Raw genomic sequence first — 115,343 nt, forward strand, 5'->3', positions numbered from 1 at the left:
CCGTTCTCGGAATCGGTGCGGATGCCTTGATTCCATGCGGAAACGAGCTTCTGAACCCGTGGTCGTCTGTTCCCGCAACGCTCCATTGCGTCCACAGAGAGAAGCCCCCGGCAGCGCCGGGGGCTTCAGCTGTTTCTAGGGTGGTCGCTACGCAGCCGGGCGGGGAGCGAGCGCCCGCAACGCGAGGACCTGACTCGCCGCAAAGATGGCGATGTCCACGGCGATCGCGAGCACAGCGATCGCGGCGAGGAACGTCCCGGCCGCCGTAGCGCTCACGGCAACGAGTGCGGTCGCGAGGATGTTGACCCCGAGCACGGTGAGCAAGGCGGCCCGGATCCGGAGCTTCATGAGCATCCAGAGAACCAGACCGGACCAGATCACCACGACGATTCCCGCACTCGTGATAACAGCGTGTGGGAGCGCGATCACGGTCGAGAGCGGAGCCGCGCCGACCGCGACCGCTGCGCCGAGGAGGGCGCAATAGATTGCGTCGAGCCGGAGGCTCCAGCGGCCGAGCGTGCGTCCATCGATTCGCTTCATGCTTCCGTATTCTTGCAGGAGCGCTCCGCACGCGCACCCGAATTCGCGCAGGAGATTCGAACTCAGGCGGACGAATGTGACGAAAGGATCCTGCGCGAGTTCGGATCTCCTGCGCGAGTTCGACGCCAACTGTGCGGCTACCTGCCCGCCAAGACCCGCGCCAGCCGCCGCACGCCCTCGGTGATCTGCGCCTCCGACGCCGCGCCGAAGGAGAACCGCAGGTGCGGGGCCGGCGGTTCGTCCACGTAGAAGTGGCGGCCATCGCCCACCAGCACCCCCGCCTCGTGCGCGGCGCGGGCGATCGCCCGCGTATCGGCGCCCTGGGGCAGTCGGGCCCAGAGGTGGATCCCGCCGCTTGGCACGTTGGCGACGTGCACGTCGGGGAGGGTGGTCCGGATCGCGGCGGTGAGCACGTCGCGCCGGGCGGCGAGCTCGTGCCGCAGGCGTTTCAGGTGTCGCGGCCACGCGCTTGAGGTGAGTAGATCGAGGGCGATCTCCTGCGTGAGCGGGGCGACCCCGAGGTCGTCGGCCGCGCGGGCGGCTCGGAGCCGTTCGCCGGCGGGCCCGCGGGCCACCACCGCGCCGATGCGCAGCCCTGGCGACGCGGGCTTTGAGAGCGTAAGCACGGACACCACGTGCCCATCCGCGGCGGTGGCGAAGAGTGGTGCTGGGCTCGCGCCGTCGATGTTGAGGTGCCTCGCCCAGTCGTCTTCGATGATGAAGGCGCCGTGCGCGACGGCGAGCTCGATCACCCGCTGGCGCCGCTCGGCGCTCAACACCACACCGGTCGGATTCGCGTAGCTCGGCTGGAGGTAGATGACGCGTGCGCGCGTGCGCGCGAGCTCCTCGGCGAGGCGATCCACGAGAATGCCGTCCCGGTCGGCCGGCACCGCCGCAAGCTTCAGTCCCGCACTCTGCGCGGCGAGGATCGCTCCGGGGTAGCTGGGGCTCTCCATGATGAGCGTGTCTCCGGGATCGGCGAGCGTGCGCATGGCGTAGACCAGGCCCGCCTGCCCGCCCGGAACCACGAGCACCTCCGTCGGGTCGACCCGGTAGTCCGCCGCCAGGACGCGGCGCAGCTCCGGGGAGCCGCCGGGCGACGGCACGGCCCACGAGCGCGGATGCTTGGCCGCGCGCGCGCCGATGCGGGCGAGCTCGGCGGTGGGGCTCAGCTCGGGCGCGAGGTAGCCCCACGAGAGCGGGAGCTGATCCGGGGCACCGTGCCCGCCCAGTCGTGAGGCGCGATCCGCGTCGACGCGCGCGCCGCTCAGGGCCTGGCTCTGCCACGCGAAGTCCGGGTCCGAGTCTGCCGCGGCACCGAGCACGAACGTGCCCCGCCCCGGTTCGGCGCGCACGCGGCCGAGCGCGGTCAGCTCGGCGAGGGCCGCGGAGACCGTCGCGGGACTCGCCTGAAACTCAAGCGCGAGTTCGCGCACGCCCGGAAGTCGCGAGCCGGGCCGCATGGCGTCGAGCCGAACCGCCAGCACCGCGGCGATCTCGGTCGATCTGTTATTCTGAATCATGTACGCATTCAATAACGTTATCCACGTTTCTCGCAAGTTGTTTTCGCACGGGCGAGGGCCGCCGGCAGCGCCGCCCGCGGCACGCCCGTGCCGCGGCACCCCGGCGCCGCACCACAGACCCACACAACTTCACCCGAACGAGGAACCACGTATGACACTCATCACCCCACTGATCCGCCCGCTCGCACCCGCCGACGAGGGGCGCTGGCGCCAGCTGTTTCGCGACTATCGCGCGTTCTACCTGCTCCCCGAGTCCGAGGAGATCGTCTCGCGGGCGTGGGGCTGGTTCATGGACCCCTCCCACAGCTCCAACGCGCTCGTCGCCGAGCTCGACGGCGAAATTCTTGGCTTCGCGCACCACCGACCCGTCGTAGCCCCGTCACTCGGGGCCACCGCCAGGTTCCTCGACGACCTGTTCACCGATCCCGCCGCCCGCGGCCGGGGGATCGGCCGCGCGCTCATCACGCGGCTGCGGGAGATCGCCGCGGCCGAGGGCGGAACATTTGTGCAGTGGGTGACCGCTGAGGATAACCACCAGGCGCAGGCGCTCTATAACTCGCTGGCGACACGCACCACGTGGGTGACCTACGAGGCCGAGTCCGCGGCGAATTCGGCCGCCTAGGCTCGCGAGATTGCGGCACCACGCGAGCGCCCGGCCACGCGCTGGGCGCTCGCGCATTTTCTGAACCGCCCGCAAACGATAGAATTGTGCGGTCCGTACTTTCGTTCCGAAGGAGTGTGCCCACGTGGCCGATGGCTTCGCCCTGTTTACTGATCGCTCAATCGTCGCGATGCGCCTGAATGGCGAGCTTCGCGACCTGGCGACGGAAGTTACTGACACGGACACCGTGGAGCCCGTTTCCGTTGAGTCGGAGGACGGGCTGAACATTCTCCGCCACTCGGCGGCACACGTGCTCGCGCAGGCCGTGCAGCGCATCAACCCCGAGACCACGCTCGGGATCGGGCCCCCCATCACGGACGGGTTCTACTACGATTTCGATCCCGCCGAGCCGTTCACGCCCGAGGACCTCAAGGCGATCTCGTCCGAGATGCAGAAGATCGTGAAGCAGGGGCAGCGCTTCGTGCGCCGCGTCGTGACCGAGGACGAGGCGCGCGCCGAACTCGCGAACGAGCCCTACAAGCTTGAGCTGATCGGCCTCAAGGGGGGCGCAGCAGAGGGCGGCGACAACGAGAACGTTGAGGTCGGCGGCGCCGAGCTCACCATCTACGACAACGTCGATCCGAAGACCGGTGAGGTCTGCTGGAAGGATCTGTGCCGCGGGCCGCACGTCCCGAGCACCCGCGTGATCGGCAACGGCTGGGCCCTGATGCGCAGCGCCGGCGCGTACTGGCGCGGCAGCGAGGCGAACCCGATGCTGCAGCGCATCTACGGCACCGCCTGGCCCACGAAGGACGAGCTGCGCGCCTACCAGACCCGCCTCGAGGAGGCCGCGAAGCGCGACCACCGCAAGCTCGGTGTTGAGCTCGACCTGTTCAGCTTCCCCGACGAAATCGGCTCGGGCCTCGCGGTGTTCCATCCGAAGGGCGGAATCATCCGCCACGAGATCGAGAACTTCATGCGCACGGAGCTGCTGAAGAACGGCTACGAGGTCGTCAACAGCCCGCACATCACGAAGGGCTCGCTCTTCGAGACCAGCCAGCACCTCAACTGGTACAAGGACGGGATGTTCCCGGCCATGCACCTCGACGAGGTGACCGACGCCGACGGCAACGTGACGAAGCAGGGCCAGGACTACTACCTGAAGCCGATGAACTGCCCGTTCCACAACCTCATCTTCCGGGCGCGCGCGCGCAGCTACCGCGAGCTGCCGCTGCGCCTGGCCGAGTTCGGCACGGTGTACCGCTACGAGAAGTCGGGCACGCTGTCCGGCCTCACGCGCGTGCGCGGTCTCACCCAGGACGACGCCCACATCTACGTGACGGACGAGCAGGTCAAGGGCGAGATCAAGACCCAGCTTGAATTCGTCTTCGAGACGCTGCGCGCGTACGGCCTCAACGACTTCTACCTTGAGCTGTCGACGCGGGATCCCGAGAAGTCGGTCGGCACGGAAGAGCAGTGGGCCGACGCGGAGCAGACGCTGCGCGAGGTCGGCGAGGAGTCCGGCCTTGAGCTCGTGGCGGATCCGGGCGGTGCCGCGTTCTACGGTCCCAAGATCTCGGTGCAGGCGCGCGACGCGATCGGCCGCACCTGGCAGCTCTCGACGGTGCAGCTCGATTTCAACCAGCCCGCGCTGTTCGAACTCGAGTACGCGGCCGCCGACGGCACGCGCAAGCAGCCGGTCATGATCCACCGCGCACTGCTCGGCTCGGTTGAGCGGTTCTTCGCGATCCTGCTCGAGCACTACGCGGGGGCGTTCCCCGTGTGGCTCTCGCCGACCCAGGTGGTGGGCATTCCCGTGGCGGAGCAGTACGGCGAGTACCTCGACGGTGTGATCGCTCAGCTGCGGGCCCGCGGCGTGCGCGCAGAGGTCGATCACAGCGACGACCGCATGCCCAAGAAGATTCGCACCCACACGAAGTCGAAGATCCCGTTCCAGCTCATTGCGGGCGAAGACGATCGCGAGGCCGGCGCGGTCTCGTTCCGATTCCGCGACGGCACGCAGCTCAACGGCGTCCCGGTCGCCGAGGCGATCGAGCGGATCGTGGGCTCGATCGAGTCGCATGAACAGGTATCGACGGCGTGGACCGCGTAGAAGACCTCGGTTCCACCGCGGCGGTGGGCACCCCGGACGAGATCGCTCGGCTGTGGGTGCCCCACCGCATGGTGTACGTGAAGGATCACCACCAGCCGGATCACCGGGACTGCCCGTTCTGCGAGGCGCCCTCGAAGACCGATGAGGACGCGCTGATCGTTGCTCGCGGTGAGTCGGCGTACGTGATCCTCAATCTGTTCCCGTACAACACCGGGCACATGCTCGTGTGCCCGTACCGGCACATCGGCGGCTACGACGAGGCCACACCCGCGGAGGTGGCCGAGATCGGCGCACTCACGCAGCGCGCAATGCGCGTTGCCCGCGAGGTGATGGGCTGCGACGGCTTCAACCTCGGCATGAACCAGGGCGAGATCGCCGGGGCCGGGATCGCCGCGCACCTCCACCAGCACATCGTGCCGCGGTGGGCGTCCGACGCGAACTTCTTCCCGATCATCGCGAAGACAAAGGCGCTGCCGCAGCTCCTCGGAGAGGTCAGGGAAAAGCTGGCGACGGCGTGGGCGGATCCTCCCGACCCGGCCGCCGCGCCGGATCAGCCCTAGCGCAGACGCGCGCTGACCCGGTCGCATCGCGGCGCACGCCGCGAGTACCCTGAATCATAGACTTCCCCCGAGAGTGAGGATTCCGAAGTGTCCGGACATTCCAAGTGGGCAACCACGAAGCACAAGAAGGCCATCATCGATTCGCGTCGCGCGAAGGCCTTCGCGAAGTACATCAAGAACATTGAGGTGGCCGCCCGCATCGGTGGCGCCGATATGTCGGGAAACCCGACGCTCGTCGACGCCGTTCAGAAGGCGAAGAAGAACTCGGTTCCCGGCGACAACATCGATCGCGCGATCAAGCGCGGAGCCGGCCTCGACGGCGAGGCGGTCGAGTACACGACCATCATGTACGAGGGCTACGGCCCCAACGGCGTCGCCCTCATGATCGAGTGCCTCACCGACAACAAGAACCGCGCCGCGGCTGAGGTGCGCACCGCGCTGAACCGCAACGGCGGCACGCTCGCCGACCCGGGCAGCGTCGCGTACAACTTCGCCCGCAAGGGCGTCATCACCGTTCCGGCGGCCGGGACCACCGAGGACGACGTGCTCGTCGCGGTGCTTGAGGCCGGAGCGGAGGAGGTCAATCCGACCCCCAACGGCGAGGCGTTCGAGGTTCTCACCGATCCGTCCGACCTGGTTGCCGCGCGCACCGCCCTCGTCGACGCGGGGATCGACTACGACTCCGCCGACGCCGAGTTTGTCCCGAACCTCAAGGTTGAAATCGACGCTGACACGGCACGCACCGTGTTCCGCCTGATCGACGCGCTCGAGGACAGCGACGACGTGCAGAACGTGTTCTCGAACTTCGACCTCACCCCAGAGGTGCAGGCCGAGCTCGCGGACGACGAGTAGCCGCTCCGCACTCGCGGCGCACGGCCGACGCATGCGCATTATCGGCATCGACCCGGGGCTCACCCGCTGTGGCATTGGGATTGTCACGGCGGGTGCCGGGCGCCGGGTCGACTTCCAACACGTCGAGGTCCTCACGAGTCCGGCCACGGCGCCGCTGCCCGCGCGCCTGCACCAGCTGGGATCGAGCATTCAGCGCCTCCTCGACGGCGAGCGCCCCGATGGCATCGCGCTTGAGCGCGTGTTCGCGCAGGACAACCTTGCGAGCGTGATGGGCGTGGCCCAGATCAGCGGCGTGGTGATGTACCTCGCCGAGGAGCGGGGAATCCCGGTGGCGCTGTACACGCCGAACGAGGTGAAGTCGCAGGTCACCGGCTACGGCTCTGCCGACAAGGCGCAGGTCACCACCATGGTGACCCGCCTCCTCAAGCTCGCGGCGCCGCCGAAGCCCGCAGACGCCGCCGATGCGCTCGCGCTCGCGATCACGCACGCCTGGCACCTGGGGCGGGGCGGGGCGCTCGACCGGCAGCGTGCCGGGGCCGCGCCGGGGGCGGGGGAGACGCCCGCGCAGCGGGCCTGGCGCGAGGCCGAGGCAAAGGTGGGCCGGAGACGCAGCGGGCCGCGCGGCTAGTGCTCCGGGGAGTCTCCCGTGCGATCCCGCAGCGGGCGCGGATCCTCGTTCGGTCCTGGCCGCATGTCCCACAGCGGATCGGGGCGCACGTCCGGGGTGGCGCCGGGCGTTGAGCGCGGCGCTGCCCCTGTACTGTTCGTACTGCCTGCACCGCCCGCGCTGCTTGCGCCACCCGCGCTGCCGGGCTCGGGGTCCGGGTCCTCGTCCTCGCCGAGGTCCGCGAGCGTCGACAGGTCGATCGGCAGCGTAATCGCGCCGGTGTGCAGGGCTTCTTCGATGACCTGCTCCACCTGCCGCTGCCGCCGCAGCCTGATCCGGCTGAGCGCGCGCTGCTCGGGCAGACTCCAGCCGAAGCGCACCGCGAGCAAGCGCAGCACGGCGGTGACCACCACGCACACCACGCTCGCGACGACCACCGGCACGCCGAGGGCGAGCAGTGCGACGAGCGCGGAGACCCCCACGAGGCTCGCGACGGCGTAGAGGGAGCCGACGTGCATGAGCGCGATCGGAATGTTGAGCATCACGTCGCGGAGCACGCCGCCGCCGACCGCGGAGACGGTGCCGATGAACAGCGCGGGGACCACGGGCATCCCCATCGAGAGGGCCTTCGTGGTGCCGATCGCGCCGAACATGCCGATGCTCAGCGCGTCGAGCACCGTAATCACCGGATCGACTTTCTGGAGCAGTCGCGACAGCAGCATCCCGATAAAGGCCGCGCCCGTCGCCACGACGAGGTAGAGGTTCTCCGAGAACGCCGCCGGCGTCACCCCGAGCAGGATGTCCCGGAGGAAGCCACCGCCGATGCCCGACGCGATCCCGATGATCGCGACGCCCAGGAGGTCGATGCGTTTGAAGCCGGCCGCGAACATGGCGCCCTGCAGGCTGCCGACGCCGACCGCAATGAGGTCGATGGGCAGTGGAGTCTGAAATGTTCCGGCGAGCACCTCTCCATTCTTCCCCATCAGGGTGGGAGATAATGGGGGAGTGCCCCTTTATCGCGAACAAGGCGTGGTGCTCCGCACGCACAAGCTCGGCGAGGCTGACCGCATCGTGACGTTTCTGACGCGCGGACGCGGGCTGCTGCGCGCGGTCGCGAAGGGTGTACGCCGCACATCCTCGAAGTTTGGCGCCCGGCTCGAACCGTTCATGGTCGCGGACCTGCAGTGCTTCGAGGGGCGCACCCTTGACACCGTCACCCAGGCCGAGACCCTCGGCGCGTACGGCCCCGCGATCAGCGCCGACTACGAGCGGTATCGCGCGGGCAGCGCGATGGTGGAGACCGCGGAGCGCCTCGCCGAGGGCGATCCGACACCGGCGCTCTACACGCTGCTCGTGGGGGCGCTGCGCACCCTCGCCGCGGCGAAGATCCCCGCCGAGCTCGTGCGTGACGGTTACCTGCTGCGCGCGATGTCGCACGCCGGGTGGACGCCGGGCTTCGGCGACTGTGTGCGCTGCGGCGCGGCCGGCCCGCACACGGCAGTGGCGGTGCAGCTCGGTGGCGTGGTCTGCGCAGACTGTCGCCCGCCCGGCTCACCCCGCCTCGACGCCGGCGCGATCACCCTGTTGCAAGCGCTGCTCGCCGGCGATTGGGATACCGCGCTCGCGGCCTCCGAGCGCGAGCGCGGCCAGGCCGCCGGGATCACCGCCGCCTACACCCAGTGGCACCTCGAGCGTGGCCTGCGCTCGTTCAGCACGCCGCGGCTCTAGAATCGATCCATGCGTTCTGCCCCAGAAGCCCTCGTACCGATTGACTGGACCGGCGAGCAGCCGCCGCGCTTCCGGGGCCCGGCTCCGAAGCACGTGGCGATCGTGATGGACGGCAATGGGCGCTGGGCAAACCACCGCGGGCTCCCGCGTGTGGAGGGCCACCGGATGGGGGAGCAGGTGCTCCTCGATGTGGTCGCCGGCGCCATCCAGGCCGGGGTCACCCACCTCAGCGTGTACGCGTTCTCCACCGAGAACTGGCGGCGTTCACCCGACGAGGTGCGGTTCCTCATGGGGTTTAACCGCGACGTGCTGCGCCGGCGGCGCGCGCAGTTGCACTCCTGGAACGTGCGGATGCGCTGGGCGGGGCGCAAACCGCGGCTGTGGGGCTCCGTGATCAACGAGCTGCGCGCCTCCGAGCGCGTCACCGCGAACAACACCGGGCTCACCCTCACGATGTGCGTCAACTACGGTGGCCGCAACGAGCTCGTCGACGCGGTGCGCGCCATCGCCGCCGACGTCGAGTCCGGGCGCCTCACACCCGGCGGGATCACCGAGCGGACGCTCGAGCGGCACCTCTACGTGCCGGAGCTGCCAGACGTCGACCTCTTTCTGCGCAGCTCAGGCGAACAGCGCACCAGCAACTTCATGCTGTGGCAGTCGGCCTACGCCGAGATGGTGTTCCTCGACACCCTCTGGCCCGACTTCAGCCGCCGCGAGCTGTGGCGCGCGATCATTATCTATCACGATCGGGATCGACGCTTCGGCGGCGCGACCGATACTCCGGACGCGCCGACCGGCGGTGCCGCAGAGTAGTCACCGGGCCGTGAGAGAATGGCTGGGATATGACTACCCAGACTCTCCGCGATCCTCGGCTCAAGATCGGGCCGCTCGAGCTCGACGTGCCGGTCGTGCTCGCGCCCATGGCGGGCATCACCAACACCGCGTTCCGGCGGTTGTGCCGCGAGTACGGCGCCGGCCTCTACGTGAGCGAAATGATCACCAGCCGCGCGCTCGTGGAGCGCACGCCCGCCTCGCTGCGCCTCATTAAGCACCACGAGAGCGAGACGCCGCGGTCAATCCAGCTCTACGGCGTCGATCCGAAGACGGTGGCCGAGGCCGTGCGCTTCCTGGTCGACCAGGATCTCGCCGACCACATCGACCTCAACTTCGGCTGCCCGGTGCCCAAGGTCACCCGCAAGGGCGGCGGCTCGGCGCTGCCGTGGAAGAGCGACCTGTTCAACGCGATCGTCACCGGCGCGGTTCGCGCGGCGGGGGATATCCCGCTCACGATCAAGATGCGCAAGGGCATCGATCAGGATCACCTCACCTACCTCGACGCCGCGCGCGCCGCCGAGGACGCGGGGGTCGCCGCGATCGCGCTCCACGGCCGCACCGCAAACGAGTTCTACTCGGGCGAGGCTGACTGGTCGGCGATCGCGACACTCAAGGAAACCATCACGAGCGTGCCGATTCTCGGCAACGGCGACATCTGGTCCGCGGACGACGCGATTCGCATGGTGCGTGAGACGGGCTGCGACGGTGTCGTGGTGGGCCGCGGCTGCCTCGGCCGGCCCTGGCTGTTCGGCGACCTCGCTGCGGCGTTCCGCGCCGAGGCGGGGGAGCTGTCGCGCGATGAGGCGGAGGCCGCTATCGCGCGCCCGCCGCTCGGCTTCGTCATGGCCGCAATGCGGCGCCACACCGAACTGCTCGTCGAGTTCTTCGACGGCGAGGAGGATCGCGCCTGCCGCGATATTCGCAAGCACGTCGCCTGGTACTTCAAGGGCTACGGCGTGGGCGGCGACACCCGGCGCGCCCTCGCCGCGGTCGAGAGCATCGAGCAGATGGACGAGATCTTCGCCACGATGGACGGCAGCATGCCGTACCCGGGCGAGGGCGCCGAGGGCCAGCGCGGTCGCGCCGGCTCACCGAAGCGCGTGCACCTGCCCGACGGCTGGCTCACCAGCCGCACGAGCGACAGCATCAACTACGCGGATCTTGCCGAGGCCGAGCGGGATGACTCGGGTGGCTGACCCGGGGCTGCCCCCCGGGTACGGCCCCGCCGATGCGGAGCGTTTCGTTCCCGAAACGCACGGCGGCGCGCGCAGCGACTTCGCCCGCGACCGGGCCCGCGTGCTGCACTCAAGCGGCTGGCGCCGGCTCGCGGCGAAGACGCAAGTGCTCAGCCCCACCGCGGGCATCGACTTCGCGCGCAACCGCCTCACGCACTCGCTTGAGGTCGCGCAGATCGGGCGCGAGCTCGCGGTGTCGCTGGGCCTCGCCCAGGACGTGGTCGACACCGCATGCCTGGCGCACGACCTGGGGCACCCGCCCTTCGGACACAACGGCGAGAAGGCGCTCAACACGTGGGCGAAGGACGCCGGCGGCTTTGAGGGCAACGCGCAGACGCTCCGCGTACTCACGCGGCTCGAACCCAAGCGCTTCGGCCCGGACGGCGAGAGCATCGGCCTCAACCTCACGCGCGCCACACTTGACGCGAGCTGCAAGTACCCCTGGAGCCTCCCGGAGGCGGCGCCCGGCAGCATGAAGTTCGGGTATTTCGCCGACGATGAGCCGGTGTTCGCGTGGTTGCGCGCCGGCGCGGCCGAGCGCGTGAAGTGCGCCGAAGCGCAAGCGATGGATCTGTCCGACGACATCGCCTACTCGGTGCACGATTTCGAGGACGCAGTGGTGAGCGAGTACATCGACCCCGAGATCCTCACGGCGCGCTCCGGCCACGACTCATTGATCCGCGCCGTCTCCGAGTGGGCCGGCGGCTCGTTCACCAGCGATCAGCTCGGCGCTGCGTACGACCGGATCTCCGAGACGGAGACCTGGCTCACCAGGTGGGACGGCTCGCGCGCGCACCAGGCGCAGCTCAAGAACTTTACGAGCGACATGATCGGTCGGTTCGCACGCTCCTCCGTGGCGGCCACGCTCGAGGCGGCCGACGGGGCCCCGCTCGCCCGCTACGGCTCCGGCATCGTGGTGCCCGACGACATCCACGCCGAGATTGCAGTGCTCAAGGGCATCGTTGCCGCTTTCGTGATGGCCAGCGGGCGGCGCCAGCCAACCTACCGGCGGCAGCGGGAGCTGCTGACCGAGCTGCTCGACGCGCTCTGGGCCGCGGGGGAGTCCGGGCTTGAACCGGCCTTCGCCGCCGACTTCCGCGCAGCATCCGACGATGCCGGGGCGCGCCGCGCGGTGGTTGACCAGGTCGCCTCGCTCACGGACCAGTCTGCGATCGCCTGGCACAAGCAGTTCTGTGAGGTTCCGCTCGTCTAAGCTCGGCTCGCTCGGCCGCCGCACTCGGCGGGGGCCGAGCGAGCGGCGCTAAGCTGGCAGCTATGGCAGGCCGGATCCGCGCGAGCGACGTTGAGGAAGTGAAGCGACGCACGAACCTCGGTGATCTCGTCGGCGACTACGTCACCCTGAAGAACGCGGGGATCGACTCGATGAAGGGCCTGTGCCCCTTCCACGACGAACGCAGCCCCAGCTTCCACGTGCGCCCCGCGCTCGGCTACTACCACTGCTTCGGCTGCGGCGAGTCGGGCGACGCGTTCACGTTCCTGCAGCGCATGGACCACCTCACGTTCGCCGAGTCGGTCGAGCGCCTCGCCGCCCGCATTCACTACACCCTCACGTACGAGGAGGGCGGCTACGCCCGCGAGGAAGGCCCCAATCGCGCGCGACTGCTCGCCGCGAACCAGGCGGCCGCCGCGTTCTACGTCGCACAGCTCGCAAGCGAGGAGGGCGCGGCGGGCCGCGCGTTCCTCGAACAGCGCGGCTTCGACCCCGCCGCGGCCGAGCTGTTTGGGGTGGGCTACGCCCCGCGCGGCTGGAACAGCCTCACCGACCACCTCAAGGCGCAGGGATACACCCCCGCAGAGCTCGCGCAGGCTGGGCTCGTCTCCGAGGGGCAGCGCGGCGTCTACGACCGGTTCCGCGGCCGCGTAGTCTGGCCCATCCGGGACACGAGCGGGCAGACGCTCGGATTTGGCGCGCGCAAGCTCTACGACGACGACAACGGCCCGAAGTACCTCAACACTCCCGAGTCGCCCGTTTACCACAAGTCGCAGGTGCTGTACGGGCTCGACCAGGCGAAGCGCGCGATCTCGCGCGGCAAACGCGCGGTGATCGTGGAGGGCTACACCGATGTGATGGCCTGCCACCTGGCCGGGATCGACACCGCCGTGGCCACCTGTGGCACTGCGTTCGGCAAGGACCACATCTCGATCCTGCGCCGGATCATGGGCGACGACTCGGCCGCCGAGGTGATCTTCACCTTCGACCCCGACGAGGCCGGCCAGAAGGCGGCCCTGCGCGCGTTCAGCGAGGAGAAGCGCTTCACCGCGCAGACCTACGTGGCCGTCGCGCCCGAGGGATTCGACCCCTGCGACCTGCGACTGCACCGGGGCGACGAGGCGGTCCGAGAGCTCTTCACCCGCAAACAGCCGCTGTTCGAGTTCGCGCTGCGCCAGGCCGTCTCGCGCTTCGACCTCAACTCGGTCGAGGGCCGCGTGAACGCGCTGCGCGCTGCCGCCCCGATCGTCGCCGAGATCAAGGACCCGTCGCTGCGCCCCGGGTACGCCCGGGAGCTCGCGCGCATGCTCGGCGTCGAGCTTGGCGAGGTGCAGCACGCGGTGCGCACCGCCGAGCGCACGCCGCAGGCCGCGCGCCCCGAGCCGCCCGAGCCGCAGCGTCAGGGTGGTCACGCCCCCGCGCCCGCGCAGCCCACCGTGCGGTTGTCGATGCTGCGCAATACCCCCACCACCCGCCTCGAGCGCGACGCCCTCATGGCGATGCTGCAGCTTGGCGACTCGGTGGGGATCGACCTCATGCAGCAGGCGGTGACCGCGCAGGTGAACGAGCCAAATCTGCGCGCCGTGCGCGACGCCATCGCGGCGGCGCTCCCGGCGATCGGCACGCCCGCCTGGCTCGACCAGGTGGTGGCAGCCACCCCTGAGTCGCACCGCGGGCTCGTCCGCGAGCTCGCCGTGGTCCCCATGCCCGAGCGGCGCGCGGAGCACCTTGGCGCCTACGCCAAGGACGTGATCGTGTCGCTTCTCGACCGCGACCTCGTTGGACTCAAGCAGGAGCTTCTGGCGCGCATGCAGCGAATCGGCGATTCCTCAGACGCGAGCTCACGTCGCCTGCAGGAGCAACTGGTCGCGCTCGAAGCAGCCCGTCGTGGGCTCCGCGAAGAATGACCCGCGAAGATTCGGTCGCGCGGCGGGCCACCGGGAATCGGCGCGCCCGAATGCCCTAGGCTGACCCACACACCGCAGAATCCCCACACTTGCACCCCAAGGAGCACGTCGTATGGCCCACCCCGACCTGGCCGCGGAACCCACCATCCGCGTCTCCGACCTCTCACTGTCGTACCCGGCGCACGCCGGCGGGAGAGAGTTCGCTGCCGTCGAGGGGGTCAGCTTTGATGTGCCGCGGGGGGACGTCGTGGCGCTGCTGGGCGAGAGCGGCTCCGGTAAGTCAACGCTCGCGCGCTTCCTCGCGGGACGGGCCGCCGACGCGGGGGAGAAGGCCGCGCGGATCAAGCTCACCGGCGGGGCGGCAAGCGTGTTCGACGTGCCCATGCGCAGGCTCAGCGGCCGAACCCGCACCCGGCTCACCGCGTACGTGGGGCACCTCGCGCAGGACGCCGGCGCCACCCTCACCCCCGAACTCAACGTGGGCGACATCCTCTTCGAGCCGATCGCGGAGCGGAGCAAGAACTTTGACCGCGAGGAGCTCGGGGAGCGCATCGCCGAGATGATGGACATCGTCGCGCTCCCGCTCGCAAAGCTGCAGGAGTACCCCTACGAGCTCTCGAAGGGGCAGCGGCAGCGCGTCGCCGTGATGCGTTCCCTCATGCTCGACCCAGCCCTCCTCATCGCGGACGAGCCGACCCTCGGGGTCGACGCGAACAACCGGCCCCGGATCGTCGAGCTGCTGCGCTGGTACCGCGCCCGCACCAACGCGACCATGCTGCTCATCAGCCACGACATCGGCATGCTTGAGGCGCTCGTGCGCGACGTCCTCGTCATGCAGGAGGGGCGACTCGTGGGCCACGGTGAGATCAACGAGATCTTCCGGCACGCGGATCACGGCTACGTGCAGCGACTCGCGCAGGCGCTCCGGGCCACCGCCTACGACGAGATCGCCGAGGAGTAACCGGGCGGCGCGCCCGGACTACCCAGACCGATTTGCAACCGCTTCTCTCGGCTTGGTACGATATTCAGGTTGCAACGCAATGATCCCCTGTAGCTCAGCTGGCAGAGCGCTTGACTGTTAATCAGGATGTCGCTGGTTCGAACCCAGCCGGGGGAGCGATCACAGCCCTTACCATTAGGTAGGGGCTGTTCGCATTTCACGAGGGAGTTGCTCATGTCTCACGGAACCGTCATCGCACTTGACCCGGAGCACACCCCGCAGATCGCCTCGTCCGCGTGGCTCGCGCCCGGATCAGTGGTGGTCGGCGCCGTCACCATCGCCGCCGACGTGAGCGTCTGGTACAACGCCGTCGTGCGCGGCGATTCAGACATCGTGGCGATCGGGCCGCGCAGCAACCTCCAGGACGGGGTCGTGGTGCACACCCAGCGCGGTGACGCCGCGATCATCGGGGCCGACGTGTCCGTCGGCCACAACGCCGTGGTGCACGGCGCCACCATCGAAGACGGCTGCCTGATTGGCATGGGCGCCACGGTGCTCAGCGGCGCGATCGTCGGCACCGGCACGCTCGTCGCGGCCGGGGCGCTCGTGCCGCAGGGCGTCACGATCCCGCCCCACTCGCTCGTCGCGGGAGTGCCGGGGCGCGTCATTCGTGAGCTGCGCCCCGAGGAGCGCGTGTCGGTGCGCGAGAACGCCGAGAACTACCTCGGCTACACGGCGGATCATCGCGCCGCGACACGCGGCGCAGAAGCCCAGATCGCTGCCGCCGATCCAGATGCACTATGATCGGGGAGGCGCTTTCAAGCGCTGCGGGGATGTAGCTCAATGGTAGAGCCTCAGTCTTCCAAACTGATTACGCGGGTTCGATTCCCGTCATCCCCTCCACTGCAGATCCCTCGGCCTCGGCCGGGGGATCTGTTGCGTGTGGGGCACGCGGCCCCGCGCGCCCCACCCCGCACCGAGCGCCTCGCCGAGTGTCGCCAAACACCCCCTTCGCGAGCGAGCACGGGGAGGTGTGGCGACACTCGGCGCGGGGCGCGCACTGTCCGCGGCGCGACGAGCGTGCGCCGCAGCGCGGCGGGCTGTGCGGCGCGCGGCGGGCCAGGTGCGACTCCGGGTGTGCCTCCGCGCGCAACGCCGAGCGCAACGCCGGAGGCGCGGCTGTGCACTGATCCGGACTGTTTCAGCTAGACTTGCTCAGGTTGCGCGCGTGACCGCGTGTTTCGTCTGTAAAACCTCTGGGTTTTCGGGGCGTAGCTCAGCTTGGCTAGAGCGCCCGCTTTGGGAGCGGGAGGTCGCAGGTTCGAATCCTGTCGCCCCGACGAGGATCACCAGATCCGTACAGGCTGATATGCAGCAAGATTTCCGATCATTGAGAGGCCAAATTGCCGAAGACGACAGCTGAGAAGCTCACTCCGACCCGCGTCAAGCTGAGCGTGGACGTCACGCTCGACGAGCTGGAGCCGTACCTGAAGCAGGCGTACAAGACGATTGCCGAGCAGGTTTCGATCCCCGGGTTCCGCAAGGGCAAGGTTCCCGCGCCGATCATCGACCAGCGCGTCGGTCGCGAAGCCGTCATCCAGGAGGCCGTGAACGCCTCGCTCGACGACTTCTACCAGGCCGCACTCGCCGAGTCGAACGAGCGCCCGATGGGTCGCCCCACGGCCGACGTGGCCACCTGGCCCGACGCGAAGGACGAGAAGAGCACCCTCGGCCTGGTCTTCGAGGTCGAGGTTCGCCCCGAGTTCAAGCTGCCCAAGTACGACGGCATCAAGCTGACCGTCGACAACGCCAAGGTTGACGCCGACGCGGTTGAGGCAGAGCTGACCAAGCTCCGCGAGCGCTTCGGCACCCTCGTCACGGTGGATCGCCCCGCGAAGACCGGCGACTTCGTCGAGCTTGATCTCGTCGCAAAGGTCGATGGCGAAGAGGTCGACCAGGCCTCGGGCGTCTCCTACGAGGTCGGCGCGGGCAACCTGCTCGAGGGCACCGACGAGGCAGTTGAGACGCTCACCGCTGGCGAGTCGACCACCTTCTCCTCGCAGCTGCTGGGCGGCGAGCACGAGGGCCGCGAGGCCGAGGTGTCGCTGACGCTCACCGCGGTCAAGGAGCGCGAGCTTCCCGAGGCCGACGACGAGTTCGCGCAGCTCGCGAGCGAGTTCGACACGATCGCCGAGCTCCGCGCGAGCCTCGAGGAGCAGGTTGGCCGCGCCAGCGTCTTCGCGCAGGGCCAGCAGGCTCGCGATCTCTTCACCGAGACGCTCATCGAGAAGGCCGGCATCCCGGTCTCCGAGGAGCTCGTCGAGGAGGAGGTGCACCGTCACCTTGAGGGCGAGGGGCGCCTCGAGGACGACGAGCACCGCGCAGAGGTTCGCGTCTCCTCGGAGAAGCAGATCCAGCTGCAGCTGCTGCTCGACGCAATCGTTGAGGCCGAGGAAGTCACCCCGACCCAGAACGAGCTGTCGCAGTACATCTTCCAGTCCGCGCAGCAGTACGGCATGGAGCCCACCGAGTTCCTCCAGGCGATCAGCCAGGGCAACCAGATGGGCGTCATCCTGGGCGAGGTCACCCGCAACAAGGCGCTCGCACTGGCGCTCGCCAAGGCGACCGTCGTCGATCAGGACGGCAACACCGTCGACCTGAGCGAGTTCACCGCGGTCGACGTCGAGGACGAGGCTGACGCCGCGGACGAGGCGCCCGCCGAGGAGAAGCCCGCGAAGAAGGCTCCCGCCAAGAAGACCGCGGCGAAGAAGGCTGAGAAGCCCGCCGCCGAGGAGTCGGCCGCCGAGGACGACGAGGCAGCAAAGAAGGCGGCTCGTTCCGCCGCTGCCAAGAAGGCCGCAGCAACCCGCGCCGCGAAGAAGGCCGCAGCCGAGGCTGCAGAGTAGCCTTCACGCCGCATTGCGTCGGAGCCCCTCACCCGAACGGGTGGGGGGCTCCTTCCGTTTCCCCCGCTCGGCACATGCGCCGACGGCGAACAACGGCGCGAGACGCGCGTCAAGTCGATACTCTCGAATCAAGAAACAACGATTGGAGCCCCGAATGGCAGAACAGACGCCACCGAACAGTGTGTTCGAACGCCTGCTGAAGGACCGCATCATCTGGCTCGGATCCGAAGTGCGCGACGACAACGCAAACGAGATCTGCGCAAAGATCCTGCTGCTCGCGGCCGAGGACCCCGAGGCCGACATCTACCTGTACATCAACTCGCCCGGCGGGTCGATCACCGCGGGTATGGCGATCTACGACACGATGTCCTTCGTTCCGAACGACATCGTCACCGTGGGCATCGGTATGGCCGCGTCAATGGGCCAGTTCCTGCTCACCGCGGGCACCAAGGGTAAGCGCTACATCACGCCGAACGCTCGCGTGCTGCTGCACCAGCCCCACGGCGGCTTCGGCGGCACGGCAAGTGACATCCAGACGCAGGCGCAGCTCATCACCTCGATGAAGAACCGTCTCGCCGAGATCACCGCCGCACAGACCGGCAAGACGGTCGAGCAGATCAACGAGGACGGGGACCGCGACCGCTGGTTCTCTGCTCAGGAAGCGCTCGAGTACGGCTTCGTCGATTTCATCCGGGACTCCGCAGCCGACGTTATCGGCGGCGGCGGGACCAAGCGGTAACTCATGGGACAGGAAGCAACCAACTCGATGATGACCTCACACATGCCTCAGGCCGGCGGCTCGAACCTGCAGCTGCCCGGATCGCGATACGTGCTCCCCTCGTTCGAGGAGCGCACCGCCTACGGCTACAAGCGCCAGGACCCCTACGCCAAGCTCTTCGAGGATCGCATCATCTTCCTCGGCGTGCAGGTTGACGACGCGTCGGCCGACGACGTGATGGCGCAGCTGCTCGTCCTGGAGAGCCAGGATCCCGAGCGCGACATCACCATGTACATCAACTCGCCCGGCGGTTCGTTCACGGCCATGACGGCGATCTACGACACGATGCAGTACATCCGCCCGCACGTGCAGACGGTGTGCCTCGGCCAGGCGGCATCCGCCGCGGCCGTGTTGCTCGCAGGTGGCTCGCCCGGGAAGCGGCTCGCGCTCCCCAACGCTCGCGTGCTGATCCACCAGCCCTCCACCGGGCAGGCCGGCCACGGCCAGGCGTCGGACATCGAGATCCAGGCGGCCGAGATCATGCGCATGCGTGAGTGGCTCGAGGAGACGCTCTCGAAGCACTCGAACCGCTCCGTTGAGCAGGTCCACAAGGACATCGATCGCGACAAGATCCTGAGCGCCCAGGAGGCGTTCGAGTACGGCCTCGTCGATCAGGTGCTCACCAGCCGCAAGAACCCGCAGCCGGTTCTTCCGTAGCTGACACGCAGGCCCCGGGTTCCCACCCGGGGCCTGCGGCGTGCCGCAGCCGATTGTCGGGGGTGGCCGCTAGTCTCTAAAGAGTTCCCCCGACCGAGTGTGAAGGAGCCTCAGCATGGCGAAGATCGGCGAAAGCAGCGAGCTGCTCAAGTGCTCCTTCTGCGGAAAATCGCAGAAGCAGGTACAGCAGCTTATTGCCGGACCGCAGATCTACATCTGCGATGAGTGCGTTGCACTGTGCAACGAGATCATCGAGGAGCGTCTCGCTGAGACACAGACGAGCGAGGCATCCGATTTCACGCTGCACAAGCCGCGCGAGATCTCAGACTTCCTTGACGAGTACGTGATCGGTCAAGATCGCGCGAAGCAGTCGCTTGCGGTCGCCGTGTACAACCACTACAAGCGGGTGCGCGCCGCCGCAACGCTCACGAGCGCCGAGCTCGCCTCCGAGCAGGTCGAGATCGAGAAGTCGAACATCCTGCTGATCGGGCCAACGGGGTGCGGCAAGACCTACCTCGCGCAGTCGCTTGCGCGCCAGCTGGGCGTGCCGTTCGCCGTGGCCGACGCCACCGCGCTCACCGAGGCCGGCTACGTGGGCGAGGACGTCGAGAACATCCTGCTCAAGCTACTCCAGGCTGCCGACTTCGACGTGCAGCGCGCCGAGACCGGCATCATCTACATCGACGAGATCGACAAGATCTCGCGCAAAGCCGAGAACCCGTCGATTACCCGCGACGTCTCGGGCGAGGGCGTGCAGCAGGCGCTCCTCAAGATCCTTGAGGGCACCGTCGCCTCGATCCCGCCGCAGGGCGGCCGCAAGCACCCGAACCAGGAGTTCCTGCAGCTCGACACCACCAACGTGCTCTTCATTGTGGCCGGCGCGTTCGCCGGACTTGAAGAGATCGTCGGTTCGCGCCTCGGCAAGGGCGGCATCGGTTTTGGCGCTCCGGTGTCGAGCAAGCGCAACGATGAGAATCTGTTTGCCAAGGTGGAGCCCGAAGACCTCCACAAGTTCGGGCTGATCCCCGAGTTCATTGGCCGGCTTCCCGTCGTCGCCACCGTCGACCCGCTCGACGTGTCAGCGCTCACCCGCATCCTCACCGAGCCGCGCAACGCGCTCGTGAAGCAGTACCAGCGCATGTTCGAACTCGACGGCGTGGGCCTGGAGTTTGAGGACGCCGCACTCGAAGCGATCGCCGAGCAAGCGGTCGAGCGCAAGACCGGTGCGCGCGGGCTGCGCTCTATTCTCGAGCGCGTGCTCGGATCGGTCATGTTCGAGGTGCCGTCCAGCGACGAGGTCACCAAGGTGATCGTCACCCGCGAGTCCGTGCTGGGGGAGACGGGCCCGCGCGTGCTGCAGGCCCGGGGCGGCCGCGAAAGCGCGTAGCGGTGCAGCGCGTGCCAGCGCGAGCGGGGATTCTTTCTGCTCGCACGCGCGGACGAGGGCCCATCGAGCGCGGTGCTTGCTGCGCTCCGATCACGGATCACCTCCGCTCAGGGACCGACCGGTGACTCACAGGCGTGTGCTCGCCAGAATCGGCGCCGGTCTCGCTGGCGGCGCGCTCGGGGGAGCGGCGTTGGTCGGCTGTGCCCCGCAGCCCGCGCCGACCGCGGACCCAGCTCTCGCGTTTGCCAGCACCAGCGCCACAGTGCTTGTCAGCCCCGACGAGTCGTTCACCATGAACCTCGTGCTGGTCGCCGATTCTGAGAGCACGCTGTTCGATCGCTTCGTCGATGCATCCATCCCCGGGATCCCCGAGGCGGCGATCGGCACCGTCACACTCGTACGCGGGGACACGCGGGGACGGCACGCGATTGCGAATCTCCAGGTCGAGGTCACGCCGGGCAGCACGCCGCTCGTTGCAGACACGGTCACGCTAACCCTTGTCGATGGAGCGGAGTTTGACTACCCAATCGGGGAGTGGCGCATGAGCGAGGCAACGGGAACCGGGATCGAGCCGAGCAGCGACTGGCCCGCTCTCATGACTGAGTGCTCCAGCATCGTTGGCGACATCGAGAATACGAGCGCGGCGCCGCTCTCGGATGTCACGCTTCGAACCGACGCCGGAGTCTCGGCTGTAACGCCGGTCGGGTTTATCCTCGACGTCGGAGCGGTGCGAGAAGTCGAGCTCAAGCTCGACTGCGCACCCGATTTCGACATGTACGTCCGCACCATCGCGTTTGACTACGCGCAGCAGGACGGCTCCACTGCAACCTCACCGGTGCAGACCGTGCAGGTGGGGTACGCGGATATCAGTGACGAGGACGTGGCCCGGATCGCAGAACGCGCTCCGCAGCGTTCTATGCAGCGGTGACGTCGTAGCTCAGCAGAATCGTGCCGTCCGGCTGCGGAATCGTGAGGGCCGACACCGCAAGCGTCTGGCTCCTGAGTTCGGCTGAGCGGCCGCCGCCGTCCGGTTCCGTGACCTCATCGCTGCGTGCAAAGCCGCTCGCAGAGACGATGCTCTCCCAGAGCACGTCGGCGGAGGCCTGGTCAGCGGCGCGGAACACGATGAACCACTCGGTATCAGACCGCGCACCGGTGTCGTCGATCACTGCGCTCTCGGGGAACACAAACTGATCCTTCGGGAAGGACGCGGGGAGCTCGGATTCCTTGGCGAAATCGTCGGGGGAGTCCTGCTCGGTCCAGCTCTCGCCGGAACCGCCCTCCGGCTTCTCCTCGGGCCCATGGCCAGACGCGGTGGGTGCCTCGGTGCCGACACTCGCGCCGGGTTCGGGGGCGCACGCAGTGAGCGTGCCCACCAGGGTCGCTCCGATGAGGATCGACCCGGCGGTGAGCGCGAGCCTGCGCAGTCCCGTGATGTTCGCCATACCCGTCTCCCTCAGCTCAGCCAGTCGTCATCGTCATCGTCATCGTCATCGTCGGCGAGTCCGACGCGATCGGTCCCGGACGCGTCGGGAGCGGCTGCCGAGGCGCTCCCGGCGCGCCGCACGGTGACGCCGCCGGCGGCATCGAGCCCCACGATCAGCACGTCGTCGAGCGCGCACCGCGGCCGCCCCTCAAGCCAGGTCAGCGTCCAGGACGCCGCCCCGGGGTGTGCGGCCTCCGCCTCGGCGATCGCCGCGTGCAGCTCCGGGGGCACGCCGCGGTGCGGCGTCTCGCCGACGCGCCAGCGTGCCCCCAGCTGCATGCTTAGGCCTCCGCCTGCTCGAGCTGGATCTCTGCGACGGTCACCGCGTCAACCTCCGCTGCCTCGACGCGCAGCTCGGAGATGCGCCCCACCGCGGCGAGGTCTCCCGCCGCGAGCTGGAGGCGGTCTCGGTCCGCGGCAGGTGCGTGCACGACGGCCAGTGTGACAGGCGTCTTCTGCGATGCCTTCGCGTCGGTCTTCGCCCCGCGGATCCCCACCAGAGCGCTGCCAACGAGCCCGAGCAGCTCAGCGTCGGCGTCGGCGCCCGCGAGTTCGCGAGTCTCGGCCGCAACCGGCCACGCGGCCTGGTGCACCGAGCCCTCGCCAAACCACGACCACACTTCCTCGGTCGCGTACGGCAGGAAGGGTGCGAGCAGGCGCACGAACACCGACAGCGCTGCGCGCAGGGCCGTCACGGCGGAGGCGCGCGGCTGCCCGGTGCCGTCGTCGCCCGCGGCGCCGTGCGCGCGCTCCTTGACCAGCTCAAGGTAGTCGTCGCAGAACGTCCAGAAGTACGACTCGGTCACCTCAAGGGCTCGCGCGTGATCGTACGCCTCAAACGCCTTGGTCGCATCGTCCACCACGCGCGCCAGTCCGGCGAGCATGCCCCGATCGAGCGCCTCGGTCACGGTACCCACCCCGCTCGCATCGAAGCCGAGCGTGAACTTGGCCGCGTTGAGGAGCTTGATCGCCAGGCGGCGCCCGATCTTGATCTGGGTCGGGTTCTGCGGGTCGAACGACGCATCGGTGCCGAGCTTCGCCGAAGCGGCCCAGTAGCGGACCGCGTCCGAGCCGTGCTGCTCCAGCATTCCCGCCGGCGTCACCACGTTGCCCTTCGACTTCGACATCTTCTTGCGGTCCGGATCCAGAATCCAGCCCGAGATCCCCGCGTTCTTCCAGGGCAGCTGGCCACACTCGAGCTCGGAGCGCAGCACCGTGGAGAACAGCCAGGTACGGATGATGTCCTGCCCCTGCGGGCGCAGGCTGAACGGGTAGACCAGGTCGAACAGCTCGGGATCGCGCTCCCAGCCGCCGGCGAGCTGCGGGGTGAGTGACGAGGTAGCCCAGGTGTCCATCACGTCGACCTCGCCCTGGAAGCCGCCAGCGACGCCGCGCTGCTCGGCGGTGTAGCCGGCGGGCACGTCGCTCGACGGGTCAACCGGGAGCTGATCCGCCGCGGGCAGGATCGGCGCGTCGAAGACCGGGTTGCCCTCGGAGTCGAGCGGGTACCAGACGGGAAGCGGCACGCCGAAGAAACGCTGCCGCGAGATGAGCCAGTCGCCCGTGAGGCCCTCGACCCAGTTCTCGTAGCGCACGCGCATGAAGTCGGGGTGCCACCCGAGCTCGCGACCGTGGGCGAGCAGGCGCTCGCGAAGCGCCTCGTCCCGAGCCCCGTTGACGATGTACCACTGGCGCGTCGAGACGATCTCGAGGGGCTTATCGCCCTTCTCGAAGAACTTGACCGGGTGAGTGATCTTGCGGATCTCGCCCGTCAGCTCGCCCGAGGCCTGCAGCAGCTCGACCATGGTCTGCTTGGCGCTGAACACGGTCTTGCCGGCGATCTGCGCGTACGCCTCCTTGCCCGCCTCCGAGGTGATGGCCTCGGGGGCCTCGCGCAACACGCGGCCGTCGAAGCCGAGGATCGCGCGGTTCGGGAGATCGAGCTCGCGCCACCACACCACGTCGGTGACGTCACCGAACGTACAGATCATCGCGATGCCGGTGCCCTTGTCCTGCTTCGCGAGGTGGTGGGCCACGATCGGCACCTCGACGTCGAAGATCGGGGTGCGCACGGTGGAGCCGAAGAGGGGCTGGTACCGCTCGTCGTCCGGGTGCGCGACGAGGGCCACGCAGGCGGCGAGCAGCTCGGGTCGCGTCGTGTCGATGAGGATGTCGCCGCCGCCGTCGGCGCGGTGGAACGAGAGCGTGTGGTACGCGCTCGGCTGATCCCGATCCTCGAGCTCGGCCTGCGCCACCGCCGTGCGGAACGTCACGTCCCAGAGCGTTGGAGCCTGCGCCTGGTACGCCTCGCCGCGCTCAACGTTGCGGATGAACGCGAGCTGCGATGCGCGCAGCGACTCGGCACCGATGGTGCGGTAGCTCTGGTTCCAGTCGACCGAGAGGCCGAGGGTGCGCCACAGATCCTCAAACTGCTTCTCGTCCTCCACGGTGAGGCGCTCGCACAGTTCGATGAAGTTGCGGCGGGAGATCGGCTGCTGGTCCGCGGCCTTGATGCTCTTGCCGTCGCCGCCCTCGTGCGGCGGCACGAAGCCCTCGACGTAGGGGAGCGACGGATCGCAGCGCACTCCGTAGTAGTTCTGCACGCGGCGCTCGGTGGGCAGACCGTTGTCGTCCCAGCCCATCGGGTAGAACACCCGCTTGCCCTGCATGCGCTGGTAGCGCGCGACGGTGTCAGTGTGCGTGTACGAGAACACGTGCCCCACGTGCAGCGAGCCCGATGCGGTCGGCGGCGGGGTATCGATGCTGTAGACCTCGGCCGCCGTCGCACCCTCGCGCGGGAACGCGTAGGTGCCGTTCTGCTCCCAGACCGCTCCCCACTTCGCTTCGAGGCCTTCGAGAGCCGGCTTGTCGGGGATCGCGGTCATGAGTGCTACTCCGTGTCTCGACGCGAGGTCGTGTTCGATGTGGGCGGCACCGCGTGAGCGGGCGTGCGCGTGTCACCGCGCCCACCCTGGTGCCTGATAGTCAACGTGCCCAGTCTACCCGTGCTGGCGCGAGGCGCGGGCCGGTGCCCGGCGCGCGTGTCCCCGGCGCCCTCGACACCGCTCGACGCCGGGCGTACGCTGAATGGGTGGGGGCGGACCAAATCCGAACGGAACAGGGATGCACACTTCAGCTGCCGGATCAGACCCGAGCTCTGGCGCCGTAGCCCGGCGGCGCATCGCCGTGCTTGGCCCACGCGGGCAGATCGGACGTGTTGTGGTGCGTGAGCTCCTCGCGCAGGGCGCCGAGGTGGTTACTGTCTCTCGGAGCGCGACGCCGCCCGCCGGTGTCTTCGCGCACCGCGCGGTGGGCGCGGATGCGCCCGAGGCGCTCGGCCGCGCGCTCCGCGACTGCAGCAGCGTGATTGTGGCAGTCGGGCTGCCCTACCGGGCCGCGGTGTGGGAGCGTGAGTGGGTCCCGCTCATGCAGACGATCGTGGCGGCGGCCAGCGACCATGACATTCCGCTCACCGTCCTCGACAACCTCTACGCCTACGGTCGCGCCTCGGGACCGATCTCGGAAGCACAGCCGCTGGCGCCGTGCAGTCGGAAGGGCGACGCGCGACGGGCGGGGGCGGCCGTCCTGGAACACGCACGTGCCTGGGGAGCGGATATCGTGCTGTGTCGGGCCGCGGACTTTCTGGGTCCTGGGGCCGAGACCACGGTGCTCCCGTGGAGCACGATCACCCGGATCCTCGCCCGGCGCGGCGGCCGCTTCAACTGGTTTGGGCCACCGGAGTACCGGCACTCGTTCGCCCTCCCCGGCGACGTGGCCCGGGGGCTCATCACTGTCTGCAGCCACCCGAGGCTCCGGGCTGCGCCGGCCGTGCACCTCCCGGCGATCGCGCCGTTCTCCGGCGATGAGCTCGCGGCCCAGCTCGCGCGTGCCGCGGGCGGTCCGGTGTCTGCCCGGGTGCTCAGCCGCGGGCTCCTCGCGGTCGCCGGGCTGTTCAGTTCGGCGGCGCGCGAGCAGCTTGAGATGCGCTACCAGTTTGCGAGCAACTATGTGATCGACGACTCGGTATTTCGAGGCCTGGTCCCGGGGGAGCCGCGGCGAGAGCTCTCGGACATCATTGCACTCGCGCGTCCGGGGCGATGAAGCTGAGCGCGGGCACCGGCGGGTGACCGCCCCGGGAAACGAGCAACGCGGCGGCACACCCGAGGTGTGCCGCCGCGTTGTGCCCTGCGTGAAACTAGTTCGAGAGCTGCGTGGAGAACGCGTCCGGGTTCTCCTTGAGCCAGGCCTCAACGGCCTCGGCCTCGTTGCCCTCGCCGTACTCGTTCACGACGAGATCCTCGAGCGAGCCGTACTGGGCGTCGTCGAGCTGGATGCCCGCGATCAGCTCGGCCGCGTCCGGGTACGTGTCAGAGAACCCGTTGGTGCCCAGGAAGTGCAGCGCCTCGGGCTCGCCCATCGCCTGCTTGGGATCCTTCAGATCCTTCACCGGGAACGCGTCGTTTGCCCAGAACGGGCGCCACAGCGTGACGACCACGTCTTCCTTCTTCTCGATCTTGTCCTTGAGCGTCGCGAGCATGGTCGCGGTCGAGGAGGTGACGAGCTCGTAGCTGTCTTCGAGGCCGTACTCGGGCATCATGACGGTCTCGGTCTGCTCGGTAAGGCCCGCGCTCGGCTCGATGCCGATGATCTTGCCGTCGAAGCGGTCTGCGTTGGCGGCGAGCTCGTCCATCGAGTCGATGTCCGTGTACTCGGGCACCGCGATGGTGAGCACGGCGTTGTCGTAGTACGCGCCGAGGTCCTCGATGTCTGCGCCGTACTTCTCCATGTACGAGGCGTGCGTCTTCTCAGACCACGCGGAAGGGTAGATGTCGATGTCGCCGGAAGCGAGGCCCGTGTACAGCACTGCTGCCTCGGTGAGCTCCTCCATCTCCACGTTGTAGCCGAGCTGCTCAAGCTGGTTTTCGAGCAGGTATGCGGTGCTCAGGCCGTCGGTCCACGAGGGGAGGAAGCCGAGCGTGATCGTCTTGTCCGCGTCGCCGGAGCCCTCCGAGCCGCCATCGCTGCTCGAGCTGCACCCGGTGAGGGCGAGCGCTGCCGCGGCTCCGAGTGCGATGACTCCGGTCAGGTGTCGCTTGTTCATCATGCGTCTTCCTTTCTGCTCGCGCCGCTGGCGCGAGTCGTCTGGAGTGTGGGGGCGTACGCCCCGGGTATCGTGCGGGTCTGAACTGGCGCGAGCCGGGCTCACACAGCGACGGGTGTCGCGGCCGCGGGCCGGCTGGCGGGAGCGCTGCGCTTTCGCGAGAACTGTGCGCGCAGCGAGTGCTTGAAGTCGCCCGGGGCACCGAGCGCGGCGGTCACGCGATCGAGGAACACGGCGAGGAGCACCACGCCGAGGCCGGCCTCAACGCCCTTGCTCACGTTGAGCGTGGAGATCGAGGCGATGACTTCCTTACCCAGGCCGTTCGCGCCGGCCATACCGGCGACAACCGCCATCGACAGGGCGAGCATGATGACCTGGTTGATCCCGGCCATGATGGTCGGCATGGCGAGCGGCAGCTGGATCCCGCGCAGGATCGCGCCCGGCTTCGCGCCAAAGGCGTAGCCCGCTTCCACGGTCTCACTGTCGACCCCGCGGATGCCGAGCTCCGTGAATCGCACGCCCGGGGGCAGCGAGAAGATGATCGTGGCGAACACGCCGGGGGCAAATCCGATCGTGAAGAAGATGACCGCGGGGATCAGGTAGACGAAGGCGGGCATGGTCTGCATGAAGTCGAGGATCGGCTTCAACACCGCGCTCACACGATCGTTGCGCGCGGCCCAGATGCCGAGCGGCACGGCGATCGCCACGGCGATGATCGTCGCGATCAGCACGAGCGCGAGCGTGTACATGGCGTTCTCCCACTGGCCCATCGCGACAATCGCGGTGAGAGTGATAACCGTGCCGGCGGCGAACTGCCAGGAGCGCACCAGCCAGCCGATGAGCGCGAGCACGATGATGAGCAGGAAGAACGGCGTTGAAATGAGCACGTCACTCAACTCCGCGACCAGCCAGTTCATCACGAAGCCGACCACGTCGAGGAATGAGTCGAACGCGACCTTAAACCAGTCGAGTCCCGCCTCGACCCAGTCGCCGACGGGGATACGCAGCCAGTCCATGGCGCTGTTGTCGGTTTTCACAGGGTCTCCTCCGTGGGCACGAGCGGCGCGTTGCCGCTCGCTGCGGTCTGCGTGGTTGCCAGTGTCTCGGTGATCATCGCCGAGGTCACGGTGGGCAGGGGTTCGATCACCGGGATCTCGGTGGTGACCGGGGGGAGGTCGGTCAACGCGGCGAGGAGCGTCACGCGCGGCACGACGCCGATGAGGCGATCCTGCTCGTCGATCACTGCGACGGGCAGCGGACTCTCAACCGCGAGCTCGAACAGCTCCGAGATCACCTGGTCGGCACGCACGACCGACGGGGTGGGGCGGAGCACGTCGGTGAGATCAGTGCCGCCCTCACGCACCTGGCGGAGCACGTCCTTGTCGCGGACCACCCCCAGGAGCGTGCGTGCGCCCGTGGTCACGAAGCACGCGGAGGTCTGCAGGTCGCGCATGGTGCGGAGCGCGGTGCGCGGCCCGGCTGAGCCGGGGACCACAGCGCGCGGCGGTTCCATGACGTCGCCGGCGGTGAGCACGCGAGCGCGGTCGACGTCCTGCACGAACTGCGCGACGTAGTCGTTGGCGGGGTCAGTGAGAATGTCGTTGGGGGTGCCCACCTGCACGATCCGGCCGTCGCGCATGACCGCGATCCGGTCGCCCAGGAACATTGCCTCGTTGAGGTCGTGTGTAATGAAGACGATGGTCTTCTGCAGCTCCTGCTGCAGCTCCACGAGCTGTTCCTGCATCTCACGGCGGATCAGGGGGTCGAGCGCGGAGAACGCCTCGTCCATGAGCAGGATGTCGGTCTCCGCCGCGAACGCGCGTGCGATGCCGACGCGCTGCTGCATGCCGCCGGAGAGCTGGCCGGGGAGACGATCCTCCCAGCCGGCGAGGCCGACGCGCTCAAGCCAGTGCTGCGCCTTCTTGCGGCGCTCTTCAAGGCCGACGCCCTGCAGCTCAAGGCCATACGCAACGTTGTCGAGGACGTTGCGGTGGGGGAGCAGCGCGAAGTGCTGAAACACCATCGACATGCGATCGCGGCGCAGGTCACGCAGCTCGGAGGTGGCGAGGCCAACGACCTCGGTGCCGAAGACAGTGATTGAACCGTCGGTCGTGTCGTTGAGCCCGTTCAGCATGCGGATCAGCGTGGACTTGCCGGATCCGGACAGGCCCATGACGACGAAGATTTCGCCGGGCTGCACGTCGAAGCTTGCGTCGATGACCGCCGCGGTGCCTTGGCTCCGCAGCTGCTCGCGGCTGATGCCGTTGCGAAGCCGCTTGACGACCTCTTTCGGTCGGCGGCCGAAAACCTTGTAGGCGCCCGAGACCGAGATGGCGGGCGCAGTCTGCGGGGTGCCAGCCGTGGCCGCACCTCGCGCGTCCGGTTGCCCGGACTGTTCAGTTGTATGGGTCACTCAGATACTCCTCATGTGGTGCGCGAAGATCCGCGGGTCACCAAAGAAAACCGCTCGCGGGGCGCACTCGGGGCGCACACCGCCAGGCAGCCAGTCGAATGGCTAGATCTCGTATTGCGGAGCGGGACGCAGCACGCACCGTGTCCCTCGTTCACGCCGTCGGATCTCGACGGTGTACCTCACTGGCAGGGCGGCGCGCATCGGGCCGAATCGCACTCAACGCTGACTTGACGCTAACAACCTTTCATCGCAAACTGCAAGGTTGCCCCGTCACTGATCGGGGTCCAGGATTGCGCAAATATCGTTTTGATCTGGGATTTTCGCTCCATCACTTCGTTACTCGTTCGTTACCTAAATGGCCGAAAGTGCGCTCGACAGCGCAATCGCGGCACCCAGACTGCTCCGGGCACGCCTGCGCTACACTTGACGTATCGACCGCGATCCGGCCATCACCGGGGAGTCTTCGGAGGAACCGCTCGACCCGCACGGGGCGAGCGCAGTAGAACCGAACGGGCACGGCCCGTCACAGCCAAATGAAGGGGCCGCAGCCCGAGCAGCATCTGGGAAGCGGCAAGTTGGGTGGTACCGCGGGCCGCGAGGCTCGTCCCGGCAGTGAATACACGTAGCCACGCCGGATCGAAGGACCCTCATGCCGTACCCTCAGCAGCCCACCGGAGCCCCTGCGCCGCAGCACGACGGCGCCGCGTTTGGCGTCGCACCGTCCCCGAGCTTCCCCAAGGTCGAGGAGCGCGTCCTCGCGTTCTGGAGCGACGACGACACCTTTGCCGAGTCGATCCGACAGCGCGCCGACGCCCCCGAGTGGGTGTTCAATGACGGCCCGCCGTTCGCAAACGGCCTGCCCCACTACGGGCACCTCCTCACCGGGTACGCAAAAGACGTGTTCCCTCGCTTCCAGACCATGCGGGGCAAGAAGGTGGAGCGCCGGTTCGGCTGGGACACGCACGGCCTCCCGGCCGAGCTCGAGGCGATGAAGCAGCTCGGGATCACCGAGAAGAGCGAGATCGAGGCGATGGGCGTCACCGCGTTCAACGAGCAGGCGCGCGAGTCGGTGCTGCGCTACGTCGACGAGTGGGAAGACTACGTCACCCGCCAGGCGCGCTGGGTCGACTTTGAGCACGGGTACAAGACCCTCAACCTCGGGTACATGGAGAGTGTGATCTGGGCGTTCAAGCGGCTCTACGACACGGGACTCGCCTACGAGGGCTCGCGCATCCTGCCGTACTGCTGGCGCGACGAGACGCCGCTCTCCAACCACGAGCTGCGCATGGACGACGACGTCTACCAGATGCGGCAGGACCCATCGGTCACGGTCACGTTCCCGCTGGTGGGGGAGCGCGCAGCCGCGCTCGACCTCCTCGGGGCACGCGCCCTCGCGTGGACCACCACCCCGTGGACGCTGCCCACGAACTTCGCGCTCGCGGTCGGCCCCGCCATCGACTACGCGCTCGTACCCGCCGGCCCGGCCGGTGCCGCCGATGGCGGCGCGGCCGATGCCGCGCAGTACCTGCTGGCGATCGACCTGGTCGGCGCGCACGCGAAGGAGCTGGGCTACGCGTCGGCCGACGAGGCGCGCGCGGCCGTCGCCCGCACCGTGCCCGGCGCGGAGCTCGCTGGCGTGCGCTACGAGCGGCTCTTCGACTACTACTCCGATGCCGCTGAGTGGGGCACCGAGCACGCCTGGCAGATCCTGGTCGACGACTACGTCTCGACCAGTGACGGAACCGGCATCGTGCACCAGGCCCCCGCATACGGCGAGGACGATCAGCGCATCGGCACGGCAGCAGGGATCCCCACCATCGTGAGCGTCGACGAGGGTGGCCGGTTCCTGAACTCGGTTCCCGACGTCGCCGGTGAACTCTGGATGGACGCGAACCGGCCGCTGATCCGGCTCATCAAGGAGCGCGGCCGTCTGCTGCGCGAGGCGAGTTACGAGCACTCGTACCCGCACTGCTGGCGGTGCCGCAACCCGCTGATCTACAAGGCGGTGTCCAGCTGGTTCGTGCGCGTCACCGACATCAAGGAGCGCATGCTCCAGGTCAACGAGGACATCACCTGGGTCCCCGAGAACGTGAAGCACGGGCAGTTCGGCAAGTGGCTTGAGGGGGCCCGTGACTGGTCGATCAGCCGCAACCGCTATTGGGGCAGCCCGATCCCGGTCTGGAAGAGCGACAACCCCGATTTCCCGCGCGTTGACGTGTACGGCTCCGTCGCGGAGCTCGAGGCCGACTTCGGCGAACTGCCGCGCAACGCGGCCGGGGAGATCGACCTCCACCGCCCGTACATCGACGATCTCACGCGCCCAAATCCGAATGACCCGAGCGGCCAGTCCACAATGCGCCGGATCGAGGATGTCCTCGACGTCTGGTTCGACTCCGCGTCGATGCCGTTCGCGCAGGCGCACTACCCCTTTGAGAATCAAGAGTGGTTCGACACGCACCAGCCGGCTGACTTTATCGTCGAGTACATCGGCCAGACCCGCGGCTGGTTCTACGTGCAGCACGTGCTCGCCACGGCGCTCTTTGATCGGCCAGCGTTCAAGAACGTGATCAGCCACGGCATCGTGCTCGGCTCCGACGGCAACAAGATGTCGAAGTCACTGCAGAACTACCCCGACGTCAACGAGGTGTTCAACCGCGACGGTTCAGACGCGATGCGCTGGTTCCTGATGGCCTCGCCCGTGGTGCGCGGCGGCAACCTCGTCGTCACTGAAGAGGGCATCCGCGAGGGCGTGCGGCAGTTCATCCTGCCGCTCTGGAACAGCTGGTACTTCTTCAGCCTGTACGCGAACGCCGACGGCTTCACCGCCGAGCGCCGCACCGACTCGGGCGATCCGCTCGATCGCTACATCCTCGCGAAGACGGGCGATCTCGTGCGCGACGTCGAGCGCCACCTCGACGGGCTCGACACCACCTCCGCGGCCGAGGCGCTGCGCGCCTACGCCGAGGTCCTCACCAACTGGTACGTGCGCCGCTCGCGCGACCGGTTCTGGGAGGGCACGGCCGGCGCGAACGGCAAGCCCGAGAACGCCCAGGCGTTCAACACCCTCTTCACCGTGCTCGAGACCGTAGCGCGCGTGGCGGCGCCACTCGCGCCGCTCGTCACCGAGGAGCTGTGGCGTGGCCTGACCGGCGGCCGCTCGGTGCACCTCACCGACTGGCCTGACGCGAGCGAATTCCCGAGCGATCCCGAGCTGGTCGCAGCGATGGACGAGGTGCGCCAGATCACCTCGCAGGCGCTCGCGCTGCGCAAGGCGCGCCGGCTCCGCGTGCGCCTCCCGCTCGCAGAGCTCACCGTGGTCACCGCGCGACCCGAGGCCGTTGAGCCCTTCGCCGACATTCTCCGTGAGGAGCTCAACGTGAAGGCGGTCACGCTGGTCGCCCAGACCGAGACGAGCGCCGCCGACCACGGTGTGGTGCAGACGCTCGCGGTCAACGCGCGCGCCGCCGGCCCGCGGCTCGGCAAGCAGGTGCAGGCCGCGATCAAGGCTGCGAAGGCCGGCGACTGGTCGGAGACCGACGGCGTGGTCACCGCGGGTGACATCGCGCTCGAACCGCACGAGTACGAGCTGACGCTGAGCGTCGGCGAGGGCAGCGACGGCGGGCCCGCCCTGAGCCTCATCCCCGGCGGGGGCTTTGTGCTCCTGGAGACCGAGACCACGCCGGAGCTCGAGGCCGAGGGCGTGGCCCGCGACGCGATCCGTGCGGTGCAGGAGGCGCGCAAGCAGGCCGGCCTCGATGTTACTGATCGGATCGTGCTCGCGCTCAACGTCGACCCGATCCTGGTCGACGCGCTGCGCGGTCACTCCGCACTGATCGCCGGTGAGACACTCGCCGCCGGCATTGCTGTGGAGGGCACACCGGGCATCGAACTGATCGTGGACGACATCACCTCGCCAGGCAACGGGGTCTTCATCACCGGCGCGAAGGCGCTCGGGGTTGAAAAGTCGCCCATGGTGATCACCATTGACACGACGGGGCTCGACGCCCCGGAAGACTGGACCCCGGGAGAAGACGCACGATGAGCGCGACCACAGCCGAACAGGTCTATGCCGAACTGCTCGAACGGGTGGGCGAGGCGAACCCGCGCCCCCGCATCGAGCCGGTGCGGCGCCTCGCGGAGCTCGCGGGTTCCCCGCAGCTCTCGTTCCCAGTGATCCAGGTGGCCGGCACCAACGGGAAGACCTCCACGAGCCGCGCGATTGAGTCGCTGCTGCGCGCGCACGGCCTCCGCACGGGGCTGTTCACGAGCCCGCACCTCGTCGACTTCACCGAGCGGTTCCAGCTCGACGGGTCCCCGATCTCCGGGGAGGCACTCACCGCTGCCTGGCAGGAGCTCAGTGCCCCGCTCGCGATCGTCGACGCGGAACTCGCCGCGGCCGGCCACGGCCCGATCACCTTCTTCGAGGCGCTCGCGGTGCTCGCCTTCAGCGCGTTCGCTGACGCGCCCGTCGAGGTCGCTGTGATCGAGGTTGGCATGGGCGGCGAGTGGGATGCGACGAACATCGCCGACGCCCAGGTCGCCGTCTTCACGCCGATCGACCTCGACCACACCGCGATCCTGGGCGCGGACATCGAGACGATTGCACGCACCAAGGCCGGAATCATCAAGCCGGGCGCCGTGGTGGTTTCCGCCGAACAGGATCCGGCCGCGATCGAGGAGCTTACGGCAGCGGCCGAGCGGCTCGAAACGCCGCTCCTCGTGCAGGGCCGCCACTTCGCGCTCACCGATGATCGGCTCGCCGTTGGCGGCCGCATGATCTCGGTCACCGGTACCACGGGGGCAGAGTACGCGCCCACGTTCGTGCCACTGTTTGGCCATCATCAGGCGCAGAACGCGGCGCTCGCGATCGCGGCGGTCGAGACATTCTTCGGCGGCGACCGCGCCGTGTCTGAAGAGGTGCTTGAGGAGGGCTTCGGCCAGCTCACCTCGCCCGGCCGGCTCCAGCTCATTGGCACCGAACCCGTGGTGTACGTTGACGCCGCGCACAACCCGCACGGCGCTGAGGCGCTCGCCCGGGCGGTGGCCGAGTCGTTCAGTTTCGAGGAGCTTGCGCTCGTCGTCGGCGTGCTGGCAGAAAAGGATGCTGCCGGCGTGCTCGCCGCGCTCGCCCCGATCGCGCACCGCGTGACGCTCACGCCCGTCGACTCGCCGCGCAGCGTCGCTGCCGCAGAGCTCGCGGCGATCGCCGATACTGAGGTGCCCGGCACCCCCGTCGAGATTGCAGAGTCACTGCCGGAGGCGCTCGACGAGGCGCGCGCCTGGGCCGGCCGCGCCAGCGGCCGCGGCGTGCTCGTAGTCGGATCAGTAATTCTCGCGGGTGAGGCAATCGCGTTCGCCCGCGCCGAAGGTTGGGGGAGCGCATGAACCGCCCGCAGGACGGCGCCGACGCGCCCAAGGACGAAGAGCTGCGGCTCTCCCCGTCCGAGACGATGGCACACAACTCGGCGATGCGGATCTCCGGATCGAGCAGTGGCGGACAGTCCACCCAGAAGGCGCTCGGCTCGATCGTGCTCGGCTTCGAACTCATTGTCGTGGTGCTGATCGGGCTCACACTGTTTGGCCTCGGCACACTTGAGCCGCGCGAACTCGGGCTCTACCTGGGTGGTGGCCTCGCGGTCGTGATGATCGTGGGCCTCGCCCTCATGCGACGCGGCAAGGTGGGGATCACGATCGGGTGGATCGCGCACGGCCTCGTGCTCGCGACCGCGATCCTGCTCCCGATGGCGCTCATCGTGGGCATCCTGTTCACGGCGCTGTGGGTGTACTGCATGGTGAAGGGCAGCCAGATGGACCGGGATCGGGCGGCCTGGATCGCCGCTCAGAGCTAGCGCGTCGCGGGCGCACGCGGGAACACCCAGCGCGGTGCTCCCGCGTGCGCCGGCACTACATCCACTTCTTGCGCTTAAAAATCGCGTAGAGGCTGATCGCCAGGCCGCCCATGGCAGCGACGGCGAGCGGGTATCCAAACGCCCAGTGCAACTCGGGCATATCGTCGAAGTTCATCCCGTAGATCGCGCCGATCAGGGTGGGCGCGAACAGGATTGCCGCCCAGCCAGAGATCTTCTTCATGTCCTCGTTCTGGCGCTGCGCCACCAGCGTCGCGTTCACGTTGAGGATCTGCGAGAGCGCCTCGCGCAGCTCCAGGACTCGGGTGCCCACCCTGGTGAGGTGATCAGCCACATCCTGCAGGTACGACTGGAGGGGCTCGGGGATCTCGTGGCGCTCGAAGCCCCGGCGCAGCGCACGCAGCACGTCAGTGAGCGACGATGTGGCGTGCTGCAGGTCGATGACCTCCTGGCTGAGGCGGTAAATGCGCTCGGCGACCGCGGCGTCTCCGCTAAAGACCTGGCGCTCGATCTGCTCCAGGTCGATCCCCAGCCCGCGCAGCACCGGGTAGAACCCGTCGACCACGGCGTCGAGGAAGCGGTAAAGCACCGCCTCGGGGCCCAGCTGGAGCAGCTCAGCGTTGTCGAGCAGCGTCTCCGCGCCGTGCTCGAGCGGGCGGCCCTCGTCCGGGCCGGCCATGCCGTCAGTGCCGTCGATCCACCGACCGTCCTGGCAGAACACGGCGACCGCGTTGCGGTGCACCAAGACGTGGAACTCGGAGAAATCAACGTCCTCGATGTCGTCGAGGTATCGCGCCGCACGCACCACCAAAAACAGCACGTCGCCGTAGCGCTCAAGCTTGGGTCGCTGGCCGGCGTGCCGTAGATCCTCCACGAGCAGCGGGTGCAGCTCCCAGGCCGCGGCCAGCTCGTCAATATCCGCGTTCGTCGGCTGGGCAAACACACACAGCGCCATCGCCCCGGGGGTGCGGTCCGCGAACGCGAGCGCCTCTGCCACACTGACGTCGCGCGGCGTGGGGGCGAGCTTTCCGTCGATCACGTAGCGGGTGCGTCGCGTCTTGGCTGCGACGGTTGGCGGGGACACCGCGCCGCGCTGCCGAAAGCGGCCACCGCGGCGGGACGAGGCGTCTGTACTGCTGCGATCCGGCATCGTGCCCCTGTTCCACCCGTAATTGCTGTGTCCTCAAGCCTAAGCGATCCCCGCGACCGAGCCGCGCCGCACTCCCGCCGCACAGCGCCCGGTGCAGCCCGCACCGCTAGACTCGGATGCTGGGCGCGTTGAGCCCACAGAATCGCCTGACACGAGGAGCGTGTATGTCCACTGAAGAAACTCTCATCCTGGTCAAGCCCGATGGCGTTGCCCGCGGCCTGACGGGAGAGATCCTGCGCCGCATCGAAGCAAAGGGGTACCGGATCGCCGATCTGCGCATGCTCACGGCAAGCCGCGAACTCCTTGCCGAGCACTACGAGGAGCACGAGGGCAAGCCGTTCTTTGAGCCGCTGATCGAGTTCATGTCCTCCGGCCCGGTCGTGGCCGTGCGCGCCGAGGGAAACCGCGTCATCGAGGGGTTCCGCGCGCTTGCCGGGACCACCGACCCGACGGCAGCCGCACCCGGCACCATCCGCGGAGACCTGGGCCGCGACTGGGGCGTTGCAGTGCAGCAGAACCTCGTGCACGGCTCAGACTCGACCCTGTCGGCCGAGCGCGAGCTCGGGCTCTGGTTCGCGTAACTCGATCCTCGTCGCACTCGAGAGCCCGACCCCGCAATGCAGCGCGAGTCACTGAGCGCCGCCGAGGCGCGCCGCGTCGCCCTCGCTGCGCAGGGGTTTTCGAGTGCGCCGCGGCTGCGACAGCGCCGGCCGTTTGATCCGGCGCTGTCGCGGCTGCACGTGTTGCAGATCGACTCGGTCAACGTGTTCGCGCGCAGCCACTACCTGCCGGTATTTTCACGCCACGGCGCGTATTCCGCCCCAGCGCTCGATCGGCACCTGTGGGACGGCGGCGAGTTCACCGAGTACTGGGCGCACGAGGCCGCGTTCATCCCCGTGGCCGACCGCCCGCTCTTTGCCTGGCGCATGAGCGAGTTCAGGGATCGCAACCGCGCGAACGGCCGCGCTGAGCGGCTCGATCGCACGATCTCACGGGTGCGCGACCAGCTCGCCGAACGCGGCCCACTCTTCGTGCGGGAGCTCGAGGAGGGCCCGCGCGAGCAGCGGGGCCCGTGGTGGGACTGGAGCGACACGAAGCACGCGGTTGAGCTGCTCTTCGCTCAGGGCGAGGTCGTCGCTGCCGGCCGCGAGGGGTTCCAGCGCCGCTACGCGCTCGCGGATCGGGCGCTGCCTGCCGCGGCACTCGCGGCACCGGACCGAGCGCCCGCCCAGCGCGCGCTCGTGGCGCAAGCGGCCCGCTCGCTCGGCGTTGCCACGCTCGCCGATCTCGCCGACTATCACCGGCTCAAAACCGCAGACGCGCGGGTCGCCGTGCGCGACCTGGTTGAGTCGGGGGAGCTGCGTCCCGTGCGCGTCGCCGGCTGGACCGGCGCCTCCGGGGCGCCCGCACCCGCCTGGCTGCACCGCGATGCCCGGGTGCCGGCCAGGCTCGCACCAGACGCGCTCCTCACGCCCTTCGACCCGGTCGTCTGGTACCGCCCCCGGGCGGAGCGGATGTTCGATTACCACTACCGGATCGAGATTTACACGCCGAAAGAGAAGCGACAGTTCGGCTACTACTGCCTCCCGCTCATGGTGGACGGCCGGCTCGCGGGCCGCATCGATCTCAAGGCTGATCGCGCCGGCGGGGCACTCCTGGTGCAGGCTGCGTGGCGCGAGGACCGGGCACCGGCGCGCACGGCGGACGCCGCGACAACGCTTCTTGCCAGGGCCGCGGCGTGGCAGGGGCTCCAGGAGGTCCGGGTATCCGGCGTGGGAAACCTTGTGCTTCCGGCGCGGTTCGACGCCGCCGCGTAGCGCGGCTCACGACTACCGCGTAGCGCGGCTCGCGCGCGTGTTGGCTCGCAGCGGGCGCGCGCTGCCGCGTCGCTGCACAGGCGGTGTGTCCCCGATCCCACCCTCCCGATTCGACCCCGGCACGCGGTTGTGCAACGTGCGCGGTTGGCAGTCACGTGTGCGCAGTGCTGGGCTGCACTGTGCGCTGCGTGGGTTGCCCGCCACCCAACATGAGCCAGAATTCACCGTCTGGCGCGGGGTGTGCCCGCTGGTCGAGTCGGTACCGACTCCGCCCGTGTGAAGTTGTTGTGTGCGCTGCCCGCGCCCGGTGCCGCTAGCTCTCGAGCAGGTCGTGCGCCCAGTTCGCCTGCTGGATCCGCGAGTCGAGCTCGCGCAGCTCCTGCGCCAGCGTCGTCGCTCGCGCGTGCAGATCCGCTACCGAGAGGGCGCTGATCTCGCGCAGCTCCGAGCGCATCTGGCGGTACACGCCAGAGTCCTGTGCGGCTCCGGCTGCCTCGACGAGGATCGCGTGGCGCTGCCGCAGGCTGTCACGCCGAGCGAGCGCATCGGTCATGGTGCCCGTGTGCGCAACCGCTGTGCCGGGTTCGCGGCGACGGCCGCCCGTTGCGCGGCTCGGGGCCGGCACGATCTCGAGTTCGATCGCGGAATTGGTCGCGTTGATGCTCCGCACCAGCTGCTCAAGCTCACCCACGGCGAGCTCGGCCTCACTCAAGAGTGCGCCAGCATCCTCGGCGGGCTCGCTGCCCTCCTGATACCTGGCGTTTGCGGCGATTCGCGTACGGAGTTGTGCGATGCGCTTTTGCGTATCGGCTCGGAGCGCAAGCGCTTCTGCCAGTTTCACCCGGTGCCTCATTCTCATGGTCGTGTCGTCGCGAGACGCCAGATTAGCACGGTTCTCGGGGTCCCGGAGAGCGCGGTTCACGGGCCCCGCCAGCGCAGCGTCCGGGGCGCTCACGCCGCTCACTGTCCGCACTGCGCTCACCGACTTTCCCGCTTTTGTCAGTGGTGCCCGGTACTCTCGGAAGCATGGAACCAACCCGTAGCGTCCGCCCGTTCGAGGTGATCAGCGAGTACGAGCCCAGCGGCGACCAGCCGCAGGCGATTGCCGAGCTCGCGAGCCGAATTAACGCTGGTGAAACGGACGTTGTGCTGCTCGGGGCCACGGGCACCGGCAAGTCCGCGACAACCGCCTGGTTGATCGAGGAGGTCCAGCGCCCCACCCTCGTGCTCGCGCACAACAAGACACTCGCCGCGCAGCTGGCGAGCGAGTTCAGGCAGCTCTTCCCCAACAACGCGGTCGAGTACTTCGTGAGCTACTACGACTACTACCAGCCCGAGGCGTACGTCCCGCAGACGGACACTTTTATCGAGAAGGACTCATCGGTCAACGCCGAGGTCGAGCGGCTGCGGCACTCGACCACCAACGCGCTGCTGAGCCGACGCGACACGATCGTGGTCTCCACCGTGTCGTGCATCTACGGCCTCGGGAAGCCCGAGGAGTACTACGAGGCGATGGTGCCTCTCGTGGTCGGCGACGTGCTCAACCGCGATGTGCTGCTGCGGCGGTTCGTCGACATGCAGTACCAGCGCAACGACATCGAGTTCGTGCGCGGCAACTTCCGGGTGCGAGGCGACACCGTCGAGATCATTCCGATGTACGAGGAGCTCGCGATTCGGATCGAGTTCTTCGGCGACGAGATCGAGGCACTCTACTACCTCCACCCGGTGTCGGGTGAGGTGATCAAGCAGGTCGAGACCGTCTCTGTCTTCCCGGGATCGCACTACGTGGCGAGCCGCACGGTGATGAACCGGGCGATGGGCACGATCACCGAGGAGCTCGACGGCCGGCTGGGGGAGCTGAAGCGACAGAACAAGCTCGTCGAGGAGCAGCGGCTGCGCATGCGCACCACGTTCGACCTCGAGATGATGGAGCAGATCGGATTCTGCTCCGGGATCGAGAACTACTCGCGCCACATCGATGGCCGGCAGCCGGGGGAGGCGCCGCACTGCCTCCTCGACTACTTCCCCGACGACTTCCTCGTGGTGATCGACGAGTCGCACGTCACGGTGCCGCAGATCGGCGCGATGTACGAGGGCGACGCCTCGCGCAAGCGCACCCTGGTCGACCACGGCTTCCGGCTCCCGAGCGCCCTCGACAACCGGCCGCTCACGTTCGGCGAGTTCAAGGATCGGGTGGGCCAGGTGGTCTACCTCTCGGCAACGCCCGCGAAGTACGAGCTCGAGCAGGCCGATGGCGTGGTGGAGCAGATCATCCGCCCCACCGGCCTCATCGACCCCGAGATCGTGGTCAAGCCCAGCGAGGGCCAGATCGATGACCTGCTCGAAGAGGTGCGCGTGCGCGCCGAGCGCAACGAGCGCGTGCTCGTCACCACGCTCACAAAGAAGATGGCCGAGCAGCTCACCACGTTTATGGAGGAGGCGGGCGTGCGCGTGCGCTACCTGCACTCCGATGTCGACACGCTGCGCCGCGTTGAGCTACTCACCGAGCTGCGCGCCGGAGTCTACGACGTGCTCATCGGCATCAACCTGCTGCGCGAGGGACTCGACCTCCCCGAGGTCTCGCTCGTCGCGATTCTCGACGCCGACAAGGAGGGCTTCCTGCGCTCCAGCACGTCGCTCATCCAGACCATCGGCCGCGCGGCGCGAAACGTGTCCGGCGAGGTACACATGTACGCCGACCGCGTCACGCGCTCAATGCGCGAGGCGATCGACGAGACGAACCGCCGCCGCGAGATCCAGGTGGCCTACAACACCGAGCACGGAATCGACCCGCAGCCGCTGCGCAAGAAGATCGGCGATATCACCGAGATGCTCGCGCGCGAGGCCGCCGACACCGAGGACGTGCTCTCGCGCAGCGGCGCGCACTCCCAGCGCAAGGGCGGTTCGGCTCAGAAGGCGAAGGGGAAGGCCGCCGCGCGCGTTGGCGCGATCGCCGAGGAGGGCTCGGCGAAGCTCGAGGAGCTGATTGGCGACCTCACCGAGCAGATGCTCGCCGCCGCCGAGGAGCTGAAGTTCGAGCTCGCCGCCCGGCTCCGAGACGAGGTGTCGGAGCTCAAGCGCGAGCTGCGCAGCATGGACGCGGCAGGTCACCTGTAGGCCCGGGCACCGCGTGTACCGCGAACTCAACATCCCCGGGGTCGGCGTCATGTGGCGCTCGACCGGGGGCGCCGTTCCCGCGGTGCTTCCCGCCGACGGTGCCGCCGACCTGATTCTCCGTGACGACGCGCTGCTCGTTGCCGGGCCATCAACCCGTGCGTTCACGGGCCGGGGCAGCGCCGAGGGCGAGACCATCGGACTGCGCTTCGCGCTCGGCGCGGCCGCCGGGTCCCTGCGCACCGAGCCAGCTCAGCTGCGCGACCGGCACGTCGCGGGCGCCGACGCAGTGCCCGGAGCGGTGCACGCGGCGGGGCTCGCGCTCCTGCGCGCCACCAGAGACAGGCCGCGGGCCGACTACGATCCGGTCGCGGCGTCCCAACTCGCGTTCGGGGCGTGCGCGCCGCCGTGGGCGGCCGCGGCCAGGCGGGCCGCCGCGCGCGGTGCGAGCGCCGCAGCCCTCGCGCGCGGCCTCGGCTACTCCGAGCGGCAGCTGCAACGTCACATGCTGCAGCACTTCGGCTACGGCTATGCCGTGCTGCGCCGCGTCGTGCGCGCGCAGCACGGCCAGCACCTCATCAGGTCGGGGGCCACCCTCACCGCAGCCGCGCACGGCGCCGGCTTCAGCGACCAGGCGCACCTCACCCGCGAGTTCAGCGCGCTGGTGGGCACCACGCCGGCTCAGTTCGCGGCGGGTCAGTCGGCACCGTAGCGGGTGCGGGAGGCGTCGCCCCCGCCGCCAGTCGCGGGCGCGAGATGCAATACCCCGGCTGTCGCGGGCGCGGGAGGCGTCACCCCCGCCGCACGTCGCGGGCGCGGGGGCGGGGCGGGGCGACGGCTAGACGCCGCCTAGCTCGCGGTGTCCCCGGTGGGGAGCGCCGCATAGATGTCGACCGTGTTGCCGTCTGGATCGCGCACCGTCGAGTAGCGCTGACCCCAGGGGGCGTCCCACGGCGCCGTGTGGGCGGCGGCGGGGTTCGCCTCGACGACCGCGGCGTACGCGCGGTCAACCCCGGCGGGCGACTCGGCCTCCGTGGCAAAGCCGATCCGCCCCTCCCCGGTGGGGAGCTCGAAACCCGGCATGAACCCCTGCATCGTAGTGACCGGGTCCCACGCGATCGTGATCCCACCCGGGAGCACTACCTCCACGTGGGGCGCGTCGTCCTGCCCCTCGGGGATAGCGAGTCCGAGCTGGCGGTAGAAGCGCAGCGAAGCCGCGAGGTCGCCGGTCACAATTCCAATGAAGTTGAATGAGAGTGTCATGAGCACAGCGTACGGCCGCGGCGGGCCCGAGCGCTTGAACGTTTCGGACACGCTCGCCCCACCGGTGGTCGGGAAGCGCGCCGCGCGCTAGACCTGCCCGACCGCCTCGCGCTTCTCCGCCTGGAACGCGTCCTCGCGTCGCCCGTGAGCCCAGTACGGCGACAGCGACAGCTGCGCGCGCTCGAGTCCGCGCTCATCGGTGAAGTAGGGGCGCAGCGCCTTCATCGCACCCCGCTCGCCGTGCACAAACACCTGCACGCGGCCCGGCAGCCACTCGGCGCCACGCACCGCATTAACGAGCACGTCCGAGGTGCCGGCGGGCGCCTCACCGCGGAACAGCCAGGTCACCGTGATGCCGGGCGGCGCCGTGAGCTCGAGGATGTCGGGCTCACCCGCAACCTCAATGAAGGCGACCCCGCGCGCATCCGCGGGCATCGCCTCGAGCGCGGCCGCGATCGCCGGGATCGCAGATTCGTCACCGGCGAGCAGGTGCCAGGAGGCCGTTGGATCGGGGGAGTAGCCGCCGCCGATGCCGCGCAGCACCACTGGATCCCCGGCGCGGGCGCGGTCTGCCCACGGGCCCGCAACGCCCTCGTCGCCGTGCGTGACGAAGTCGATCCAGAGTTCGCCGCGATCAAGGTCGACGCGTCGAATCGAGTAGGTCCGGGTGACGGGGAGCAGTTCTGGGGCGAGCTCCGCGCGCAGCGCGTCGAGGTCGTACGGCGGCGTGAGCGCCGTGTCCGGGTGCGCGAACAGCATCTTGCTGTACGCGTCGGTGTGCGGGTTCGGCTCCACGGCGGCCATGCCGGGTCCGCCCGCAACGATGCGCACCAGGTGCGGACTCAGCTGGATCCGCTCGCGCACCTCAAGCACGATTTGCGGTCGCGCGGGGCGCTGTGGGCGTGAGGTTTCGGGTGCAGCCATGACCATCCTTATTCATCAGACGAATTGCTCTCCACCCACGATCCCACAGCCGGCACGAACGCGCCAGGCCGCCCTGGGCGAACACGCCGCGACCACTCGCACATATGTTCGAATATTCAGCTCGGGGCGCATAAGATGGGGGAGTGACCTCGAACAGCCCCGCCCCGATCCGCTCATCCGCCGCCCACGCGCACATCAGCGTGCAGGGCGCGCGTGTCCACAATCTGCGCAACGTCGATCTCGCGATCCCACGCGACTCGATGGTCGTCTTCACGGGACTCTCCGGAAGCGGCAAGTCGAGCCTCGCGTTCGACACCATCTTCGCGGAGGGGCAGCGCCGCTACGTAGAGTCGCTCAGCGCCTACGCGCGCCAGTTCCTCGGCCAGGTGGATCGACCCGACGTCGACTTCATCGAGGGGCTCAGCCCGGCGGTGTCGATCGACCAGAAGTCAACGAACCGCAACCCGCGGTCCACGGTGGGTACCATCACCGAGATCTATGACTACATGCGCCTCCTCTGGGCACGCATCGGGGTGCCGCACTGCGCGGTGTGCGGCGAGCGCATCGCCTCGCAGACCGTGCAGCAGATCGCCGACCGCCTGATGGGCCTCGAAGAGCGCACCCGATTCCAGGTGCTCGCTCCCGTGGTGAGCAAGAAGAAGGGCGAGTTCGTCGACCTCTTCCAGGAGCTCGCGGCGGGCGGCTACTCGCGCGCCCACGTGGACGGAGAGCTGATCCAGCTCTCGGATCCGCCAAAGCTCAAGAAGCAGATCAAGCACGATATCTCCGTGGTCGTGGACCGCCTCGTGGCGGGACCGGACGTGCTCGGCCGACTCACCGATTCCCTGGAGACGGCCCTGCGGCTCTCGGGAGGCACCGTCAGCATTGACTTCGTGGACCGCGAAGAGAATGCGAGCGACCGCTCGCAGCTGTTCTCCGAGCACCTCTCGTGCCCCAACCAGCACCCCGTGCAGCTCACCGAGATCGAGCCGCGCACGTTCTCGTTCAATGCGCCGTTTGGCGCGTGCCCCACCTGCTCCGGCCTGGGCACCAGCATGTCGGTCGACGAAGACCTGGTGCTGGGCGATCCCGAGCTGTCGATCTCCGAGGGCGTCATTATCCCCTGGACCAGCCAGGGCAAGAGCCTCTACCAGTACTACGAGAAGCTCCTCGTGGGCCTCTCGAATGATCTCGATTTCTCGCTGAAGACGCCCTGGGGCAAGCTGAGCGACGAGGTCCGCGAGGCGGTGCTGTACGGCAATAACTTCAAGGTCAACGTGCGGTGGAAGAACCGCTTCGGCCGCGAGGTGAAGTACTCCTCAGGCTTCGAGGGCGTGATCCCGTTCATCGAGCGCCAGTACGCCGAGGCCGAGTCAGACACCAAGCGAGACCGGTGGTCGGAGTTCCTGCGCGAGGTGCCCTGCCACGCCTGCCAGGGGCAGCGCCTCAAGCCCGAGGTGCTCGCGGTCACGGTGAACGATGAGTCGATCGCGGCGGTCGGAGAGTTCAGCCTCCAGAACGCAAAGCGGTTCTTCGACGAGGTGCAGCTCACCGAGCGCGAGGCAAAGATCGCGGCGCAGGTGCTGCGCGAGATCCGACTCCGCTTCGACTTCCTCATCGAGGTCGGCCTCGGCTACCTCACGCTCGCCCGCGCCGCCGGCACACTCTCGGGCGGCGAGGCGCAGCGCATCAGACTCGCCACCCAGATCGGCTCGGGCCTCACCGGGGTGCTGTACGTGCTCGACGAGCCCTCGATCGGGCTGCACCAGCGCGACAACCGGCGCCTCATCGAGACGCTCATGAAGCTGCGTGATCTCGGCAACACACTGATCGTGGTCGAGCACGACGAGGAGACCATCGAGGCCGCCGACTGGATCGTCGACATCGGACCGGGCGCGGGCGTCGAGGGCGGCACCGTGGTGCACTCGGGCCTGTACGCCGACCTGATCGCGAACACCGACTCGATCACCGGCGACTACCTGGCTGGACGGCGCAGCATCGACACCCCCAAGAAGCGCCGCAAGCGGGACCGCAAGCGCGAGCTGAAGGTGGTGGGGGCCCGCTCAAACAACCTCCAGAACGTCGACGCGGTCTTCCCGCTCGGCGTCATGACCGCCGTGACCGGCGTCTCCGGATCCGGCAAGTCGACGCTCGTGAACGACATCCTCTACCGCGTCCTCGCGAACCAGCTCAACGGGGCCCGGCTCGTCCCCGGCAAGCACACCCGGGTCACCGGCCTGGAACACCTCGACAAGGTGGTGCACGTGGATCAGGCACCCATCGGCCGCACGCCGCGCTCAAACCCCGCGACCTACACGGGCGTGTTCGACAAGATCCGCAATTTGTTCTCGGAAACGCCGGAGGCAAAGACCCGCGGGTACCTGCCCGGTCGCTTCAGCTTCAACGTCAAGGGCGGCCGCTGCGAGGCGTGCTCCGGCGACGGCACGCTCAAGATTGAGATGAACTTCCTCCCCGACGTGTACGTGGCGTGCGAGGTCTGTGGGGGCTCGCGCTACAACCGCGAGACACTGCAGGTGCAGTACAAGGGGAAGAACATCTCCGAGGTGCTCGACATGCCCATTGCCGAGGCCGAGCGGTTCTTTGAGCCGATCTCGAGCATCCACCGCTACATGAAGACCCTGGTCGACGTGGGTCTCGGGTACGTGCGGCTCGGGCAGAGCGCCACCACGCTCTCGGGCGGCGAGGCGCAGCGCGTCAAGCTCGCGACCGAACTGCAGAAGCGCTCAAACGGGCGCAGCGTGTACGTGCTCGACGAGCCGACCACCGGCCTCCACTTCGAAGACGTGCGCAAGCTGCTGCTCGTGCTCAACGGGCTCGTGGACAAGGGCAACACGGTCATCACGATCGAGCACAACCTCGACGTGATCCGCAGCGCCGACTGGGTCATCGACCTCGGCCCGGAGGGCGGCTCCGGCGGCGGCACGATCCTCGCCGAGGGCACGCCCGAGCAGCTGGCCAAGCACCCGGACAGCTTTACGGGGCAGTTCCTCGCCGAGGTGCTCGACGGGTGGGCGGCCAAGTCTGCCCGCGCCCTGGAGGCGAGCGCGAAGGCGAGCGCTTGATCCAGGAATCGAACGGCACGGGGGAGGCGGCACCGGGGGACTCCGGCGCGACTGCGGTCACGTCGGAGCCCGCGGGCCCCCTCGCCGATTCTCGCGCCGCGTTCAGACCGGCCCAGGGCGAGATCCCCACGGCGCCCGGCGTCTATCGCTTCAGCGACAAATACGGCCGCGTGCTCTACATCGGCAAGGCGAAGAACCTCCGCGCCCGGCTCGCAAACTATTTTCAGCCGCTGCACTCGCTCATGCCCCGCACCAGGCGCATGGTCACGCTCGCGGCGAAGCTCGACTGGACCGTCGTGGCGACCGACACCGAGTCGCTCGTGCTCGAGCACACCTGGATCACGGAGTTCAAACCTCCCTTTAATGTCCAGTTCAAGGACGACAAGACATACCCATATCTTGCGGTGACTCTTCGCGAGGAGGCTCCTCGACTCATCATCACCCGCAACGAGAAGATCCGTGGTGCGCGCTACTTTGGCCCATACCCAAAGGTGTGGGCGCTCAGGGAAACCACAGCGCTACTGCAACAGGCGTTCCCCATTCGCACCTGCAATGACGCAGACTACAAGCGGGCGATGTCGAGCGGGCGGCCGTGCCTCGCCGGTCAGATCGGACGCTGCCACGGGCCGTGCTCGCAGCTGATCAGCGTCGAGGATCACCGCGCCCGCGTGGACGAACTGGTCTCGTTCCTTGCGGGCGGAGACTCGAGCCACTTGCGCACCCTCCAGTGGGCCATGCGCGACGCGGCCGCGGAGCAGCGCTACGAGGACGCGGCGCGACTCCGAGACCAGGTCCAGGCAGTGGAGCACGTGCTTGAAAAGAACGCCGTGGTGCTCGGCCACGACGTCAACCTCGACGTGTTTGGGCTTCGCGCCGACGAGCTCGCGGCGGCCGCGCATCAGTTCATCATTCGCGGCGGCAGAATCCGGGGCGAGCGCAGCTGGATCGTTGACGTGGAGCTCGACGACTCGCCAGGCACACTCCTCGAACAGGTGATCCAGTCCGCGTACGAGGGCGAGCGGGAGCCCCCGCCCGAGATCCTCGTGCCGCTGCTTCCCGAGGGGCACGCCGCGCTCGAAGAGGCGCTCAGCGCTCGCCGGCCGCGCCGTGGCAAGGTCACGCTGCGCGTGCCCGAGCGGGGCGACAAGGTCCAGCTCATGGAGCGCGCCGTGCTCAACGCCGGCGAGCACCTCATCCGGTACAAGATGAAGCGAGCTGCGGACCTCACCGCGCGCACCGACGCGCTCGCCGAGCTGCAGCGCGCCCTCGACATGACCGAGGCGCCCCTGCGGATTGAGTGCATCGACGTGTCGCACCTCCAGGGCACGGGGGTGGTGGCCTCCCTCGTGGTGTTCGAGGACGGGCTGCCGGCGAAGGGTGCCTACCGCAAGTACCGCATCGAAGAGACCACCGACGATACCGACTCGATCTTCCAGGTCGTGTCCCGGCGCGCAGCGCAGCTTAACCTCGCCAAGGAGTCGGGGGAGCAGCCGAGCGGGATCTATCGGGATCGCCCGCAGCTGCTCATCGTCGATGGCGGTGAGCCGCAGGTGAAGGCCGCAGCCCGAGCGCTTGCCGCCGCGGGCATCACCGACATCGCGCTGTGCGGGGTCGCCAAGCGACTCGAGGAGATCTGGCTACCCGGAGACCCGTTCCCCGTGATCCTGCCCCGCACGAGTGAGGCGCTCTTCCTCGTGCAGCGCATCCGCGACGAGGCGCACCGCTTCGCGATCACGTTCCAGCGGCAGCGCCGCAGCACCTCGATCGCGAGCCGACTCTCGGAGATCCCGGGCCTCGGCCCCAAGCGCGTGCAGGGCCTGCTGCGGCACTTTGGTTCGGTCACGCGGCTGCGCGCCGCCTCCCTCGCCGAGCTGTCGGCGGCGCCGGGCCTCGGCCCCAAACTCGCCGAGCAGGTGCGGGCGCACCTCGCCAGCCCCGCTGGGCCGGATCACGATGCAATCGATCCAGGTGATGCACCTGACGCTAAGCTTGTCACAGCGGCCGATCTGGCGCTGGGCGAGGAGGATGTCCAATGAACGAGGTAGTTTCCGCACAGGAGATCCTCATCGTGACCGGAATGTCGGGGGCCGGTCGCAGTACCGTCGCAAACACGCTTGAGGATCTCGGGTGGTACGTGGTCGACAACCTGCCGTTGTCGATGCTGAAGACGCTCGCGGACATGGCAGACCGCTCTGGCGGGGCTCTCCCCAAGATCGCCGCCGTGGTCGACGTTCGCGGCCGTGACCTGTTCGCAGACATTCAGCACACTGTGAATGAGCTGCGCGAAAACGCCACGGTCCGCGTGGTCTTCCTTGACGCGACCGACGAGATTCTCGTGCGCCGGTACGAGTCGGTGCGCCGTCCGCACCCGTTCCAGGCCGAGGCCGGGAGCCTGCTCGAAGGGATCCGACTCGAGCGCGATCGACTCCAGGAGCTCCGCGCGTCGAGCGACGTGGTGGTCGACACTTCGCGCTACAACGTGCACGATCTGTCCACCGCGACGCGCGAGCTATTCTCAGACGACAACACGCCCGGCCTGCAGCTCTCGGTGATGAGCTTCGGCTTCAAGTACGGCGCACCCACCGACGTCGACCTCATGGTCGACATGCGCTTCCTCCCCAACCCGTTCTGGGAGCCGGAACTCCGCGCCCTCACCGGGGTTGACACCGAAGTCAAGGAGTACGTGCTGAGCCGCGAGGGCGCCGCTGAGTTCCTCGATCACTACGTCGCAGCACTGACACCGGTGCTCGCGGGCTTTCAGCGAGAGAACAAACGACACGCCTCGCTCGCGGTAGGATGCACGGGCGGCAAACATCGTTCTGTCGCCACCGCACGCGAGCTCGCTGATCGACTCGCTGGCCTTCCAGGCGTAAGTGTAAGTCTGCGCCACCGCGACCTCGGTCGCGAGTAATCTGCAGCGCTGCGCCGCCGCTTTGTCGTTTTTTATCCTGAAATCTGAGAGGACCCATTCGTGCTGTCGACCCTTGAGGTGAAGAGTGAGCTCGTACGTTTCCCGGTGCAGCGCACCGGAGAGCGTATTGCTGAGGTCGCTACGATCCTCCGCCTGGCCGGCGGGCTGCACACTATTTCCGGGCGCATCGCGCTGGAAGCCGAACTGCACACCCCCCAGATTGTGCAGCGTGTCCGCAAAGATCTCGCCGAACTCTACGGCGTCCGTTCCGAAGCCAAGCAGCTCCCACCATCAAGCACGCGCCCCGGCGCGCCGCAGTTCCTTGTCCGTGTGATCGACGGCGAGACGCTCGCCCGGCAGCTCGGGCTGCTCGATCCGCGCCGCCGCCAGATTCGCGGACTCCCGAATCGCCTGACCACGGGCGCGCAGCCCGAGCTCGCTGCCGTCTGGCGCGGGGCGTTCCTCGCCCGCGGCGGGCTCACTGCCCCCGGGCGCTCGGCGAGCCTCGAGATCGTGTGCCCCAGCAACGAGGTGGCCATGGCGCTCGTGGGCGCCGCAAGCCGCATCGGCATCGACGCGAAGAGTCGCGAGATTCGCGGCCAGAACAAGGTGCTGATCCGCGACGGCGAGGCGATCGGGGAGATGCTCGGCGCGATGGGCGCCGAGCAGGCCCGCGCGAGCTGGGACGAGCTGCGTCGCGCCCGCGAGACCCGCGCCACCGCCAACCGCCTCGTCAACTTTGACGATGCGAACCTGCGCCGCTCCGCGCAGGCGTCGGTCGCCGCCTGCGCTCGCGTTGAGCGCGCGCTTGAGATTCTCGGCGACGACATCCCCGACCACCTGAAGTACGCCGGCAAGCTGCGCCTCGCGCACCGCGAGGCCAGCCTTGACGACCTGGGAGCGCGCGCCGAGCCCGTGCTCACGAAGGACGCGATTGCGGGCCGGATCCGCCGCCTGCTCGCGATGGCAGACAAGGAAGCGTCGACCCGGGGTATCCCCGGTACCGAGGCGAGCCTGCCCGACGAGCTCGACCGAATCTAAGGATTCACCACCGCAACGGCGGGGACGGTGCACAGCACCGCCCCCGCCGTTTCTGCGCCCGGGTTCGCTGGCAGGGGATTCACGCCCACGGCGATGCGCCGCGTCGATAGACTGATTTTGACCACTGATGATCGTAGAGATTGGAGCGCCGCATGGCCGCCTATTCACTTCCTGAACTTCCGTACGATTACGCCGCGCTTGAGCCGCACATCAGCGGCAAGATCATGCAGCTGCACCACGACAAGCACCACCAGGCCTACGTGACCGGCGCGAACGCGGCACTCGATGGCCTCGCCGAGGCACGCGAGAGCGGCAACCTCGCAAACGTGAACAAGCTGGAGAAGGATCTGGCGTTCAACGTGGGCGGCCACGTCAACCACACCATTTTCTGGAACAACCTCTCGCCCGAGGGCGGCGAGCGTCCCGAGGGCGAGCTCGCGGCAGCGATCGACGAGTACTTCGGCGACTTCGAGAAGTTCCAGGCGCACTTCACCGCTACGGCGATGGGCGTGCAGGGTTCGGGGTGGGCAGTACTCGCGTGGGACGCGCTCGGCCAGCGCCCCAACGTCGTGCAGCTCTTCGACCAGCAGGGCAACCTCCCCGCCGGCACCGTCCCGCTGCTCATGCTCGACGTCTGGGAGCACGCGTACTACCTTGACTACCTCAACGTGCGCGCCGACTACGTGAAGGCGTTCTGGAACATCGCCAACTGGCAGGACGTGGCGAAGCGCTTCGAGGCAGCTCGCACGCAGACGCCCGGCCTGATCTAGTCACCTCCCACCACGAACGAGGAGCCCGCCGCACACATGCGCACCATTGAATCCCTGGGGTCGCTCGCCGACCGGACGGTCATCGTCCGGAGCGATCTGAACGTTCCACTCGCCGACGGCGTGATCACCGACGACGGGCGCATCCGCGCCTCACTCACCACCATTCGTGAGCTTCGCGCCGCCGGCGCGAAGGTCGTGGTGATCAGCCACCTCGGACGCCCCAAGGGCGCCCCCGAGGCACGGTACTCACTCAGCCCGGTCGCCGCACGGATGGCCGAGCTGCTTGAGGCCCCCGTGCAGTTCGTCAGCGAGACGGTCGGCGCCGAGGCGAGTGCGGCGGTCGCCGCGCTCGCGCCGGGGGACGTCGTGCTGCTCGAGAACCTCCGCTTCAACGCGGGGGAGACGAGCTCGGACGACGCGGAACGCGGTGCGTTCGCGCAGCAGCTTGCCCAGCTCGGAGACGCGTTCGTCTCCGACGGGTTTGGGGTCGTGCATCGCCGCCAGGCGAGCGTTTACGATCTCGCGCAGCTGCTGCCGAGTGCGGCGGGGCGCCTCGTCGCCGCCGAGCTTGAGGTGCTCCGGCGCCTCACCGACACCCCCGAGCGCCCGTACACGGTGGTGCTCGGCGGGTCGAAGGTCTCCGACAAGCTCGGCGTCATCTCACACCTGCTCGAGCGCGTTGACACGCTGCTCATCGGCGGCGGGATGCTCTTCACGTTCCTCGCGGCGCAGGGCCACCGGGTGGGCGCAAGCCTGCTCGAGGCCGACCAGCTCGACACGGTGCGCGGCTACCTCGCCACCGCCGCGGAGCGCGGCGTGAACATCGTGCTCCCGAGCGACGTGGTCGTGGCCGCCGCGTTCGCGGCCGACGCCGCGCACGAGACGGTGCCGGCCGACGCGATCGAGTCAGCGAGCTTCGGCGCGTCCGGACTCGGCCTCGACATCGGCCCGGATTCGGCGGCCGCGTTTGCCGCCGTCATCGCCGAGTCGCAGACCGTGTTCTGGAACGGCCCCATGGGCGTGTTCGAGATGCCCGCGTTTGCACACGGCACGCGCGCGGTCGCCCAGGCGCTCACCGACACCGCTGGCTTCACCGTGGTGGGCGGCGGCGACTCGGCCGCCGCGGTGCGCGCGCTCGGCTTCGCGGACGCGCAGTTCGGACACATTTCAACGGGCGGCGGTGCGAGCCTCGAATTCCTTGAGGGCAAGGCACTGCCCGGACTGGAGGTTCTCGCATGAGCGACGCACCCGCAACACCCACCACACAGCGCGAGCCGCTCCCGCTCACGGCCCGGACCCCGCTGATCGCGGGCAACTGGAAGATGAATCTCGATCACCTCCAGGCGATCGCGCTCGTCCAGAAGCTCTCCTGGTCACTCAAGGACGCGCGCCACGACTACGGCGACACCGAGGTGGCGGTGTTCCCGCCGTTCACGGATCTGCGCTCGGTGCAGACGCTCCTCACGGCAGACAAGCTCTCACTCGTGCTCGGGGCGCAGGACCTCTCGCCCCACGAGTCCGGCGCATACACGGGGGACATCTCCGGCGCGATGCTCGAGAAGCTCGGGGTCCACTACGCGCTTGTGGGGCACTCCGAGCGCCGCCACGGCCACGGCGAGAGCGACGAGGTCGTCGGAGCGAAGACCCTCGCCGCGCATCGCGCCGGCCTCGTTCCCATGATCTGCGTGGGGGAGACCGCGGCGGACCTTGCCGAGCACGGTGCCGCCGCGGTACCGCTCGCGCAGCTCGCCGCGGCCGTTGCCCAGCTTCCGCGCGACGCGGAGATCGTGGTGGCGTACGAGCCGGTCTGGGCGATCGGCAGCGGCCAGGCGGCGACCCCCGAGCAGGCGGAAGAGGTGGCGCGGGCGATCCGCGAAGCGCTCCGCGACCTTCGGGGCGACGACAGCGCTGCGGCCACCCGAATCCTCTACGGCGGCTCCGTGACCAGCCAGAACATCGCCGCGTTCTTGAAGCAGCCGAACGTCGACGGCGCGCTCGTCGGCGGGGCGAGCCTCAAGGCGGACGAGTTCAGCAGGATCGTGCAGTTCCGCAAGCACGTCACGGCGGGCTAGCACCCGTCGCGGCCGCGAGCCCGGGGACGTAGCGGGCCACACCCGCCGCGTACCCCGGGTCGAATTCTCACTGCCGCAGGCCTGCCGCGACCCCGTTCCTCTCGCGCCCCGCTATACTGGACGCTGGCGCACCACGCCCCCAACCCCCGAAAGGTGATCTGCGTGCTTATTCTCAAGATCGCTCTGATCGTCATTCTCGTGCTCACGAGTCTGCTGCTCACCCTGTTCATCCTGCTGCACAAGGGTCGCGGCGGCGGTCTCTCGGACATGTTCGGCGGCGGCGTCACCTCAAGCCTCGGCTCGTCCGGTGTGGCGGAGCGCAACCTCAACCGCATCACCGTGGTCGTGTCGATCGTGTGGGCTGCGTCGATCGTTGGACTGGGCCTCCTCGCCCGGTTCTCGGTCGTCTAACCGCGCTCCCGCTCACACACCCACTTCAGAAAGGTAGTCCGTGGCAGGCAGCAACGCCATTCGCGGTGCCCGTGTCGGATCCGGCCCCATGGGGGAGAAGGATCACGGCGCTCGCGCAGACCGCACTCAGATCTCGTACTGGGACGCTCTCGGCAACGAAACCGTACGCTACTTCGCGTCCGATGTCGCTGACGACGAGATTCCCGAGCAGATCGACTCACCCACTTCCGGGCTCCCGGCGGGACGCGACAAGGAAAACCCGCCGCAGCTCCCCAAGAACGAGCCCTACAAGACGCACCTCGCGTACGTCAAGGAGCGGCGCACCGAAGAGGAAGCCGTTGAGCTCCTCGACGCCGCGCTGCAGAAGCTACGCAAGCGCCGTGGAACGGCACGCGCCTCCGCGTAGTCTTTCCGAACAGAAACGCCGCGGGCCCCAACGAGTTTTCGTTGGGGCCCGCGGCGTTTCTGCGTCCGGCGGCGCAGCGCCCGCGTCTGCGCGGGTGGGCGAGTTGGCAGCCACCGAGCAGAGTGTATGCCGGCTCGCGTGCGCCGGCTAGCGGGTACGCGCTGCGCTGGTGAGGGCGGCGATGAGCTCGGCGGGGGAGCTGCTGCCGAGCGCGAACACCGGTCGCCCGCGCGAGGTCAGCACCTCGCGGTCGCCGCGCGCCTGCGCAACGATGAGCGTGCCAAACCCGGACTCGGAATCGGGGATCTCGACGTCACCGGCGCCCGAATCGCAGAGCTGGAGGAATGCGCCCAGCGCGGGGCCGCCCTTGTGGAGCTGCCCCACCGAGTGCAGGTACCGGGGCCCCCACCCGAGCGCCACCGGAACGCCGTAGGCGCTCGCGAGAGCGTCGCGCAGCTCGGCGAGCGCGGGCGCATATGGGCCGGAGGGGTCGAGGTAGGCCTGAATCGCGAGGTACCCGTTTGCGGGGATCGCCGCGCCCACCTCGGAGATCAGCGCCGCCGCGGAGTCCGCGGTTGAGTGCGCCGGGGCGGCGAGGACCGCCGCGGCCACGTCCACGAGTGGCAGAACAGCGGGTGCAGGATCGGTGTCGGCGTCGCGGGAGAGCACCGCGCGCGCGGCGATCTTTGCCGACTCGACGTCGGGCTGATCAAACGGATCGATCCCGAGCAGGTGGCCGATCATCGCGGTGGCCGTCTCCCACAGGAGGAACTGGGCGCCCAGCTCACCGTTCACCGCGAGCTCGAACCCGGCGCGGCCCAGTGTGCGCTGCGCGGGCTCGCTCGCGCTCGCGCTCAGCTCCACGCGCATGAGGTTGGCCGGGTGCAGCGTAAACTCGGGCGCGTCGAGCGGGAGCGCAATCGGGAGCACGCCGTGTCCGGCCTTGCCGGTTGACTCGGCAACGAGCTGCTCGATCCACTGCCCCAGGCCCCAGTGAGCGCCGGGCGCCTCGGCGATCCCGAGCACGTACTGCTGCGGCAGCCCGCACGCGATGACCGCCGCAAGCCGAAGCGCGGGGTTGGTGGGGGAGTCGCGGGTGAATTCCTCGCGCACGGCGCAGGCGTCAGCGAGGAGCCCGCGCACGTCGGCACCGGCGAGCGCGGTCGGCACGAGCCCGAAGGCGGTCAGCGCTGAGAACCGGCCGCCGATGTCTGGGTCGGCGAAGCACACCCGCTGCCCGGCGCCGCGCGCGTCAGCCTCGAGCTGCGAGCCCGGGTCGGTGACCACGATGATCCGATCCGCCGGGTTGATCCCTGCCGCCCGAAAGGCCGCGGTGAACGCGGACCGGTGGCTCAGTGTTTCGATCGTGCTGCCCGATTTCGAGCTCACGACGACCGCGGTGCGCGCGAGGTCTGCGCCGAGCGCGCCCGCGATAAAGTCGGGGTGTGTGGAGTCGACCACCGAGAGCTGCACGTCGGACCAGCGGGCGATCACCTCGGGGGCCAGGCTTGATCCGCCCATCCCGCACAGAACGATGCGGTCGACACCGGCCTGGAGCAGCTCCGCGCGAATTGCCTCGGCCCCAGCGATCGCCGTGAGCGCGTTCGCCTCAAAGTCGGTCCAGCCCAGCCGCTCGGAAGCCTCCGCGTCGGTGTCCCACAGTGTGGTGTCCCGAGCGTAGAGTCGGCTCGCCACCCGGTCGGCGACCAGCCGGGCAACGAGTGCCTCGACGCGGTCGTCCTCCGACGCGAGCTCCGGGCCGAAGCTGAGTCCGATCGGCATTACGCGCCCGCCTCCTGCAGTGCCCGCCCCACGGTGTCGCACAGCTCGGTCCAGGACGCATCGAACTTTGCCAGGCCCTCGCGTTCAAGCTGCGCGGTCACCTCCACGTAGTCCACGCCCTGGGCGTCGATCGCGTTGAGCACCTGGTTCGACTCGAGGAACTCGGTCGAGACCGTGTCACCCCGCACCACGCCGTGGTCGGCGAACGCGAGCAGCGTCGCCTCGGGCATGGTGTTCACCACGTCGGCCGCGACGAGCTCCGAGACATAGAGCGTATCGGGGAGCTCGGGGTTCTTCACACCGGTCGAGGCCCACAGCGGGCGCTGCAGGTTCGCGCCGAGCTCGGTCAGGAAGCGAGCGCGTTCGCTCCCGAACGCCTCGGTGTAGGCCTCGTAGGCCAGCCGCGCATTCGCCACGCCGGCCTGGCCGGTGAGCGCCGCGGCCTCCGCGGTGCCCAGGGCGAGGAGGCGGGCGTCGATCTCGGTGTCGACGCGGGAGATGAAGAACGACGCGACCGAGTGGATCCCAGAAATGTCGATCCCGGCGGCGCGCGCCTGCTCCAGACCGGTGAGGTAGGCGTTCATCACCTGGCGATAGCGCTCCAGGCTGAAAATCAGTGTCACGTTGACGCTGATCCCCGCGGCGATCACCGCGGTAATCGCTTCAAGCCCCTCAAGCGTGGCCGGGATCTTGATCATGGCGTTGGGTCGGTCAACACGCTGCCACAGTTCAATCGCCTGGGCGACGGTCCCGGCGGTGTCGCGCGCGAGCCCGGGCTCGACCTCGATCGAGACACGCCCGTCGCGGCCGCCGGTGGCCGCGTACACGTCCGCGAAGATGTCGCACGCATCGGCGACATCGGACGTGGTGAGCTCCACGATGGTCGCAGCGACGTCGAGGCCGCTCGCCGCGCACGCGGCGATCCGGTCACCGTAGCCGACGCCGCCGCCGATTGCGCCGGCGAAGATCGTCGGGTTCGTGGTGACGCCGACCACGGTGTGGCTGGCCTGGAGTGCGCGAAGCTCACCGCTCTCGATACGTTTCCGTGAGAGGTCGTCAAGCCAGATACTCACGCCGGCCGCGCTGAGTGCGGCGGTGGGGGAGGGTGTCATGCGTGGGGCTCCTCGGGGCAGGGAAGTACGGAAGAGGGTGAGCTGTGCTGGGTGCGGTTAGGCGGCGAGCGACTCGCGCGCGGCCGCGACGACGGCCTCGGCCGTGATCCCGAACTCGCGGAACAGCGTCTCGAAGTCGGCAGACGCGCCGAAGTGCTCGATCGAGACCGAGCGGCCGCGGTCGCCCACGAAGCGCTCCCAGCCGAGGCTGAGCCCGGCCTCGACGCTCACGCGCGCGGTCACGGCGGCCGGAATGACGCTCTCGCGGTACTCGGGCGTCTGCTCCGCGAACCACTCGAGGCAGGGGGCCGACACGACGCGCGCGCCGATGCCGTCGGCCGCGAGCTGCTCGCGGGCCTGCACGGCCAGCTGCACCTCGGACCCCGTCGCGATCAGCAGCACGTCAGTGCTGCCCGTGGGGGATTCGGCGAGCACGTACGCGCCGCGGCGCACGCCCTCGGCTGCTTCCGACGCGCTCGCGAACTCGCCGCCGCGCGGCAGCACGGGAACGTTCTGCCGGGTGAGCGCGAGCCCCGCGGGGCCGGCGTGGCGGGTGAGGATCTCGTGCCACGCGATCGACACCTCGTTCGCGTCCGCCGGGCGTACCACGGCGAGGTTGGGGATTGCGCGCAGGGTCGCAAGCTGCTCGATCGGCTGGTGCGTGGGGCCGTCCTCGCCAAGTGCGATCGAATCGTGCGTCCACACGAACACGCTCGGCACGTTCATCAGCGCGGCGAGCCGCACTGCGGGGCGCATGTAGTCGCTGAAGATCAGGAACGTCCCGCCGTAGCTGCGGGTCTTGCCGTGCAGCTGGATCCCGTTGAGGATCGCGCCCATGGCGTGCTCGCGGATGCCGAAGTGCAGCACACGGCCGTAGGGGTCGCCCGACCAGGTGGATGTCGAGTGGCCCGACGGCACGAAGGAGGGCACGCCGGGAATCGTGGTGTTGTTCGAGCCGGCGAGGTCGGCGGATCCGCCCCACAGCTCTGGCATGATCGGGCCGAGCGCCGCGAGCACCTTGCCGCTCGCCGCGCGCGTCGCGACGCTTGCGCCGGGCTCAAAGGTGGGCAGCGCTTCGAGCGCGCCCGCGGGAAGCTCGCGCGACTCAACGCGGTCGAACAGCGCCTTCCGCTCGGGGTTGGCGGCGGCCCAGGCGTCGAAGCCCTGCTGCCACTCGGCGCGGGTCGCGGCGCCGCGGGTCACGGCCTCGCGCGTGTGCGCGATAACCTCGGGGGCCACCACGAAGTGCTCGGCGGGGTCGAAGCCCACGGCTTCCTTGAGCCCGGCGAGTTCCTCAGCTCCGAGCTTCGCGCCGTGGATTCCGCCGGTGTTCTGCTTGCCCGGGGACGGCCAGCCGATGATGGTCTTCAGGATGATGAGGCTCGGCTTGCCCGTCTCTGCCTGGGCCGCGGCGATCGCCGCGTGCAGCTCGGCGACATCCTCCACGTATGCGCCGGTGCGCTTCCAATCGACCTCGAGCACCTGCCAGCCGTAGGACTCGTAGCGCTTCGCCACGTCCTCCGAGAACGAGATGTCGGTGTCGTCCTCGATCGAGATCTGGTTCGAGTCGTAGATCGCGATCAGGTTTCCGAGGTCCTGGTGCCCGGCGAGGGAGGAGGCCTCACTCGTGACGCCCTCCTGCAGATCCCCGTCGCCCGCGACCACGTAGATGAAGTGGTCGAAGGGGCTGGTCCCGGGCGCGGCGTCGGGGTCAAAGAGCCCGCGCTCGTAGCGTGCGGCGTACGCGAACCCCACGGCGGAGGCCAGGCCCTGACCGAGCGGGCCGGTGGTGATCTCCACGCCGTCGGTGTGGCCGTACTCCGGGTGGCCCGGGGTCTTTGAGCCCCAGGTGCGGAGCGCCTGCAGGTCTTCGAGTTCGAGGCCGTAGCCGCCGAGGTAGAGCTGCACGTACTGGGTGAGTGACGAGTGCCCCACGGAGAGGATGAAGCGGTCGCGCCCCACCCATGCCGAGTCAGCCGGATCGTGACGCATCACCTTCTGGTGCAACAGATAGGACACGGGCGCCAGGCTGATCGCCGTACCCGGATGGCCGTTGCCGACCTTCTCAACGGCGTCCGCCGCCAGCACTCGCGCGGTGTGCACCGCGAGATCGTCGAGCTCGTCCCACTGCAGTTCGTTTCCCAAGACTGACCTTTCGAAAGGGAAGTAGATGAGCGTGCCGCCCGGCAGCCCCGCGTCAATCCTAGCCGGAGGAGGTAGCATGACACGGTGATGTCCACGCAGATTCAGGATCAAGAAGCCCGCCACCGGCGTTCAGTCGGTCGCTCGATCAAGAACTACGTCGCGCTGACCAAGCCGCGCGTCATGGAGTTGTTGCTCGTGGTCACGGTGCCCGCGATGATCCTTGCGCAGGGCGGCCTCCCGAATCTGTGGCTCGTGCTCGCCACACTCGTGGGCGGTGCAATGAGCGCGGGGTCGGCCGGCGCGTTCAACTGCTACATCGATCGCGACATGGACCGCAAGATGAAGCGCACGGCGGGCCGGCCGCTCGTCACCGGCGAGATCTCAGACCGCAACGCACTCGTGTTTGCCTGGGTGCTCGGCGTGCTGTCCGTCGCCTGGCTCGCGCTCACCACCAATTTGCTCGCGGCCGCGCTCTCCGCAGCGGCGATCTTCTTCTACGTGGTCATTTACACGCTCGTGCTCAAGCGGCACAGCGAGCAGAACATCATCTGGGGCGGGATCGCCGGGTGTTTCCCGGTGCTGATCGGCTGGGCCGCGGTCACCGGCGGCCTCGACTGGCCCGCCTGGGTGTTCTTCCTCATCATCTTCCTGTGGACGCCGGCTCACTACTGGCCGCTGTCAATGCGCTATCGCGACGACTACGCCGCCGCAGGCGTGCCGATGCTGGGCGTGGTACGCGGGCGCACCACCGTCGGTTTGCAGGTCATTCTGTACGCGTGGGCCACAGTCGTGTCGAGCCTGCTCCTGATCCCCGCCGCCGGCATCGGCTGGGTCTACACGGTGGTCGCGCTCCTCGCCGGCGGCTATTTCCTGGTCCAGGCGCACACCCTCTACGGCAGCGCGATTCGCGGCCACGAGGGCAAGCCGATGCAGGTCTTCCACGGGTCGATCACCTACCTCTCGGTGCTCTCCGTGGCGATCGCTGTGGACCCGCTGCTGCCCTTCTAGGCGGCCGGCGCCCGGCGGCCTGCCCGGGGGCGCGCGGCGGCCTGCCCGGCGGCCTGCCCGGACGCACAGATCCGCCCCGAAAGCCCACATCCGACCCTCGGCTTCAGGGTGGGGTGGTGGTCTTCCGGGGCGGATCTGTTGTTCAGGGTCGGAGCTGTGGCTTGGCGCGGCCGGGAGCCAGGGCGGCCGTGCGGCAGCCCGCCGAGCCGGGGGGGGGGGGGGCAGCGCGGGAGCGGCGGACAGCCGCCCGCCCCGCACCCTACGCGGAGAGCTTCGCGGGCCGCTGCCTGGTCTCGACGAGCGCGAGGAACAGCCCGGCCGCCAGCAGGCTCGCGAGCACCATGTGGATGCCGACGAGGAGCGGGGGCAGCGCCAGGCGCGCCTGCGCGATTCCGACCAGGATCTGGAACAGCATCACCACGATCGACCAGCCGGCCCAGCGCGCCACCCGGTAGGCGCGCTCGCTGCGCGCGAGGAACGCCGCGACCGCGGTGAACAGCAGCGTCGCGTAAGCGGCCACGGCGTGCACGGTCTGGAGCGCCTCTGAGTCGAGGTTGTTGCGCGCGGCCCCGCCATCACCGGCGTGCGGGCCAGATCCGGTGGTGAGGATCCCGAGCACCACCGTGATGAGCCCGAAGATCGCCGCGATCCACACGGTCTGGAGCAGCGGCACCGACACGGCGAGGCGACGCGGGCCGGGGCCGGAGTAGACGCGCAGCACGAGCAGCGCGGCGAGCATGACCAGCGCGGCGCTCGCGAGGTAGTGGATCCCCACGACGTAGGGGTTCAGCCCAGTGAGGACCGTGATGCCGCCGATGATCGCCTGGATGAAGACGCTGAGGGCCGGGATGATCGTGAGCCACAGCAGGTCGCGGCGCTGCTTGCGGAACCGCCACACGGCGATCACCGCGAGGATCGCGACGATCTCGAGGAGGAAGAACAGTGTGCGGTTGCCGAACTCGATGTACGAGTGGATCCCCATCGCCGGGTTGTGCACGAACGATTCACTCGTGCACTTGGGCCAGGTGTCACAGCCGAGCCCGGAGCCCGTGAGGCGGACCGCGCCGCCGGTGCCGATGATGAGCACCTGGGTCGCAAACACCCACCAGGCGAGCGCCCGCACACGGGACGTCACCCGGTCGGGCATCCACGAAGCCCAGCGGCTCACTCGGGGCGATTCTGACGTGGTCGCGCTAGACAACGGGACTCCTCTCGGGTGCTTCCTGAGCGTTCAAGTTGCGCTGCGCGCGCCCCTCCCGTTATTCAACGGGAACCTGTAGAATGGGAAGCTGTGGTTGCGTACGGCGAACCCGGATCTGGTGAGAGCACCGGACCGGTTCCGTCCAAAGCCCAGACTACTGCACCGCTGCAGGGAACCTGATGCGCGCGTTCAGTGTGCCACGGGCCGGACCCTCCGGCATCGTGACGGGTTGCCCGGCGAGACGAAGATTGAGGGAGGGATCATGCCTGAGGTACTGATCGACCGGCCCGAGCTTGAGGGCTTGGGCCAGTATGAATTCGGATGGCACGACAGCGACAAGGCCGGCTCGGAGGCGAAACGCGGCCTGAGCGAGCAGGTCGTGCGCGAGATCTCCGCACTGAAAAACGAGCCCGAATGGATGCTCGAGCGACGCCTCAAGGCGCTGCAGATCTTTGGCCGGAAGCCGATGCCCGGCTGGGGAGCCGACCTGTCGGACATCGATTTCGACAACATCAAGTACTTTGTGCGCTCCACCGAGAAGCAGGCCACCACGTGGGAAGAGCTTCCGGAGGAGATCAAGGAGACCTACGAGCGGCTCGGGATCCCCGAGGCCGAGCGTCAGCGCCTCGTCGCGGGCGTCGCCGCTCAGTACGAGTCGGAGGTCGTCTACCACCAGATCCGCGAGGATCTGGAGGAGCAGGGCGTGCTCTTCCTCGACACCGACACCGCACTGCGCGAGCACCCTGAGATCTTCCAGGAGTACTTCGGCACCGTGATCCCGTCCGGCGACAACAAGTTCGCCGCGCTGAACACGGCGGTGTGGTCGGGCGGTTCGTTCGTCTACGTGCCGAAGGGCGTGCACGTCGAGATCCCGCTCCAGGCCTACTTCCGCATCAACACCGAGAACATGGGCCAGTTCGAGCGCACGCTGATCATCGCCGATGAGGACAGCTACGTCCACTACATTGAGGGCTGCACCGCGCCGATCTACAAGTCCGACTCGCTGCACTCCGCGGTCGTCGAGATCATCGTGAAGAAGAACGCCCGCGTTCGCTACACGACGATCCAGAACTGGTCGAACAACGTCTACAACCTCGTCACGAAGCGCGCGATCGCTGAAGAGGGCGCCACCATGGAGTGGGTCGATGGCAACATCGGCTCGAAGGTCACTATGAAGTACCCGTCGATCTACCTGACGGGCGAGCACGCAAAGGGCGAGACGCTCTCCGTGGCGTTCGCTGGCCCCGGCCAGCACCAGGACACGGGTGCGAAGATGATCCACCTCGCGCCGCACACGAAGTCGTCGATCCTCGCGAAGTCAATCGCCCGCGGCGGCGGCCGCAGCGGCTACCGCGGCGAGGTCCGCGTCGAGGCGAACGCGCACCACGCGGCAAACTCGGTGGTGTGCGACGCGCTGCTCGTCGACACGATCTCGCGCTCGGATACCTACCCGGCGATCGACATCCGCACGGACGATGCGACCCTCGCGCACGAGGCGACCGTAACCCGTGTGAGCGAAGAGCAGCTGTTTTACCTCATGAGCCGCGGCCTGTCGGAGGAGGAGTCGATGGCGATGATCGTTCGCGGCTTCATCGAGCCGATCGCCCGGGAACTCCCCATGGAGTACGCGCTCGAACTGAACAAGCTCATCGAAATGAGCATGGAAGGATCCGTCGGTTAACGATGACAACGCTTCAGACTGAACAGCATGGCGCGAAGGCGCACACCGACGGCGATTGGGCGAACCGGGCACCGGTGCAGACCCGCTCCGACCGGCTGAAGTCCGCCGAGATCGCAGATTTCCCCGCGGTCACCGGCCGCGAGGTGAACTGGAAGTACACCCCGGTCGCGGAGATCGCGTCGCTGATTGACGGCACGCTCGAGGCGGCAACCTCCGCGCTTGAGATCTCGGAGGCCGCTGGCGTCCAGGTCGACTCGGTGCAGATGGATTCCGAGCTCGTGGGCCGCGGCGGCCTGCCCGAGGACCGGGCAGCCGCCAACGCCTGGGGCCAGGTGGGCACCGCGCAGCGGATCACGCTCACGAGCGCCGAGCGCCAGACCGTGATCGTGAAGCGCAGCGCGCTCACCACGAACCCCACGGCGGCGCACACGATCATCGAGGCGGCACCGCAGTCGGACACCGTGGTGATCCTCGAGAACACGGGCACCGCGAACCTCACCGAGACGGTGGAGATCATCGTCGGCGAGGGCGCGAACCTCAAGGTCGTGTCGGTCCAGGAATGGAACGACGACGCGATCCACGTGGCGAGCCACAACGCGGTCGTCGCCCGCGACGGCAACCTGCAGCACATCGTTGTCTCGCTCGGCGGCAAGATCGTGCGCGTCAACCCGTCGATCCACCTCGATGGCCAGGGCGCCAACGGCGAGGCATACGGCGCGTACTTCGCAGACGCCGGCCAGCACCTTGAGCACCAGGTCTACATCGACCACAACGCTCCCAACACTCGCAGCCGCGTCGCCTACAAGGGCGCACTGCAGGGCGAGGGCGCGCACGCGGTGTGGATCGGCGACGTGCTGATCCGCCGCGTCGCCGCCGGCACGGACAGTTACGAGGAGAACCGCAACCTCACGCTCACCGAGGGCACGCGCGCCGACTCGATCCCCAACCTGGAGATCGAGACCGGCGACATCGCCGGCGCAGGGCACGCGTCCACGACCGGTCGCTTCGACGAAGAGCACATCTTCTACCTCCAGAGCCGCGGCATCTCCGAGGACGAGGCCCGCAAGCTGGTGGTGCGCGGCTTCCTGTTCGACGTGATCCAGCGCATTGGCAACGAGCAGATCGAGGAGCGCCTCCAGGCCGCGATTGACGCCGAGCTGCAGCAGAGCGTGCTTGCATAATGTCCCGAATGAAGGCGCTCGATTTGAGCGATCTGGTGCAGGATCAGGCAGTGCGCGTCGTCCTCGACGACGTCCCCATGGCCGTGGTGCTCGACAGCGAGGGCAAGGTCCACGCGATCGGCGACACCTGCACGCACGGTGAAATTAGCCTCTCCGAGGGCTTCGTCGAGGGCGACACGCTCGAGTGCTGGGCCCACGGCTCCGCGTTCTCGCTGTGCACCGGCAAGCCGCTCAACCTCCCGGCCTACGAGCCGGTACCCGTTTACGTCGTCGAAATTGAAGACGGCGTCGTATACATTGACCCCCACGTTACGAAAGAGATTGCCGTATGACTTCTGTGCTTGAAATCAAGGACCTGCACGTCAGCGTTGAGACCGAGCAGGGCCCCAAGCCCATCCTCAAGGGTGTCGACCTGACCATCCGCAAGGGTGAGACGCACGCGATCATGGGCCCCAACGGCTCGGGCAAGTCGACGCTCGCGTACGCGGTCGCCGGCCACCCCCGCTACGAGATCACGAGCGGCCAGATCCTGCTCGACGGCGAGGACATCACCGAGCTCGGCCCGGACGAGCGCGCGCAGGCGGGCATGTTCCTCGCCATGCAGTACCCGGTCGAGATCCCCGGCGTCACGAACGCGAACTTCCTCCGCACCGCCAAGACCGCAATCGACGGCGAGGCGCCCGCAATCCGCACCTGGATGAAGGACGTCAAGGAGGCGATGTCTAACCTCCGCATGGACGAGTCGTTCGCCTCGCGCAACGTCAACGAGGGTTTCTCGGGCGGCGAGAAGAAGCGCAACGAGATCCTGCAGCTCGAGCTGCTCCAGCCTAAGTTCGCCGTACTCGACGAGACGGACTCCGGGCTCGACGTTGACGCGCTGAAGATCGTGTCGGAGGGCGTGAACCGCGCAAAGGAGAACACCGGGCTCGGCGTTCTCCTGATCACGCACTACACGCGCATCCTCCGCTACATCAAGCCCGACTTCGTGCACGTCTTCGTTGACGGCCGCGTGGCCGAAGAGGGCGGCCCGGAGCTCGCGAACCGCCTTGAGGAAGAGGGCTACGACCGTTTCCTCACGACGGCGTAAGGCGTAGGCTGAGCACATGAGCGAGGAAACAGTCACTATTCCGCAGTCGATAGACCCGGAGTTTCGCGAGCAGGCCCTCGACGCACTCAAGAACGTCTCGGATCCTGAGCTGGGCGTCAACATTGTTGACCTCGGCCTGATCTACGATCTTGCGTTCGACGAGGAGCACGACGCGCTCGTGATCAGCATGACGCTCACCAGCGCCGGCTGCCCCCTCACCGACGTCATCGAGAACGACATCGCCGAGGCGCTCGACGGCCTCGTCACGGCCTTCCGCATCAACTGGGTGTGGATGCCGCCGTGGACGCCTGAGCGTATTACCGACGATGGTCGCGATATGATGAGGGCTTTGGGCTTTTCCATCTAGGAATCGCAACAACGGAGTTCGGCCCGGGGCGGGGTTTCCTGTCCCGGGCCGAACCGCGTGCGGGGCACCCGCACCAGCAGACACACAGAAGAAGGACCAATGATTACCGTCGAGGATCTCGCGATCGATGTTGGCGCCCGCCGACTCATGTCTGGGGTCACGTTCCGCGTGAACCCCGGCGACAAGATCGGGCTCGTCGGACGCAACGGCGCGGGAAAGACCACGCTCACGCGCACGCTCTCGGGGGAGCTGCAGCCCGCCGAGGGGAAGATCACGATCTCCGGTGAACTCGGCTTCCTGCCGCAGGACCCGCGCACCGGCGACCCGGAGCAGCTCGCCCGGCACCGCATCCTCGACGCCCGCGGGCTTGGCACGATCACGCTGAACCTCGCAAAGGCGTCCGAGGAGATGGCGTCTGACGATCCGGTCGTCGCCGAGAAAGCAATGAAGCGCTTCGGCAACCTGACGGATCGGTTCCAGGCGCTGGGCGGCTACGCCGCCGAGTCCGAGGCCGCGTCGATTTCAAACAACCTCGGGCTGCCGGATCGGATTCTCGACCAGCCGCTCGGCACGCTCTCGGGCGGCCAGCGACGGCGTATTGAGCTCGCCCGGATCCTGTTCTCCGACGCGGACACCATGATCCTCGACGAGCCCACCAACCACCTCGACGCCGACTCGATCGTCTGGCTGCGTGAGTTCCTGAAGACGTACAAGGGCGGCGTGATCGTGATCAGTCACGACATCGACCTCGTGGGGGAGACCGTCAACCGCGTCTTCTACCTCGACGCGAACCGCCAGGTCATCGACACCTACAACATGGGGTGGAAGCTGTACCTGCGGCAGCGCGCCGCCGACGAGGAGCGCCGCCGCAAGGAACGCGCGAACGTCGAGAAGAAGGCGTCGGCGCTGCAGCTGCAGGCCGCGAAGTTCGGCGCGAAGGCGTCGAAGGCCGCGTCCGCGCACCAGATGGTGGCGCGCGCCGAACGCATGCTCTCCGGCCTGGACGACGTGCGCCAGGTGGAGCGGGTGGCGAAGCTGCGCTTCCCCGATCCTGCACCGTGCGGCAAGACCCCGCTCATGGCGCAGGGGCTCTCGAAGTCGTACGGTTCGCTCGAGATCTTCGCCGGCGTCGATCTCGCGATCGACCGCGGGGCAAAGGTGGTCATCCTCGGCCTCAACGGTGCGGGAAAGACCACGCTGCTGCGGCTGCTCGCGCAGGTGGATGAGCCGGACACCGGCGAGATCGTCGCCGGGCACGGACTCAAGGTGGGCTACTACGCGCAGGAGCACGAGACGCTCGACGTGAAGGCGAGCGTGCTCCAGAACATGGTGTCGGTCTCGCAGCACCTCACGGAGACGGAGGCGCGCCGCGTGCTCGGCTCCTTCCTGTTCACCGGCGACGACGTGCTCAAGCCCGCCGGGGTGCTCTCCGGCGGCGAGAAGACCCGCCTCGCCCTCGCGATGCTCGTCGTGTCGAGCGCCAACGTGCTGCTCCTCGACGAGCCCACGAACAACCTCGACCCCGCGAGCCGCGAAGAGATCCTCGACGCGCTCGCGCACTTCACCGGCGCCGTGGTGCTCGTGTCGCACGATCAGGGCGCCGTCGAGGCGCTCAACCCCGAGCGGGTGCTGATCATGCCCGAGGCCACCGAGGACCACTGGAACAAGGACTACCTGGAGCTCATCGAGCTCGCCTAGCGGCCGCCACGGCCGCCCCGGCCCCGGCCCCGGCCCCGGCCGCCGCGGCCGCCGCGGCCCGCGCGCAGCGCAGATCCGACCCTGAAGCCCGTTTCCGCCCCGTTGCGCGGCGGCGCTTCGGGTCGGATCTGCCGGATCGGGTCGGATCTGTGCGGATACGCGACGCACCCGCGCGCAGCGCTACGCGTCGAGCAGTGCGTCTTCGACGTCGGCGTCCGTGGGGCCGCGCTTCGTGCGACGTTCGGCCGCCCGGCGATCCTGATCCTGCACGATCTGGCTGCCGGCGTTCAGGCTGCGATACTCCCGGCGCGCGGCAATGGCGACGCCGATCGCCGCGATGATGATGAACACGTACCACTGCAGCGCGTACGAGAGGTGCGGCCCCTCGTCCCGCTCGGGCTCGGCCGGCAGCACGCCGTGCTCCGCGCTCGGCGACTCAGAGACGAGCATCCCGTACGCCCCCGTGTAGACCTCGCCGGTGGTTCCAGTGAGCTCCGCGAGCTCGGGGACCTCGATACTCGGGACGGTGATGCCGGAGCTGGTGCGGCCGGCGATCTCGGGTTCGGACGCGCGCAGGCGCGCCTCGACGCGAACGGTGCCCGTGGGCGACTGCGGAAGATCCGCGATCCCCACCTCGCCGCTGTCGGCAGAGCCGCCGTCGACGGGCACCCAGCCGCGGTCGATGAAGAACACGTTGCCGTCCTCGGTGCGCAGCGCCTGGATCAGGTCTGAGCCGACGCCGTCGGGCCCTGGCCGGTTGCGCGCGAGGACCGGATCGCCGATGTACTCGCCGCTCACCCAGACCGTGCGCCACTTCTGGTCGTCCTCGCTGAACGAGTCGAGCGTGGGCAGCTCCTCCGCGAGCGGCGCGGCCTCGGAGCCGTAGTTCGCGTCGAGCCGGTCGATCTCGGCCCGCGCTTCGGCGCGCCGATCGAACTGCCAGTTTCCGAGGAAGACGCAGGCGATCGAAAAAATGAGCAGCATCACGAAGTAGCCGAACCAGCGGCTTGAGCGCAGGAAGCTCCAGCCCGGTTGGGGCACGGGCGCGCTCTGCGGCTCAGATCGCTGCGCCTCGGATCGCTGCGCCTGGGTGGGGTCCTGCGTGTTCTGCATTCGTCTCTCACTCATCGAGGTCGCTGACGGGCCGCACCTCGAGCGGGAAGTCGCGTGCCGCGAGGAACTCGCGGAGCGTCTCGAGGTGGGGCTCGCACGCCAGCCAGGTTTTGCGTCGGTCTGCGGTGTGGATCTTCGGGTTGCGCCAGAGGATCGCCCAGTCGGCTGCGTCACGGCAGCCGGCGCGGGAGCACGAGAATCGGTGCTGGGGTGCCTGCCCGAGGGTGATGCTCGGGATCCCGATCTCGGTCACGCCTCACGCTCCTCTGGTGCGGTGTGGCTCGCGGAGTTGGTCGCGGGGGAGTGCGGCTCGGGGGCACGCGCGGCCTCGGCGCCGGAGTGCGCGTCGTCCGCGCCGCCCGCGCCGCCCGCCGCTGCAGAGGACCCAGTGGCCCCCGCGGAACGGCGTGCCGGCTCAACGTCCACCACGATCAGCTCGGACGCGGGATCTTGCGCCTCGGGGGCCGTCTCCGGCGCCGTGAGCTGCTGCGGCTCGGGCGCGTCAGGCGCCTCGCCCGGGTTGTGGGCCACGGCGTTGCCGACCATGACCGCGAACCAGGGCAGGATCACGGCGCCCGCGGCGACGAGCAGGATCCACCAGCCACGCACCCAGAACAGCGAGACAACGCACAGCACACGCAGGATCATCGCAATGAAATACATGCGCATGCGGTGCGCTCGATCCTCGGCGGGGCTCACCCCCGCCGACGTCACACTGTAGCTCTTGGCCATGCGCTCCTTCTCAGTACGGTGTAAGCCTACTTCGTCTGCCTGGGGCGCGGCTCATTTCGGCCGAGCCGCGAGCCATTCCCGAGGCTGCGGGCCTCTCCCGTAGGGTGGGACGCACTGTCAATTTTGGAAGGACCACCATGAGCACCTCGCGCACCGTACTCGTCACCGGCGGCAACCGCGGCATCGGCTACGCCATCGCCGAGCGGATGATTGCCGACGGCCACCGCGTCGCCGTGACCTCCCGCTCGGGCGAGGGCCCCGCCGGCTCGCTGACCGTGCGCGCCGAGATGACCGACTCCGCGTCGATCGACGCGGCGTTCACCGAGGTGGAAGCACAGCTCGGCCCGGTCGAGGTCGTTGTGGCAAACGCCGGCATCACCAAGGACACGCTGCTGCTGCGGATGACCGAGGAGGAGTTCACGAGCGTCATCGACACGAACCTCACCGGCACCTTCCGTGTGGTGAAGCGCGCGGCGAAGGGGCTCCTCAAGGGGCGCTTCGGTCGCGTGATCCTGATCTCGAGCGTTGTAGGACTGTACGGCTCACCGGGCCAGATCAACTACTCGTCCTCGAAGGCGGCGCTCGTCGGCTTCGCGCGCTCCCTCACACGTGAGCTCGGCTCCCGCGGGATTACCGCGAACGTGATCGCCCCGGGCTTCATCGAGACCGATATGACCGCTGAGCTGCCCGAGGCGCAGCAGCAGCAGTATCTCTCGACGATCCCGGCGTCGCGTTTCGGCCAGGTTGCCGAGATCGCCGGCGCGGCCTCGTTCCTCGCCGGAGACGACGCCGCCTACATCTCGGGCGCGGTCATTCCCGTCGACGGCGGCCTGGGTATGGGCCACTAATTCAGCATTTACCCCTGTGACACCGCCGCGGGCGGGCGTAGCCTGGGCCTATGAGCACTCACGAGCGCCCCAGGACCCCCACCCGCGTCGCCGTTGATGCGCAGGCGCTGGGTGATTTGTACTCAGCGCCTGCAATTCTGCGCGTGGTCAACGTGTGGGACGCCGCGAGCGCCCGCGTCGTGGCCGAGCTGCCGGGCACCACCGCGATCGCAACCGCCGGTCACGGCATTGCGGCGAGCCACGGGTACCCCGACGGCGAGCAGATCCCGCTCGCCCTCATGCTCGACTCAATCGATCGGATTTCGCGCGCGGCGGAGCACCTGCCCATCACCGCCGATCTCGACGGCGGCTACGGCGACGTGGGCGAGACCGTGCGGCGGGCGATCGGCGTGGGCGCGTCCGGCGCCAACATCGAGGATCGCATGCGTCCGTTCGCAGAGTCGGTGACGCTGATGCACCACGCGGTCGCCGCCGGGGCGGATGAGGGCGTCGCGTTCGCGCTCAATGCGCGCACCGACGCCCTCATCGCCGATTCATCGGTGCCCCGCGCCGATGCGCTCTCCGAGGCCGTGCGCCGCGGTCGGGCGTACATCGAGGCGGGCGCGACGTGCGTGTTCGTGCCGGGGGTACTCACCGCCGATGAGACCCGCACGCTCGTCTCCGGAATCGGCGACCGCCTGGTGAGCGTGATCGGCCTGCCGGGAGCGCTGACTGCCGCCGAGTACGAGGCGCTCGGCGTCGCCCGCATCTCGTACGGCCCGATGCCGCAAAACGTTGCTCTCACCGCGCTGAAGCGCCTGGGGGCGTCCCTCTACGGCGACGGCGTGATCCCGGGCGACACCGAGCAGCTCAACAACTTCTAGCTGCGCGCCCCGCACCGTCCGGGAGTGCCGCCCGCCGCGCGCGCGGTTGAAAGCCCCGCCTACGCCGTGAGGCGGTCGAGCAGCGGGATCGCCGCGGCGAGGTCGTCTTCGATGGACACGTCGGCCCGCTCGCGCACCACGGGCTTGCCGTTGAACGAGACGCCGATCGCGGCGACCGCCATCATCTCGAGATCGTTTGCACCGTCACCGATCGCGATCGTGGCGCTGAGGGGGATTCCCTCCTGCGCGGCCCACTCGCGCAGCGCGTCGGCCTTCGCCGCGGCGTCCACCACGGGGCCGATCGTGCGGCCGGTGAGCTCTCCGTCAGCGAGTTCGAGACGGTTTGCGCGCCAGAAGTCGAGGCCGAGGTCGGCCGCGATCGGATCGAGCACCTCGTGGAACCCACCAGAAACAACGCCGACCTTGCCACCGCGCGCGTGCACGGCCGCAATGAGCTCGCGGATACCGGGGGTCAGGCGCACGCGCTCGTACGCGGTCGCGAACGCAGACTCCGGGGTGCCGGCGAGGGTTGCTACGCGCGCCCCCAAACTCTCGGAGAAGTCCAGGTCACCGCGCATCGCGCGCTCGGTCACGGCGGCGACCTCGGCGCGGGTGCCGGCGACATCGGCGAGGAGTTCGATCACCTCGTCCTGAATGGTCGTGGAATCACAATCGAGCACAACGAGGGGCGTGACGGTCATGCGCACCAGTCTAGGCACTCGCTCGACCGCAGTCGCGCGGCCGCGTGGCGCGCCGCGGTCACCCGAGACGCGGGCAGTCGTTAGGCTGGACGCATGGTCAATGTGCTGCGCCTCAACGATGTGTCCTACGTGCGCGACCGCCGTCCGATCCTTGACGGGATCACCTGGTCGGTCGACGACTCCGAACGGTGGGTGATCCTCGGGCCAAACGGCGCTGGCAAGTCGACGCTGCTGAAGCTCGCAACCTCCGCCGACCACCCCACGAGCGGCACCGTCGAGGTGCTGGGGGAGCGGCTCGGCAAGATCGACGTCTTCGAGCTGCGGAACCGGATCGGCTTCGTGTCATCGGCCACCGGTCGCCGCATTCCGCCGACGGAGCCGGTGCGCGACATCGTGCTCACCGCCGCGTACTCGGTTGAGGGCCGCTGGAACGAGGAATACGAGGACATCGATGTGCGCCAGGCCGAGCGCATCCTGGAGGAGTGGGATCTTGGCGGCTACGCCGACCGCACCTTTGGCACGCTCAGCGACGGCGAACGCAAGCGCGCCCTGATCGCCCGCGCGGTGATGACCGACCCCGAAATGCTGTTGCTCGACGAGCCGAGCGCGAGCCTCGACCTGGGTGCCCGCGAGCGGCTGCTCCAGATGCTCTCCGGCTTCGCCGCATCGCCCGCCTCACCGGCGATGGTGATGGTGACCCACCACGTCGAGGAGGTGCCGCCCGGGTTCACGCACGTGCTCATGATCCGCGACGGCGCAATTCAGGCGGCCGGCCCCATCCGCGACACGCTGACCGCCGCAAACCTCGAAGCAACGTTCGGCATGCCGTTCGAGCTGACGGAGACCGGCGGTCGATACGCCGCCGTGGCGCGCCCCTAACGTTCAATCAGCGGATCTCCGCCCTCGTCTGCTAAAGTAGACCCTTGGCGCGGTAGTTCCGCAAGGCTTCGATGCGCTTGACGCATCATCATCACGCGAAAATAAGGACACTCATGAAGACCGACATCCACCCCGAGTACAACGCAATCGTGTTCCGCGACCTGGCGTCGGGGGAGACGTTCCTCACTCGCTCCACGCTGACCAGCGAGAAGACGATCGAGCTTGAGGGCGTCACCTACACCGTTCTCGACGTTGAGATCTCCAGCGCTTCGCACCCGTTCTACACGGGCAAGCAGCGCATCATGGACTCGGCCGGTCGCGTCGAGAAGTTCAACCAGCGCTTCAAGGGCTTCGGCGCCTAAGCACTTCGGTTTCACGAACGGGCGGTGCGGATCTTCGGATCTGCACCGCCCGTTCTGCGTTTCTGGCCCGCGCCGCCGGGCTCCGCGGGCCCGGGCTCCGTTCCGCTGAGGCCCGGACCCGTGGGCGGAGCCGCCGCACCGCGCCCGGGCGGCGTGCCCGGGCACGATACTCGGCTGCTAGCGCAGGGGCCAGCGCCCGTCCGCGATAAACGACGGATCGCGCACCCGGCGCATGTACTCCTGGAAGCTCTCCGCCTGCTGTGCGGCCCAGCCCACCTGCGAGCGATGCAGATCCTCGAGCTCGCCCGGGATCACGTCCGCGTACTTGCGCGCGATCGCCTGGAGCACGCGGCCGGCCGCGATCGCGTCGTCTCCGGCGTCGTGCGCGTTGCCGATCTCGACACCGTGGTGCGCGGACACCGCCTCGAGCGTGCGCTTCCCCTTGCGGTAGCGATCGAACTGCTTGTCGAGGATCAGCGGATCGATGATGGGGGAGAGCTCGGCCGGGAGAGCGACCGTGTGGCGCCGCGCCTCCGCCGCGAGCAGCGACAGGTCGTACGGCGCGTTGTAGGCCACCACCGGGTAGCCGCGCTCGATCATCTCGAGCAGCTGGGTCACGATCTGCTGCACCCCCACTGCGGCATCGATTCCGCTCGCGCGGGCGATCTCGGTCGTGATCCCGTGCACGCGCACCGCGGGTTCGGGGATCTCGACGCCGGGGTCGAGGAGCCAGTCGTAGCGCTCGACGACCTCGCCGGCGGGGCCGAGTAGCGCGATCGTCGCGCTCACGATCCGCGCTTCGGAGGTGTCGATCCCGGTGGTCTCGGTGTCGAACACGGCGAGGTTTGCGGCCCAGAGGGGGAGTTGAGCGGTCACGGCGCTCCTTTCGTTTCCCTCGATGCTACCGATCTTGCGCGGCTCGCGCGGCCTGCGCGGCTCGCGCGGCAAGCGAGTGGCTCCGGCGCTTTGCCAGGCCCCGCCGGTAGAATTGCGTCGTGAATACCGGCACCGCCCCCTCCTCCGTCCCCACGCTCGGCACAGACACCCGCGCGTGGCTGTACGGCGCCCCCGAGGGGCCCACGCTGATCCTGGTGCACGGCTTCCGTGGCGACCACCACGGGCTCGAAGGGATCGCGCAGGCGCTCGTCGCTGCGGCGCCCGAGCTCCGCGTCGTGGTTCCCGATCTGCCGGGCTTTGGTGAGAGCCCCGCGATCCCGGGGCGCACCCATGACATCGCGCTCTACGGGGAGTGGCTGCGCGCGTTCGCCGGCGAGGTAGCTCCCGGCGGGTTCGCGGTGCTGGGCCACTCATTCGGGTCGCTGGTCGTGGCGTCCGCACTGGCCGGGGGGCTCGCGCCCCGGCGCACGGTTCTGATCAACCCGATCTCGGCCCCGGCGCTTGAGGGGCCGCAGGCCGTCATGACGCAACTCGCGATCGCGTACTATCGCGCCGCGGACCTGCTTCCGGAGCGCGCCGCGCGCGGCCTGCTCGGCAACCGGCTCATTGTCAGGGTGATGAGCGAGGTCATGGCAAAGACACGCGACCCGGAGCTGCGCGCGTGGATCCACGGGCAGCACGCCAGCTACTTCAGCACGTTCTCCGACCCGACCACGCTGCTTGAGGCGTTCCGCGCTTCCGTGTCGCACACCGTGACCGAGTATGCCGACGCGTTCACCATGCCGACGCTGCTCATCGCGGGGGACCGGGACGACATCACCCCGCTGGCCAAGCAGCTTGAGCTGCAGCGTCGCATCTCCGGCGCTGAGCTTCGGATTCTGCCGGGCACCGGCCACCTCGTGCACTACGAGGCGGTGGCCGAGGCCGTCGGTGAGATCGCCGGCTTCCTCCGCCGGGAGGTGACCGCATGAGGCTCGTGCACATCGAGGACATCGCGGCACCCGAGCTGTCAGATTTCACGCAGCTCACGGACGTCGCACTGCGCCGCGTCCGCGAGCCCGCCGAGGGGCTCTATCTTGCGGAGTCGCCGAAGGTCATCGAGCGCGCGCTGCGCGCCGGGCATCGGCCGCGGTCGCTGCTCATGGTGGCCGAGTGGCTTCCCCGCATCGAGCCGTTGCTCGCCGAGTACCCCGAGGTGCCCGTGTATATCGGCCTCCCCGAGCAGCTGGAGCAGCTCACGGGGTTCAACATGCACCGCGGCGCCATCGCCTCGATGCACCGGCCAGCGCCGCTCGACCCCGAGGCGCTGCTGCGGCAGTCCCGCCGGGTGGTGGTGCTCGAGGACCTCGCCGATCACACCAACGTGGGCGCGGTGTTCCGCTCGGCCGCCGCGCTCGGCGCCGACGCCGTGCTGCTGACCCCCGGCTGCGCCGACCCGCTGTATCGACGGGCGGTGCGCGTGAGCATGGGCGCGGTGCTCCAGGTACCGTGGGCGCGGCTTCCCGACTGGCGCGAGGCCGGCCCGCTGTTCCGTGACACGGGGTACGAGCTCACCGCGTTCGCGCTGCGCGACGATGCGGAGGACCTCGCCGACTTCGTTGAGGAGCTTCCCGAGCGCCTCGCGCTCATGTTCGGCACGGAGGGTCCGGGGCTCAGCCGCCGCGCGCTCGCCTCGGCCGCCCGCACCGTACTCATCCCGATGGAGCACAGTGTCGATTCCCTGAACGTCGCCACCGCGGCCGCCCTCGCCATGTGGGCGGTGCGCACGAGCGACCGCCGAGTTGACCGCTCCGCGCAGCTTCCCGTCGGGGCCGGGACGGTGGTCGCCGGGTGACCGGGATCGCCACCGGCGGCCGCCGCCGCGCGCTCTGGATCACCGTCTTCTGGCTCGCGATCGGAATCGTCTCGTTCGTGCTCGGCGTGCAGAACGAGATCGGCCAGCGGGCCGAGGACATCGCGCTCAACGCCGCGGAGTTCACCACGAATCCGCCGCCGCCGCTCAACCTCGTGTCGCCGGCGTCGATCGCGGTCGCCCTGCTCGTGCTCGGGATCACTGCGCTCTTCGCGCACGGCGTGCAGCGCGCGATCCTGGTCGTACTGCTCCCGGCCGCCGCGATCGCGACCTCGCAGCTGCTCAAGCTGCACCTCTTGACGCGCCCGGAGCTGTTCGAGCTCGACGCCCCGAACACGTTCCCGAGCGGGCACATGACGGTCTTCACCGCGCTCACCGCCGCGCTGATCTGGGCGGTTCCCGCCGGGATCCGCGCTCTCGTCGCCGTTGCCGGCACCGTCCTGCTCGGGGTGGTGAGCTGGCAGCTCCTCGCGTACGGCTGGCACCGGCCGAGCGATGTCTTCGGTGCGCTCGCGCTCGGTGTGGTGGCGTTCGCACTCGCCGGCCTTGCCCGACCCGCGCGCGTTCGGGGCGCGGTGGTGCTGGGCTCCACGATCTCGATCGGGCTCGCCCTCGTCGGCTGGATCGTAGTGTTCGGCGCACTCATCCTCGCCGGCGTCGCGGCGCTGCGCGGCAACGCCGATCTGATGCTCACCGCGGCCGAGTTCGGGGGAGTGGGCGCGAGCGCCCTGGCGAGCCGCGCGCTGCTTCTGCTGAGCGCCGGGCGCGACTAGGGGTGCAGCTTGGCGCGACTGGGCACGGCTCGGCGCCAGCACCGCGACTGAGCGGATGCGCAAGCCGACAGGTGCCTGAGCCGGCGGATCAGGAAGCCGGAGTGTTCGCGAGCCGAAGTGTTCGCGGTCCGCTCGCCCCTCACCGACAGCCTGCGCCGCAGTGACCGGCCGGGTTAGCTCAGCCCGCCGGTGAGACGCGCGTGCAGCGCGGCGGTCTGCGGGTTCATGCCGAGCAGCTCGACGTGCTTCCCGTGCTGCGCGTACTTCTGCACGATTGCGTCGAGCTCCGCGACGGTCGACGCATCCCAGATGTGCGACTGGCTCAGGTCGAGCACCACGCGTTCCGGATCGGCCGCGAACTCGAAGTTCGCCGCGAGATCGGACACCGAGGCAAAGAACAGCTCGCCCTGCACCGTGTAGCGCGCGTGGGATTCGCCGCCGCGCTCGATGATTCGTCGCTCCACGGATCCGAGCCGAGAGACGCGGCGCACGAACAGCAGCGACGCCGCGCAGACCCCAACAACCACGCCGATCGCGAGGTTGTGCGTCGCCACCACCGCGGCCACGGTGACCACCATCACTGCCGACTCGCTCCAGGGCAGTCGGCGCAGCGTGCTCGGCCGGATCGAGTGCCAGTCGAACGTGCTCACGCAGACCATGATCATGACGGCCACGAGCGCGGCCATCGGGATCACCGAGACGAGATCGCCCAGCGTGAGCACGAGCAGCAGGAGGAAGGCGCCGGCGAGGAAGGTGGAGATGCGGGTGCGCGCGCCCGAGACTTTCACGTTCACCATGGTCTGCCCGATCATGGCGCAGCCGCCCATCCCGCCACAGAGGCCGGACATGATGTTGGCAACGCCCTGGCCCCAGCTCTCGCGCCGCTTGTTTGAGCGCGTGTCGGTGATGTCGTCCACAAGCTTTGCGGTCATCAGGGATTCAAGCAGGCCCACGAGCGCCATCGCGACCGCGTACGGCGCGATGATTGAGAGCGTCTCCCAGGTCAGCGGGACATTTGGCACGAACAGTTCGGGGAGACTCTGGGGGAGTTCGCCCTGGTCACCCACGGTCGGCACGTTGATCGCGAACACCATCACGATCGCGGTCACCACGGCGATCGACACCAGGGGAGCGGGCACCACTCGCGTGATTCGGGGCATGAAGACCAGGATCAGCAGACCGAGCGCCAGGAGCGGGTAGACGAGCCACGGCACGCCGAGCAGGTGCGGGAGCTGTGCCACGAACACCAGGATCGCGAGCGCGTTGACGAAGCCGACCATCACACTGCGCGGAATGTAGCGGGTGAGCTGTGCGACCCCGAGCAGCGCGAACACGATCTGCAGCACCCCGGCGAGGAGCACGGTGGCGACGAAATAGTCCATCCCGTGCTCGCGCGCCACGGGCGCGATCACGAGCGCGACGGCCCCCGTGGCTGCAGAGATCATCGCCGGCCGGCCGCCCACGCAAGCGATCGTGACGGCCATCACGAACGAGGAAAACAGCCCGACCTTTGGGTCAACACCGGCGATGATCGAGAACGAGATCGCCTCGGGGATCAACGCGAGCGCCACGACGAGGCCGGCGAGCACCTCGCGCGTCAGGATCCTGGGCGTCCGCAGCGCGGTGCGCACGCTGTGGTCCGGGGCGCGGTGCGGCGCGGAGACGGGTGCGGGCGGGGCGGCTGCCATGTGTGTCCTCCGGGCTCGGTGAGCGATGCACCACGGATGCCGGGCACGCCGGTCAACACTACCGAACCCGCAGGACCGCGGGCACCGAGCGGGCGGGCGGGCTGCGCGGCCGCAGCTCAGACGTTCTCGCCGCGGCACCCCGAATCAATACCGCGCACGGCCGACTTGCGCAACGTATCGAAGTCCATCAATATAGGGGGATGTCGACACGACCACCAACGCCCACACACCCCGGGCGCCCCGCGCGGCTCTCCACGCTCGACAGGTGGCTGCCGCTGTGGATTGGGCTTGCGATGGGAGTCGGCATCGTGCTCGGCCGGTTCGTGCCGGCGCTCTCCGGGGCGCTGGCTCGCCTGGAGGTGGGCGGCATCTCGGTGCCGATCGGGCTCGGGCTCCTGGTCATGATGTATCCGGTGCTCGCGAAAGTGCGGTACGACAGGATCGCCGCGGTCGCGGGTGACACACGCCTGCTCGTCTCGTCGCTGGCACTGAACTGGATCGCGGGGCCCGCGGTGATGTTTGCGCTTGCCTGGGGCTTTCTGCCCGACCTCCCGGAGTACCGCACCGGATTGATCATCGTGGGGCTCGCGCGGTGCATCGCCATGGTCGTGATTTGGAACGACCTGGCGTGCGGCGACCGTGAGGCGACCGCCGTGCTGGTGACCATCAACTCCGCGTTTCAGCTCGTGGCGTTCTCCCTGCTCGGGTGGTTCTACCTCACGGTCCTGCCCGGCTGGCTGGGCCTCGACTCACAGGGACTTGACGTCTCCGTGTGGGAGATCGCGCTCAACGTCCTCGTGTTCCTCGGGGTTCCACTGCTCGCCGGCTTCGCTTCCCGCTGGGTCGGGGAACGGCGCCGCGGCAGGGACTGGTACGAGGAGCAGTTTCTCCCCGCGATCGGACCGTGGGCGCTGTATGGCCTCCTCTTCACCATTGTGCTGCTCTTCGCGCTGCAGGGTGACGCGATCCTCGCGCACCCCTGGGATGTCGGCCGCATTGCGCTTCCACTGCTCGCGTACTTCGCGATCATGTGGTTCGCCGGAATCGCGCTCGGCAAGACGCTCGGGCTCGGCTACGCGAAGTCCACGTCCCTCGCGTTCACCGCGGCAGGGAACAATTTCGAGCTCGCGATCGCCGTAGCGATCGGCACCTTCGGCGCTACGAGCGGGCAGGCGCTTGCCGGCGTGGTCGGCCCCCTCATTGAGGTGCCCGTGCTCGTCGGCCTCGTGTACGTGTCACTGTGGGCGGCCCGCGCTTGGTTCAACACCGATCCGGTTGCAGTCGACACGAAGTCCCCATAGTCCCGCGGCGCTCGGCGCCCGCACCGGGCGCGCCCGCGCAGCTCTACACGCGCCCGGGGGAGCGGGGACGGCCCGCGTCGCCCGGAGCGTCAAACAGGCCGGATCCACCGCACACACCAGTGTCAGGCAGCACGAGCTCGACGCGCTCAGCGCCCGCCCGGTCTCCGGCGATCTCCGCCACGACGCTCCGAACCTGCTCGAACCCCGTCACCGCCAAGAAGGTGGGGGCTCGACCGTATGACTTGGCGCCCACGACATAGAACCCCGGGTCCGGATGCGCAAGGTCGGCAGCGCCTGTCGCGCGGATCGATCCGCAGGAGTGCGCATTCGGATCCACCTCGCTCGCCACCCGGCTTGGCGCCTGCAACCGCGGATCGAGTCCGAGCCGCACCTCGGACAGGAACCCCAGGTCTGGACGAAATCCGGTCAGCACGAAGACGCGAGAGGCTGGCTCCAGCGCCCGGCCGTCCCCGGCGTGCAACACCACATCCGAACCCTCGGTGGCACACCGCTCGGTGCGGAACCCCGTCACGAGCGACACCCTGCCGTCCGCAACGAGCTGCTTCGCGCGCTGCCCCAACGCCCCACGCTCGGGGAGCTCGTCCCCGCTTCCGCCCCCGAGGGCGTTCCCAACAGTCCCGCGGCGCACCACCCAGGTCACTCGTGTCGCGGGGTCCCGCTGCACGACTCGACCGAGGAGCGTAATGGCCGTAGCGGCGGAGTGCCCGTTTCCGACCACCACAACGTGCTGACCCGCAAGGGCGTTCACTTCGTCACTATCGGGAATCCGGTGCACCACGAGGCCGTGCGCTCGCGCTCGCGCCTCGCCGATCGCGGGGATGCCCTCGGCACCGGCGGGATTCGGTGTGAGCCAGGTGCCTGACGCATCGATCACCGCACGCGCCAGCACGCGATGCTCCTCACTCTGCTCGGTGACGGCGTGCACCACAAACGGCTGCGTTGGCCGCCCCTCGTCAACAGTCAGATCTCGCCCCAGCCGCGCGACCCCGGTGACCCGCGCGCCGTACATAATCCGCTCTCGAAGCAGCGCTGCGAGTGGGGCCAGATACTGCTCAATCCACTGCCGCCCCGTGGGAAAGCCGGTCGCTGGGGGAACCCACCCCGATGCCGAGAGCAACCGGGCCGCCGCTGGATCAACGAGCTCGGACCAGGGGGAGAAGAGGCGAACATGACCCCACTCGGCGACCGAGGACCCCGGCCCGGGTCCCTGCTCACACACCAGCGGCTCCAGGCCACGCTCCAGCAGGTGGGCCGCTGCCGCAAGCCCCTGCGGGCCTGCCCCGATCACAACAACAGTGCGCATCACACACTCCTCAAATCGAAATTTGTCAATATGAAGAGTCTTGCGGCGATATAGACAAATGTCAATATGTGGTGCAGGATGGACCCATGACCACCGCCGAAGCCACACCCGCACCCACCGCCGCGTGCTGCACAGTGGGCCCGGGGGGGGGAGTCGTTGACGACGAGGCCGCGCACCAGCTCGCCAAAGTCTTCAAGGCGCTCGGTGATCCCACGCGAGTCAAGCTCTTGCTCCTGATTGCCGCGAGCGAGTCCGGGGAGATGTGCGCCTGCGACCTAACGGAGCCGGTGGGGCTATCCCAACCCACAGTGTCACACCACATGAAGCAGCTCGTCGAGGCCGGCCTGGTGGCACGCGAGCAACGCGGCAAGTGGGCGTATTACCGCCCCACAACGGCGGCGCTTTCGGCCGCAACTGGATTCCTCACGCAAGACGAACGCCTCAGCGATTCACCTGCGGCCACCGTGAATCCACACAGCATCTGAGCGCCCGCAGCGAATCCGCGCAGCGCCGGAACGCCCGCAGGGCGCTCACTAAGACCCACGCGCCCGTCGGCACTCCAGCGCCCGCTGGCGCGAAACACCCAGCGCGCCGGCGGCTCCGCACGCGCAAACCTTGAGGCGCGCGCCGGGCCCACGGGCACGCGCACCCGCCCGTCACCCCGCGCAGTCCCCATTCGCTGATAATCTATATTATGTCAGTTGAAGTGAATTGAGCCCGCCATCGGTGCGCCCCGATACCGCGCCGGCGGCACGCACCCCACACCCCCGAACCGCGCCCTACACCCGGATCCTGCGCGCGCCGGATCCGCTATCGCCAAGCTCATCGCCCGGGTTGAGCAAGCCGCAGGCTTTCATTGAGAGGCACCCGCAGCCGATGCAGCCGGTCAGTTCGCGCTCAAGCTGCTCGATTCCCTGGCGCCGCTGCTCGAGGGTTTTCTTCCAGCGCCGCGAGGCCCGCTGCCAGTCTTCGTGACTGGGCGTGGTCTCAAGCGGCACGTCCGCGAAGCTCTCTTGCACGTCGGCGAGCGGAATGCCGAGGCGCTTTGCCACAGACACGAGAGCGACTCGGCGCAACATGTACCGCGGATAGCGGCGCTGATTCCCCGCGGTGCGGCGCGAGGCGATGAGCCCGAGCTGCTCGTAGTAGTGCAGCGCCGAGACCGCCACCCCCGTGCGGCGACTCATCTCCCCCACGGTGAGCAACTCCCCCGGATCGTGCTGCGGCTCGTCCCCGAGCTCGGACACCTCGCCTGCCTGCGCCATCACACCCTCCTTCACTTGACCTCAAGCATACTTGAGGTTCTATCGTTGCAACCATGCTTCACACGAAAACCCAGCTCACATGACCTACGTCATTGCACTGCCGTGCGTGGATCTCAAGGATCGAGCCTGCATTGACGAGTGTCCCGTCGACTGCATCTACGAGGGCGAACGATCGCTCTACATCCACCCCGACGAGTGCGTCGACTGCGGCGCCTGCGAGCCGGTCTGCCCCGTCGAGGCGATCTACTACGAGGACGACCTCCCCGCCGAGTGGTCCGACTACTACCGCGCCAACGTCGACTTCTTCGACGAGATCGGCTCCCCCGGCGGGGCCGCGAAGGTGGGGGCTTACAGCTTCGACCACCCCATCATCGCGGCACTCCCGCCGCAGAACACCGACCTCGCCTAGTTCGTCACTCAGGAGCCACGCACATGCACCGCACCACCACGCCCGCCCTCGCGCACACGCAGCCGGCGGAGGACCTCGCCGCGGCGTTCAAGGACGCATTCCGAACGCACCCGGCCGGGATCTCACTCATTACCGCGCACACCCCAGACGGCCCCGTCGGGCTTACCGCATCGAGCGTGGCGTCGGTCGGGCTCGACCCGATCGCGCTCGCATTCTCCGTCACTCGGGCAACTGGGAGCGCCGGCGGCCTCCTCGCCGCCGAGAGCTACGTGGTCCACCTCCTCGATCGCGCGCACCTCGAGCTTGCCCAAGAGTTCGCCGTGAGCGGGGGCGACCGCTTCACCGAGGCGCAGGGCTGGCACACGCTGCCCACGGGCGAGCCGTTCCTGCCGGACGCCAGAGCCGCCCTCCGCGCGCGGACCATCCAGGCCACGCCCGTGGGGGCCTCGACACTCGTGCTCGCCGAAGTGATCGAGGTGCGGCTCGGCCGAGCATCCGAGCCACTCGTCTATCGAGATCGCGCGTTCCACGGCATCGCTCCGCTCGTCGAAGCCGCGGAATACTCCGCGACCCCAGCGCTGCGGGCCGCACCGGCCGCGGGCTGAGCGCGCCACACCGACCATCCACCGAAAGGAACTGAACATGACTGAGTACACCCTCCCGGATCTGCCCTACGACTACTCGGCGCTCGCGCCGCACATCTCAGGCCGAATCATGGAGCTGCACCACTCGAAGCACCACCAGGCGTACGTCACCGGCGCGAATGCCGCCCTCACGCAGCTCGCCGAGGCGCGGGAGTCCGGGGATCTGCGCAACGTGAACAAGCTCGAGAAGGATCTCGCCTTCAACCTGGGCGGGCACATCAACCACAGCGTCTTCTGGGAGAACATGTCCCCCGATGGCGGCGGTGACCCGGAGGGCGAGCTCGCCGAGGCGCTGGGGGCGCACTTAGGATCGCTCGAATCGTTCCGTGCGCACTTCGAGGCCACCGCAATGGGCGTGCAGGGCTCGGGCTGGTCGGTGCTCGCCTGGGACTCGCTCGGAGCCCGCCTCGTCATCTTCCAGCTCTTCGACCAGCAGGGCAACGTCCCGCTCGGCGTCACTCCCCTGCTGCAGCTCGACGTGTGGGAGCACGCGTACTACCTCGACTACCAGAACGTGCGCGCCGACTACGTCAGGGCGTTCTGGAACGTGGTGAACTGGCAGGACGTGGCCCGTCGCCTCGCGACCGCTCAGTCGCAGACGGGCGGACTCATCGCGCCGCGCCGCTAGGTTCGGCAGGCGCACGCGCCGCCACCCCTCGGGCGTCGCACCCACCGTACGGCCCCGGATCGATCCCGTCGATCCGGGGCCGTACGACTACGCTGGGAACGGCACCCGAGGAGTCACCATGTATGTAAAGATCTGCGGCCTGCGCGACGCGGCCATGACCGAGCACGCGATCGCGGCCGGAGCCGACGCGGTCGGCGTGGTGATGAGCCCCGCAAGCCCCCGGCACGCGACCCCCGAGGAGGCCATCGCCGTGGTGGCGGCCGCGCGGGCCGCCGCAGCCTCGGCCGGCCGGCCGGTGGACACCGCACTGGTGGTCAATCGCATGCCCGCCGAGGAGGCCGCGCGTCTCGCCCGGACGCTCGGCTTCGACGTGCTGCAACTCCACGGCAGCTACACGGCCGCGGACTTTGCCGCCGCGCGCGCGCTCATCCCCCGCGTCTGGCGCGCCACGTCGCTCGCGGCGGATCCCGAGCTGCGGGCCGGCGCGCGCGGCGAGGAACGCCTCCTCGTCGATGGCGCCCTCCCCGGATCCGGCGAGACCTGGGACCTCTCGCCGGTGGCCCCCGAGCGCCTGGGCGACGACTGGCTCCTCGCCGGAGGCCTCGACGCAACGACGGTCGGTGCCGCAATCGCCGCGGTCTCCCCCGGCGGCGTTGACGTGTCGAGCGGAGTCGAGTCGGCGCCCGGAGTCAAGGACCCCGAGCGCATCACGGCGTTCATTGCAGCGGCGCGCCGGGCGCACATCACGATCAGGTAACGGGACAAATGGCCGATCAGGGCCGTTTTCTTGAGCTTCCCCTCGGGCGCAAGTGAGCGAACCGCGTGAGCGGTCGGCCCCCTCGTCACTAGCGTAAGACCTGGGAGCCGGTCTTCCCGGTCCCCGTGTGCGTCGAAACGGAGCCCGGATCCTCATGCCGAAGTCGAATCCAAGCGGGAAGCGATCGATCAAGATCACGGTCCCCACCCCACCACCGCTCCCCCACCCCGGCCTCCTCCCGGGTATCGGGGTCGAGCAAACCGGCATGCGCTTCCCCACCAACTGGGTAGTGCTGATCGTCGCGCTCACGCTCACGCTCGGAGTGATCCTCTGGGCCTTCCTCGCGCCCGAAAACCTCGCCGAGGTGGGCGCGGTCTCACTGGCGTGGGTGACCGAGAACTTCAGCTGGCTCTTTGGCGCGCTGGCGATCGCAGTGGCGATCTTCATGCTCGTGGTGGGCTACGGTCGCACGGGCGGAATTCGGCTCGGCGCGGACGACGAAGCGCCCGAGTTCTCCACGCCCTCGTGGATCTCCATGCTGTTCGCGGCGGGGCTCGGCATCGGCCTCCTCTTTTACGGCCCACTCGAGCCGCTCACGTACTTCCTGGACACCCCGCCAGGGGTCACCGAGGCGGCAGGCACCGCCGACGCGGCACTCCCAGCGCTCGCACAGACGATCCTGCACTGGGGTCCAATCGCCTGGGCCTTTTACGCCCTGGTCGGCGGCGCGATCGCCTACAGCGCGTATCGCCGAGGGCGTGCGCCGCTCATCTCCGCACTCTTCGAGCCGGTGTTCCCCGGGAACACGCATCGGGCGCTGGGGCGCACCATCGACATCTTCGCCATCATCGTCACGCTCTTCGGCACGGCAGTCTCGCTCGGGATCGGCGCCCTGCAAATCGAGAGCGGCTTCCGCATGGTCACCGGGATCGGCCCGCTCGGCAACACGTTCCTGGTCGGCGCGATCGCCATCCTGACGGCCCTCTTCATCGCCTCGGCGGTGTCCGGGGTGAAGCGCGGGATCCGCCGGCTCTCAAACCTCAACATGGTGCTCACCGGCAGTCTTGGCCTGTTCGTGTTGATCGCTGGCCCCACAGTCTTCCTCCTCAACTTCGTCCCGTCATCGCTCGTGGAGTTCTTCGAACAGCTCGGGCTCATGCTCGCGCGCAACCCGAACCAGGGCCCCGAGACCGCAACATTCCTCGCGTCCTGGACCACCTACTACTGGGCGTGGTGGGTCTCGTGGACGCCGTTCGTCGGCATGTTTATCGCAAAGATCTCGCGCGGGCGCACACTCCGCGAGTTCGTCACCACCGTCGTGCTCGTTCCCTCCGCGATCGTCATCTCCTGGTTCGTGGTGTACGGCGGCACCGCAATCTACATGACGCTCAACGGCGTCAATCTGCAGAGCGGGGACTCCGGCGAGGAGGTGCTGTTCCAGCTCCTCCAGCGCCTCCCGTTCGGCATGATCACCTCGGTGGTCGCCATGGTGGCGGTGGTCGTGTTCTTCGTAACCGCCGCCGACTCCGCCTCAATCGTCATGGCGTCGATGTCTCAGGCCGGACGGCCCGAGCCATCCCGCTGGGTGACGATCCTCTGGGGCGTGCTCCTGAGCCTGATCGCAATCGCACTGCTCCTGGCGGGGGGACGCAACACGCTGTCCGGCCTCCAGTCGCTCATGGTGGTTTCCGCGCTCCCGTTTGCAATTGTCGTCATCGGAATCATGATCGCGTGGGCGAAGGATCTGCGAACGGATCCATACATCATTCGCCGCAAGTACGCGCAGGCCGCGATTGCGCAGGGCGTACGACGCGGGATCGACGAGTACGGTGACGACTTCGTGTTCGGCACCAGCGAGGTTCCCGCCGATGAGGGGGCTGGTGCGGGATTCGACAGCACCGATCCGGTGCTCACCGAGTGGTACGTGGACGCCACGACGGGGCCGATCGAGCAGGTCACCGCGGAGGACGTGCAGCGCACGCTCGAGCCCGGGCGGATCCAGCCGCGGGGCCCTGAGCGCCCCGACCACACTGCCTCGGGCGATGCGTCCCTCACCGTCGGCGAACGGATCGACGGCGTGGGCGAGGCGGACGAACATATCGAGCACGCCGACCACGCCGGAGGCCCGGACCCGAGCACTGACACTGACACCACGTCGGAGTCGGATCGGAACCCCGACGACCCCACCAGTCTGGGCCGCTGAACAGGCGTTTCAGCTCGGGGTTGGCTTTTCCGCGGCTCCGACTGTAACCTGTTCGTTATCTTTCGTTCGCCCGTCCGGCCGAACGCCGCCTACCGAGAGAACGCATGCCCGACACACCCCCGGATGAACGGACCCCGTTCCCGTCACGCCGGTCGCTGCGCACAGCGACCGGGTCGGTGCCGCACACCTCTCACACCAGCCCCGCCACTGAGCACGCCGCCGCGCCCGCCGAGAGCGACTCGGACGCCACCGCGCTTTCGACTCCCCGTGCACGGGAGGCGTCCGCGACGCCCGCGGAACCGAGCGCCGGGGCCTCCGGCTACGTCCGCGTCCCTGTGCGGGAGCACGTCCCAGCCAGCCCCCTGGGCCCCGAGCCCACCACGGACCGGCCCCGCCGCACCCTCCGGCGGCGTATTGCGACGGTCGCAGCAGCGGCGTGCGTGGGCGCACTCGCCCTCCCGGCCGCAATCCCGTTCATTCAGGAGACCGAGGAGGCGGAGGTCTCGGCGTCCGAGCAGCGCCTGTTCTCCGAGGTTTCGAGCGAAGACCTGCCCGCGTCGCTGAGCGACATCACCGCCGTGGCAGTCGAAGAGGCCACGCCGGGCTCATTCACCTTCCGCGAGGACGCCCTCGTGAACTATCCGTTCACCGCCACCGTGCTTCTCACCGACCCGTTCGGGTATCGCACAGCTCCGGTCGCGCAGTTCCACGACGCGCAGGACTTCGGCGCGGCGGCGGGCACCCCGATCCAGGCGATCGCGGACGGCACCGTGCTCGAGGCAGGCTTCGCGAGCGACGGCTGCGGCTTCGGCTTGAAGCTTGAGCACGATATCGACGACCAGACGGTCACGAGCCGGTACTGCCACATGGAGGACGCCTCCCACAACTACAGCGTGGGCGACACACTGAAGATGGGCGACCCCGTGGGGAAGGTCGGCGCGACGGGTCTCGCGTTTGGCGCGCACCTCCACCTGGCGATGCGACTCGACGACGAACCGATCGATCCGATGCCGTTCCTCGCAAAGTACAGCCGAATCGACCGCGACACCGTCCCGTCCTCGGTTCCCGAGACTCCCGCGGCTCCCACTACCCGAACGCTGCGCTAGCGGCGCCACGCCGCCAAGCGGCCGGCAGCGGGGCCCGGCGACGCCGAGCCCGCGCGCGAACGTGCCCGCACGCGAGCGGTCGGGCTCGGGGCGCGACCGGTCGCGGCTCAGGCCCCCGCCGGCTGCGCGCCGCGCGCCGCGGCCGTGGCGGCGGCCCAGTCCGCAAGTTTCGCGGCCGCGCGCCCGGAGTCGATCGTCTCTTCAGCGAGGCGCAGCTTTTCGTGCAGGCGCTCGAGGAGCGCGCGCTCGACGCTCTCGGGCCGCTGCGCGAGGTCGTACGCGACCATCCCAGCCGCGGCGTTCAGCAGCACGATGTCGCGCACGGGTCCGCGCTCACCGTCAAACACACGCCGCACCACCGCGGCGTTCTCGTCAGGGGTGCCGCCCACGAGGTCACTGATCTCTGCGCGCGGGATTCCGAGGTCGCGGGGATCAATATCGTGCTCGGTCAGACCGCCCCGGCTAACCTCCCAGAGCCGCGAGTGGCCCGTGGTCGTGAGCTCGTCGAGGCCGTCGTCGCCCCGGAAGACGAGCGCGGAGGCACCGCGCAGCCGGAACACGCCCACGAAGATCGGTACGCGGTCGATGTCGGCGACCCCGACCGCCGATGCCTCAGGGCGCACAGGATTGCAGAGCGGGCCGAGAAAGTTAAACACCGTGGGAATGCCCAGCTCGGCGCGCGCTGGCGCCACGTGGCGGAACCCCGGGAGGAACCGGGCGGCGTGAACGAACGCGATCCCCACGTCCTCGAATGCGCGGGCAAGCTCCGCCGCGTCGAGGCCCAGGTCGATCCCCAGAGCACTCAGGACGTCGGACGAGCCCGACTGGCTGCTCGCGGCACGGTTGCCGTGCTTCACCACGGGGACCCCGGCTGCGGCAGCGGTGATCGAGGCCATCGTCGAGACATTCACGGTGCCGAAGCGGTCGCCGCCGGTGCCCACGATATCGAGGGACATCGGCGGGAGCGCGATCGGCAGCGCCTCGGCGAGAATCGCATCGCGGAACCCGATCACCTCTTCGACAGTCACGCCTTTCGAGCGCAGTGCGACGAGAAACGCGCCCACCTGAGCGCCGCTCGCCTCCCCCGTCATAAACCGAGCCATGGCCCACTCAGCCTGAGAAACACTGAGGTCCGCACCCTCGAGCAGCGCGGTGAGAACGGTCGGCCAATTTCGCTCATCGATCATTCAGCAATTCTATCGAGGCACGCCGCCACGCGCGGCGCACGCGCCCCAGATCTGGGGGTTCCCGCACTCAGAGCCCCCGACTCCACCGCATTTCTGGCCCGAAACACACCAACACGAGGCCGAAAGGCGGCGTGCTGTCCGAAATCGCTCCCCCAAAGCGGTAGGCTTGTCAGGAATCTCGCAGAAAGTTCGGCGCGCCGTGAAAGAGTGAAAACGCACACCAAACTTTCAGCCATAATGGAGGGGTGACAACGACCACTATGAATACCAAGTCAGCCGTGCCGTCGGTGAAGCGACCGAATACCGTCGCCGTCGGCACGATCGTGTGGCTCGGCAGCGAGGTCATGTTCTTCGCGGGCCTCTTCGCGATCTACTTCACGCTGCGCGCTATGAATCCTGAGCTCTGGGCCGAGCAGACCGCGAAGCACAACTTCGCATTCGCGTTGATCAACACGCTGATCCTGGTCGCGTCCTCGTTCACCGCACAGGCGGGCGTCTTCGCCGCCGAGCGCGGCCAGCCCCGAGCCACGGGAGCGAGCCCCAGCAAGTGGGGCACGGTCGAGTGGTTCTTCCTCACCTTCTTCATGGGCGCCATCTTCGTGGCGGGCCAGACCTACGAGTACGCGACCTTCGTGTCCGAGGGCATCACCCTCGCATCCGACCCGTACGGCTCCGCGTTCTACATGACCACCGGCTTCCACGGCATTCACGTGTCGCTCGGCCTCGTGGCATTCCTGCTCGTGATCGGCCGCATCTACGCCGTCAAGAACTTCACGCACAAAGAAGAGACCACCGCTGTCGTCGTGTCCTACTACTGGCACTTCGTTGACATCGTGTGGATCATCCTCTTCATCGTTATCTACGTCCTCAAGTAGGGGTCAGGAGTAATCGACATCATGGCTCGCGCCAAGAAGAACGTTCGCAAGACCGGCCGCCGCCACCCGCTTGCCACCGCCGCGCTCGTCGCGGTGGGCCTGCTCGTGACTGGCGCCGCGTACGCGGGCGTCAGCCAGTCCCCCGCTACCGCGGAGATCGATCTCGAGTCCCCCGCTACCATTTCGGCTGGCGAGAAGCTGTTCGGCGCAAACTGCGCCACCTGCCACGGTGCAGCGGCTCAGGGCACTCCCGACGGACCCACGCTCGTTGGCGTCGGTGCTGCATCGGTCAACTTCCAGGTCGGCACCGGCCGCATGCCGCTCGCCTTCAACGGCCCGCAGGGCATGGTGAAGCCTGAGCAGTTCACCGAGGAGCAGACCCTCCAGATGGCCGCCTACGTGGCCTCCCTCGCGCCGGGACCGGGCCTCCCCGAGACCCAGTACCTCCAGGCAGACAGCGACGCCGAGGGTATTGCGAGCGGTGGCGAACTGTTCCGCATCAACTGCGCCATGTGCCACAACGTCTCGGCCGCCGGCGGCGCCCTGACCCAGGGCAAGTTTGCTCCCAAGCTGACGGGTGTGGCACCGACCCACATCTACGAGGCAATGGTCACCGGCCCGCAGAACATGCCCGTCTTCAGCGACGCGAACATCTCGCCGCAGGAGAAGGCAGACATCATCTCGTACCTCAAGTACATCGAGGAGCAGCCCGCAGTTGGCGGCCTGACCCTCGGCTCGATCGGCCCGGTCGCAGAGGGCCTCTTCATTTGGGTAATCGGACTCGGCGCCATCATCGGCCTCACCGTCTGGGTTACCGCGAAGTCGAACTAGTTTCGGTCTCGCAACGAGTTCATGATTCAGGAGTCAAGGAGCAACATGGCAGAGGAAGCGAAGAACAACGGCGATACTGGTGCCGTTGTCGCCGCCCAGAGCCACGGCTCGGTCGAATCCGCCGCGGTGGGAACCGCAGTGATTTCGCCCGACGCTGTGCAGAATCCGGGCCTTCCCCCGCACCGTCAGCGCGTCACGGATCTTGATCCGAAGAAGGCTAAGCGGGCAGAGCGTACCGTCTACACCCTGTTCTACATCTCGATCGCTGGCAGCCTCGGTGCAGTGCTCGCCTACATGTTCTTCCCGATTGAGTCGGGCGAGCTGATGGCGATCCGGATCCACACGATGTTCGTGGGTCTGGGCATGGCGCTCGCGCTGCTCGCCGTGGGTATCGGTGCCGTCCACTGGGGCAAGGCCCTCATGGCGGATCACGAGTCGATCGACGAGCGGCACCCCGTGCCGAGCGACGAGCCGACACGCGAAGCGTCAGCGGAGATCTTCAAGCTTGCAAACGAAGAGTCCGGGTTCTCCCGCCGCTCGCTCGTGCGCAACAGCCTGATCGGTGCGCTCATCGCGTTCCCGCTCCCCGGCATCACCCTCCTGCGCGGGCTTGCTCCGCAGGACCGCGATCCGGTGCAGCTGCTGAAGCACACGATGTGGACCAAGGGCACCCGCCTGGCCCGCGACCCGTCCGGCGTGCCGATCAAGGCTAGTGAGGTGACGATCGGATCCGCATTCCACGTCATCCCCGAGAACCTGAACCACGACGACTTCGCAAAGCTCAGCCTGGACGAGCGCGGCGGCAGCGACACGCTGCTCGACGCGAAGGCAAAGGCGATCGTGCTGCTGATGCGTCTCGATCAGAGCGACCTCCACGAGCTCCCCGAGCGCGAGAGCTGGTCGTACGACGGAATCGTCGCGTACTCGAAGGTCTGCACCCACGTCGGTTGCCCCGTTGCGCTCTACGAGCAGCACACGCACCACCTGCTGTGCCCCTGCCACCAGTCGCAGTTCGACGTCTCCGAGCACGCCAAGGTCGTCTTTGGTCCGGCGAAGCGGCCCCTGCCGCAGCTGCCGATCACGGTCGACGAAGAGGGCTACCTCGTCGCGCAGAGCGACTTCCATGAACCTGTTGGCCCGAGCTACTGGGAGCGTCTCAAGTGAGCAGCACCGTAACCGAAGCCCCCGCACAGAACGGCTCGAGCCGCTTCACCTCAGCGGCGGCGAACTATATCGACGAGCGCACCAAGATCGGTGTCGCGGTCAAGGAGTTCGGACGGAAGGTCTTCCCCGACCACTGGTCCTTCCTCCTCGGCGAGGTCGCTCTCTACAGCTTCATCGTCATCCTGCTCTCGGGCACGTTCCTGACGCTGTTCTTCCAGGCGACCATGATCGAGACCCACTACACGGGTCCGTACCTGCCCATGAAGGGCGTCGAAATGTCCGGGGCTATGGCCTCGACGCTCGACATCTCCTTCTCGGTGCGCGGCGGTCTGCTCATGCGTCACGTGCACCACTGGGCGGCCCTGCTCTTCGTTGCCTCCATCGGCCTGCACATGCTGCGCATCTTCTTCACGGGTGCGTTCCGCAAGCCGCGTGAGCTCAACTGGGTCATCGGCTTCGTGCTCTTCGTGCTGGCAATGGCAGAGGGCTTCACCGGCTACTCGCTCCCCGACGATGTGCTCTCGGGCAACGGCCTCCGCATCATCGACGGCATCATCAAGGCGATCCCCGTGATCGGCACGTACCTCTCGTACTTCTTCTTCGGAGGCGAGTTCCCCGGCACCGACATCGTTGGCCGCCTGTACATGCTGCACATCATGCTGCTTCCCGCCCTCGTCATCCTCTTCGTGGCGCTGCACCTCGCGTTTGTGGTCATCCACAAGCACGCGCAGTACCCCGGCCCGGGCAAGACGCAGCAGAACGTCGTGGGCTACCCGGTCCTCCCCGTGTACGCGGCGAAGGCCGGCGGCTTCTTCTTCATCGTGTTCGGTGTGATCGTACTGATCGCGTCCTTTGTCGGGATCAACCCGATCTGGGCGTACGGGCCGTACGATCCCTCCCCCGTGTCGGCCGGTACCCAGCCCGACTGGTACATCGGCTTCGCCGACGGCATGCTCCGACTGGTGCCGCCGGGGCTCGAGACCGAGTGGTTCGGCTACACCTGGTCCTGGAACATGCTCCTGCCTCTCGGCATTATCGGCATCTTCCTCGTCCTCGTCGCGGCCTACCCCTTCATCGAGGCTTGGGTCACCGGCGACAAGCGCGAGCACCACATCCTGGATCGTCCGCGCAACGCCCCCACCCGCACCGCCATCGGCGCCGCAGGTGTCACGTTCTACGCGGTCATGTGGGCGGGCGCGAGCTCGGACCTCATGGCAACGCACTTCCAGCTCTCAATGGAGGGCGTGATCCACACCCTCCAGGCGCTCCTCTTCCTCGGGCCGATCTTCGCGTACATCATCACGAAGCGCATCTGCCTCGGTCTGCAGAAGAAGGATCGCAGCATCGCGCTGCACGGCTACGAGTCCGGCCGCATCGTGCGTCTGCCGGGTGGCGAGTTCGTCGAGGTCCACAAGCCGCTCGATGAGTTCGAGTCGTGGGAGCTCGTGAGCTACAACGACTACGCGCCGCTGATGCTCCGCCCCAACGACGATGGACGCATTCCGTTCTCCAAGCGCCTCCGTGCTGGCTTCAGCCGCTGGTTCTTCGAGGACCGGATCGTTCCCCCGTCGCAGGGAGAGATCGAGCAGGGTAAGCACGAGGGACACTAGTCCCCCAGCGCTCACAGACGGCCCCACCGGATTGTTTTCCGGTGGGGCCGTTTTGCGTGTGTGCGCCCATTGGACCTTTGCCGCGAAGTGTCCTAGGCTCGGAAGCAGGGATGGAACCACCGTCGAATCGAAAGTTCGAGGAGCGTTTTTCCCGTGAAGACCGAGGGCGATCGCCCAACCGCGCAGGGGCCCAGCCGATTCACCACGGCGGCCGCAGAATACCTCGATGCGCGCACCGGAATCGGTGTCGCAGTCAAGAAGCTCGGGAGGAAAGCCTTCCCAGACCACTGGTCGTTCCTCCTCGGAGAGATCGCGCTGTGGAGCTTCATCGCTATCCTCCTCTCGGGCACGTTCCTGGCGCTCTTCTTCCAGGCGACCATGGTCGAGACGCACTACAACGGCCCATTTGTGCCGATGAAGGGCGTCGAGATGTCTGGCGCACTCGCGTCCACACTCGACATTTCGTTCTCCGTGCGCGGCGGCCTGCTCATGCGCCAGGTGCACCACTGGGGCGCGCTCCTGTTCGTCGCGGCCATTGGCCTGCACATGCTGCGCATCTTCTTCACGGGTGCGTTCCGTAAGCCGCGCGAGCTCAACTGGGTGATCGGCTTTACGCTCTTCATCCTTGCGATCGCCGAGGGGCTCACCGGCTACTCGCTCCCCGACGACGTGCTCTCGGGCAACGGCCTCCGCATCATCGACGGTCTCATCAAGTCGATCCCGGTGGTGGGCACATACCTGTCGCAGTTCCTCTTCGGCGGAGAGTTCCCTGGCACCGACCTGGTGGGGCGGTTCTACATGCTGCACATCATGCTGCTCCCGTCCCTCGTTATCCTCCTCGTCGCACTGCACATCACCTTCGTTGCAATCCACACCCACTCGCACTACCCCGGGCCCGGCCGCGGCCAGACGCGCGTGGTGGGCTACCCGGTGCTCCCGTTCTACGCGGCGAAGGCCGGCGGCTTCTTCTTCATCGTGTTCGGGGTGATCGTACTCATCTCCTCGCTCTTCGGCATCAACGCCGTGTGGGCGTACGGGCCGTACGACCCTTCCCCGGTGTCCGCCGGCACGCAGCCAGACTGGTACGCGGGATTTGCAGACGGCATCCTGCGACTCGTGCCGCCGGGCTGGGAGACCGAGTGGTTCGGCTATACCTGGTCCTGGAACCTCCTCATTCCCATCCTCATCCTGGGGCTCTTCTTCGTGCTGGTAGCGCTCTACCCCTTCATCGAGGCCTGGGTCACCGGCGACAAGCGCGAGCACCACATCCTCGACCGGCCACGCAACGCCCCCACCCGCACCGCGATCGGCGCCGCAGGGGTCACGTTCTACGCGATCATGTGGGCGGCCGCCAGCTCGGATCTCATCGCCACCCACTTCCAGCTGTCGATCGAGGGCGTCATCCATGCTCTCCAGGCCTCGCTCATCCTGGGGCCAATCGTCGCGTACTTTATCGCGAAGCGCATCTGCATCGGCCTGCAGAAGAAGGATCGCATGATCGCCCTCCACGGGGTCGAGTCCGGGCGAATCGTGCGGCTCCCCGACGGCGAATACATCGAGGTGCACACGCCGCTCACCGAGCACGAGCGGTGGAAGATCGTCAGTTACCACGACTACGCCCCGCTCGTACTCCGCCCCAACGACGACGGCCGCATTCCGTTCAGCAAACGCCTGCGTGTGGGCCTCAGCCGGTGGTTCTTTGAGGACCGGATCGTGCCCCCGACCGCATCGGAGCTCGCGGAGCACCAGGGCCCCGAACACAAGGGTACGCAGAGCGCGGATCCGGACAGCGGCGGAGCTCAATAAGCTTCGTTCGCCGGTTTGGCTTGGCGTCGCTAGAAGTTCCTGCGCACGTGCGGTATGATCCCCCTCCCGAGGCGGCCGCACCGCACGTGCGTGGTGGGGGTGTTAGGCCTGCCCGGTGGCGATCAGCCAGATCAGCAAGAGGTTGAGCAACACGATCAGAGTGACCACCACCCAGGCAACAATCCGCAGCGCGCGCCCGTTGCGGAACACGCCCATCAGCTTCGCGTTCTCGGTGAGCCGCGCCAGCGGGATCAGCGCGAACGGGAGGCCCAGCGAGAGCAACACCTGGCTCAGAACGAGTGCCCAGGTGGGGTCGACCCCGACCGCGAGCAGAATCAACGCGGGAACCAGCGTGATCGCGCGGCGCGCGATCATTGGGATTCTGATCTTCAAGAGACCGGACATGATCGTGGCGCCCGCGTAGCATCCCACCGAGGTCGAGGCCAGGCCAGAGGCAAGCAGACCAATCGCGAAGATAACCCCGATGGCGGGCCCCAGCGCATCGGTGATCGCCGCGTGCGCCCCCTCAATCGAATCCGTGCCCTCCACCCCGGGAAGGCTCGCAGCGGCAAGCAGCAGCATGGCGATGTTGACGCCGCCGGCCACGATGAGCGAGAGCGCCACGTCCCAGCGGGTGGCGGTCAGGAGCCGGCGGAGCATCCCGGGCTCGTGGTCCACGCCGTGCCGGTCGCGCGCGAGGGCCGAGTGCAGGTACACGGCGTGGGGCATCACGGTGGCGCCCAGCATGCTGGCCGCGAGGAGCACCGTCTGAGTGCCCTGGAACCTGGGCACCAGGCCCTCGAGCATGCCCTCACCGCTGAGCGGGCTGAACAGTAGGCCCGCAAGGAAACCGATGGTGATGATCCCGAGCAGCCCCATCACCACGAACTCGAAGGTCCGCTGTCCGCGGCGGGACTGCAGGGTGAGCAGCAGCATCGACACCAGGCCCACGATCAGGCCGCCAACGGGCAGCGGCACCCCAAACAGCAGATAGAGCGCAAGGGCCCCGCCAATCACCTCAGCAACGTCGGTTGCCGCCGCCACGAGCTCCGCCTGCACCCAGAACAGACGCCGCGGCCAGGGACGCATCCGGTCCCCCAACAGCTCGGGGAGGCTACGCCCGGTCACCAGGCCCAGCTTCGCAGAGAGGTATTGGACGAGCATCGCCATGAGGTTCGCTGCGACCAGCACCCAGAGCAGAAGGTACCCGTACTCCGCGCCGGCGGTGAGGTTCGCCGCCACATTTCCGGGGTCGACATACGCGATCGCCGCCACGAATGCCGGACCGAGGAGCCCGACCCCGCTCGCGCGACGGGCGGGGCGCGTCGGCTCGTGTGGCCGGAGGGCACCGGGAGTGACTTCGGGTGTGCGTGCCATAAAGTTAGACTAATCGAACTCCTGGCACCCAGGGCGCCATCCTGGGCTAGTTGAGTGCGTCGTCCTCGGTGTCTGAGTCAGCGATGGCCGTGGATTCGAGGAGAGACCGCGCGCCCAGCTCGAGCACCCGCGCAAACTCGCGGCTCCCCCAGGACGCACGCAGTGCGGAGAGCCGGGTCGTGAGTGTGTCCGACAACTCGGCTGCGCGGTGCGCGGCGATGGCCTGGAAGACGAAGCGGGCCGCAGCGGCGCTTCCGCCGTCGGCTGCACCGCCCAGCGGTGTGGCGGTTTCTCCCTGGGCGGGTCCGCGCGGCGAGGGCGCGACTGGCTGCGACTGTGGTGCGGGGAGGCCCGCGGCTGCGAGCTCCAGGCACGCGAGGAAGAGCTCCTGTTTGGTGCGGAAGTTCGCGTACACGTGAGGCTGGGGCACATCTGCCCGCTTGGCGATCCGCGCGGTTGCGGTGCCGTGATAGCCCGAGAGGCCGAACTCAACGAGTCCGGCCTCAATCAGGCGTTCACGATTCTCACCGGGCCGCCGCCGCACGCGGCGTTCAGTCACGGTGATTATCCCAGTTCGAGAATCTTACGGTAGTGCTCACCGACCGGCTCGAAGCCGCGGTGGTTGTAGAACGATCCGATGCGGGCGGTTGACGCCGAGAGCTGGCGCACGCCGCGCCCCATGCAGTAGTGCTCGTTCGCCTGCATCAGGCGATCGCCCACGCCGTGGCCACGTGAGGCCTCGTCGACAACGATCTCCTGCAGGTGGGCGGTGAGGCCCGGGGCGTGGAGCAGCCGGGACACGGTCATCAGCGAGTAGCCAACGACCTTGTCCGCGCGCTCCGCGACGAAGAGAACGTTCGTCTCCTGGTCGCGGTGCCGCAGAATGTTGTCGTACGCGACGAGGAACTCGTCGCTTCCGATCGTCTCACGGCCGGTAGTGAACTGCCGGGCAAGGGCGAGGACGGCTCGGCCGTCCTCGCTCTTGCCGCGGCGGATGATGATGCTCACCTGGGTATCCGACTACCGGGCGAAGTTGCCGCGGTAGTACTCGTAGACCCAGCCCACGATGCCGATGATCAGCAGCGGAGCGGAGATGAACGCGAGCCAGAAGTTGAAGCCGATGCACAGGCCAAGCACGATGATTGAGCACGCGAAGGCGAGGAACATGGGCCACCAGCTCCAGGGGCTGAACTCACCGAGCTCGGGGTCCCCATCGTCGATGTCCGAGTCTTCGAGATCCTCGACGAGCACGCCGCCCTGCTTGCGCTCCACCAGCATGAGGTAGACCGCGATGAACGCCGTCAGACCACCGGAGAGCAGGATCGTGGTCGACCCAGCCCACTCCGGGACACCGTGAGCGATCAGGTTCCAGACGGTGTACACGGTGGCGAGAACCACCAGGTAGGCCGTAAGGATCCAGAAGATGACGATATTGGATTTCATAGCTGACTCTCCTCAGATCACTTCTGGTCGCTGAGTTCGCGCGCCGGGGTCGGCTGCTCGACACCGCTGACCTCAGGGTGGTTGAGATCGAAGGCAGGAGACTCGGAGCGAATGCGCGGGATGGACGTGAAGTTGTGGCGCGGCGGCGGGCAGGAGGTTGCCCACTCGAGCGAGCGGCCGTAGCCCCACGGATCGTTGACCGTCACCTTCGGCGCACGGCGCGCGGTGATGTACACGTTCAGGAGGAACGGAATCATCGACGCACCCAGGATCATCGCGCCAACCGTTGACAGCTGGTTGCCCCACGTGATGCCGTCAGCCGGCAGATACGTGTAGTAGCGACGCGGCATGGCCATGACGCCCAGCCAGTGCTGCACGAGGAAGGTCATGTGGAAGCCGATGAAGAGCACCCAGAAGTGAATCTTACCGAGACGCTCGTCGAGCATCTTGCCGGTCCACTTGGGCCACCAGAAGTAGAACCCGGCGAACATCGCGAAGACGACGGTGCCGAAGATCACGTAGTGGAAGTGCGCCACGACGAAGTAGGTGTCCGACAGGTGGAAGTCGAGCGCCGGCGACGCGAGGATCACGCCGGTGAGGCCACCGAAGACGAAGGTCACGAGGAATCCAAGCGACCACAGCATCGGCGTCTCGAAGGTGATCGAGCCGCGCCACATGGTGCCGAGCCAGTTGAAGATCTTCACGCCGGTGGGCACCGCGATGAGCATGGTCATCAGGGCGAAGAACGGAAGCAGGACCGAACCGGTGACGTACATGTGGTGTGCCCACACGGTCATGGAGAGTGCTGCAATCGCGATCGTTGCGTAGATCAGCGTCTTGTACCCGAAGATCGGCTTGCGGCTGAACACCGGGAAGATCTCGGAGATGATGCCGAAGAACGGCAGCGCGATGATGTAGACCTCTGGGTGTCCGAAGAACCAGAAGAGGTGCTGCCAGAGGATTGCTCCGCCTTCACCGCTGTAGATCTGAGCGCCGAAGATACGGTCGGCCGCGAGGCCAAACATCGCCGCGGCAAGCACGGGGAAGACCAGCAGCACCAGGATCGAGGTGATCAGCGTGTTCCAGGTGAACACGGACATACGCCACATGGTCATGCCCGGTGCGCGCATCGTGATGATCGTGGTGATGAAGTTGACGCCACCCATGATCGTGCCGAAGCCACTGACGCCCAGTCCGAGTACCCAGAGGTTGCCTCCGACGCCTGGCGAATAGGTCATATCCGAGAGTGGGGCGTACGCGAACCAGCCGAACGAGGCCGCACCCTGCGGGGTGAGGAAGCCGCCGACTGCAATGAGCGAGCCGAAGGTGTAGAGCCAGAACGCGAATGCGTTGAGTCGCGGGAACGCGACATCCGGAGCACCGATGTGGAGCGGCATCATGACGTTCGCGAAGCCCGCGAACAGCGGGGTTGCGAACATCAGCAGCATGATGGTGCCGTGCATGGTGAATAGCTGGTTGTACTGTTCCTTGGTTGCCACGACCTCAAGGCCGGGAGCGAACAGCTGCGCGCGGATCACGAGGGCCATGAGGCCGCCGATCAGGAACCACACGAAGGAGCTGATCAGATACATGTATCCGATCACCTTGTGGTCCGTGGACGTCAGCCACGAGACAATGACGTTGCCCTTCTTCATGTTTCTGTTATCCCTCGTTACTCGTTCTGCGCTTTGGCGTTGTCACCGTAGAAGCGATCCTGGTTCGGATTCAGCTCCAGGGTGGCCTGCCCGCTGTTGCCTGCTTCGCGCAGTGACGTGATGTATGCGTCGTACTCGTCCTGCTCGACGACCTTGACCTCGAAGAGCATCATCGAGTGCGATTCGCCACACAGCTCGGCGCACTTGCCCATGAAGGTGCCGGTCTTTGTCGGCGTGAAGCTCATGTAGTTGGTCTGACCCGGGATCATGTCCTTCTTGTACAAGAACTCCACCACCCAGAAGGAGTGGATGACGTCGCGGGTCTCGAGACGGATCTCCGTGGTCTTGTCAACCGGGAGGTAGAGGACCGGCATGGTCTCTTCCTTCGCGGCACCGTCTTCGTCGGTCTGCACCTGCACGCCGGAGAAGAACACGTCTTCGTCAACGTAGTTGAAGTCCCAGGCCCAGCGCTTGCCGATTACCTCGACAACGTTTTCAGGGTTGTCGTAGCGAGACTCGATCTTGCTCTGCTCCTGCGCGGTGAACGCGAAGAAGCCGAGGACGAGGATCACCGGGACGACCGTGAAGAAGGTCTCGATCGGCATGTTGTACCGCAGCTGCACGGGCAGGCCGGTCTGGCCCTTCCGGCGCCGGTACGCGATCGTGGCCCAGATAATCAGGCCCCACGTGATCACGCCGACTGCGAGCAGCACGATCCACGAGGTCACCCACAGCCCGGTAATGCCGTCTGTGTGGTTCGTTGCTCCCTCGGAACCCGCGGGCAAAAAGCCTCGCTGCTGCTCCGGGGTGCAGCCCGCGAGAACGAGCGCTGCCGTAAGCGCTACTGGGGCCGCAACCCATTTCATTCGACGATTGGAACGCACCGCATACCTTTCGAAATGTTTCGTGCCGCCCTGAAAGCAGGCGAAGCTGATGACTCCCTGTTAGCTTAGCGCGAACCTGAGCGTTCCCCGAACCAACACCGGGTGTTGCGGAATCTCAGGTCGCGTTTTCGCTAGCTGAAGCTGTCGCCGCAGGCGCAGCTGCCCTGGGCATTTGGATTGTCGATCGTGAAGCCCTGCTTCTGGATCGTGTCTTCGAAGTCAATGGTGGCCCCGTTCAGGTACGGGATGCTCATCTGATCCACGACCACCTGCACGCCGGTGAAGTCGACGATCGCGTCGTTGTCGAGTTCTCGCTCATCGAAAAAGAGCTGGTAGATCAGGCCGGAGCAGCCGCCGGGCTGCACGGCGATACGCAGGCGCAGGTCGTCGCGCCCCTCCTGCGACAGCAGGCTGCGCACCTTCTCCTGTGCGGCGGTGCTCAGTGCGACCCCGTGCGCACCCTCGAGTGCCGGCGCGGCGGTGTCCGCTGCGATTGTCTCAGTACCCATGACTTCTCCTCGCTCGCGTGGTGGTTCTCAGATACGCCCATTCTAGCGTCAGCACGGGGAACGCAAGGCCCAGCGACGACACGGTATTCTTGTGGCATGACGCCCGAACGGCGGGCAGACACCGGGCGCGCACAGGCGCACCAGATCGAGAGGACAGGCGTGTCAAAGAAGGACGCCGCGGACGCGGCGGGCACGAACGAGCAGGACACGACCGACCAGCACGTTGGCAAGGGTCACCCCACGCCTTCGCGCAAGCAGGCGCAGGCGGCAAACGCGCGGCCCATCGTTGGTTCGAAGGACAAGACGCTGCAGAAGGAACAGCGGCGGCAGCAGGCGAGCTCGCGCGAGCGCGCACGCATCGGAATGATGGAGGGCGACGAGCGCTACCTCACCGCGCGCGACCGGGGACCGCAGCGCCGCTACGTGCGCGACTACGTAGACTCCCGCTGGAACATCGGCGAGATGCTCATCCCCATGATGCTCGTGGTGCTGGTCATGACCTTCGTCCCCGGCGTGATGCAGGTGGTGAGCCTCATCGTCATCTGGGCGTTCGTCGCCCTCGCGGTGCTCGACGCGTTCTTCCTCGGCGCCAAGCTGAAGCGCCTCCTCGGTGAGAAGTTCGGCGAGGATCGGGTGCAGCCCGGCTTCCGCTGGTACGCGGCAATGCGCGCGTTCCAGTTCCGCCCGCTGCGCATGCCGAAGCCGCAGGTCAAGCGCGGCAACCGCCCCAGCTAGGCACCCGCACGTGCGCCGCAGGCCCGCGATTCGAGAAGGTTCGAATCGCGGGCCTGCGGCGTTTCTGCGGATTCCAGCGCGACCTCCGGGGTCCAGCGCGACCTCCGGGGTCCAGTGCGAACTGCGGGGTGCAGCGCGAACTGCGGGGTGCAGCGCGAACTGCGGGGCCGGTCTGCGCGGCGGGCGCTCCGACCTGCTACGCAGCCGCGTTGCCGCGGAAGCCGGCTCGCACCAGTCCGCGGTTGATTGCCCGGGCCCACAGCGGCCCCTCGTAGATGAACGCGGTGAAGCCCTGCACAAGGGTGGCCCCTGCGAGCAGCCGCTCGTGCACGTCTGCGGCGGTGGTAACTCCCCCGACCGAGATCACGCAAAACTCCGGGTTTGGCTCGGCCCGGCGGATCCGGTGCAGCACATCGAGGGAGCGCACGCGAAGCGGCTCACCCGAGAGGCCACCCGCGCCGGCCTGTTCGACCGATTCGGCGGGCTCCTGCAGCCCGTCCCGCGAGATCGTGGTGTTCGTCGCGATGATCCCGTCGAGCCCCAGGCGAACCGCGAGCGCGACGATCGCGTCAATCTGTTCGTCGGCCATGTCCGGGGCGATCTTGACGAGGAGCGGCGTGCCGAGCGAGGCCGCGCGAACCGCAGCGAGCAGGGGCTCGAGCAGCTCGACCTCCTGCAGACCGCGAAGCCCGGGGGTGTTCGGCGAACTCACGTTCACCGCGAGGTAGTCGGCGATCGGGGCGAGTCGCTGCGCGCTCCAGACGTAGTCGGCGGTCGCGTCGGCGACCTCGGTGACGCGGCTCTTGCCGATGTTCACCCCGATCACTGGCCGGTGCTTCGCGAGCCGGGCGCGCTCGATGCGCGCCACCGCCGCAGCCGATCCGCCGTTATTGAATCCCATCCGGTTGATGAGCGCCCGATCGCCGATGAGTCGATACATGCGGGGCTTCGGGTTGCCGGGCTGCGCGTGTCGCGTGAGCGTGCCCACTTCAACGTGGCCGAAACCGATGTTGCCCAGGCCGGCGATTCCCGTCGCGTTCTTATCGAAGCCTGCCGCGAGTCCGAACGGGCTCGGGAAGTCGATGCCGAGCGCGCGCACGCGGAGCGCGGGGTCGGGGCCGCAGATTCGACGCACCAGCCCCCCGAGCACGGGCGTGGCCTGGATCACCCGGAACGCAAGGTGGTGCGCCGTCTCGGGGTCCATGCGTCGCAGGACGGTCGAAAACAGCAGCGGGTAGAAGCGCATGCGGGGTTACTCCTGTGTGGCGGTCGATGCGGCGGACGAGGGCGTGCCGGGAGCCGCTGGGTGCTCACGCAGCTCTTCGATCGCCGCGTCGAAGTCGGCGAGTGATTCAAATGCCTGGTAGACACTGGCGAAGCGCAGGTACGCCACCTCGTCGAGCTCGCGCAGGTGAGGCAGGATCGCGAGGCCGATCTCGTTCGCGTCGAACTGCGCCACGCCACTCGCGCGCACCGACTCCTCGACCTGCTGCGCCAGCACGGCAAGGTTCGCCTCGGTGACCGGGCGCCCCTGGCAGGCCTTGCGCACCCCGCTCATCACCTTCTCGCGGCTGAACGGCTCAACGACGCCGGAGCGCTTGATCACCGTGAGGCTCGCGGTCTCGGTTGTGGTGAAGCGGCGGCCGCACTCGGGGCACTGGCGGCGGCGCCGGATCGAGAGTCCGTCGTCGGCCGTGCGGGAATCGATGACCCGCGAGTCCGGGTGGCGGCAGAATGGACAGTGCATTAGTGAGTCTCCTCCTCGAACCGAGCGCTCACGGCCTCGCCGTGCGCGGGGAGCCCCTCGGCACCCGCGAGCGCGAGCAGCGGGGCCTCGGCCTCGGCAAGCGCGCTCCGGTCGTAACTGATGATTTGCTGCGGCCGGAGGAACGTGTGGGCCCCGAGCCCCGCGGCGAAGCGGGCGGTCCCCCCGGTGGGCAGCACGTGGTTTGACCCGGCGAGGTAGTCGCCGAGGCTGACGGGCGTGTACCCGCCCACAAACACGGCGCCGGCGTCGGTGATCCCGGCGAGGGTGCCCTCGTCGTCACGCGTCTGGATTTCGAGGTGCTCCGGACCGTAGGCGTTGCTCACGCGCACCGCGTCGGCGAGATCGTCGACGAGGATCACACCCGACTGCGGGCCGGAGAGCGCGGTCGCCACGCGCTCGGCGTGGCGCGTCCGCGGCGCCCGGGCGGCGATCTCGTCGCGCACGCGCTGGGCAAACTCAGCCGAGTCGGTAACGAGTACCGACGCGGCGGCCTCGTCGTGTTCGGCTTGGCTGATCAGGTCGGCGGCGACGAACCGCGGATCGGCAGTGTCGTCTGCGATCACGAGAATCTCAGTGGTGCCGGCCTCCGAGTCGATCCCCACGAGCCCGCTCACCACGCGCTTTGCCGCGGCGACGAACACGTTTCCGGGCCCCGTGACCACGTCGACGGGGTCGAGCGAAATCTCGGGGACGCCGTGCGCGAACGCGGCGATGGCACCCGCTCCCCCGATTGCGTAGACCTCGTCGATGCCGCAGAGCGCTGCGGCCCACAGCACCGCCGGGTGCGGCAGCCCCGCGTTGTCGCGCTGGGCCGGGGAGGCGAGCGCGAGACTCGGCACGCCGGCCGTCTGCGCGGCGACGGCGTTCATGATCACCGAGGAGGGGTACGCCGCCTTCCCGCCGGGCGCGTACAGCCCAACGCGAGACACTGGCTGCCACCGCTGCCGGATCACTGCGCCGGCACCGATCCGCGTCTCCTGCGGGGCGGGGACCTGGGCGGCAGAGCCCTGGCGGAGGCGCACGATGAGCTCCTCGAGCGCCGCCCTTACGTCGGGTGGGCAGGCCGCGAGCGAGTCGGTGATCGCCTCGCTTGGGACGCGGAGCGCGTGCCCGGTGACCCCGTCGAAGTCGGCCGCCTGCTCGCGCAGCGCGGCCTCGCCGCGCGCCGCCACCGCGGCAACGAGCGGGCGCACCCGTTCGACCGCAACGTCGGCGCTGAGCGCCGCGCGCGGAACAAGTTGCAGGAGTTCACTGCGGGAGAGCTCGCGCCCTCGGAGGTCAGTCGTACGCATCACCCCGCCATTCTACCGAGCGTGGCGCGGCAGCCCGCGCGCGTCTGGGAGGATGGACAGCAAGCTCAGACGAAAGGCAGCAGATGCGCGGCCGGCACGACCACTCCACTCCGACACCCGGGGGCGCGCAGTGACCGTTCTCATGGCGGCCCTGATCATCGGACTCATCGTGGTCGGCGCCGCAGCGCAGCGGATGGCCGGTCTCGGCTTCGCGCTCCTCGTCGCGCCCTTCATGACGCTGCTTCTGGGCGCGCACTCCGGGGTCTTGCTGGTCAACGTCCTCGGCGTGATCTCGAGCGCGCTGATCCTGCCGCGCGTGTGGCGGTCAATCGACTGGGGGATGTTCCGCTGGCTCGGCGCGTTTGCCGTGCTCGGCTCGGTGCTCGGCGCCTGGCTCGCGACGCTGTTCTCCGCCGCGGTCATGGCGGTGTTCGTCGGCGCGATCGTGATGGTCGCGCTCGGCGCATCGCTCGCGATCTCTGGCAACCGCTTCACCACTGAGCCGAAAGCACCGCGGGCGGCAGCGGGCTTCCTCTCCGGGCTCACGAACGCGCTCGCCGGGGTGGGCGGGCCCGCGATCAGCGCCTACGCGGTGCTCACCCGCTGGCCGCAGGCAACCTTCGCCGCGACGCTGCAGCCGTATTTCATCCTGACCGGGGGCACCTCGGTCGCAGCGAAGCTGATGCTCGATCCCGGTGGACTCCCGCAGACCGACTGGTGGTTCTGGATCGCCGTGCTGCTCGCGGTGCTCGGCGGCATCGCCGCGGGCGAGCGGCTGCTCCGGCTGGTCACTCCGACGCAGGTGCGGCGTTTCGTGATCATCCTCGCCTTTGCCGGCGCTGCGGCCTCGCTCCTCCGCGGCCTCTTCGATCTCTTCGCCTAGCGTCCTGGGCCGCGTGCGTCACTACGCGCGCGGCGCACCCGGGGACAGCATTCCCAGCCAGGCGAGCTCGCGCGCGCCGGCGATCACTGCCTCGCGCGCGGCCGCGGCGTCGACGTCGAGCAGCGTCGCGAGTGCGTCGGCAATCTGACCGAGCGTCAGGTCACCGTCGCTCGCGCCGACTGCCGCGGCAAGCAGCGGATCGGCGGCGACGCGGCGCGCGATCGGACGATCGGTGAGCAGCGTCAGCGCGCTCGGAGACTCGTGTCCCGGCTCGTGGATGCGCTCCTCGGTCACCGCGGGCGACACGATCCAGTGGGTGGCGAGCACCTCGGCGTCAGACATTCGCGCGGCGGTCGCCCCGGCGGCAAACGCGGCCTCGAGGTCGCGGCCGAGTCCCGCCGCGCTCAGCGAGCCGGTCGCCTGTTCCACGTGCACCACCGACGGGGGTGCCGGATCCGTCGTCTCGGGCTCGCGCCGGATCCGGATCGCGCCCAGGCCGATGCCGATCACGCGGCGCTCACTGAAGTCGTCGAGCCAGGCGCTGAGTAGCTCAGTGAAGGCGGCCGTGCCGGGCCGGGCGCCGCCGTCGCGCACCCAGGTCTCGGCGTACTGCGCCGGGCTCACGCGGTCGCGCTCGATCACCCACGCGGTCAGCGGTCCGGCCACGCCGGCAGCGATCCAGTCGTGCACCCGCCCAAGCCCGTTGCCGCCCCACGGTGTCTCCCAGTTAGCGAGGCACAGCATCGTACCACCGGGCACGAGCAGCGCCGGGCCGTCGCGCACCACGGCCGCCGCGAGCGCGTCGCCCACGAGCCCGCCGTCCCGGTACTCGTAGATGGGCCCGTCGCCGGCGCGCGGCGTGATCACGAACGGCGGGTTCGAAAGAATCAGATCAAAGCGGTCCGCGTGCACCGGCGCGAAGAGGTCGCCGCGCCGAAACTCGATCGCGTGGTCGAGCGTGTTGAGGACCGCGTTGGCGGCGGCGAGTTCGAGCGCGCGCTCCGAGATGTCGGTGGCGATCACTCGGCCACCGCGCAGCGCAAGATGGAGCGCGACGATGCCGCACCCGGTTCCGAGATCGAGCGAGAGGGCCACGTCGCCGGGCGGCGCCTGCGCGATCAGCGAGCGTGTGGCGCCCCCGACCCCCATCACGTGGTCTGGACGGGCCGGACCGCGCCTGAGCTGGTCGTCGAGATCCGAGAGCAGCCACCAGTCAACCGGCTCGTCGCTTCGAGAGTCGGCGATCGCGACCGGGTTCAGTGAGAGCGCCGCGCGCAGTGCGTCCGTAGACGCCTCCCCGGGCTCCGCGGCGACGAGCCCGAGCTCACGCGCGCCGGCCGCGCCGAGAGCCGGCAGCGCGGCGTCGAGCTCAGCTGCCGTCACCGCCGCCCCAAGCAGAAACAGGCGCACGAGCAAGGCGAGCGCGGAGCCGTCGCGCTCCGCGAGCGCCCGCTCGGCTGGCACGAACACGCCGCGCAACCGCGCGGCGTCGGCCCCGTCGCCGAGCAACCCGCTTACGGTGGCGGCGCGGTAGTCGGCGGCGGCGAGGTCGGCGCGCAAGCGAAGCAGAAGTGCGGTGTCCATCCCTCTAGGGTAGGGCTCGCGCTCGACAACTTCGATCACCATTCCGCGCCGCGAGTGCGACGCGGGCACCGCGAGCGCCACGAGCGCGCGGTACCCGCGGTGGGGAGCACCGCGACCGCGCGCTCGCTCGGGCCGCCGAAGCGCCCGCTAGTAGGCGACCGTGAAACGCGTGCGGTGGTGTGCCGGAGTCTCGATCTCGTCGGCGATCGCCACCCCGAAATCGGCTCCCGAGATTGCCGACTCGCCCGACGCGTCAGTGAGCAGCACGTCACCGCCGACCCGGTACTCCCCCGTGTACTCGCCCGCCGCCCACGGGCCAAACCCGCCGGCCGGGCTCACGAAGAACCAGTCGAGACTCTCCGGCGTTGTGCGGAGATCCTCGAGCACCTCGCCCATCTCGGCGGCTTCGGCCTTGATCTCGTCGGGGAAGCCGGGACCGTTCATCACGAGGTCGCCGCCCTCCTCCTGCAGCAGCGAGCCCGCGCCGCCGATCACGCCGAGCCGCACGCCTGCGGCATCCGCCTCGGCCGCGAGCTCGGCGATTGCCGGCCGCACTTTGCCAGCCATATCGCCGCGCGGCGACAGCGCGACGATCACCACATCGGCACCGTCGAGCGCGCGCGCACGGTCGGCCGGGTCGAGCGCCGACCCGCGCAGGTACTTCACGCCGGACTGCTGCTGGGCAACCTCGCCGCGGCTCACGCTCGTCACGTTGAACCCGCGAACCGCCGCCGCCTCGGCGATGTGCGATCCTGCATAGCCGCTGCCGCCGATGATCGTCACTGTCGTCATGCTGTATCCCTTCGTCGCGTGGTCGCTCGGGCGGTGCGGCTGAGCCGCGACCGCTGGCAACCCTCCCCCGGAAAAACCCGGGTCACTCACACCCTATTCCCCGAACGTGAGCTGGGCGACGACGCCGAGCTGCGCCGTTCCCCGCGGCAACGGCGCGGCAGCGGCGCAGCAGCGCGGTTACGTGAACGCGCGATCCTTCGCCGTCACCGGGCTCGGGAGCACCGTGTCGCCGGTGAGGTAGCGGTCGACGGCCGCGGCCGCGGCGCGCCCCTCGGCAATCGCCCACACAATCAGCGACTGCCCCCGTCCCGCGTCGCCCGCGACGAACACGCCGGGCAGCGCGCTTGAGAAATCGGCTGCGCGATCGAAGCTGCCGCGCGCGTCGCGTTCAAGGGTGAGACCCGGATCGACGATGGGCTCCGGGCCGGTGAACCCCATCGCGATGAGCACGAGATCTGCATCGATGAGCTCCTCGGTGCCGGGAATTGGCGCACGACCGGCCTCCGTGAATCCGGTCTCGGCAACCCGCAGCGCCGCGATCGCCGGGGCACCGGACGGGCCGGCCGCCTCGCCAGCGACGAACTCGACGGTCGCTGCGCGGAAGCGGCGCTCGCCGCCCTCCTCGTGCGAGCTCGTGAGCTCGAACAGGGTGGGGTGCACCGGCCACGGCTGCGCGTCGCTGCGCGTCTCGCCCGGCTGCTTGCCGATCGCGAGGTTGGTCACCGAGCGGGCGCCCTGGCGGTGAGCCGTGCCCACGCAGTCGGCGCCGGTGTCGCCGCCGCCGATCACGATCACGTGCTTGCCGGCCGCGTCGAAGGGAGTCTCGGTGAGCGCGCCAGACTGCACCCGGTTCGCCGCCGTGAGGTAGTCCATCGCGTGCAGCACACCGTCCAGCTCGCGGCCCGGGAGCGCCAGCTCGCGCGGCACGGTCGCGCCGGTCGCCACCACCACGGCGTCGAAGCGGCGGCGCAGCTCACCCCAGCTCATGTCGCGGCCGATCTCGATCCCGCACCTGAACCTGGTGCCCTCGGCCTTCAGCTGCTCGATGCGGCGCTCCACGAGGGCCTTCTCAAGCTTGAAGTCCGGGATCCCGAAGCGGAGCAGGCCGCCGGGCGTCTCGTCGCGCTCGTACACCGCCACCGTGTGGCCGGCCCGTGTCAGCTGCTGCGCGGCGGCGAGCCCGGCGGGCCCGGAACCGACCACCGCGACCGTCTTGCCAGACAGGCGGGCCGGCGGCTGCGGCTCAACCCAGCCACGCGCGAACGCCTCGTCGATGATGCTGTTCTCGATCTGCTTAATCGTCACGGCGGGCTGATTGATGCTCAGCACGCAGGCTGACTCGCAGGGCGCCGGGCAGGCACGGCCGGTGAACTCCGGGAAGTTGTTCGTCTCGTGCAGCCGATCCGCCGCCTCACGGCCGCGCTCACGGTACACGAGGTCGTTCCACTCCGGGATGAGGTTGCCGAGCGGGCAGCCCTGGTGGCAGAACGCCACGCCGCAGTCCATGCAGCGCGACGCCTGGCGCGCCACGACCGTCGGGTTCGCCGGGTCGACCACCTCGCGCCAGTCCTGCAGTCGCAGCGCGACCGGCCGCTTCGTGGCGAGCTCGCGCTCGCGAACGGTGAGGAATCCGTGTGTATCAGCCATGGGTGGCCTCCAAGATCTCAGTCCAGACCCGATCACCGTCGGGGTCTACGCCCTGCGCGTGCGCCCGCTCACGGATCTCAAGGACCCGGGAGTAGCCGCGCGGGATCAAACGGGTGAAGCGCGCAAAGAGGCGCTCGGGATCGGCCGCGAGCTCTGCGAGCAGCGTGGCCGCGAGTTCGGAACCGGTCTGCTCGGCGTGGCGCTGCAGCAGTGTGCGGATCCGCGCGCGCAGCTCATCGGCGTCACCGGCGGGCACCGGATCGGCGTCGCCCGGCCCACCCGCACCGCCGAGTCGCTGCAGCAGCAGCGCCCCGGACGCGCGCTCCGCCGCGTTGACGTTCGCGGGGTCGAGGTCGAGGATCACCGCCTCACCCCCGGACATGCCGGCGCCGATGTTGCGGCCGGTGGCACCGAGGATGAGCGCGAAACCGCCCGTGAAGTACTCGAGCGCGTGGTCCCCCGTGCCCTCAACCACCGCCGTCGCGCCGGAGCCGCGCACCAGGAATCGCTCGCCCACGACCCCGGCAATCCACAGCTCGCCGGCCGTCGCGCCGTAGCCGATCACGTTGCCGGCGATCACGTTGCCCGCCGCCGCGTGCCCGGCGCGCGGGTGCGGGCGGATCGAGATCTCGCCGCCGGAGAGGCCCTTCCCCACGTAGTCGTTCGCGTCGCCCACGAGCCGAAGCGAGATCCCGGCCGGGAGGAAAGCGCCGAGCGACTGACCGGCCGAGCCGGTGAGCGTCACGTCGATCGTGCCCGGCGCGAGCCCCGCCGCGCCGTGGCGCTTCGTGGTCTCGTGCCCCAGCATCGTGCCGACCGCGCGGTCGACGTTGCGGATCGGCAGGTCGATGACCACCGGCTCCCGCGCGTCGAGCGCGTCCGCGGCCATGTCGATCAGCTGCACGTCGAAGTGCGCGCCAAGCTCGTGGTCCTGCTCCCGGCCGTGCCGGCGAGGCTCGTCCGCGGCGAACTCGGGGCCGCGCAGCACGGGGGTGAGATCGAGGCCCGCAGCCTTCCAGTGCGTGATCGCGTCGGCGACGTCGAGCGCGCTCGTGTCGCCCACCGCCTCGGCGATCGAGCGGTACCCGAGCCCGGCGAGGATCTCGCGCACCTCCTCGGCGATGAAGCGGAAGAAGTTCACCACGTGCGCGGCCTGCCCGGTGAAGCGCTCCCGCAGCTCCGGGTTCTGGGTCGCGACCCCGACAGGGCAGGTGTCGAGGTGGCACACCCGCATCATGATGCAGCCGGAGACCACGAGCGGCGCTGTTGCGAAGCCGAACTCCTCGGCGCCGAGCAGCGCGGCGATCACCACGTCGCGGCCGGTCTTGAGCTGCCCGTCCGCCTGGAGCACTACTCGCTCGCGCAGCCCGTTGAGCATCAGCGTCTGCTGGGCCTCGGCGAGGCCGAGCTCCCACGGGGAGCCGGCGTGCTTCAGCGAGTTCATCGGGCTCGCACCGGTGCCACCATCGTGGCCCGAGATCAGGATCACGTCGGAGAGCGCCTTCGCGACGCCCGCCGCGACCGGGCCGATCCCGCTCTGCGCCACCAGCTTCGTGGAGATCCGGGCCGCGGGGTTTGCGCGCTTCAGATCGAAGATGAGCTGCTTCAGATCCTCGATCGAGTAGATGTCGTGGTGCGGCGGCGGCGAGATGAGGCCCACGCCGGGGGTCGCGTGGCGGGTGCGCGCGATCCACGGGTACATCTTCGTGGGCGGCAGCTGACCGCCCTCGCCCGGCTTCGCGCCCTGCGCGAGCTTGATCTGAATCTCGTCGGCGCTCGTGAGGTAGAGGCTGGTCACGCCGAAACGGCCGGACGCCACCTGCTTGATCGCGCTGCGCCGCGCCGGGTCGAGCAGGCGCTCCTCGCTCTCGCCGCCCTCGCCCGTGTTCGAGCGGCCGCCGAGCTGATTCATCGCGATTGCGAGCGTCTCGTGCGCCTCGGGCGAGATCGAGCCGTAGCTCATCGCCCCGGTCGCGAAGCGGCGCACGATCTCCGACACCGGTTCGACCTCGCCGAGCGGCACGGCCGGGCGCTGCGGGGCGAAGCTGAACAGGCCGCGCAGCGTCATCAGCCGCTCCTGCTGCTCGTTCACGCGCGCCGTGTACTCGGAGAAGATCTCGCGGCGGCCCGTGCGCGTGGCGTGCTGCAGCTTGTAGATCGTCTGCGGGTCGAACAGGTGCGGCTCCTCCCCGCGCCGCCAGCGGTACTCGCCGCCGGTCTCGAGCCGCTTGTGGGCGAGCGCGGCCGGGTCGTCCGGGTACGCGGCGCGGTGCCGGGCGGCGACCTCGGCGGCGAGCACGTCGAGGCCCACGCCGCCGAGCCGCGAGGCGGTCCCGGTGAAGTAGCGGTCAACGAGCGGCTGCGCGAGCCCGATCGCCTCAAACGTCTGCGCGCCGCTGTACGACGCGACCGTCGAGATCCCCATCTTGCTCATCACCTTGAGCATGCCCTTGCCGAGCGCCTTGATGAGCCGGGCGATCGCCTCGGTCTCGGTGATGCCCGGGATCGAGCCGTCGCGCACCAGCAGACTCACCGTCTCCATGGCAAGGTACGGGTTCACTGCCGCGGCACCGTAGCCGATGAGCGCCGCCACGTGGTGCACCTCGCGCACATCGCCGGACTCGGCGATCAGCGCCACGCGCATCCGCAGGCCCTCACGGATCAGGTGGTGGTGCACCGCCGACACCGCGAGCAGTGACGGCACGGGGGCGAGGTCCTTGTTCGAGTCGCGGTCGGAGATGATGATGAACTCGGCGCCGGCCTCGATCGCCGCGCTCGCTTCGTTGCACATCGCCTCGAGCCGATCCGCGAGGCCCTTCGCCTCGAAGTCAACGGGGTACAGGCCGCGGATCGTCACCGCGCGCTCCCGCAGCGGGTCGTCCCCGAAGTGCTGGATCCGCGCGAGCGCGTCGTTGTCGATCACCGGGAAATCGAGGATCACCTGGCGCGCGTGCGCCGCCGACTGCGTGAGCAGGTTCTCCTGCGGCCCCATGCCGGCGCGCAGGCTCGTCACGAGTTCCTCGCGCAGCGCGTCGAGCGGCGGGTTCGTCACCTGCGCGAACTGCTGCACAAAGTAGTCGTGCAGGTGGCGCGGCTTCTCCGACAGCGCGGCGATCGGCGTGTCGGTCCCCATCGCCGCGAGCGGCTCGATGCCGTCGCGGGCCATGGGGGTGAGCACGAGGCGCAGCTCCTCCTCCGTGTACCCGAAGGTGCGCTGCCGGCGGTTGATCGACGCCGGCGGGTGCACCAGGTGCTCGCGCTCGGGCTGCTCGGACAGGCGGATCCGGCCCTGTTCCAGCCACTCGCCCCACGGCGCGCTCTCGGCGAGCTCGCGCTTCACCGCCTCGTCATCGCGGATCTCCCCCGTGGCGAGGTTTACCGCGAGCATGCGACCCGGCTGCAAGCGGCCGCGGTGGGCGACCCGCTCGGGCGCCACGTCGAGCACGCCGGTCTCGCTCGCGATCACGAGCAGCCCGTCGGTGGTCACCAGGTAGCGCCCGGGACGCAGGCCATTGCGGTCGAGCAGGGCAACGAGCTCGCTGCCGTCCGTCGCGATCATCGCGGCCGGACCGTCCCACGGCTCCATGAGCAGGGAGTGGTACTCGAGGAAGTCGACGAGCTCCAGGGCGAGCCCCGTCTCGGACTCCCACGCCTCCGGCACCATCATTGAGAGCGCGTGCGGCAGGGTGCGCCCGGCCATCACCAGCAGCTCAAGCACCTCGTCGAAGCTTGCCGAGTCGCTGCCGCCGTCCGAGCAGATGGGCAGCAGCTGACGCACGTCGCCAAGGGCCTCGGATTCGAGCTGGGCCTCCCGGGCCCGCATCCAGTTGCGGTTGCCCCGAACCGTGTTGATCTCGCCGTTGTGCGCGACCATGCGCAGCGGCTGGGCAAGGTGCCACGAGGGGAACGTGTTCGTCGAGTAGCGGGAGTGCACGATCGCGAAGCGCGAGGCGAAGCGCTCATCGCTGAGCTCCGGGTAGAAGCCCGGCAGCTGCAGCGTGGTGACCATGCCCTTGTACACGATCGTGCGCGCCGAGAACGACGGCAGGTAGCAGCCGGTCTCGTGCTGGATACGCTTGCGCGTGCGGAATGCGCGGCGCTCAAGGAGGTCGGTGTGGAGCGCCGTGCCGGTCGCGGGGACCACGATCAGCTGCTCGATCACCGGGGCCGCGTCGCGCGCGCTGCCGCCCAGCACGTCGGGCCGCACCGCGACCGCGCGCCAGGTAAGCACCGCGAGCCCCTCCTCCGCAGCAATCGCCGCGATCCGGTACTTCACGGCCTGGCGCTCGGTCGAGGCGCGCGGCAGGAACGCGAGCCCGGCCGCGTAGCCGCCGAGCGGGGGCAGCGTGAGCGCCGGCTCGTGGGCCGCGAGCTCGCCGCGGATGAACTCGTCCGGCAGATCGCTCAGGATCCCCGCGCCGTCGCCGGTCCCGGCGTCCGATCCGATTGCCCCGCGATGCTCGAGGTTCTCCAGCGCCTCGAGCGCGAGCCGCACGATGTCGTGGCTCGGCTCCCCCGTCAGGGACACCACCGAGGCGAGCCCGCACGCGTCACGCTCGGTGGCCGGATCGTAGAGACCTGCTGCAGTTGGGGCTCCGGATGGGCTACGTGCAATCATCTGGGGTCCTCACTGTCGATAGACCCCGAATCTACCACTCGTTTATTCGGTCAAACGAATCGCACAGCGCACTTTATACACGCAATTCGTAACATGCCGCAGTAAAACCGAATATCGTGCGGTGCTGGATCACGTTCACCGAACAGGACATCGCCGCGTAACGCGATCGAAACACAGTCGTCGCCGCCGCGAAACCGGGCCCGGCGGGGCCCCCGCCGCTGCCGTTTCCGATAGTCGAAACGCGCCCGCCCCGCCGCTCAACTATCGAACGCCGCTCGGGGTTCGGGGGTGGTGGACTCGGGTTGAGGGTGGGGTGGGGTGGCGACGCGTGGCGCGTGGCGCGTGGTGCCTGGGGCTTGGCGCGGGGCGTACGCTCGCAGATCCGACCCCTCCGCCCAGATCCGACCCTCCAGCGCAGATCCGCCCCCTCCACCCAGATCCGACCCTCCAGCGCAGATCCGTCCCCTCCACCCAGATCCAACCCGGGGCCGCAGATCCGACCCGCGACCGCAGACTCGACCCTTGGACCCAGATCCGACCCGTGACCGCAGAGCCGCCTCGCCGATCCGGACCCGGCACTTCCACCACCACCCGCCGCCCAGGCCCCACCACCCGCAAATCCGCCCCTGTGCCGCAGATCCGACCCGCTCCACGCGGCCTTATTGCCGAGCAACCGGGTCGGATCTGGGTGGAGGGGTCGGATCTGGACTGCAGGCGCGGAGCTGCGCCGCTGGCGAGCTGCGACCTGGGAGGCTCCCGCCTCGGGCCGGGCAGGCGACCCAGCTGCACCGGGCGGGGTGCGGGCAGCGCCAGCGTCAGGCCCCCGCACGCCGCACCAACGCAAAACC

General features: G+C 68.6%; 103 protein-coding genes and 3 tRNA genes. 66 read left to right on the plus strand and 40 right to left on the minus strand.

Annotation, left to right across the window (positions count from 1 at the left end; genetic code table 11):
• Positions 1-147: 147 nt before the first annotated feature.
• Both EV139_RS13355 and EV139_RS13360 read right to left on the minus strand, forming a co-directional pair.
• On the minus strand, positions 148-540 hold the full coding sequence (locus EV139_RS13355) for a hypothetical protein (protein WP_130454867.1): 393 nt from the start codon (positions 538-540) through the stop codon (positions 148-150).
• A gap of 137 nt (positions 541-677) precedes the next feature.
• Positions 678-2,063 (minus strand): aminotransferase-like domain-containing protein, encoded by a 1,386-nt coding sequence (locus EV139_RS13360; protein ID WP_198677581.1) that lies wholly within the window; start codon positions 2,061-2,063, stop codon positions 678-680.
• Positions 2,064-2,214: 151 nt separating this feature from the next.
• Between EV139_RS13360 and EV139_RS13365 the strand changes: the two genes are divergently transcribed.
• From EV139_RS13365 to ruvC, 5 genes are all read left to right on the plus strand, one after another.
• Entirely contained in the window at positions 2,215-2,685 is a 471-nt protein-coding gene (locus EV139_RS13365; protein ID WP_130454869.1) for a GNAT family N-acetyltransferase, read from the plus strand.
• Between the two features lie 124 nt (positions 2,686-2,809).
• Entirely contained in the window at positions 2,810-4,777 is a 1,968-nt protein-coding gene (gene thrS / locus EV139_RS13370) for a threonine--tRNA ligase (protein ID WP_130454871.1), read from the plus strand.
• Positions 4,765-5,337, plus strand: a complete 573-nt coding sequence (locus EV139_RS13375) for an HIT family protein (protein ID WP_198677582.1) — start codon at positions 4,765-4,767, stop codon at positions 5,335-5,337. Before thrS ends, EV139_RS13375 begins: the two co-directional genes overlap by 13 nt.
• 87 nt (positions 5,338-5,424) lie before the next feature.
• Positions 5,425-6,189 (plus strand): YebC/PmpR family DNA-binding transcriptional regulator, encoded by a 765-nt coding sequence (locus EV139_RS13380; protein WP_130454873.1) that lies wholly within the window; start codon positions 5,425-5,427, stop codon positions 6,187-6,189.
• Between the two features lie 31 nt (positions 6,190-6,220).
• Positions 6,221-6,817: a crossover junction endodeoxyribonuclease RuvC gene (ruvC, locus tag EV139_RS13385; RefSeq protein ID WP_130454875.1), complete on the plus strand. Its 597-nt coding sequence runs from the start codon at positions 6,221-6,223 to the stop codon at positions 6,815-6,817.
• Here ruvC and EV139_RS13390 read toward each other — a convergent pair.
• Positions 6,814-7,779, minus strand: a complete 966-nt coding sequence (locus EV139_RS13390; protein WP_420029127.1) for a trimeric intracellular cation channel family protein — start codon at positions 7,777-7,779, stop codon at positions 6,814-6,816. The genes ruvC and EV139_RS13390 overlap by 4 nt on opposite strands.
• A 22-nt stretch (positions 7,780-7,801) precedes the next feature.
• Here EV139_RS13390 and recO point away from each other — a divergent pair, with 22 nt between their 5' ends.
• The 15 genes from recO to EV139_RS13465 all read left to right on the plus strand — a co-directional run bounded on the left by recO (position 7,802) and on the right by EV139_RS13465 (position 21,327).
• A complete protein-coding gene (gene recO / locus EV139_RS13395) occupies positions 7,802-8,524 on the plus strand; it encodes a DNA repair protein RecO (protein ID WP_130454877.1) in 723 nt (240 codons plus the stop codon).
• 9 nt (positions 8,525-8,533) lie between these two features.
• On the plus strand, positions 8,534-9,337 hold the full coding sequence (locus EV139_RS13400; protein WP_130454879.1) for an isoprenyl transferase: 804 nt from the start codon (positions 8,534-8,536) through the stop codon (positions 9,335-9,337).
• Between the two features lie 29 nt (positions 9,338-9,366).
• Entirely contained in the window at positions 9,367-10,554 is a 1,188-nt protein-coding gene (dusB, locus tag EV139_RS13405; protein WP_130454881.1) for a tRNA dihydrouridine synthase DusB, read from the plus strand.
• Positions 10,538-11,806: a deoxyguanosinetriphosphate triphosphohydrolase gene (locus EV139_RS13410; protein WP_130454883.1), complete on the plus strand. Its 1,269-nt coding sequence runs from the start codon at positions 10,538-10,540 to the stop codon at positions 11,804-11,806. The genes dusB and EV139_RS13410 overlap by 17 nt, the downstream gene beginning before the upstream one ends.
• Before the next feature lie 62 nt (positions 11,807-11,868).
• Complete coding sequence (gene dnaG / locus EV139_RS13415; RefSeq protein ID WP_130454885.1) at positions 11,869-13,731, plus strand: DNA primase; 1,863 nt, start codon at positions 11,869-11,871, stop codon at positions 13,729-13,731.
• Positions 13,732-13,843: 112 nt separating this feature from the next.
• Positions 13,844-14,692: an ATP-binding cassette domain-containing protein gene (locus EV139_RS13420; protein WP_130454887.1), complete on the plus strand. Its 849-nt coding sequence runs from the start codon at positions 13,844-13,846 to the stop codon at positions 14,690-14,692.
• 83 nt (positions 14,693-14,775) lie between these two features.
• A tRNA-Asn gene (locus EV139_RS13425) sits at positions 14,776-14,848 on the plus strand.
• A 57-nt stretch (positions 14,849-14,905) separates the two neighbouring features.
• The gene (locus EV139_RS13430; protein WP_130454889.1) at positions 14,906-15,475 is read left to right on the plus strand and encodes a gamma carbonic anhydrase family protein; all 570 of its coding nucleotides are present in this window, start codon (positions 14,906-14,908) and stop codon (positions 15,473-15,475) included.
• Between the two features lie 25 nt (positions 15,476-15,500).
• Positions 15,501-15,574: transfer RNA gene (locus EV139_RS13435), tRNA-Gly, on the plus strand.
• A 362-nt stretch (positions 15,575-15,936) separates the two neighbouring features.
• Positions 15,937-16,011: transfer RNA gene (locus EV139_RS13440), tRNA-Pro, on the plus strand.
• Positions 16,012-16,074: 63 nt separating this feature from the next.
• Positions 16,075-17,577, plus strand: coding sequence for a trigger factor (gene tig, locus EV139_RS13445; RefSeq protein ID WP_130454891.1), 1,503 nt, complete (start codon positions 16,075-16,077; stop codon positions 17,575-17,577).
• A gap of 40 nt (positions 17,578-17,617) precedes the next feature.
• A complete protein-coding gene (locus EV139_RS13450; RefSeq protein ID WP_130455419.1) occupies positions 17,618-18,316 on the plus strand; it encodes an ATP-dependent Clp protease proteolytic subunit in 699 nt (232 codons plus the stop codon).
• Positions 18,317-18,343: 27 nt separating this feature from the next.
• Entirely contained in the window at positions 18,344-19,012 is a 669-nt protein-coding gene (locus EV139_RS13455; RefSeq protein ID WP_130455422.1) for an ATP-dependent Clp protease proteolytic subunit, read from the plus strand.
• Between the two features lie 115 nt (positions 19,013-19,127).
• Positions 19,128-20,399: an ATP-dependent Clp protease ATP-binding subunit ClpX gene (clpX, locus tag EV139_RS13460; RefSeq protein WP_130454893.1), complete on the plus strand. Its 1,272-nt coding sequence runs from the start codon at positions 19,128-19,130 to the stop codon at positions 20,397-20,399.
• 121 nt (positions 20,400-20,520) lie between these two features.
• Positions 20,521-21,327 (plus strand): hypothetical protein, encoded by an 807-nt coding sequence (locus tag EV139_RS13465; RefSeq protein WP_130454895.1) that lies wholly within the window; start codon positions 20,521-20,523, stop codon positions 21,325-21,327.
• On the opposite strand, the gene EV139_RS13470 is transcribed toward EV139_RS13465, so the two are convergent.
• The 3 genes from EV139_RS13470 to valS are packed head-to-tail and all read right to left on the minus strand — an operon-like array spanning position 21,314 to position 24,770.
• A complete protein-coding gene (locus EV139_RS13470; protein ID WP_130454897.1) occupies positions 21,314-21,844 on the minus strand; it encodes a hypothetical protein in 531 nt (176 codons plus the stop codon). The genes EV139_RS13465 and EV139_RS13470 overlap by 14 nt on opposite strands.
• An 11-nt stretch (positions 21,845-21,855) precedes the next feature.
• Entirely contained in the window at positions 21,856-22,164 is a 309-nt protein-coding gene (locus tag EV139_RS16170; protein WP_237465446.1) for a Fe-S oxidoreductase, read from the minus strand.
• A gap of 2 nt (positions 22,165-22,166) precedes the next feature.
• Positions 22,167-24,770 carry a valine--tRNA ligase gene (gene valS, locus EV139_RS13480; protein ID WP_130454899.1) on the minus strand — a complete coding sequence of 868 codons (2,604 nt, stop codon included), beginning with the start codon at positions 24,768-24,770 and terminating at the stop codon, positions 22,167-22,169.
• A gap of 238 nt (positions 24,771-25,008) precedes the next feature.
• On the opposite strand from valS, the gene EV139_RS13485 reads away from it, so the two are divergent.
• Positions 25,009-25,986: an NAD-dependent epimerase/dehydratase family protein gene (locus EV139_RS13485; RefSeq protein WP_157993051.1), complete on the plus strand. Its 978-nt coding sequence runs from the start codon at positions 25,009-25,011 to the stop codon at positions 25,984-25,986.
• Between the two features lie 94 nt (positions 25,987-26,080).
• On the opposite strand, the gene EV139_RS13490 is transcribed toward EV139_RS13485, so the two are convergent.
• The 3 genes from EV139_RS13490 to EV139_RS13500 form a co-directional block, all read right to left on the minus strand.
• Positions 26,081-26,986 carry a glycine betaine ABC transporter substrate-binding protein gene (locus EV139_RS13490; protein WP_130455424.1) on the minus strand — a complete coding sequence of 302 codons (906 nt, stop codon included), beginning with the start codon at positions 26,984-26,986 and terminating at the stop codon, positions 26,081-26,083.
• Positions 26,987-27,087: 101 nt separating this feature from the next.
• The gene (locus EV139_RS13495; protein WP_130455426.1) at positions 27,088-28,002 is read right to left on the minus strand and encodes an ABC transporter permease; all 915 of its coding nucleotides are present in this window, start codon (positions 28,000-28,002) and stop codon (positions 27,088-27,090) included.
• A 17-nt stretch (positions 28,003-28,019) separates the two neighbouring features.
• Positions 28,020-29,399: a quaternary amine ABC transporter ATP-binding protein gene (locus EV139_RS13500; RefSeq protein WP_130454904.1), complete on the minus strand. Its 1,380-nt coding sequence runs from the start codon at positions 29,397-29,399 to the stop codon at positions 28,020-28,022.
• A gap of 649 nt (positions 29,400-30,048) precedes the next feature.
• Here EV139_RS13500 and ileS point away from each other — a divergent pair.
• The 3 genes from ileS to EV139_RS13515 are packed head-to-tail and all read left to right on the plus strand — an operon-like array spanning position 30,049 to position 35,248.
• Positions 30,049-33,441: an isoleucine--tRNA ligase gene (ileS, locus tag EV139_RS13505; protein ID WP_130454906.1), complete on the plus strand. Its 3,393-nt coding sequence runs from the start codon at positions 30,049-30,051 to the stop codon at positions 33,439-33,441.
• Positions 33,438-34,784, plus strand: coding sequence for a bifunctional folylpolyglutamate synthase/dihydrofolate synthase (locus tag EV139_RS13510; protein WP_130454908.1), 1,347 nt, complete (start codon positions 33,438-33,440; stop codon positions 34,782-34,784). The genes ileS and EV139_RS13510 overlap by 4 nt, the downstream gene beginning before the upstream one ends.
• Entirely contained in the window at positions 34,781-35,248 is a 468-nt protein-coding gene (locus EV139_RS13515) for a DUF4233 domain-containing protein (RefSeq protein ID WP_130454910.1), read from the plus strand. Before EV139_RS13510 ends, EV139_RS13515 begins: the two co-directional genes overlap by 4 nt.
• A 55-nt stretch (positions 35,249-35,303) precedes the next feature.
• On the opposite strand, the gene EV139_RS13520 is transcribed toward EV139_RS13515, so the two are convergent.
• The gene (locus EV139_RS13520; protein ID WP_130454912.1) at positions 35,304-36,416 is read right to left on the minus strand and encodes a magnesium and cobalt transport protein CorA; all 1,113 of its coding nucleotides are present in this window, start codon (positions 36,414-36,416) and stop codon (positions 35,304-35,306) included.
• Between the two features lie 164 nt (positions 36,417-36,580).
• Between EV139_RS13520 and ndk the strand changes: the two genes are divergently transcribed.
• Together ndk and EV139_RS13530 are read left to right on the plus strand one after the other, a co-directional pair.
• Positions 36,581-36,997, plus strand: a complete 417-nt coding sequence (gene ndk, locus EV139_RS13525; RefSeq protein WP_130454914.1) for a nucleoside-diphosphate kinase — start codon at positions 36,581-36,583, stop codon at positions 36,995-36,997.
• A 36-nt stretch (positions 36,998-37,033) separates the two neighbouring features.
• Positions 37,034-38,233, plus strand: coding sequence for a winged helix-turn-helix domain-containing protein (locus tag EV139_RS13530; RefSeq protein WP_130454916.1), 1,200 nt, complete (start codon positions 37,034-37,036; stop codon positions 38,231-38,233).
• Positions 38,234-38,546: 313 nt separating this feature from the next.
• Here EV139_RS13530 and EV139_RS13535 read toward each other — a convergent pair whose 3' ends face one another.
• Entirely contained in the window at positions 38,547-39,074 is a 528-nt protein-coding gene (locus tag EV139_RS13535; RefSeq protein ID WP_130454918.1) for a DIP1984 family protein, read from the minus strand.
• Between the two features lie 185 nt (positions 39,075-39,259).
• On the opposite strand from EV139_RS13535, the gene uvrB reads away from it, so the two are divergent.
• Both uvrB and EV139_RS13545 read left to right on the plus strand, forming a co-directional pair.
• Complete coding sequence (gene uvrB, locus EV139_RS13540) at positions 39,260-41,350, plus strand: excinuclease ABC subunit UvrB (protein ID WP_130454920.1); 2,091 nt, start codon at positions 39,260-39,262, stop codon at positions 41,348-41,350.
• A 13-nt stretch (positions 41,351-41,363) separates the two neighbouring features.
• Positions 41,364-42,059: a helix-turn-helix domain-containing protein gene (locus EV139_RS13545; protein WP_130454922.1), complete on the plus strand. Its 696-nt coding sequence runs from the start codon at positions 41,364-41,366 to the stop codon at positions 42,057-42,059.
• Between the two features lie 137 nt (positions 42,060-42,196).
• Here the strand turns inward: EV139_RS13545 and EV139_RS13550 are convergent, their stop codons facing one another.
• Entirely contained in the window at positions 42,197-42,610 is a 414-nt protein-coding gene (locus EV139_RS13550) for a VOC family protein (RefSeq protein ID WP_130454924.1), read from the minus strand.
• Between the two features lie 87 nt (positions 42,611-42,697).
• A complete protein-coding gene (locus tag EV139_RS13555) occupies positions 42,698-43,534 on the minus strand; it encodes a siderophore-interacting protein (protein ID WP_130454926.1) in 837 nt (278 codons plus the stop codon).
• 143 nt (positions 43,535-43,677) lie between these two features.
• Between EV139_RS13555 and uvrA the strand changes: the two genes are divergently transcribed.
• The 9 genes from uvrA (at position 43,678) to EV139_RS13600 (ending at position 54,228) form a co-directional block, all read left to right on the plus strand.
• On the plus strand, positions 43,678-46,617 hold the full coding sequence (uvrA, locus tag EV139_RS13560) for an excinuclease ABC subunit UvrA (protein WP_130454928.1): 2,940 nt from the start codon (positions 43,678-43,680) through the stop codon (positions 46,615-46,617).
• A gap of 122 nt (positions 46,618-46,739) precedes the next feature.
• Positions 46,740-48,653, plus strand: coding sequence for an excinuclease ABC subunit UvrC (gene uvrC / locus EV139_RS13565; RefSeq protein WP_241989073.1), 1,914 nt, complete (start codon positions 46,740-46,742; stop codon positions 48,651-48,653).
• Complete coding sequence (gene rapZ / locus EV139_RS13570; RefSeq protein ID WP_130454930.1) at positions 48,650-49,528, plus strand: RNase adapter RapZ; 879 nt, start codon at positions 48,650-48,652, stop codon at positions 49,526-49,528. The genes uvrC and rapZ overlap by 4 nt, the downstream gene beginning before the upstream one ends.
• A 60-nt stretch (positions 49,529-49,588) precedes the next feature.
• Positions 49,589-50,569, plus strand: a complete 981-nt coding sequence (gene whiA, locus EV139_RS13575) for a DNA-binding protein WhiA (RefSeq protein ID WP_130454932.1) — start codon at positions 49,589-49,591, stop codon at positions 50,567-50,569.
• A 152-nt stretch (positions 50,570-50,721) separates the two neighbouring features.
• Entirely contained in the window at positions 50,722-51,339 is a 618-nt protein-coding gene (locus tag EV139_RS13580; protein ID WP_130454934.1) for a superoxide dismutase, read from the plus strand.
• 36 nt (positions 51,340-51,375) lie between these two features.
• Positions 51,376-52,578: a phosphoglycerate kinase gene (locus tag EV139_RS13585; RefSeq protein ID WP_130454936.1), complete on the plus strand. Its 1,203-nt coding sequence runs from the start codon at positions 51,376-51,378 to the stop codon at positions 52,576-52,578.
• Positions 52,575-53,411 carry a triose-phosphate isomerase gene (gene tpiA / locus EV139_RS13590; RefSeq protein ID WP_130454938.1) on the plus strand — a complete coding sequence of 279 codons (837 nt, stop codon included), beginning with the start codon at positions 52,575-52,577 and terminating at the stop codon, positions 53,409-53,411. Before EV139_RS13585 ends, tpiA begins: the two co-directional genes overlap by 4 nt.
• Before the next feature lie 162 nt (positions 53,412-53,573).
• The gene (gene secG, locus EV139_RS13595; RefSeq protein ID WP_130454940.1) at positions 53,574-53,822 is read left to right on the plus strand and encodes a preprotein translocase subunit SecG; all 249 of its coding nucleotides are present in this window, start codon (positions 53,574-53,576) and stop codon (positions 53,820-53,822) included.
• 40 nt (positions 53,823-53,862) lie between these two features.
• Positions 53,863-54,228 carry an RNA polymerase-binding protein RbpA gene (locus tag EV139_RS13600; protein WP_130454942.1) on the plus strand — a complete coding sequence of 122 codons (366 nt, stop codon included), beginning with the start codon at positions 53,863-53,865 and terminating at the stop codon, positions 54,226-54,228.
• A 147-nt stretch (positions 54,229-54,375) separates the two neighbouring features.
• Here the strand turns inward: EV139_RS13600 and EV139_RS13605 are convergent, their stop codons facing one another.
• From EV139_RS13605 to tkt, 3 genes are read right to left on the minus strand one after another with little or no spacing between them, the layout of a single operon-like run.
• On the minus strand, positions 54,376-56,010 hold the full coding sequence (locus tag EV139_RS13605; protein WP_130454944.1) for a glucose-6-phosphate isomerase: 1,635 nt from the start codon (positions 56,008-56,010) through the stop codon (positions 54,376-54,378).
• A complete protein-coding gene (gene tal, locus EV139_RS13610; protein WP_130454946.1) occupies positions 56,010-57,122 on the minus strand; it encodes a transaldolase in 1,113 nt (370 codons plus the stop codon). Before tal ends, EV139_RS13605 begins: the two co-directional genes overlap by 1 nt.
• A gap of 57 nt (positions 57,123-57,179) precedes the next feature.
• On the minus strand, positions 57,180-59,267 hold the full coding sequence (tkt, locus tag EV139_RS13615; RefSeq protein WP_237465441.1) for a transketolase: 2,088 nt from the start codon (positions 59,265-59,267) through the stop codon (positions 57,180-57,182).
• A gap of 87 nt (positions 59,268-59,354) precedes the next feature.
• On the opposite strand from tkt, the gene EV139_RS13620 reads away from it, so the two are divergent.
• Positions 59,355-60,275, plus strand: coding sequence for a heme o synthase (locus EV139_RS13620; protein ID WP_130454950.1), 921 nt, complete (start codon positions 59,355-59,357; stop codon positions 60,273-60,275).
• A 259-nt stretch (positions 60,276-60,534) separates the two neighbouring features.
• Here the strand turns inward: EV139_RS13620 and EV139_RS13625 are convergent, their stop codons facing one another.
• The gene (locus EV139_RS13625; RefSeq protein ID WP_130454952.1) at positions 60,535-61,443 is read right to left on the minus strand and encodes a COX15/CtaA family protein; all 909 of its coding nucleotides are present in this window, start codon (positions 61,441-61,443) and stop codon (positions 60,535-60,537) included.
• A 295-nt stretch (positions 61,444-61,738) separates the two neighbouring features.
• Between EV139_RS13625 and sufB the strand changes: the two genes are divergently transcribed.
• From sufB to EV139_RS13655, 6 genes are all read left to right on the plus strand, one after another.
• Complete coding sequence (gene sufB / locus EV139_RS13630; protein ID WP_130454954.1) at positions 61,739-63,157, plus strand: Fe-S cluster assembly protein SufB; 1,419 nt, start codon at positions 61,739-61,741, stop codon at positions 63,155-63,157.
• A gap of 2 nt (positions 63,158-63,159) precedes the next feature.
• Entirely contained in the window at positions 63,160-64,338 is a 1,179-nt protein-coding gene (sufD, locus tag EV139_RS13635) for a Fe-S cluster assembly protein SufD (protein WP_130454956.1), read from the plus strand.
• Positions 64,338-64,670 (plus strand): non-heme iron oxygenase ferredoxin subunit, encoded by a 333-nt coding sequence (locus tag EV139_RS13640; protein ID WP_130454958.1) that lies wholly within the window; start codon positions 64,338-64,340, stop codon positions 64,668-64,670. The genes sufD and EV139_RS13640 overlap by 1 nt, the downstream gene beginning before the upstream one ends.
• Positions 64,667-65,425 carry a Fe-S cluster assembly ATPase SufC gene (gene sufC / locus EV139_RS13645; protein WP_130454960.1) on the plus strand — a complete coding sequence of 253 codons (759 nt, stop codon included), beginning with the start codon at positions 64,667-64,669 and terminating at the stop codon, positions 65,423-65,425. The genes EV139_RS13640 and sufC overlap by 4 nt, the downstream gene beginning before the upstream one ends.
• Before the next feature lie 16 nt (positions 65,426-65,441).
• On the plus strand, positions 65,442-65,792 hold the full coding sequence (locus EV139_RS13650) for a metal-sulfur cluster assembly factor (protein ID WP_237465439.1): 351 nt from the start codon (positions 65,442-65,444) through the stop codon (positions 65,790-65,792).
• 99 nt (positions 65,793-65,891) lie between these two features.
• Entirely contained in the window at positions 65,892-67,490 is a 1,599-nt protein-coding gene (locus EV139_RS13655) for an ABC-F family ATP-binding cassette domain-containing protein (RefSeq protein ID WP_130454962.1), read from the plus strand.
• Positions 67,491-67,670: 180 nt separating this feature from the next.
• Here the strand turns inward: EV139_RS13655 and EV139_RS13665 are convergent, their stop codons facing one another.
• From EV139_RS13665 to EV139_RS13675, 3 genes are read right to left on the minus strand one after another with little or no spacing between them, the layout of a single operon-like run.
• A complete protein-coding gene (locus EV139_RS13665; protein WP_130454964.1) occupies positions 67,671-68,603 on the minus strand; it encodes an SURF1 family cytochrome oxidase biogenesis protein in 933 nt (310 codons plus the stop codon).
• A 7-nt stretch (positions 68,604-68,610) separates the two neighbouring features.
• Entirely contained in the window at positions 68,611-68,856 is a 246-nt protein-coding gene (locus EV139_RS13670; protein WP_198677583.1) for a hypothetical protein, read from the minus strand.
• Positions 68,853-69,335, minus strand: coding sequence for a DUF3099 domain-containing protein (locus EV139_RS13675; protein WP_130454966.1), 483 nt, complete (start codon positions 69,333-69,335; stop codon positions 68,853-68,855). Before EV139_RS13675 ends, EV139_RS13670 begins: the two co-directional genes overlap by 4 nt.
• Positions 69,336-69,472: 137 nt before the next feature.
• On the opposite strand from EV139_RS13675, the gene fabG reads away from it, so the two are divergent.
• A complete protein-coding gene (gene fabG, locus EV139_RS13680) occupies positions 69,473-70,183 on the plus strand; it encodes a 3-oxoacyl-ACP reductase FabG (protein ID WP_130454968.1) in 711 nt (236 codons plus the stop codon).
• A 50-nt stretch (positions 70,184-70,233) separates the two neighbouring features.
• On the plus strand, positions 70,234-71,046 hold the full coding sequence (locus tag EV139_RS13685; RefSeq protein WP_130454970.1) for an isocitrate lyase/PEP mutase family protein: 813 nt from the start codon (positions 70,234-70,236) through the stop codon (positions 71,044-71,046).
• 59 nt (positions 71,047-71,105) lie between these two features.
• On the opposite strand, the gene serB is transcribed toward EV139_RS13685, so the two are convergent.
• Positions 71,106-71,747 carry a phosphoserine phosphatase SerB gene (serB, locus tag EV139_RS13690; RefSeq protein WP_130454972.1) on the minus strand — a complete coding sequence of 214 codons (642 nt, stop codon included), beginning with the start codon at positions 71,745-71,747 and terminating at the stop codon, positions 71,106-71,108.
• A gap of 93 nt (positions 71,748-71,840) precedes the next feature.
• On the opposite strand from serB, the gene EV139_RS13695 reads away from it, so the two are divergent.
• Both EV139_RS13695 and EV139_RS13700 read left to right on the plus strand, forming a co-directional pair.
• Positions 71,841-72,626 (plus strand): ABC transporter ATP-binding protein, encoded by a 786-nt coding sequence (locus EV139_RS13695; RefSeq protein ID WP_130454974.1) that lies wholly within the window; start codon positions 71,841-71,843, stop codon positions 72,624-72,626.
• A 113-nt stretch (positions 72,627-72,739) separates the two neighbouring features.
• Complete coding sequence (locus EV139_RS13700) at positions 72,740-72,988, plus strand: type B 50S ribosomal protein L31 (RefSeq protein ID WP_130454976.1); 249 nt, start codon at positions 72,740-72,742, stop codon at positions 72,986-72,988.
• A gap of 177 nt (positions 72,989-73,165) precedes the next feature.
• On the opposite strand, the gene EV139_RS13705 is transcribed toward EV139_RS13700, so the two are convergent.
• The gene (locus tag EV139_RS13705; protein ID WP_130454978.1) at positions 73,166-73,864 is read right to left on the minus strand and encodes an exonuclease domain-containing protein; all 699 of its coding nucleotides are present in this window, start codon (positions 73,862-73,864) and stop codon (positions 73,166-73,168) included.
• Between the two features lie 119 nt (positions 73,865-73,983).
• On the opposite strand from EV139_RS13705, the gene EV139_RS13710 reads away from it, so the two are divergent.
• Genes EV139_RS13710 through EV139_RS13720 form a run of 3 tightly spaced genes read left to right on the plus strand, consistent with a single transcriptional unit; the run spans position 73,984 to position 76,510 of the window.
• Positions 73,984-74,856 (plus strand): alpha/beta fold hydrolase, encoded by an 873-nt coding sequence (locus tag EV139_RS13710; protein WP_130454980.1) that lies wholly within the window; start codon positions 73,984-73,986, stop codon positions 74,854-74,856.
• On the plus strand, positions 74,853-75,719 hold the full coding sequence (locus tag EV139_RS13715) for a TrmH family RNA methyltransferase (RefSeq protein WP_130454982.1): 867 nt from the start codon (positions 74,853-74,855) through the stop codon (positions 75,717-75,719). Before EV139_RS13710 ends, EV139_RS13715 begins: the two co-directional genes overlap by 4 nt.
• Positions 75,716-76,510 (plus strand): phosphatase PAP2 family protein, encoded by a 795-nt coding sequence (locus EV139_RS13720; RefSeq protein ID WP_130454984.1) that lies wholly within the window; start codon positions 75,716-75,718, stop codon positions 76,508-76,510. The genes EV139_RS13715 and EV139_RS13720 overlap by 4 nt, the downstream gene beginning before the upstream one ends.
• Positions 76,511-76,683: 173 nt before the next feature.
• On the opposite strand, the gene EV139_RS13725 is transcribed toward EV139_RS13720, so the two are convergent.
• On the minus strand, positions 76,684-78,198 hold the full coding sequence (locus EV139_RS13725; RefSeq protein WP_130454986.1) for a SulP family inorganic anion transporter: 1,515 nt from the start codon (positions 78,196-78,198) through the stop codon (positions 76,684-76,686).
• A gap of 200 nt (positions 78,199-78,398) precedes the next feature.
• Between EV139_RS13725 and arsB the strand changes: the two genes are divergently transcribed.
• Entirely contained in the window at positions 78,399-79,499 is a 1,101-nt protein-coding gene (gene arsB / locus EV139_RS13730; protein ID WP_130454988.1) for an ACR3 family arsenite efflux transporter, read from the plus strand.
• A gap of 43 nt (positions 79,500-79,542) precedes the next feature.
• On the opposite strand, the gene EV139_RS13735 is transcribed toward arsB, so the two are convergent.
• Positions 79,543-80,823 (minus strand): NAD(P)-binding domain-containing protein, encoded by a 1,281-nt coding sequence (locus tag EV139_RS13735; RefSeq protein WP_130454990.1) that lies wholly within the window; start codon positions 80,821-80,823, stop codon positions 79,543-79,545.
• A gap of 86 nt (positions 80,824-80,909) precedes the next feature.
• On the opposite strand from EV139_RS13735, the gene EV139_RS13740 reads away from it, so the two are divergent.
• Positions 80,910-81,308 (plus strand): ArsR/SmtB family transcription factor, encoded by a 399-nt coding sequence (locus tag EV139_RS13740; protein WP_130454992.1) that lies wholly within the window; start codon positions 80,910-80,912, stop codon positions 81,306-81,308.
• A 294-nt stretch (positions 81,309-81,602) separates the two neighbouring features.
• On the opposite strand, the gene soxR is transcribed toward EV139_RS13740, so the two are convergent.
• On the minus strand, positions 81,603-82,088 hold the full coding sequence (soxR, locus tag EV139_RS13745) for a redox-sensitive transcriptional activator SoxR (RefSeq protein WP_130454994.1): 486 nt from the start codon (positions 82,086-82,088) through the stop codon (positions 81,603-81,605).
• A gap of 79 nt (positions 82,089-82,167) precedes the next feature.
• Here soxR and fdxA point away from each other — a divergent pair, with 79 nt between their 5' ends.
• The 6 genes from fdxA (at position 82,168) to EV139_RS13775 (ending at position 87,835) form a co-directional block, all read left to right on the plus strand.
• Positions 82,168-82,497 (plus strand): ferredoxin, encoded by a 330-nt coding sequence (gene fdxA / locus EV139_RS13750; protein WP_130454996.1) that lies wholly within the window; start codon positions 82,168-82,170, stop codon positions 82,495-82,497.
• Positions 82,498-82,520: 23 nt separating this feature from the next.
• Positions 82,521-83,102 (plus strand): flavin reductase family protein, encoded by a 582-nt coding sequence (locus EV139_RS13755; protein ID WP_130454998.1) that lies wholly within the window; start codon positions 82,521-82,523, stop codon positions 83,100-83,102.
• A gap of 37 nt (positions 83,103-83,139) precedes the next feature.
• Complete coding sequence (locus EV139_RS13760) at positions 83,140-83,769, plus strand: superoxide dismutase (protein WP_130455000.1); 630 nt, start codon at positions 83,140-83,142, stop codon at positions 83,767-83,769.
• 118 nt (positions 83,770-83,887) lie between these two features.
• Complete coding sequence (locus tag EV139_RS13765) at positions 83,888-84,526, plus strand: phosphoribosylanthranilate isomerase (RefSeq protein WP_130455074.1); 639 nt, start codon at positions 83,888-83,890, stop codon at positions 84,524-84,526.
• A gap of 154 nt (positions 84,527-84,680) precedes the next feature.
• The gene (locus tag EV139_RS13770) at positions 84,681-86,729 is read left to right on the plus strand and encodes a BCCT family transporter (RefSeq protein ID WP_130455076.1); all 2,049 of its coding nucleotides are present in this window, start codon (positions 84,681-84,683) and stop codon (positions 86,727-86,729) included.
• 104 nt (positions 86,730-86,833) lie between these two features.
• Positions 86,834-87,835, plus strand: a complete 1,002-nt coding sequence (locus EV139_RS13775; protein ID WP_130455078.1) for a M23 family metallopeptidase — start codon at positions 86,834-86,836, stop codon at positions 87,833-87,835.
• Between the two features lie 107 nt (positions 87,836-87,942).
• Here EV139_RS13775 and trpD read toward each other — a convergent pair whose 3' ends face one another.
• A complete protein-coding gene (trpD, locus tag EV139_RS13780; RefSeq protein ID WP_130455080.1) occupies positions 87,943-89,022 on the minus strand; it encodes an anthranilate phosphoribosyltransferase in 1,080 nt (359 codons plus the stop codon).
• Positions 89,023-89,282: 260 nt separating this feature from the next.
• Here trpD and ctaE point away from each other — a divergent pair, with 260 nt between their 5' ends.
• From ctaE to qcrB (EV139_RS13805), 5 genes are all read left to right on the plus strand, one after another.
• Complete coding sequence (gene ctaE / locus EV139_RS13785) at positions 89,283-89,897, plus strand: aa3-type cytochrome oxidase subunit III (RefSeq protein WP_130455434.1); 615 nt, start codon at positions 89,283-89,285, stop codon at positions 89,895-89,897.
• 21 nt (positions 89,898-89,918) lie between these two features.
• Positions 89,919-90,728 (plus strand): cytochrome bc1 complex diheme cytochrome c subunit, encoded by an 810-nt coding sequence (qcrC, locus tag EV139_RS13790; RefSeq protein WP_130455082.1) that lies wholly within the window; start codon positions 89,919-89,921, stop codon positions 90,726-90,728.
• A gap of 45 nt (positions 90,729-90,773) precedes the next feature.
• Complete coding sequence (gene qcrA, locus EV139_RS13795; protein WP_130455084.1) at positions 90,774-91,892, plus strand: cytochrome bc1 complex Rieske iron-sulfur subunit; 1,119 nt, start codon at positions 90,774-90,776, stop codon at positions 91,890-91,892.
• On the plus strand, positions 91,889-93,502 hold the full coding sequence (qcrB, locus tag EV139_RS13800) for a cytochrome bc1 complex cytochrome b subunit (protein ID WP_130455086.1): 1,614 nt from the start codon (positions 91,889-91,891) through the stop codon (positions 93,500-93,502). The genes qcrA and qcrB (EV139_RS13800) overlap by 4 nt, the downstream gene beginning before the upstream one ends.
• 153 nt (positions 93,503-93,655) lie before the next feature.
• The gene (gene qcrB / locus EV139_RS13805) at positions 93,656-95,308 is read left to right on the plus strand and encodes a cytochrome bc1 complex cytochrome b subunit (RefSeq protein WP_130455088.1); all 1,653 of its coding nucleotides are present in this window, start codon (positions 93,656-93,658) and stop codon (positions 95,306-95,308) included.
• A 102-nt stretch (positions 95,309-95,410) separates the two neighbouring features.
• Here the strand turns inward: qcrB (EV139_RS13805) and EV139_RS13810 are convergent, their stop codons facing one another.
• The 7 genes from EV139_RS13810 to EV139_RS13840 all read right to left on the minus strand — a co-directional run bounded on the left by EV139_RS13810 (position 95,411) and on the right by EV139_RS13840 (position 101,176).
• Entirely contained in the window at positions 95,411-96,685 is a 1,275-nt protein-coding gene (locus EV139_RS13810) for an Nramp family divalent metal transporter (protein ID WP_130455090.1), read from the minus strand.
• Positions 96,686-96,731: 46 nt separating this feature from the next.
• Complete coding sequence (locus EV139_RS13815) at positions 96,732-97,244, minus strand: TetR/AcrR family transcriptional regulator (protein WP_157993052.1); 513 nt, start codon at positions 97,242-97,244, stop codon at positions 96,732-96,734.
• Positions 97,245-97,249: 5 nt separating this feature from the next.
• Positions 97,250-97,693, minus strand: coding sequence for a GNAT family N-acetyltransferase (locus EV139_RS13820; RefSeq protein WP_130455094.1), 444 nt, complete (start codon positions 97,691-97,693; stop codon positions 97,250-97,252).
• Positions 97,694-97,705: 12 nt separating this feature from the next.
• Positions 97,706-98,128 carry a cytochrome c oxidase subunit 4 gene (locus tag EV139_RS13825; RefSeq protein ID WP_130455096.1) on the minus strand — a complete coding sequence of 141 codons (423 nt, stop codon included), beginning with the start codon at positions 98,126-98,128 and terminating at the stop codon, positions 97,706-97,708.
• A 17-nt stretch (positions 98,129-98,145) separates the two neighbouring features.
• On the minus strand, positions 98,146-99,783 hold the full coding sequence (ctaD, locus tag EV139_RS13830; RefSeq protein WP_130455098.1) for an aa3-type cytochrome oxidase subunit I: 1,638 nt from the start codon (positions 99,781-99,783) through the stop codon (positions 98,146-98,148).
• Positions 99,784-99,800: 17 nt separating this feature from the next.
• A complete protein-coding gene (gene ctaC / locus EV139_RS13835) occupies positions 99,801-100,649 on the minus strand; it encodes an aa3-type cytochrome oxidase subunit II (RefSeq protein ID WP_130455100.1) in 849 nt (282 codons plus the stop codon).
• Positions 100,650-100,798: 149 nt separating this feature from the next.
• A complete protein-coding gene (locus EV139_RS13840) occupies positions 100,799-101,176 on the minus strand; it encodes a HesB/IscA family protein (protein ID WP_130455102.1) in 378 nt (125 codons plus the stop codon).
• Positions 101,177-101,272: 96 nt separating this feature from the next.
• Here EV139_RS13840 and EV139_RS13845 point away from each other — a divergent pair, with 96 nt between their 5' ends.
• Positions 101,273-101,911: a DUF3043 domain-containing protein gene (locus EV139_RS13845; protein WP_130455104.1), complete on the plus strand. Its 639-nt coding sequence runs from the start codon at positions 101,273-101,275 to the stop codon at positions 101,909-101,911.
• Between the two features lie 196 nt (positions 101,912-102,107).
• Here EV139_RS13845 and EV139_RS13850 read toward each other — a convergent pair whose 3' ends face one another.
• The 3 genes from EV139_RS13850 to hisD are packed head-to-tail and all read right to left on the minus strand — an operon-like array spanning position 102,108 to position 104,971.
• A complete protein-coding gene (locus EV139_RS13850; RefSeq protein ID WP_130455106.1) occupies positions 102,108-103,157 on the minus strand; it encodes a quinone-dependent dihydroorotate dehydrogenase in 1,050 nt (349 codons plus the stop codon).
• 6 nt (positions 103,158-103,163) lie between these two features.
• Positions 103,164-103,658, minus strand: coding sequence for a transcriptional regulator NrdR (gene nrdR, locus EV139_RS13855; protein WP_130455108.1), 495 nt, complete (start codon positions 103,656-103,658; stop codon positions 103,164-103,166).
• A complete protein-coding gene (hisD, locus tag EV139_RS13860; protein WP_130455110.1) occupies positions 103,658-104,971 on the minus strand; it encodes a histidinol dehydrogenase in 1,314 nt (437 codons plus the stop codon). The genes nrdR and hisD overlap by 1 nt, the downstream gene beginning before the upstream one ends.
• Positions 104,972-105,101: 130 nt before the next feature.
• On the opposite strand from hisD, the gene EV139_RS13865 reads away from it, so the two are divergent.
• Positions 105,102-105,854 (plus strand): sulfite exporter TauE/SafE family protein, encoded by a 753-nt coding sequence (locus EV139_RS13865; protein WP_130455112.1) that lies wholly within the window; start codon positions 105,102-105,104, stop codon positions 105,852-105,854.
• A 21-nt stretch (positions 105,855-105,875) separates the two neighbouring features.
• On the opposite strand, the gene EV139_RS13870 is transcribed toward EV139_RS13865, so the two are convergent.
• From EV139_RS13870 to gltB, 4 genes are all read right to left on the minus strand, one after another.
• On the minus strand, positions 105,876-107,438 hold the full coding sequence (locus tag EV139_RS13870; protein WP_130455114.1) for a DUF7059 domain-containing protein: 1,563 nt from the start codon (positions 107,436-107,438) through the stop codon (positions 105,876-105,878).
• Between the two features lie 147 nt (positions 107,439-107,585).
• Complete coding sequence (locus tag EV139_RS13875; protein ID WP_130455116.1) at positions 107,586-108,230, minus strand: NAD(P)-dependent oxidoreductase; 645 nt, start codon at positions 108,228-108,230, stop codon at positions 107,586-107,588.
• A gap of 177 nt (positions 108,231-108,407) precedes the next feature.
• Complete coding sequence (locus EV139_RS13880) at positions 108,408-109,877, minus strand: glutamate synthase subunit beta (protein ID WP_130455118.1); 1,470 nt, start codon at positions 109,875-109,877, stop codon at positions 108,408-108,410.
• Positions 109,870-114,495 carry a glutamate synthase large subunit gene (gene gltB / locus EV139_RS13885; RefSeq protein WP_130455120.1) on the minus strand — a complete coding sequence of 1,542 codons (4,626 nt, stop codon included), beginning with the start codon at positions 114,493-114,495 and terminating at the stop codon, positions 109,870-109,872. The genes EV139_RS13880 and gltB overlap by 8 nt, the downstream gene beginning before the upstream one ends.
• Positions 114,496-115,343 lie beyond the last annotated feature (848 nt).

Source organism: Leucobacter luti, from assembly GCF_004217175.1.
Taxonomy (GTDB): domain Bacteria; phylum Actinomycetota; class Actinomycetes; order Actinomycetales; family Microbacteriaceae; genus Leucobacter; species Leucobacter luti.

Coding starts and splice junctions, on each gene's coding strand:
- ctaE (WP_130455434.1), top strand. CDS start 89,283: ATGAATACCAAGTCAGCCGTGCCGTCGGTGAAGCGACCGAATACCGTC.
- EV139_RS13760 (WP_130455000.1), top strand. CDS start 83,140: ATGACTGAGTACACCCTCCCGGATCTGCCCTACGACTACTCGGCGCTC.
- EV139_RS13825 (WP_130455096.1), bottom strand. CDS start 98,128: ATGAAATCCAATATCGTCATCTTCTGGATCCTTACGGCCTACCTGGTG.
- arsB (WP_130454988.1), top strand. CDS start 78,399: ATGTCGACACGACCACCAACGCCCACACACCCCGGGCGCCCCGCGCGG.
- tpiA (WP_130454938.1), top strand. CDS start 52,575: ATGAGCGACGCACCCGCAACACCCACCACACAGCGCGAGCCGCTCCCG.
- hisD (WP_130455110.1), bottom strand. CDS start 104,971: ATGCGTACGACTGACCTCCGAGGGCGCGAGCTCTCCCGCAGTGAACTC.
- EV139_RS13655 (WP_130454962.1), top strand. CDS start 65,892: ATGATTACCGTCGAGGATCTCGCGATCGATGTTGGCGCCCGCCGACTC.
- dusB (WP_130454881.1), top strand. CDS start 9,367: ATGACTACCCAGACTCTCCGCGATCCTCGGCTCAAGATCGGGCCGCTC.
- EV139_RS13770 (WP_130455076.1), top strand. CDS start 84,681: ATGCCGAAGTCGAATCCAAGCGGGAAGCGATCGATCAAGATCACGGTC.
- qcrA (WP_130455084.1), top strand. CDS start 90,774: ATGGCAGAGGAAGCGAAGAACAACGGCGATACTGGTGCCGTTGTCGCC.
- EV139_RS13740 (WP_130454992.1), top strand. CDS start 80,910: ATGACCACCGCCGAAGCCACACCCGCACCCACCGCCGCGTGCTGCACA.
- EV139_RS13840 (WP_130455102.1), bottom strand. CDS start 101,176: ATGGGTACTGAGACAATCGCAGCGGACACCGCCGCGCCGGCACTCGAG.
- serB (WP_130454972.1), bottom strand. CDS start 71,747: ATGACCGTCACGCCCCTCGTTGTGCTCGATTGTGATTCCACGACCATT.
- EV139_RS13360 (WP_198677581.1), bottom strand. CDS start 2,063: ATGATTCAGAATAACAGATCGACCGAGATCGCCGCGGTGCTGGCGGTT.
- EV139_RS13650 (WP_237465439.1), top strand. CDS start 65,442: ATGAGCGAGGAAACAGTCACTATTCCGCAGTCGATAGACCCGGAGTTT.
- EV139_RS13765 (WP_130455074.1), top strand. CDS start 83,888: ATGTATGTAAAGATCTGCGGCCTGCGCGACGCGGCCATGACCGAGCAC.
- EV139_RS13355 (WP_130454867.1), bottom strand. CDS start 540: ATGAAGCGAATCGATGGACGCACGCTCGGCCGCTGGAGCCTCCGGCTC.
- EV139_RS13390 (WP_420029127.1), bottom strand. CDS start 7,779: ATGGGGAAGAATGGAGAGGTGCTCGCCGGAACATTTCAGACTCCACTG.
- EV139_RS13725 (WP_130454986.1), bottom strand. CDS start 78,198: ATGGCAGCCGCCCCGCCCGCACCCGTCTCCGCGCCGCACCGCGCCCCG.
- EV139_RS13640 (WP_130454958.1), top strand. CDS start 64,338: ATGTCCCGAATGAAGGCGCTCGATTTGAGCGATCTGGTGCAGGATCAG.
- gltB (WP_130455120.1), bottom strand. CDS start 114,495: ATGATTGCACGTAGCCCATCCGGAGCCCCAACTGCAGCAGGTCTCTAC.
- EV139_RS13585 (WP_130454936.1), top strand. CDS start 51,376: ATGCGCACCATTGAATCCCTGGGGTCGCTCGCCGACCGGACGGTCATC.
- EV139_RS13715 (WP_130454982.1), top strand. CDS start 74,853: ATGAGGCTCGTGCACATCGAGGACATCGCGGCACCCGAGCTGTCAGAT.
- tal (WP_130454946.1), bottom strand. CDS start 57,122: ATGACACCCTCCCCCACCGCCGCACTCAGCGCGGCCGGCGTGAGTATC.
- EV139_RS13495 (WP_130455426.1), bottom strand. CDS start 28,002: ATGGACTGGCTGCGTATCCCCGTCGGCGACTGGGTCGAGGCGGGACTC.
- EV139_RS13530 (WP_130454916.1), top strand. CDS start 37,034: ATGCAGCGCGAGTCACTGAGCGCCGCCGAGGCGCGCCGCGTCGCCCTC.
- EV139_RS13400 (WP_130454879.1), top strand. CDS start 8,534: ATGCGTTCTGCCCCAGAAGCCCTCGTACCGATTGACTGGACCGGCGAG.
- valS (WP_130454899.1), bottom strand. CDS start 24,770: ATGACCGCGATCCCCGACAAGCCGGCTCTCGAAGGCCTCGAAGCGAAG.
- EV139_RS13775 (WP_130455078.1), top strand. CDS start 86,834: ATGCCCGACACACCCCCGGATGAACGGACCCCGTTCCCGTCACGCCGG.
- EV139_RS13880 (WP_130455118.1), bottom strand. CDS start 109,877: ATGGCTGATACACACGGATTCCTCACCGTTCGCGAGCGCGAGCTCGCC.
- ndk (WP_130454914.1), top strand. CDS start 36,581: ATGTCCACTGAAGAAACTCTCATCCTGGTCAAGCCCGATGGCGTTGCC.
- EV139_RS13490 (WP_130455424.1), bottom strand. CDS start 26,986: ATGAACAAGCGACACCTGACCGGAGTCATCGCACTCGGAGCCGCGGCA.
- EV139_RS13410 (WP_130454883.1), top strand. CDS start 10,538: ATGACTCGGGTGGCTGACCCGGGGCTGCCCCCCGGGTACGGCCCCGCC.
- sufB (WP_130454954.1), top strand. CDS start 61,739: ATGCCTGAGGTACTGATCGACCGGCCCGAGCTTGAGGGCTTGGGCCAG.
- rapZ (WP_130454930.1), top strand. CDS start 48,650: ATGAACGAGGTAGTTTCCGCACAGGAGATCCTCATCGTGACCGGAATG.
- fdxA (WP_130454996.1), top strand. CDS start 82,168: ATGACCTACGTCATTGCACTGCCGTGCGTGGATCTCAAGGATCGAGCC.
- ctaD (WP_130455098.1), bottom strand. CDS start 99,783: ATGAAGAAGGGCAACGTCATTGTCTCGTGGCTGACGTCCACGGACCAC.
- EV139_RS13520 (WP_130454912.1), bottom strand. CDS start 36,416: ATGCCGGATCGCAGCAGTACAGACGCCTCGTCCCGCCGCGGTGGCCGC.
- fabG (WP_130454968.1), top strand. CDS start 69,473: ATGAGCACCTCGCGCACCGTACTCGTCACCGGCGGCAACCGCGGCATC.
- EV139_RS13850 (WP_130455106.1), bottom strand. CDS start 103,157: ATGCGCTTCTACCCGCTGCTGTTTTCGACCGTCCTGCGACGCATGGAC.
- uvrB (WP_130454920.1), top strand. CDS start 39,260: ATGGAACCAACCCGTAGCGTCCGCCCGTTCGAGGTGATCAGCGAGTAC.
- EV139_RS13685 (WP_130454970.1), top strand. CDS start 70,234: ATGAGCACTCACGAGCGCCCCAGGACCCCCACCCGCGTCGCCGTTGAT.
- EV139_RS13675 (WP_130454966.1), bottom strand. CDS start 69,335: ATGGCCAAGAGCTACAGTGTGACGTCGGCGGGGGTGAGCCCCGCCGAG.
- EV139_RS13810 (WP_130455090.1), bottom strand. CDS start 96,685: ATGGCACGCACACCCGAAGTCACTCCCGGTGCCCTCCGGCCACACGAG.
- clpX (WP_130454893.1), top strand. CDS start 19,128: ATGGCGAAGATCGGCGAAAGCAGCGAGCTGCTCAAGTGCTCCTTCTGC.
- EV139_RS13735 (WP_130454990.1), bottom strand. CDS start 80,823: ATGCGCACTGTTGTTGTGATCGGGGCAGGCCCGCAGGGGCTTGCGGCA.
- EV139_RS13845 (WP_130455104.1), top strand. CDS start 101,273: ATGACGCCCGAACGGCGGGCAGACACCGGGCGCGCACAGGCGCACCAG.
- sufD (WP_130454956.1), top strand. CDS start 63,160: ATGACAACGCTTCAGACTGAACAGCATGGCGCGAAGGCGCACACCGAC.
- soxR (WP_130454994.1), bottom strand. CDS start 82,088: ATGGCGCAGGCAGGCGAGGTGTCCGAGCTCGGGGACGAGCCGCAGCAC.
- EV139_RS13580 (WP_130454934.1), top strand. CDS start 50,722: ATGGCCGCCTATTCACTTCCTGAACTTCCGTACGATTACGCCGCGCTT.
- EV139_RS13870 (WP_130455114.1), bottom strand. CDS start 107,438: ATGGACACCGCACTTCTGCTTCGCTTGCGCGCCGACCTCGCCGCCGCC.
- EV139_RS13620 (WP_130454950.1), top strand. CDS start 59,355: ATGTCCACGCAGATTCAGGATCAAGAAGCCCGCCACCGGCGTTCAGTC.
- EV139_RS13515 (WP_130454910.1), top strand. CDS start 34,781: ATGAACCGCCCGCAGGACGGCGCCGACGCGCCCAAGGACGAAGAGCTG.
- EV139_RS13455 (WP_130455422.1), top strand. CDS start 18,344: ATGATGACCTCACACATGCCTCAGGCCGGCGGCTCGAACCTGCAGCTG.
- ctaC (WP_130455100.1), bottom strand. CDS start 100,649: ATGAAATGGGTTGCGGCCCCAGTAGCGCTTACGGCAGCGCTCGTTCTC.
- EV139_RS13470 (WP_130454897.1), bottom strand. CDS start 21,844: ATGGCGAACATCACGGGACTGCGCAGGCTCGCGCTCACCGCCGGGTCG.
- EV139_RS13485 (WP_157993051.1), top strand. CDS start 25,009: ATGCACACTTCAGCTGCCGGATCAGACCCGAGCTCTGGCGCCGTAGCC.
- EV139_RS13605 (WP_130454944.1), bottom strand. CDS start 56,010: ATGCCGATCGGACTCAGCTTCGGCCCGGAGCTCGCGTCGGAGGACGAC.
- ruvC (WP_130454875.1), top strand. CDS start 6,221: ATGCGCATTATCGGCATCGACCCGGGGCTCACCCGCTGTGGCATTGGG.
- EV139_RS13510 (WP_130454908.1), top strand. CDS start 33,438: ATGAGCGCGACCACAGCCGAACAGGTCTATGCCGAACTGCTCGAACGG.
- EV139_RS13555 (WP_130454926.1), bottom strand. CDS start 43,534: ATGGCTGCACCCGAAACCTCACGCCCACAGCGCCCCGCGCGACCGCAA.
- EV139_RS13755 (WP_130454998.1), top strand. CDS start 82,521: ATGCACCGCACCACCACGCCCGCCCTCGCGCACACGCAGCCGGCGGAG.
- EV139_RS16170 (WP_237465446.1), bottom strand. CDS start 22,164: ATGCAGCTGGGGGCACGCTGGCGCGTCGGCGAGACGCCGCACCGCGGC.
- EV139_RS13550 (WP_130454924.1), bottom strand. CDS start 42,610: ATGACACTCTCATTCAACTTCATTGGAATTGTGACCGGCGACCTCGCG.
- EV139_RS13430 (WP_130454889.1), top strand. CDS start 14,906: ATGTCTCACGGAACCGTCATCGCACTTGACCCGGAGCACACCCCGCAG.
- ileS (WP_130454906.1), top strand. CDS start 30,049: ATGCCGTACCCTCAGCAGCCCACCGGAGCCCCTGCGCCGCAGCACGAC.
- EV139_RS13420 (WP_130454887.1), top strand. CDS start 13,844: ATGGCCCACCCCGACCTGGCCGCGGAACCCACCATCCGCGTCTCCGAC.
- qcrC (WP_130455082.1), top strand. CDS start 89,919: ATGGCTCGCGCCAAGAAGAACGTTCGCAAGACCGGCCGCCGCCACCCG.
- EV139_RS13695 (WP_130454974.1), top strand. CDS start 71,841: ATGGTCAATGTGCTGCGCCTCAACGATGTGTCCTACGTGCGCGACCGC.
- EV139_RS13875 (WP_130455116.1), bottom strand. CDS start 108,230: ATGACGACAGTGACGATCATCGGCGGCAGCGGCTATGCAGGATCGCAC.
- sufC (WP_130454960.1), top strand. CDS start 64,667: ATGACTTCTGTGCTTGAAATCAAGGACCTGCACGTCAGCGTTGAGACC.
- nrdR (WP_130455108.1), bottom strand. CDS start 103,658: ATGCACTGTCCATTCTGCCGCCACCCGGACTCGCGGGTCATCGATTCC.
- EV139_RS13700 (WP_130454976.1), top strand. CDS start 72,740: ATGAAGACCGACATCCACCCCGAGTACAACGCAATCGTGTTCCGCGAC.
- EV139_RS13365 (WP_130454869.1), top strand. CDS start 2,215: ATGACACTCATCACCCCACTGATCCGCCCGCTCGCACCCGCCGACGAG.
- dnaG (WP_130454885.1), top strand. CDS start 11,869: ATGGCAGGCCGGATCCGCGCGAGCGACGTTGAGGAAGTGAAGCGACGC.
- EV139_RS13665 (WP_130454964.1), bottom strand. CDS start 68,603: ATGCAGAACACGCAGGACCCCACCCAGGCGCAGCGATCCGAGGCGCAG.
- trpD (WP_130455080.1), bottom strand. CDS start 89,022: ATGATCGATGAGCGAAATTGGCCGACCGTTCTCACCGCGCTGCTCGAG.